At 43.3% G+C, this 115,343-nt stretch carries 98 protein-coding genes, 1 tRNA gene and 3 pseudogenes (1 of these 102 running past the window's edge); 85 read left to right on the plus strand and 17 right to left on the minus strand.

The annotated features are described in order from the left end of the window. The 6 genes from MD536_RS18985 to MD536_RS19005 all read left to right on the plus strand — a co-directional run. Positions 1 to 3,934, plus strand: a 3,934-nt coding sequence (locus tag MD536_RS18985; RefSeq protein WP_239603021.1) for an RHS repeat-associated core domain-containing protein, incomplete at its 5' end; no start/stop codon positions are given. Positions 3,935 to 3,945: 11 nt separating this feature from the next. Next, complete coding sequence (locus MD536_RS18990) at positions 3,946 to 4,308, plus strand: hypothetical protein (RefSeq protein ID WP_239603023.1); 363 nt, start codon at positions 3,946 to 3,948, stop codon at positions 4,306 to 4,308. Between the two features lie 239 nt (positions 4,309 to 4,547). Next, entirely contained in the window at positions 4,548 to 4,754 is a 207-nt protein-coding gene (locus MD536_RS18995) for a hypothetical protein (RefSeq protein WP_239603025.1), read from the plus strand. A 97-nt stretch (positions 4,755 to 4,851) separates the two neighbouring features. Further along, positions 4,852 to 5,028: a helix-turn-helix domain-containing protein gene (locus MD536_RS22210; RefSeq protein ID WP_369075815.1), complete on the plus strand. Its 177-nt coding sequence runs from the start codon at positions 4,852 to 4,854 to the stop codon at positions 5,026 to 5,028. 114 nt (positions 5,029 to 5,142) lie between these two features. After that, positions 5,143 to 5,304, plus strand: a complete 162-nt coding sequence (locus MD536_RS19000; RefSeq protein WP_239603027.1) for a hypothetical protein — start codon at positions 5,143 to 5,145, stop codon at positions 5,302 to 5,304. A 406-nt stretch (positions 5,305 to 5,710) separates the two neighbouring features. Continuing rightward, positions 5,711 to 6,325: a hypothetical protein gene (locus MD536_RS19005; RefSeq protein WP_239603028.1), complete on the plus strand. Its 615-nt coding sequence runs from the start codon at positions 5,711 to 5,713 to the stop codon at positions 6,323 to 6,325. A gap of 433 nt (positions 6,326 to 6,758) precedes the next feature. Here the strand turns inward: MD536_RS19005 and MD536_RS19010 are convergent, their stop codons facing one another. Then, positions 6,759 to 7,007, minus strand: coding sequence for a hypothetical protein (locus MD536_RS19010; RefSeq protein WP_239603030.1), 249 nt, complete (start codon positions 7,005 to 7,007; stop codon positions 6,759 to 6,761). 164 nt (positions 7,008 to 7,171) lie between these two features. Continuing rightward, positions 7,172 to 7,579: pseudogene (locus tag MD536_RS19015) on the minus strand (ATP-binding protein); the annotation flags it as partial. A 175-nt stretch (positions 7,580 to 7,754) separates the two neighbouring features. On the opposite strand from MD536_RS19015, the gene MD536_RS19020 reads away from it, so the two are divergent. The 4 genes and pseudogenes from MD536_RS19020 (at position 7,755) to MD536_RS19030 (ending at position 10,999) form a co-directional block, all read left to right on the plus strand. Further along, a complete protein-coding gene (locus tag MD536_RS19020; RefSeq protein WP_239603032.1) occupies positions 7,755 to 9,014 on the plus strand; it encodes a tyrosine-type recombinase/integrase in 1,260 nt (419 codons plus the stop codon). After that, entirely contained in the window at positions 8,986 to 9,996 is a 1,011-nt protein-coding gene (locus tag MD536_RS19025; RefSeq protein ID WP_239603034.1) for a tyrosine-type recombinase/integrase, read from the plus strand. Before MD536_RS19020 ends, MD536_RS19025 begins: the two co-directional genes overlap by 29 nt. 49 nt (positions 9,997 to 10,045) lie before the next feature. After that, positions 10,046 to 10,261: pseudogene (locus MD536_RS22110) on the plus strand (site-specific integrase); the annotation flags it as partial. Between the two features lie 57 nt (positions 10,262 to 10,318). Beyond that, on the plus strand, positions 10,319 to 10,999 hold the full coding sequence (locus MD536_RS19030) for a tyrosine-type recombinase/integrase (protein WP_369075816.1): 681 nt from the start codon (positions 10,319 to 10,321) through the stop codon (positions 10,997 to 10,999). A gap of 67 nt (positions 11,000 to 11,066) precedes the next feature. Here MD536_RS19030 and MD536_RS19035 read toward each other — a convergent pair whose 3' ends face one another. Genes MD536_RS19035 through MD536_RS19045 form a run of 3 tightly spaced genes read right to left on the minus strand, consistent with a single transcriptional unit; the run spans position 11,067 to position 12,944 of the window. Next, positions 11,067 to 11,426, minus strand: coding sequence for an ATP-binding protein (locus MD536_RS19035; protein ID WP_239603037.1), 360 nt, complete (start codon positions 11,424 to 11,426; stop codon positions 11,067 to 11,069). Positions 11,427 to 11,452: 26 nt separating this feature from the next. Then, on the minus strand, positions 11,453 to 12,517 hold the full coding sequence (locus tag MD536_RS19040) for a Mu transposase domain-containing protein (RefSeq protein WP_239603039.1): 1,065 nt from the start codon (positions 12,515 to 12,517) through the stop codon (positions 11,453 to 11,455). After that, entirely contained in the window at positions 12,462 to 12,944 is a 483-nt protein-coding gene (locus MD536_RS19045) for a hypothetical protein (protein ID WP_239603041.1), read from the minus strand. The genes MD536_RS19040 and MD536_RS19045 overlap by 56 nt, the downstream gene beginning before the upstream one ends. Before the next feature lie 275 nt (positions 12,945 to 13,219). Between MD536_RS19045 and MD536_RS19050 the strand changes: the two genes are divergently transcribed. From MD536_RS19050 to MD536_RS19130, 17 genes and pseudogenes are all read left to right on the plus strand, one after another. Continuing rightward, entirely contained in the window at positions 13,220 to 13,687 is a 468-nt protein-coding gene (locus MD536_RS19050) for a hypothetical protein (protein ID WP_239603043.1), read from the plus strand. 482 nt (positions 13,688 to 14,169) lie between these two features. After that, the gene (locus MD536_RS19055; RefSeq protein WP_239603045.1) at positions 14,170 to 16,881 is read left to right on the plus strand and encodes an RHS repeat domain-containing protein; all 2,712 of its coding nucleotides are present in this window, start codon (positions 14,170 to 14,172) and stop codon (positions 16,879 to 16,881) included. A 3-nt stretch (positions 16,882 to 16,884) separates the two neighbouring features. Beyond that, a complete protein-coding gene (locus MD536_RS19060) occupies positions 16,885 to 17,277 on the plus strand; it encodes a hypothetical protein (RefSeq protein ID WP_239603047.1) in 393 nt (130 codons plus the stop codon). Positions 17,278 to 17,429: 152 nt separating this feature from the next. Further along, positions 17,430 to 17,732 (plus strand): annotated as a pseudogene (locus MD536_RS19065) (helix-turn-helix domain-containing protein); the annotation flags it as partial. 645 nt (positions 17,733 to 18,377) lie between these two features. Next, a complete protein-coding gene (locus MD536_RS19070; protein WP_239603051.1) occupies positions 18,378 to 18,860 on the plus strand; it encodes a hypothetical protein in 483 nt (160 codons plus the stop codon). 260 nt (positions 18,861 to 19,120) lie between these two features. After that, positions 19,121 to 19,834, plus strand: a complete 714-nt coding sequence (locus tag MD536_RS19075; RefSeq protein WP_239603053.1) for a hypothetical protein — start codon at positions 19,121 to 19,123, stop codon at positions 19,832 to 19,834. 78 nt (positions 19,835 to 19,912) lie between these two features. Beyond that, on the plus strand, positions 19,913 to 21,010 hold the full coding sequence (locus tag MD536_RS19080) for a DUF695 domain-containing protein (RefSeq protein ID WP_239603055.1): 1,098 nt from the start codon (positions 19,913 to 19,915) through the stop codon (positions 21,008 to 21,010). Between the two features lie 258 nt (positions 21,011 to 21,268). Continuing rightward, the gene (locus tag MD536_RS19085) at positions 21,269 to 21,766 is read left to right on the plus strand and encodes a hypothetical protein (RefSeq protein ID WP_239603057.1); all 498 of its coding nucleotides are present in this window, start codon (positions 21,269 to 21,271) and stop codon (positions 21,764 to 21,766) included. A 19-nt stretch (positions 21,767 to 21,785) separates the two neighbouring features. Continuing rightward, positions 21,786 to 22,229: a hypothetical protein gene (locus MD536_RS19090; RefSeq protein ID WP_239603059.1), complete on the plus strand. Its 444-nt coding sequence runs from the start codon at positions 21,786 to 21,788 to the stop codon at positions 22,227 to 22,229. A 24-nt stretch (positions 22,230 to 22,253) separates the two neighbouring features. After that, complete coding sequence (locus tag MD536_RS19095; protein ID WP_239603061.1) at positions 22,254 to 23,159, plus strand: hypothetical protein; 906 nt, start codon at positions 22,254 to 22,256, stop codon at positions 23,157 to 23,159. Positions 23,160 to 24,141: 982 nt separating this feature from the next. Further along, complete coding sequence (locus MD536_RS19100; RefSeq protein ID WP_239603063.1) at positions 24,142 to 24,861, plus strand: SGNH/GDSL hydrolase family protein; 720 nt, start codon at positions 24,142 to 24,144, stop codon at positions 24,859 to 24,861. A 21-nt stretch (positions 24,862 to 24,882) separates the two neighbouring features. Then, positions 24,883 to 25,278, plus strand: a complete 396-nt coding sequence (locus tag MD536_RS19105) for a hypothetical protein (RefSeq protein ID WP_239603065.1) — start codon at positions 24,883 to 24,885, stop codon at positions 25,276 to 25,278. 57 nt (positions 25,279 to 25,335) lie between these two features. After that, a complete protein-coding gene (locus MD536_RS19110; protein ID WP_239603067.1) occupies positions 25,336 to 25,842 on the plus strand; it encodes a hypothetical protein in 507 nt (168 codons plus the stop codon). A 51-nt stretch (positions 25,843 to 25,893) separates the two neighbouring features. Continuing rightward, a complete protein-coding gene (locus MD536_RS19115) occupies positions 25,894 to 26,397 on the plus strand; it encodes a hypothetical protein (protein WP_239603068.1) in 504 nt (167 codons plus the stop codon). 8 nt (positions 26,398 to 26,405) lie between these two features. Then, the gene (locus MD536_RS19120) at positions 26,406 to 26,855 is read left to right on the plus strand and encodes a hypothetical protein (protein ID WP_239603070.1); all 450 of its coding nucleotides are present in this window, start codon (positions 26,406 to 26,408) and stop codon (positions 26,853 to 26,855) included. A gap of 146 nt (positions 26,856 to 27,001) precedes the next feature. Beyond that, positions 27,002 to 27,478: a hypothetical protein gene (locus MD536_RS19125; RefSeq protein ID WP_239603072.1), complete on the plus strand. Its 477-nt coding sequence runs from the start codon at positions 27,002 to 27,004 to the stop codon at positions 27,476 to 27,478. 68 nt (positions 27,479 to 27,546) lie between these two features. Beyond that, complete coding sequence (locus MD536_RS19130) at positions 27,547 to 28,266, plus strand: DUF4262 domain-containing protein (RefSeq protein WP_239603074.1); 720 nt, start codon at positions 27,547 to 27,549, stop codon at positions 28,264 to 28,266. Between the two features lie 363 nt (positions 28,267 to 28,629). Here MD536_RS19130 and MD536_RS19135 read toward each other — a convergent pair whose 3' ends face one another. Further along, positions 28,630 to 30,099: a serine hydrolase domain-containing protein gene (locus MD536_RS19135; RefSeq protein WP_239603076.1), complete on the minus strand. Its 1,470-nt coding sequence runs from the start codon at positions 30,097 to 30,099 to the stop codon at positions 28,630 to 28,632. Positions 30,100 to 30,254: 155 nt separating this feature from the next. Between MD536_RS19135 and MD536_RS19140 the strand changes: the two genes are divergently transcribed. From MD536_RS19140 to MD536_RS19155, 4 genes are all read left to right on the plus strand, one after another. Then, complete coding sequence (locus MD536_RS19140; RefSeq protein WP_239603077.1) at positions 30,255 to 30,743, plus strand: sigma-70 family RNA polymerase sigma factor; 489 nt, start codon at positions 30,255 to 30,257, stop codon at positions 30,741 to 30,743. Between the two features lie 69 nt (positions 30,744 to 30,812). Continuing rightward, positions 30,813 to 31,694, plus strand: coding sequence for a PhzF family phenazine biosynthesis protein (locus MD536_RS19145; protein ID WP_239603079.1), 882 nt, complete (start codon positions 30,813 to 30,815; stop codon positions 31,692 to 31,694). A gap of 30 nt (positions 31,695 to 31,724) precedes the next feature. Next, positions 31,725 to 32,567 carry an alpha/beta fold hydrolase gene (locus MD536_RS19150; protein WP_239603081.1) on the plus strand — a complete coding sequence of 281 codons (843 nt, stop codon included), beginning with the start codon at positions 31,725 to 31,727 and terminating at the stop codon, positions 32,565 to 32,567. Between the two features lie 206 nt (positions 32,568 to 32,773). Next, positions 32,774 to 33,949, plus strand: a complete 1,176-nt coding sequence (locus tag MD536_RS19155; protein ID WP_239603083.1) for a threonine aldolase family protein — start codon at positions 32,774 to 32,776, stop codon at positions 33,947 to 33,949. 98 nt (positions 33,950 to 34,047) lie between these two features. Here the strand turns inward: MD536_RS19155 and MD536_RS19160 are convergent, their stop codons facing one another. Then, positions 34,048 to 35,862, minus strand: coding sequence for a tetratricopeptide repeat protein (locus MD536_RS19160; RefSeq protein ID WP_239603085.1), 1,815 nt, complete (start codon positions 35,860 to 35,862; stop codon positions 34,048 to 34,050). A 318-nt stretch (positions 35,863 to 36,180) separates the two neighbouring features. Here MD536_RS19160 and MD536_RS19165 point away from each other — a divergent pair, with 318 nt between their 5' ends. From MD536_RS19165 to MD536_RS19195, 7 genes are all read left to right on the plus strand, one after another. Next, positions 36,181 to 36,393, plus strand: coding sequence for a helix-turn-helix domain-containing protein (locus MD536_RS19165; RefSeq protein ID WP_239603087.1), 213 nt, complete (start codon positions 36,181 to 36,183; stop codon positions 36,391 to 36,393). Between the two features lie 4 nt (positions 36,394 to 36,397). Next, entirely contained in the window at positions 36,398 to 36,721 is a 324-nt protein-coding gene (locus MD536_RS19170; protein ID WP_239603089.1) for a HipA N-terminal domain-containing protein, read from the plus strand. 80 nt (positions 36,722 to 36,801) lie between these two features. Beyond that, positions 36,802 to 37,737, plus strand: coding sequence for a type II toxin-antitoxin system HipA family toxin (locus MD536_RS19175; protein ID WP_239603332.1), 936 nt, complete (start codon positions 36,802 to 36,804; stop codon positions 37,735 to 37,737). 3 nt (positions 37,738 to 37,740) lie between these two features. Continuing rightward, a complete protein-coding gene (locus MD536_RS19180) occupies positions 37,741 to 38,223 on the plus strand; it encodes a YciI family protein (protein ID WP_239603092.1) in 483 nt (160 codons plus the stop codon). Between the two features lie 124 nt (positions 38,224 to 38,347). Next, a complete protein-coding gene (locus MD536_RS19185; RefSeq protein ID WP_239603094.1) occupies positions 38,348 to 38,878 on the plus strand; it encodes a hypothetical protein in 531 nt (176 codons plus the stop codon). A 71-nt stretch (positions 38,879 to 38,949) separates the two neighbouring features. Beyond that, the gene (locus MD536_RS19190; RefSeq protein WP_239603096.1) at positions 38,950 to 39,285 is read left to right on the plus strand and encodes a four-helix bundle copper-binding protein; all 336 of its coding nucleotides are present in this window, start codon (positions 38,950 to 38,952) and stop codon (positions 39,283 to 39,285) included. 14 nt (positions 39,286 to 39,299) lie between these two features. Beyond that, entirely contained in the window at positions 39,300 to 39,491 is a 192-nt protein-coding gene (locus MD536_RS19195) for a hypothetical protein (protein WP_239603098.1), read from the plus strand. Here MD536_RS19195 and MD536_RS19200 read toward each other — a convergent pair. After that, positions 39,460 to 40,575 (minus strand): SGNH/GDSL hydrolase family protein, encoded by a 1,116-nt coding sequence (locus MD536_RS19200; protein ID WP_239603100.1) that lies wholly within the window; start codon positions 40,573 to 40,575, stop codon positions 39,460 to 39,462. The genes MD536_RS19195 and MD536_RS19200 overlap by 32 nt on opposite strands. 117 nt (positions 40,576 to 40,692) lie before the next feature. Between MD536_RS19200 and MD536_RS19205 the strand changes: the two genes are divergently transcribed. The 6 genes from MD536_RS19205 (at position 40,693) to MD536_RS19230 (ending at position 49,899) form a co-directional block, all read left to right on the plus strand. Then, positions 40,693 to 44,073, plus strand: coding sequence for a HEAT repeat domain-containing protein (locus MD536_RS19205; RefSeq protein WP_239603102.1), 3,381 nt, complete (start codon positions 40,693 to 40,695; stop codon positions 44,071 to 44,073). Positions 44,074 to 44,081: 8 nt separating this feature from the next. Next, positions 44,082 to 44,660 (plus strand): helix-turn-helix domain-containing protein, encoded by a 579-nt coding sequence (locus MD536_RS19210; protein WP_239603105.1) that lies wholly within the window; start codon positions 44,082 to 44,084, stop codon positions 44,658 to 44,660. A gap of 111 nt (positions 44,661 to 44,771) precedes the next feature. Further along, entirely contained in the window at positions 44,772 to 46,010 is a 1,239-nt protein-coding gene (gene phnA, locus MD536_RS19215; RefSeq protein WP_239603107.1) for a phosphonoacetate hydrolase, read from the plus strand. Positions 46,011 to 46,028: 18 nt separating this feature from the next. Next, a complete protein-coding gene (gene phnY / locus MD536_RS19220; RefSeq protein ID WP_239603109.1) occupies positions 46,029 to 47,465 on the plus strand; it encodes a phosphonoacetaldehyde dehydrogenase in 1,437 nt (478 codons plus the stop codon). Positions 47,466 to 47,473: 8 nt separating this feature from the next. Next, the gene (locus tag MD536_RS19225) at positions 47,474 to 48,781 is read left to right on the plus strand and encodes a DUF5690 family protein (RefSeq protein ID WP_239603111.1); all 1,308 of its coding nucleotides are present in this window, start codon (positions 47,474 to 47,476) and stop codon (positions 48,779 to 48,781) included. 11 nt (positions 48,782 to 48,792) lie between these two features. Then, positions 48,793 to 49,899, plus strand: coding sequence for a 2-aminoethylphosphonate--pyruvate transaminase (locus MD536_RS19230; RefSeq protein ID WP_239603113.1), 1,107 nt, complete (start codon positions 48,793 to 48,795; stop codon positions 49,897 to 49,899). Positions 49,900 to 49,948: 49 nt separating this feature from the next. On the opposite strand, the gene MD536_RS19235 is transcribed toward MD536_RS19230, so the two are convergent. Continuing rightward, positions 49,949 to 50,776, minus strand: a complete 828-nt coding sequence (locus MD536_RS19235; RefSeq protein WP_239603115.1) for a hypothetical protein — start codon at positions 50,774 to 50,776, stop codon at positions 49,949 to 49,951. A gap of 108 nt (positions 50,777 to 50,884) precedes the next feature. On the opposite strand from MD536_RS19235, the gene MD536_RS19240 reads away from it, so the two are divergent. From MD536_RS19240 to MD536_RS19375, 28 genes are all read left to right on the plus strand, one after another. Then, entirely contained in the window at positions 50,885 to 52,375 is a 1,491-nt protein-coding gene (locus MD536_RS19240; protein WP_239603117.1) for a glycoside hydrolase family 32 protein, read from the plus strand. A 225-nt stretch (positions 52,376 to 52,600) separates the two neighbouring features. Next, positions 52,601 to 54,337: a PQQ-dependent sugar dehydrogenase gene (locus MD536_RS19245; RefSeq protein ID WP_239603119.1), complete on the plus strand. Its 1,737-nt coding sequence runs from the start codon at positions 52,601 to 52,603 to the stop codon at positions 54,335 to 54,337. Between the two features lie 17 nt (positions 54,338 to 54,354). Continuing rightward, positions 54,355 to 54,924 carry an RNA polymerase sigma factor gene (locus tag MD536_RS19250; RefSeq protein ID WP_239603120.1) on the plus strand — a complete coding sequence of 190 codons (570 nt, stop codon included), beginning with the start codon at positions 54,355 to 54,357 and terminating at the stop codon, positions 54,922 to 54,924. A gap of 10 nt (positions 54,925 to 54,934) precedes the next feature. Then, on the plus strand, positions 54,935 to 55,672 hold the full coding sequence (locus MD536_RS19255) for a DUF4974 domain-containing protein (RefSeq protein ID WP_239603122.1): 738 nt from the start codon (positions 54,935 to 54,937) through the stop codon (positions 55,670 to 55,672). A 17-nt stretch (positions 55,673 to 55,689) separates the two neighbouring features. Beyond that, complete coding sequence (locus tag MD536_RS19260; RefSeq protein WP_239603125.1) at positions 55,690 to 56,877, plus strand: selenocysteine synthase; 1,188 nt, start codon at positions 55,690 to 55,692, stop codon at positions 56,875 to 56,877. After that, on the plus strand, positions 56,874 to 58,127 hold the full coding sequence (locus MD536_RS19265; protein WP_239603127.1) for an amidohydrolase/deacetylase family metallohydrolase: 1,254 nt from the start codon (positions 56,874 to 56,876) through the stop codon (positions 58,125 to 58,127). The genes MD536_RS19260 and MD536_RS19265 overlap by 4 nt, the downstream gene beginning before the upstream one ends. Before the next feature lie 6 nt (positions 58,128 to 58,133). Then, positions 58,134 to 59,231, plus strand: coding sequence for a carbohydrate-binding family 9-like protein (locus tag MD536_RS19270; RefSeq protein WP_239603129.1), 1,098 nt, complete (start codon positions 58,134 to 58,136; stop codon positions 59,229 to 59,231). A gap of 38 nt (positions 59,232 to 59,269) precedes the next feature. Beyond that, the gene (locus MD536_RS19275; protein WP_239603131.1) at positions 59,270 to 60,184 is read left to right on the plus strand and encodes an SMP-30/gluconolactonase/LRE family protein; all 915 of its coding nucleotides are present in this window, start codon (positions 59,270 to 59,272) and stop codon (positions 60,182 to 60,184) included. Positions 60,185 to 60,191: 7 nt separating this feature from the next. Next, positions 60,192 to 60,653: a RidA family protein gene (locus MD536_RS19280; protein WP_239603133.1), complete on the plus strand. Its 462-nt coding sequence runs from the start codon at positions 60,192 to 60,194 to the stop codon at positions 60,651 to 60,653. A 17-nt stretch (positions 60,654 to 60,670) separates the two neighbouring features. Continuing rightward, positions 60,671 to 61,882 (plus strand): aminotransferase class V-fold PLP-dependent enzyme, encoded by a 1,212-nt coding sequence (locus MD536_RS19285; RefSeq protein ID WP_239603135.1) that lies wholly within the window; start codon positions 60,671 to 60,673, stop codon positions 61,880 to 61,882. Next, a complete protein-coding gene (locus MD536_RS19290; protein ID WP_239603136.1) occupies positions 61,879 to 63,141 on the plus strand; it encodes an amidohydrolase/deacetylase family metallohydrolase in 1,263 nt (420 codons plus the stop codon). Before MD536_RS19285 ends, MD536_RS19290 begins: the two co-directional genes overlap by 4 nt. Before the next feature lie 18 nt (positions 63,142 to 63,159). Beyond that, positions 63,160 to 64,092 (plus strand): RraA family protein, encoded by a 933-nt coding sequence (locus MD536_RS19295; protein ID WP_239603138.1) that lies wholly within the window; start codon positions 63,160 to 63,162, stop codon positions 64,090 to 64,092. Continuing rightward, the gene (locus MD536_RS19300; protein ID WP_239603140.1) at positions 64,089 to 65,222 is read left to right on the plus strand and encodes a bile acid:sodium symporter family protein; all 1,134 of its coding nucleotides are present in this window, start codon (positions 64,089 to 64,091) and stop codon (positions 65,220 to 65,222) included. The genes MD536_RS19295 and MD536_RS19300 overlap by 4 nt, the downstream gene beginning before the upstream one ends. Positions 65,223 to 65,227: 5 nt before the next feature. Beyond that, entirely contained in the window at positions 65,228 to 65,653 is a 426-nt protein-coding gene (locus tag MD536_RS19305; RefSeq protein ID WP_239603142.1) for a nuclear transport factor 2 family protein, read from the plus strand. A gap of 12 nt (positions 65,654 to 65,665) precedes the next feature. Continuing rightward, a complete protein-coding gene (locus MD536_RS19310; RefSeq protein ID WP_239603144.1) occupies positions 65,666 to 66,853 on the plus strand; it encodes a nucleoside permease in 1,188 nt (395 codons plus the stop codon). Positions 66,854 to 66,895: 42 nt separating this feature from the next. Beyond that, positions 66,896 to 68,023: a PQQ-dependent sugar dehydrogenase gene (locus MD536_RS19315; protein WP_239603145.1), complete on the plus strand. Its 1,128-nt coding sequence runs from the start codon at positions 66,896 to 66,898 to the stop codon at positions 68,021 to 68,023. 94 nt (positions 68,024 to 68,117) lie between these two features. Further along, a tRNA-Pro gene (locus MD536_RS19320) sits at positions 68,118 to 68,191 on the plus strand. A 140-nt stretch (positions 68,192 to 68,331) separates the two neighbouring features. Beyond that, positions 68,332 to 69,402, plus strand: a complete 1,071-nt coding sequence (locus tag MD536_RS19325; protein ID WP_239603147.1) for an NAD(P)-dependent alcohol dehydrogenase — start codon at positions 68,332 to 68,334, stop codon at positions 69,400 to 69,402. A 6-nt stretch (positions 69,403 to 69,408) separates the two neighbouring features. Continuing rightward, the gene (locus MD536_RS19330) at positions 69,409 to 70,143 is read left to right on the plus strand and encodes an SDR family NAD(P)-dependent oxidoreductase (protein ID WP_239603149.1); all 735 of its coding nucleotides are present in this window, start codon (positions 69,409 to 69,411) and stop codon (positions 70,141 to 70,143) included. An 89-nt stretch (positions 70,144 to 70,232) separates the two neighbouring features. Continuing rightward, complete coding sequence (gene ric / locus MD536_RS19335; RefSeq protein ID WP_239603151.1) at positions 70,233 to 71,198, plus strand: iron-sulfur cluster repair di-iron protein; 966 nt, start codon at positions 70,233 to 70,235, stop codon at positions 71,196 to 71,198. 10 nt (positions 71,199 to 71,208) lie between these two features. Then, positions 71,209 to 71,394, plus strand: a complete 186-nt coding sequence (locus tag MD536_RS19340; protein WP_239603153.1) for a putative zinc-binding protein — start codon at positions 71,209 to 71,211, stop codon at positions 71,392 to 71,394. Between the two features lie 246 nt (positions 71,395 to 71,640). Continuing rightward, positions 71,641 to 72,993 (plus strand): Gfo/Idh/MocA family protein, encoded by a 1,353-nt coding sequence (locus MD536_RS19345; RefSeq protein ID WP_239603155.1) that lies wholly within the window; start codon positions 71,641 to 71,643, stop codon positions 72,991 to 72,993. Between the two features lie 9 nt (positions 72,994 to 73,002). Then, entirely contained in the window at positions 73,003 to 74,289 is a 1,287-nt protein-coding gene (locus tag MD536_RS19350; protein WP_239603156.1) for a sugar MFS transporter, read from the plus strand. Next, positions 74,286 to 75,653, plus strand: coding sequence for a putative oxidoreductase C-terminal domain-containing protein (locus MD536_RS19355; protein WP_239603157.1), 1,368 nt, complete (start codon positions 74,286 to 74,288; stop codon positions 75,651 to 75,653). The genes MD536_RS19350 and MD536_RS19355 overlap by 4 nt, the downstream gene beginning before the upstream one ends. A gap of 1 nt (position 75,654) precedes the next feature. Next, positions 75,655 to 76,830, plus strand: coding sequence for an N-acetylglucosamine-6-phosphate deacetylase (gene nagA / locus MD536_RS19360; RefSeq protein ID WP_239603160.1), 1,176 nt, complete (start codon positions 75,655 to 75,657; stop codon positions 76,828 to 76,830). A gap of 7 nt (positions 76,831 to 76,837) precedes the next feature. Next, the gene (locus tag MD536_RS19365; RefSeq protein WP_239603161.1) at positions 76,838 to 77,581 is read left to right on the plus strand and encodes a glucosamine-6-phosphate deaminase; all 744 of its coding nucleotides are present in this window, start codon (positions 76,838 to 76,840) and stop codon (positions 77,579 to 77,581) included. A gap of 5 nt (positions 77,582 to 77,586) precedes the next feature. Next, positions 77,587 to 78,648, plus strand: a complete 1,062-nt coding sequence (locus MD536_RS19370; RefSeq protein WP_239603163.1) for a LacI family DNA-binding transcriptional regulator — start codon at positions 77,587 to 77,589, stop codon at positions 78,646 to 78,648. Between the two features lie 3 nt (positions 78,649 to 78,651). Continuing rightward, on the plus strand, positions 78,652 to 79,368 hold the full coding sequence (locus MD536_RS19375; protein WP_239603165.1) for an SGNH/GDSL hydrolase family protein: 717 nt from the start codon (positions 78,652 to 78,654) through the stop codon (positions 79,366 to 79,368). Here the strand turns inward: MD536_RS19375 and MD536_RS19380 are convergent. After that, a complete protein-coding gene (locus MD536_RS19380) occupies positions 79,354 to 80,598 on the minus strand; it encodes an ROK family transcriptional regulator (RefSeq protein ID WP_239603166.1) in 1,245 nt (414 codons plus the stop codon). The two genes, MD536_RS19375 and MD536_RS19380, sit on opposite strands and share 15 nt — an antisense overlap. Before the next feature lie 142 nt (positions 80,599 to 80,740). Between MD536_RS19380 and MD536_RS19385 the strand changes: the two genes are divergently transcribed. From MD536_RS19385 to MD536_RS19425, 9 genes are read left to right on the plus strand one after another with little or no spacing between them, the layout of a single operon-like run. After that, positions 80,741 to 82,873: a hypothetical protein gene (locus MD536_RS19385; RefSeq protein WP_239603168.1), complete on the plus strand. Its 2,133-nt coding sequence runs from the start codon at positions 80,741 to 80,743 to the stop codon at positions 82,871 to 82,873. Positions 82,874 to 82,882: 9 nt separating this feature from the next. Then, positions 82,883 to 84,079 (plus strand): n-acyl-d-glucosamine 2-epimerase, encoded by a 1,197-nt coding sequence (locus MD536_RS19390; RefSeq protein ID WP_239603169.1) that lies wholly within the window; start codon positions 82,883 to 82,885, stop codon positions 84,077 to 84,079. After that, positions 84,079 to 85,314 carry a sugar MFS transporter gene (locus MD536_RS19395; protein WP_239603171.1) on the plus strand — a complete coding sequence of 412 codons (1,236 nt, stop codon included), beginning with the start codon at positions 84,079 to 84,081 and terminating at the stop codon, positions 85,312 to 85,314. Before MD536_RS19390 ends, MD536_RS19395 begins: the two co-directional genes overlap by 1 nt. A gap of 36 nt (positions 85,315 to 85,350) precedes the next feature. Further along, positions 85,351 to 88,410, plus strand: coding sequence for a SusC/RagA family TonB-linked outer membrane protein (locus MD536_RS19400; RefSeq protein ID WP_239603173.1), 3,060 nt, complete (start codon positions 85,351 to 85,353; stop codon positions 88,408 to 88,410). A 3-nt stretch (positions 88,411 to 88,413) separates the two neighbouring features. After that, on the plus strand, positions 88,414 to 90,105 hold the full coding sequence (locus tag MD536_RS19405; RefSeq protein ID WP_239603175.1) for a RagB/SusD family nutrient uptake outer membrane protein: 1,692 nt from the start codon (positions 88,414 to 88,416) through the stop codon (positions 90,103 to 90,105). 17 nt (positions 90,106 to 90,122) lie between these two features. Beyond that, complete coding sequence (locus MD536_RS19410) at positions 90,123 to 91,844, plus strand: FAD-dependent oxidoreductase (RefSeq protein ID WP_239603176.1); 1,722 nt, start codon at positions 90,123 to 90,125, stop codon at positions 91,842 to 91,844. Between the two features lie 8 nt (positions 91,845 to 91,852). Further along, the gene (locus MD536_RS19415) at positions 91,853 to 93,373 is read left to right on the plus strand and encodes a PQQ-dependent sugar dehydrogenase (protein ID WP_239603177.1); all 1,521 of its coding nucleotides are present in this window, start codon (positions 91,853 to 91,855) and stop codon (positions 93,371 to 93,373) included. Positions 93,374 to 93,376: 3 nt separating this feature from the next. Beyond that, the gene (locus tag MD536_RS19420) at positions 93,377 to 95,332 is read left to right on the plus strand and encodes an NHL repeat-containing protein (RefSeq protein ID WP_239603179.1); all 1,956 of its coding nucleotides are present in this window, start codon (positions 93,377 to 93,379) and stop codon (positions 95,330 to 95,332) included. Between the two features lie 23 nt (positions 95,333 to 95,355). Beyond that, on the plus strand, positions 95,356 to 96,342 hold the full coding sequence (locus MD536_RS19425; RefSeq protein WP_239603180.1) for a Gfo/Idh/MocA family protein: 987 nt from the start codon (positions 95,356 to 95,358) through the stop codon (positions 96,340 to 96,342). 2 nt (positions 96,343 to 96,344) lie between these two features. On the opposite strand, the gene MD536_RS19430 is transcribed toward MD536_RS19425, so the two are convergent. The 5 genes from MD536_RS19430 to MD536_RS19450 form a co-directional block, all read right to left on the minus strand. Continuing rightward, entirely contained in the window at positions 96,345 to 98,093 is a 1,749-nt protein-coding gene (locus tag MD536_RS19430; protein ID WP_239603182.1) for a metallophosphoesterase, read from the minus strand. A gap of 93 nt (positions 98,094 to 98,186) precedes the next feature. Continuing rightward, entirely contained in the window at positions 98,187 to 99,623 is a 1,437-nt protein-coding gene (locus MD536_RS19435; protein ID WP_239603184.1) for a TolC family protein, read from the minus strand. After that, positions 99,556 to 102,783, minus strand: coding sequence for an efflux RND transporter permease subunit (locus MD536_RS19440; RefSeq protein WP_239603186.1), 3,228 nt, complete (start codon positions 102,781 to 102,783; stop codon positions 99,556 to 99,558). The genes MD536_RS19435 and MD536_RS19440 overlap by 68 nt, the downstream gene beginning before the upstream one ends. 24 nt (positions 102,784 to 102,807) lie before the next feature. Beyond that, a complete protein-coding gene (locus MD536_RS19445; RefSeq protein WP_239603187.1) occupies positions 102,808 to 103,887 on the minus strand; it encodes an efflux RND transporter periplasmic adaptor subunit in 1,080 nt (359 codons plus the stop codon). Between the two features lie 68 nt (positions 103,888 to 103,955). After that, the gene (locus MD536_RS19450) at positions 103,956 to 104,360 is read right to left on the minus strand and encodes a hypothetical protein (protein ID WP_239603189.1); all 405 of its coding nucleotides are present in this window, start codon (positions 104,358 to 104,360) and stop codon (positions 103,956 to 103,958) included. A gap of 107 nt (positions 104,361 to 104,467) precedes the next feature. On the opposite strand from MD536_RS19450, the gene MD536_RS19455 reads away from it, so the two are divergent. From MD536_RS19455 to MD536_RS19465, 3 genes are all read left to right on the plus strand, one after another. Further along, positions 104,468 to 105,526 carry an acyltransferase family protein gene (locus tag MD536_RS19455; protein ID WP_239603191.1) on the plus strand — a complete coding sequence of 353 codons (1,059 nt, stop codon included), beginning with the start codon at positions 104,468 to 104,470 and terminating at the stop codon, positions 105,524 to 105,526. Positions 105,527 to 105,696: 170 nt separating this feature from the next. Next, entirely contained in the window at positions 105,697 to 108,708 is a 3,012-nt protein-coding gene (locus tag MD536_RS19460; RefSeq protein WP_239603193.1) for a SusC/RagA family TonB-linked outer membrane protein, read from the plus strand. 10 nt (positions 108,709 to 108,718) lie between these two features. After that, complete coding sequence (locus tag MD536_RS19465; protein WP_239603194.1) at positions 108,719 to 110,407, plus strand: RagB/SusD family nutrient uptake outer membrane protein; 1,689 nt, start codon at positions 108,719 to 108,721, stop codon at positions 110,405 to 110,407. A 63-nt stretch (positions 110,408 to 110,470) separates the two neighbouring features. On the opposite strand, the gene MD536_RS19470 is transcribed toward MD536_RS19465, so the two are convergent. Next, positions 110,471 to 112,285: an alkaline phosphatase gene (locus MD536_RS19470; protein ID WP_239603196.1), complete on the minus strand. Its 1,815-nt coding sequence runs from the start codon at positions 112,283 to 112,285 to the stop codon at positions 110,471 to 110,473. Further along, positions 112,282 to 113,271, minus strand: a complete 990-nt coding sequence (locus MD536_RS19475) for a purple acid phosphatase family protein (RefSeq protein WP_239603197.1) — start codon at positions 113,269 to 113,271, stop codon at positions 112,282 to 112,284. The genes MD536_RS19470 and MD536_RS19475 overlap by 4 nt, the downstream gene beginning before the upstream one ends. A gap of 309 nt (positions 113,272 to 113,580) precedes the next feature. Here MD536_RS19475 and MD536_RS19480 point away from each other — a divergent pair, with 309 nt between their 5' ends. Next, positions 113,581 to 115,343, plus strand: the 5' portion of a protein-coding gene (locus MD536_RS19480) for a TonB-dependent receptor (protein WP_239603199.1). Its footprint extends 736 nt past the window's final position; 1,763 of the gene's 2,499 nt are visible here — the first part of the coding sequence; its start codon is at positions 113,581 to 113,583; the stop codon falls past the right edge of the window.

The following is a 115,343-nucleotide window of genomic DNA, read 5'->3' on the forward strand; positions in this document are numbered from 1 at the left end:
CAAACAAATGGCACCGGGAGAATCCTGGGTAGGTGCAGGAAGAGGAGTGGAATCAAAACGTTATTTTAATACTGCTGCGGATGCAATTAGAATTTGGAATGTGACTGAACAAGCAGGCTTCGGAAAAATTGGGTTGTATACGTCTCCGGGCATTTATCCTGCTGGCGCTTTGTATAAGAATAGTACCACTGACGAACAAGGCAATCAGGTATTGGAGTTTACTGATAAGGAGGGGAGATTGATCTTAAAAAAACTGCAATGGACAGCTGGCGCTGATACTGGTCTGGGAAGGGCATACACAGGATTTATTAGTACGTATTACATTTATGATAATTTAGGACAACTGCGATGTGTGGTACAGCCACGTGGTGTGGAGATGTTAACTGGAAATGCCTGGAACTTATCTGATACCACTATCTCGAAATACCAGTGCTTCCACTACGTATATGATAAGCGTGGACGTCTGATTGTTAAAAAGGTACCTGGAGCCGGGGAGGTTCGGATGGTGTATGATGCAAGAGATCGCCTGGTGATGGCTCAGGACTCGGTGATGCGTGCTCAAAAGCAATGGTTGTACACACTGTATGATAATTACAATCGTCCGATTAAGACAGGCATGGTTACAGACAATACCAACTATTTAAACCACCAATACCACTGTGATCAGGCCTATGCAAGCACAACTTATCCCACGCCTTCCAGTTTTACTGCAGATGAAGTGTTAACGGAAACAGGGTATGATGCCTATAACGTGTTTTACACTTGTTGTACTACCAGTACTCCTTATGTTGCTACGTACAAAACAAGTGCTCTGATGGATCTAAGTTACCTGGCAAGTCCGGCGTATAGTGAGGAACCGTTGCCGGTGGTGATCTCATTGGGTAATCCCACCCGCACCAAAACAAAAGTGTTAGGTAGTGCAACTGTGTTAAATGGGGTAATGCTGTATGATCACAAAGGGCGGATGATCCAATCCCAAACCAACAACCTGGTGGGTGGATTAGATATTGTAAGCAATCAGTATAGCTGGAATGGAGCCTTGTTGAATAGCATCGTACGCCAGCAGGTAATCGGTAGCTCCGAACAGGCAACCCTCGTTGCAACAAAATACACATACGATGACCTGTGGCGGCAGTCGAGTATAGAAAAGAAGGTAAGTCATAGCCTGGTGAATAATGGGACGCTGCCTGCTGCCTATAAAACTACAGCAATACTAAAATATGATGGACTGGGGCAGCTTAAAGATAAAAATTTGGGGACTAAGCCATCCGGTTCAGGGGTACTTGCCAATAGCACCTATTTGTATAATATCCGGGGTTGGTTATTGGGTATTAATCAAGAGCATGTGAACAGTATGGGGGCAGATCGTTATTTTGCTATGGAGCTTGGCTACGATCGAAATACCAGTTGGCAGCAAAATACCAATTTGTATAATGGCAATATTGCTGTTATTAACTGGAAAACGGCAGGGGAAGATAATGTTATGAGGAAGTTGAAATTTACTTATGATCGGATTAATCGATTAATTAGTTCAACCTATCTTCAAAGTGTTACCTCAAAATTGGATTTTTCTACCAGTAATCTAAGTTATGATCCCAATGGCAATATTCTTACCATGCGTCAGTTAGGCTGGATGCCCAATAATGTCGTAACAATAGATAGCCTTGCTTATACATACCGCCTAAACACCAATCAGTTACTACAGGTAAAGGACAATAAAAACGATCCACAAAGTTTATTAGGTGATTTTAAGGTGTCTTCGAATCATACGCAATCTAAGACAACCGCAACAGTGGATTATGAGTACGATGGGAATGGTAATCTGGTGAAGGATTTGAATAAAGATATTGCCGTGGCAGATGGCAGTGCCACAGGAACTGCTGGTATTGTGTATAATTACTTAAACCTTCCGGCACAAATTACGGTCCGTAAAACAGCTACTACCAATCGGGGCGTTATTGTCTACACCTATGATGCAGCAGGCAATAAGCTGAGAAAATATACCGAAGATATTAGTACTACTGGTACCAAAGTGGAAACCACGACCGATTATGTGATGGGGCTGGTATATGAGAGTCGCAAGGTAAATAATGTGGAGGAGTATGCGTACCGGTTACAATTGATCGGTCATGAGGAAGGACGCATCCGCTTTACGGAAGCTCTGGGTGCTACACCAGCGCAGCTGCACTATGATTATTTTTTAAAGGATCACCTGGGCAATGTACGGATGGTGCTAACAGAAGAAACCAGTTCAGAAACCTATCCGACCTTAAGCTTCGAAGGGACGGCAGGCGGTGCAGAAGTACAAAATCAGGATAAGTTCTGGGAGAATAAATCTGGTCAAAGCATCAATGTGGTGGCCAGTAGAACCGCACACAGTACGGGCACCAATGCGATGCTGACCCGTAAGAGCCAGGGGGCCATTGGCGCTGCCAAACTACTGAAGGTAATGAGTGGTGATACGTTGCAGGCCAGCGTCCAGTTTTATTATACCACCACCAATGCCAATAATACAGGTGCCAATGGCATTAATAGCCTGGTGGCCAACCTGGCTACCTTGATCGCCACCTCGGCCTCCCCAAGTAGTGTAATCAAAAGTGGGGCAGCCAGCCTGGGATCGGACCTGTCTGCTCAAACAGCCCTGGTCAATGCACTGAATACGCCCAACAATACCAGTGGTTCCAACCAGGCTCCGAAAGCCTACCTGCATATTCTGTTGTTCAATGAGCAGTTCCAGTTTGATGCCACCAATAGTAAAGTGGTACCAGTAACCTACACGGTCGGTAGTTGGGGAACACTGTCACGGATGGGTGCCAATGCGGTGCAGGTCAAGAAAAACGGGTATGCCTATGTATACTTCAGCAATGAGTCGGATGAATTAGTATATTTTGATAACTTTAACCTGACGCACGCGCGGGGCCCTATTCTGGAAGAGACGCATTATTATCCGTTTGGGTTGACCATGGCGGGTATCAGTTCTCGAGCCATGGGGAAATTGGATAATAAGTATGAGTACAATGGAAAGGAAAAGCAGGAAAAGGAGTTTAGTGATGGAGCTAGTTTAGAGTGGTATGATTATGGAGCAAGGATGTATAATGCACAGATCGGAAGATGGCATGTGATCGATCCATTGGCTGACCAGACTCCATCAGTATCGCCATATACTTATGTAATGAATAACCCTATCATGTTAATTGATCCAGATGGTAGGACAATAAGCGGAGATACTGCAATGGTGAGTAAATTAGAAAGTCAAGCAGGTAGAATTAAAAAAGGTGAAGAAGCGCGTCAAGCCAGAATTCAGAAAAGAATTGATAAAAGAGAATCCAAGGGGAAAAATACGGATAGGCTACAGGGCAATTTAGCTGAATCAAAAGCCATAGTTAGTGAAATTGATGGCTTGCTATCGGATATATCAAGTTTGCGAAGTTCTACACAAAATTACCACGTAAACAGTAATTGGTCAAATACTTCTAATAGCGGTAATGATGGTGAAATTGCATATAATCCTGCTACTGGGTCTGTTGATATAAATATCTCTGCCTCATATGGCATGGCCGGTCTGGCACATGAATTAACACATGGTGCACAATTTGATCGAGGCGCGACGGATTTAAAAGCGAATGGATCAGGTCGGGGTTACTTGCATGATTTGACAGATGAGGTTTCTGCTTTTAAACGACAATATGCAATTGACAGGAGGACATTAAGTAATGTGAATAGTATATTAAATATTGATGGAGCTTTTGTGCGAAGTTTGGATCCAACTTATCAAATAATGCCATCAATATCACTAACTACTGGCTCTTATTTACATCCAATTTTTATGTCTCACCGAATAGTAAACCCTGCAATTACGATTTATCCAGGCCATTCGCTTGTAAAATATAGAGATTCTAAAACATCAATGTTTAAAGGATTTGTATCAAAATAAAAATATTTTGAATGAGAGTATATCTTTATGCTAGTCTAATTATTTTTTGCTCTTGCTCCTCTGGCAAGTTTTTAAAGGTCGGAAGAGATTATAAAAGTAAGCATAATAAAGGTTATGGGGGACAAAGTATTTTTAGTATTAATCCAGATAATTCGTTTGTTTACTATGGCTCTGGGCCATCAGTATTTTTATCGAAAGGAAGCTGGGAATATGATTCAGTTAATAGAGAAATTGTGCTAATGACTGATAATGATTTAAAGCCAGTGTTTAGTAACCCAATTGATACAATATGGGTAGATTTGTCTAAGAAACGTATAAGAGTACTATCAGAGAAAAAAATTGTTTTTGAAAATATTACTTATTATGCACATTAATTGTATGTTCTATGTGGATATTTCCACCGAACTTGACAACTTTATTCCGGCGCAAATTGACCACTAAAATTTACTATAATTTTAGTGTTTAAAAGTTGTTTTATTTTATTTTCATCTTCATTAGTTTCGATTATCAGAATTCGGTTTTACATATGAAATGATGTCAAGTTGAGGTCGAAATGTAATTGTTTTTTACCCCGGAAACTATTACTCATTAAGCAGCGGAACATAGTGGTTGGGTGGCGCGGAATTTCCAGTCAAGATTTAGTGAACTTTCTACTTCCGAAAAGTTTGGCGTAGAGATTCGCGAAACCTCATTATCAAGTGATGCGAGTGAAGATATTACGGATGGAGATGGTAATATAATTGGAAATAAGATAAACTGGAAACCCAATGGTGATTTTGATGGCAGTGAAATATTTCCTGCAGTTGTCTTAGCCCCCTAAAAGACTGGACAGAATTGTAAAAACAATTAAGTCTGTAAATTTAGAAACCATGTCAAAGTCTAGAAGGAGTTTTTAAGCTTAAGAAAAACTCGCCATTATTAACGAAGCAGATCAGTTTGGTACGAGCCAAACATTACGGAAACATAATCTATCCTACACCGTGTTACGTCGCTGGAGAGAAAGCTTTAATGAAGTCGGAGTTACCAACCTCCAGTCATATGCCCGGCAACGCAATCCGGAAGTCAAAGCCTTGGAAGAGCAAATCCGGTATTAAAAAATATTGAAGGAAGCAGCAAATTGAACGGGAGTTCAAGTCCGAGCTTTTAAAAAAAAGTCAATCCCACCAGCAGAAGCGGTTAAGGTGATACAGCAATTTGAAAAGAATCCCATGGTTCGCACAACGGAACTCTTGCAATGGTCAACCATTTCCTGGAGCACTTATTACTATAAACGTGGTGAAGGATTGCGTGGACGCAAACCAAGTACTATAACGGCAACACAGGACGATGAACAGGTAGCAAATGAAATTTATAACACTCCCCAATATTGAGACCATTTGGGCTTCTCTTTAAGTTTTAAATCAGGCTGCATTTTGCATTGATTTTTCATATCGGCTGTTGGGTGTTTCACGTGTGGTATGGTGGATTTTATCGTAATTGTAGCTGATGTGGTTTTGAACTCTTTCATACAGTTCAAAACCATCATCAGCGGGATTTAAGTAAACATAGTCGGATTTCAGTGATCTCCAAAAACGTTCTATCCAAACATGATCAAGTGCTCTTCCCTTCCCGTCCATTGAGATTTGTATGCCGAGTGAAGCAAGTTATTGGGTCCATAAGGAACTTGTATATTCAGATAAAATTTCTCTTATAGAGTGGTCAAACCGCTTCAACACTTACTGGGGCAATACCAGAATCTGATAAACTTAATATACTAAAGTCTAATAGGTTTAAAACATGGGTATCAAACAAAAAGCCATACAAATAATTTGCTTTTTATTTTTCATTCAATCATTAAAAGCTCAACTAAACTGTAAAGATTACGTTAAGCTTATCGACTCACTAAATTTAATAAAGTATAATAATTTGTATTATAGTGCAACTTCAGATTCTATTAACTTCGAACGAATAATAAGTTATGCTAATGTTAATGACACATCTATTTTAAAAGAAATTTCTATATCCGTTATTCAGCCTTCTAACCAAAATTTAAATTTTGAACATTGTTTTGATGTTAATTTGAATAAAATATATATCAATGATTTCTTGCTTTTAAAGGATACAATTGTTCTGACTAAATCTGAGAATAGAAAAATTAAACGTTATGAGGAACTTTTAAAAAAGTCTATAGAATTGCTTGAAGATGAAAACTTTTCTGTTTCAAAGGAAAAAAGATTACATAAAAGAATAAATAAGATTGATTTAGAACTTATTAATAAAAAAAATGAATATGCGAAAAATACCTTAGTTATATTCCATCCAACAGTGCACTTCAAGAATTACAAACTAGTTGTTGTTTCGTTTATTTCTAATCGAATAAAAAAAATAGTTTATACGCTGGAACGATTATAAATTTTAGCATAAATTATTTCGATATACTCGTTTAAGTATGGAAATTCCGCGCAATCTGAACACTTTATTCTACTTCTAACTGACCACTTGTTTCCGGGGCAAATTGACTGATTGTACGGAATTTCCAATCTGGCAAAACGGATTTGAAGGTTGTTTTGTCCTGAAATAGCTTGTCACCAAACAATTTATTATGCAGAAAAAGAAAAAATCAAGACAAAGTCCTTTAAGTCGAAATCCACATGTTCGGCGCGATGTTTCTTAAACCCCTAAAAACTGGGGAAAAGATCTATGTTACTTGGACCATTTTAATTCCTTTTACCGCTCGCAGCAAAGGTAGCCCCGCCTCTAGAAAAGTAATGGCTACACGGAGCGGCGATGGCTGGCGCTACCTGGCCCCCAATCGCCGGCCTTGACTTTTCCTCCAGCTTTGCGGCTAATGGTGGACTAGGCGGTTCAACACCAGTCCAGCCTCATAGATTGATTCAAATTCATATCGTTGTTCTATGGTGCGTTCAATCAAAAAATTATACGCTTCTATAAACGCATTTTCTTCTGGTACAGCCACATGTGTGAATTCCTGATTAACGCCTTGTTCCTGTCGGTATTCCGGGATTACGGTATCAATAAATTGGCTTCCATTGTTATTACGTAGCGTAATACCTTCTACTTTGTGCTTGGCCAAATTTCAGATGTTTCTACCAATCAGTATGGAGGGGATGGTAAACCAAACTTAACTAATTGTAATCAGGAACTAATAATGCAGAAAAATTGGCAATTAAAAATGCAGAAGAATTGGCAACAATAATACAGAGTTTTTGGCAACATAGAATGCAGAATAAGTAAAAATTAATCAGAGAATATTGTCTTTCTATTTTGGATACGATAACTCTTTCCTGACAGGTTAATTATTTCACAGCGGTAGAGTAATCGATCCAGTAATGCGGTAGCAAGTACTTCATCGCCTAACATCTCAGCCCATTCAGCCGGTTTTTTGTTGGTAGTAATGATGAAGGATGTTTTTTCATAGAGTTGATTGATAAAGTTGAACAGGGTTACGGCAGTTGCTTTTTCTACCGGGAAGAGCATGATGTCATCAATAACAATAAGGTCTGCTTTACAGAGCCGTTTGTAATCGCCCTTCGCAGTTCGAGTAATCTCCTTCATCTTAAGCATGGTAATGAGTTCATCCATGGTCCGGAAGTAAGCCTTATACCCTTTGTTGACAGCTTCTGCGCAGAGGCCGGCTGCCAGGTATGTCTTACCGCAATTATGTAAAGCTTTACATAATTGCGGTTATGTAAAGCAAATGATAATGCAAAGTATTTTATTTAATCTCCTGATTATCAATTATACCTATTTTAAGTTACTTAGCATTATGTTTTTAAATTAAAGTAGACGATAGTGTCTACTAATTTTTAAAAACATAACAATGGATCTAAAAAAGCAAACCATTGATGAATTGACAGAAGACTTTCTCCTGTATTTAAGAAGCATCAAAAGGTCAGAGGGTACTATCAGGCGATACCTTACCGCCTGGGAAAGATTAAAGGCTTACATGGCCTTGCACAAGCATAAAATTTACACCCCTAAAATCGGAGAGGCGTTTCTTATATCGGAACTCGGAACTTATAGGTACGAAGACCTTCCCCTTAGCAAACAAAACTACGTTAGTAAAATTGAAGCCCTGGTTGATTTTCAAAATACCGGCAAGGTGTTGTTGGGAATGAGAAAAAAAACGCCAAAGGAGTTTAATGGAGCCATCGGTAAGGCAATGCAGGTCTTTATAGATTTTAGGAAAAGAAATTACTGTCTTTCGCCTGTAACCATAAACAACTATGAGATATATCTTCATTCGTTCCTTTGCTTTTTAAATGATAGAAGGATAGGATCGGCCAACAGAATAAACCATGCAGAGTATTTACAATTTATCACTCAACTCGATACATCAAAACCTGCGGCAAGGCACGTGGCCCTATATATATTGAGGAACTTTGCCCTGTTCCTGTATCAAAATGGATTGGTCGCTAAGGATTACTCTGGAGTAATACCATCCGATAATTATAAACAGCAGTCTCGGCTTCCGTCCACCTTCACCAAAGATGAGATCGAACTGTTTTTAGGCGCCATTGACAGAGGCAACCCCAAGGGGAAAAGGGATTATGCCATGTTTTTACTTGCCCTAAAACTTGGCTTGAGAGCATCTGACATTGCGAACCTTAAATTTGAAAATATCTCCTGGATTACTAATGAGTTCAACTTTGAACAAAAGAAGACTGCGAAGCCAATCACCCTCCCAATCCTTCCAGAGGTGGGCAACGCACTCATTGATTATCTAAAATATGGCAGGCCTCAGTCCTTTGAAAAGCATTGTTTCCTGCAGGTAGTATACCCCTATAACCGTATAGCTTCTCATGACCTGGGAAACGCCGTTCAGTTTTATTTGAAACGTGCAGGGATCAATTTACAGAATCGAAAACACGGGCCACATGCGCTTCGTCACAGTTTTGCATCACATCTGCTACAAGAGTCTACGCCATTGCCGGTGATATCAGAGGCCCTGGGTCACACCTCCAGCAACTCCACTATGTTTTATCTGCGTATAGACACCTCTGCGTTAAAGGAATGTTCGCTTGACGTTCCCCCAGTACCATTTTCTTTTTATGAACAAAAAGGAGGGTATCATGCCTAGATATTTTTATAGCATTTACGGACCTTCAATATGCGACTTCCTTTCCTTGAAAAGGAGTTTAGGATTTAAATATCATGCAGGAGAATATGAGCTGGGAAAGCTGGATAAAATCGCACATGAACGAGAAGAAAGTTCTATTGGTATAACCAGAGAACTTGCCAACATTGTTGGAGCAAAGCAACTTAATGAATCGGATAAGAGCAGAGTTAACCGAATACAGATCATCCGTCAGTTTGCCTTTTTCTTAAATAACACCGGCCATCCCAGCCATGTTCCAGATATGCCCAGTTTTAAGAGCTCTTATACTCCCTACATTTTTACCCAAGAAGAGATTTTACGGCTTTTAAAAGTCTGTGACGGAATTAAAACACCTATTAAAAATCCCAATACAGGCATGTTCTTCCTACCTGTACTCATCAGGCTGCTATATGCTACAGGAATAAGGGTGGGTGAAGCCATGAGTCTTGCCATCAGTGATGTAGATGTAGAGTTGGGGCACCTAAAAGTGCGGGACAGTAAAAACGGTAAACAGCGGCTCATACCATTTATGCCCTCCATGGCACTGGTGTTGCAAGACTATTTAAAATACAGAAGTCAACGACCGGTACTAAAGGGTGTGGATCATTTGTTTGTGAATCCGGCTGGCACCATCCCATCCCATTACATTGCATACAAATGGTTTAGAAGAATCCTATTTAAAGCAGGCATCTCTCACGGCGGCAGAAAAGCTGGACCCCGGCTGCATGACTTCCGCCATACTTTTGCTGTTCACTCTCTAGCAGCATTATCACAAAAAGGAGTCGATCTTTATTATTCACTTCCAATACTCTCTACTTACCTGGGTCATCAATCCCTTAGCGCCACTGACAAATATGTGCGGCTGACAGCAGAAATGTATCCTTCAATTATTGCAGGTGTAAATAAAATCTGCCCGCATATCTTCCCTGACCACAGTAAAACCGACAGCTATGAAACCGACTGATTTTGCCAAAGCACTTACCGATTTTTTATCAAAATAACTTCCGTGCGAAAGAGGCATGAGCACGAATACAATCAGCTCTTACAGGTTTACATTTATTCTTTTTATCAGCTTTATTGAGTCGCAAAAAAGTATCAAAGTAAACCGGCTCTTTCTAAAGGATATTACCAAAGAGTGTGTGGTTGAATTTTTAGACTGGCTGCAACAAGCAAGACACTGCAGTGATTCTACCCGAAATGTTCGTCTGGCGGCTATCCACTCTTTTTTTAATTTTTTACAGTACGAAGCTCCTGAAAAAATAAATGAGTGGCAACGAATACTCTCCATCAGGGTGAAGAAAGTAAAGAAGCGTTCTATGAACTATTTAACTGTGGAAGGTATTAAGCTATTGCTTGCGCAACCTGATCTATCAACAAAAAAAGGGAGGCGGGATCTGACTATGCTCGCGCTAATGTATGACTCGGCTGCAAGAGTGCAGGAGATTATTGATCTTACTCCTTCTTGCGTACGGCTTACAAAACCTTTTACAATTAAACTGATGGGTAAGGGAAACAAAGCGAGAATAGTTCCCCTTATGGATGAAGAGGTTGCGCATTTAAAATGTTACATGGAGAAAAATCATTTACTACAGCCGAATGCAAACCTCTATCCATTATTTTATAACACTAGGAAGGAAAAACTAACACGTTCTGGTGTTCAGTATGTTCTTCAACATTATGCAAATATGGCAAGAAGCGAAGATCCCAAATTGATACCAGAAAAAATCAGTCCACATTCTCTGAGGCACTCTAAAGCAATGCATCTTTTACAGGCCGGTGTAAATCTGGTCTACATACGAGATATACTTGGTCATGAGTCAGTGCAAACAACGGAAGTTTATGCTAGAGTAGACTCTAAACAAAAGCGTATGGCAATAGAAAAAGCATATGCTGATGTTATTAAAAGAGAAGTACCTACATGGGTGGATAATGATAATCTTTTGGAATGGCTGAAAAACTTCCAGTAAATTAAAAAGATAATGTACAGTAGAATGCCTTAGAGTACTTGTCTGACAACGCTTTACCTATTCTACTTTACATTATCATTTGCTTTACATAACCTGTTCCGGATGGCCCCATCAGGATAACATTATACACCTGATCGAGCCAGTTGAGTTCTTTGAGCTGGTTCATGCGAGATTTAGTCAGGCCATTGTCTACGGCGTGGTCATACAAAGCGAGGTCACAGGAGGGCGGTAATTTGGCTACCCGGAGTCGGTTGGACAGGTCGTTTCGTTCGCGGTGTGTGACTTCTGCCTGCAACAGCTTGACCGTTAATTCCAGGTAACCGCTGTTGCGATCTTCAGCATCTCTGATGAGTTCATCGAGTTCGGATTGGATGCCATTCATGCGGAACTGTTGGCAATAGTGTCTGATTTGTTGTCTTGTTTCCATTTGTCTGTATTATTGTTGATGCTGCATTAAAATAGTTCGTAATAGTCGGCGATGGAGCTGGTAGCCGGTTGAATAAAGGCTTCACTTGGCATTTTACCGGTGAAGGGATTCATGTGGATGATTCTTGCACCAGCTGATTCAGTTGCTTGTTGGGTGTGCAGATGTTCGGCTACGCTTCTAAAGTCTACCGCACTATTGAGTCGGTGCGTCGTACTGTATTGCAATGCCTGGTGAATGATGGACCGGGGATAACTTTCAATGACCTGGCGGAACAATAGTACCTGGTCACGCAGGTAGCGGGGTTTGGCCTGCCGGACAGCTTCCATAAAAGCTACCCCAAGCTCAGGCTCCTCCAGCATATTGCAGACCTGGCGGATCAGTTCTTCCCCCCGTATACCTTTATCCCGTTTGTGATCGTTGTTGATGATCTTATGACCTTTGCTAACGGATAGCGGATGCGTACACAGCAGCACGCCTTGTTCATCAAAAACCAGCAGCTGACCTTCTTCTGCTTTCAAGTTTACCCGCGACCCTTTCCCCTTGTAGGTGCCCAGAGGAAGGGAATAAAAATTGCCTTTGAAGGAGATACTATTGTCTTTTCGAACCGTGTACCAGTGCTCGTCGGCTGGTGCTGCCAGAACAGCTGTCACCGGACGCAGGTAGTGCTTTTCAATGTCCCATTCGGCTTGCGGCGACTTCCGGGTTACGGCATGCGCAAGACAATTTGCGGTGCGGCAGAGCCAGGCCAAGGCTTCCTGGTTCAGGGTTTCAATATCATCAAAAGGACGGTTATACAGAAAGTTTTGCTTCACGTACTTCACTGCATTTTCAATCTTCCCTTTGCTTTCCGGATCTCCTTTCCGACAGAAGTGAAGGGCAAAACCGACAGCCCAACTGTAGAACCGGAACTTTTCAGTCAAAATAATATCGCCATAGTTTTCGCTGACCAAAAACAACCGGTCCTGATCATACACCACCGTAGCTGGATTACCTTCCAGGTACGCAAACGCCTGCTGATGTGCCAGTATCGACAATTCAGTAGTGAAGCGTGTGGTCGTGCCTGCCCTGGCTGTTACGAAGATTGTATTCACCAAAATCTGCCTGTGCCTGTGCACCATAGGCACTCTCAGCAACCATAGCATAATCACGCTGCACAACCACCTTTTGCAGATGATATTTTTGACGAACCCAGCAAACAAAATTGAACACCGTTTTGCTGTCAACCGCTGGAAAATCAGGATAATGCTCTTTCAGCCAATCGTGCATTTGAGCAGCAGAAGTCTCCGGGTACTTCGTCAAACGGGCCTTTACAAACCCTTCATAGGGCTCCAGATCTTTTTTGCGTTCCGACTGGTTCTGCAGGAACTGTTCGTAGTCAGATTCCGTCATCGACAGGTACTTTTTGACTGTACGCCAATCCAGCACCAGTTCCTTACTGATCCGGGAGATTGATAATCCATCCCGATGCAATTGATGTACCGTATGATAAGTCATGAGTTTTTTCGCATATGCATTCATAAATCCGGAGCAATTTTCCGGCAAATCTCTTTTTTTCTTTCCCCGGCCGCGGCCGGGGAAAGAAAAAGTTCTGCATTCCTTGTTGCCAATTTCTCTGTATTCCCTGTTGCCAAAAGTTCTGCAGGCTTGTTGCCAAAAACTCTGTATTCTTATTTGCGAAAAACTCTGTATTCTTATTTACCGATTACACTAATCTGGGTGGTTCTTCGGAACTGCCCTTTTTTATGCCCTGAATTCAATTACTTTAGTCGGACAATAATGTTTAATTAATAAATATGAGAATAGTTAATTGCATAATTCTGCTACTATTTTTTATTGGTTGTATTAATTATTCAACGGAAAAACCTTGCGAGGAAAGCAATGAAGTTTATTTACTAATTAGGGGACCAGGAGAATGTGTACAGAAAATTTCATTTGATTCTCTAGGTTTTGGGATAGCGATGCAAGGTTTAAGTAAAGAATTCTATCAGGATAGCTTTGTCTCTTTCTATGAGATTCTAAAAAAAGACACATTTTCGGTTGATTCAATAAAAGATTTATTGTTTTTGAAAAGTGAAATTAAAAAGTATTCTGTTTCAGATAAAGATGTCGGAGGTTTTATTTATGATGCTCGTAGAGTTCAGCTTTTTATAAATGGAGAATTGAAAGTAGATATATACAATAATAATAGGCATGAAATTGATGAATTATTAAAGATATTCTTTAAATACATTGAATATAATATTAATGAACAATGTGGATGAAAATGCTACTAATGTGAATAAAAAATGAAGGCTTTCAAAATCATTTTTAAATAGTTTATAATACTCTTACAATATCAGACAACAGGCTTTGTTATAAAATATTCAATTCTTTAAGAAGCCAAGACGAAAAAACAAAAACGTCTTCAATTTATACCCGTTTCAAAGCTAAAGTTGCGTTGGAGGCCAAAAAAGGCCAGTACACCTAGCAGAACCGGCTTAGAAGTTAAAAGTTAACCAGGTACTTATTTCCAAATGGGAAGCTGAATTCCGTCCCAATTTGGCTGTTGTTTTTGAAATGGAAGGGTGGCCATCTGAATCTGATCTTGATACCCAAGAATTATTGACCCATGACAGCTTATTAAAAGTGATTCAACCAAGTAAGATCTACAATTTGGTATGATCGCCTGGGACGGCTCGTCGTAAGTCAGAATGCCAAACAGCAGCTCGCGGGTAATGTCTATAGCTACACCTTATATGATGCATTGGGCAGAATCAGTCAGGTAGGACAGATTACCGGAGGCTCATCCATGACGGATGCCATCGCCAAAAATGCTACCAGTCTTCAGAACTGGCTGAATACTGCAGCCAATAGCAGAAACCAGATAACGCAGACGGTGTATGATTTACCGATGTCTTTATTGCCGGAGACCGCTTTAAAACAAAGAAACCTGCGTAACCGGGTCAGCTATACGGAAGTGATTAATCTTGCGACCCAAACCTTGCCGGCATCCGCTACTTACTATTCCTACGATATCCAGGGCAATGTAGATACCATTGTGCAGGACTTTGGGTCACCCAATGGCGTCAAAAATGGCATGAACAATATCCCCTCCGATCCGGGTTATCGTTATAAAAAAATTGCGTATGACTATGATCTTATTAGTGGTAAAGTGAATCAGGTCAGTTACCAACCGGGCAAGCCGGATGCTTATTATCATCGCTATGAGTACGATGCTGAAAACCGGCTGACCCAGGTATATAGTGGCAGAGACAGTATCATGCTGCTTCTTTTCCCAGAGCGGGAGGCAAGTTATGAGTACTATGCCCATGGCCCATTGGCCAGAACTATCCTGGGCAAACTCAATGTGCAGGGGCTGGATCACGCCTACACCTTACAGGGTTGGTTAAAGGGGATAAATCCTGCTATGGGAGGAAGTTTAACCAATGGCACTGATACCACCGAAGCCAAACCAGTAGCGCAAGATGTATTTGGGTTCAGTTTGCATTATTATAAAAGTGATTATAAGGCGATCTGGTTTAATCCCCAGGCAAGTTCGGTATTGAACGCCCTAACAACCTATGCTGCACCACTTTACAATGGAAACATTGCAGCGATGGCAGTAAATATTCCCATCTTAGGTACAACCAAGGTGTATAATTACAAGTATGATCAATTGAACCGATTGGTCATAATGGATATGTTCAACGGGCTGAATCCGGTAGCTGGCAGTTTTACGGCCTCCATTAGCACGGACTACAGGGAGCGGATTAGTTATGATCCAAATGGGAATATTCTGACCTACCAGCGGAATGCAGATGCTACAAGATCCGGCATGGATAATTTGACCTATTCCTACAAGCCGAATACCAATCAGGTGCATAAGGTAGTTGATATCACAGCTGATGCCAGTGCTGCCAATTATCCCAAGTATAATGATATCCGGACAGGCCAATTAGATAACAACTATGTGTACGATGCCATTGGCAACCTGATTCAGGATGTGAAGGATACCATTACCAATATCACCTGGAATGTCTATGGCAAAATTGAAAGTATTACCCAGAATGCCAAGGTGATCCGGTACACCTATGATGCAGCCGGCAATCGCATCATCAAGGCAACTACTACCGATACCACCTATTATGTGCGGGATGCCTCCGGAAATGTGCTGAGTGTGTATCGCAAGCCTGCAGCCGGACAAATCAACCAGGAAGAAGTGCATCTCTACGGCAGCAACCGGCTGGGTATAGTAACGCGGCACCTGGCCCCGGATTCCAGTTTTGCCCTGGCGAATTCATTTGGTAAAATTTATAGTTATAAATTTACGAGAGGCGAGAAGCTCTTTGAATTAAGCAACCATCTGGGTAATGTACTGGTCACCCTATCCGATCGGGTGCAGCAGGTAAAAGTAACCAGCGATACCGTTCGCCATTACCTGGCAGACATCCGCAGCGCCAATGATTATTATCCTTTCGGCATGTTGATGCCAGGTAGGAAGTTTAATGCGGGTAGTTTTAGGTATGGGTTTAATGGGAAGGAGATGGATAATGAAATAGGTGGCATTGGAAATACAATACATTTTGAGTTTAGAGAGTATAGTCCACGAATTGGAAGAATGATGAGTATAGATCCCAAGGCATCTGAATATCCTTGGCAATCTCCTTATGTGTATCATAGGAACAGCCCGGTAAACATTGTAGACTATCTGGGACTTGGAGATCCTCCTGTGACTGCTTATCATAATACATCGGTAGCCGATGGAATTAAAATTTTAGATGGGGGATTTAATGCACCAAGTGGATGGAATTATTTTATGACGGACCCAAGTGGTACAAAAGCGGGTGCTGGAGTAGCAGATCAACCTGTTCAATTTAAAGCTGCGATCAATACTGATGGTGCCAAGATCATTAAATATGAGCAATGGAGAGGTTTTTTCAATGAAGCAAAAGCTGAACTTGGCTTATCAAATATTGATAATGCTAAATTAAGTAAAGATGAATTGAAGCAATTAAATGCTATTCGAAATGAAAAAGCGCGTTTATTTATGAAAAATTCAGGTGATGATACTTTCATAATTGAGGCTGAGAACGCGAGCAAAACTAGCCAGAGATTTATTGTTCTTAAAGAGGATGCAGTAAAAAGTAGGGTTTCAAGTGTTTCAGTTCCAAAAGGTCAGGAATTATTGATTAGCGAAATGGAAAAATCTGGAGCGGCAGGCGGAAGTAGATTTTCTCGATCAAGTGTTGGAACCAAAATGTTTAGATATGGTAAAATGGCATTAAGATTTGTAGGAGAAGGGCTTATGATAGAAGGTGCTATATACGGAGTAAAAGCAAAAGGTGAGGCTGCACAACATTATGTAGAAAGAAAGAGTCTAAATGGTCATTCTCCATTCTACAATTGGCTTATGGATACCTATTCAGATGTTGGCCTATATTATTGGTATAAATATTCGGTTGATTTAAATAAATAACATATGGTTGGTGAAGTTATTCAATGTGTTTATAAACCAAAAAGAGAAGATTTGGATTGGATTTTAATAAAGACCACTAATGACTTTTATTCAATGCGATTAGGTGGTTTTAAAAAAGAAACTAATTCAATTTCATTAATAGATTATGAGGAAATGGAAATTCCATTTAAGGGAGGACAAGTGAAAGAAATTTATACAGATGAAGAATGGGTCTATTTAATTCTTAATGATGGAAATATTATCGTGTCTGGATGGACAGAAGGAGGATTTGGAGATATGAATTTAGGGATTAAATTTACTAGTTTAAGTAACTACGATGATGGTTATTTTCAATCTCCTTTTCTGTTCAAATTAATTGTCGGGAGTGATAATTGGTCTCAAAAATTAACACAATAAAAAATGTATCATTCTTGTTCAGTTAAAAATTGTAAATAATTCGATTCAATAAGCTGAGTTCAACAGATAAGTGCATTTTTTGAAAACAAATGACAAAATGATTTTGAGCTCATTTTGTCATTTGACTGAGTAGTGCAATCTTTGGATTGCTTATGTCAAAAAATTACAAGCTACTCAGTTTGGTGCAAAGATACCAGATTGAAGCCTTGATTAAGGCAGGCATTAAACAAAATAAAATCGCTGAACAGCTTGGCGTCGATGCCTCTACTATAAGTAGAGAATTAAAGAGAAATAAGGCAAAAAGGGGTCGAACAGCAGGTGTTTATGTCGCATCCAATGCCCAAAGGAAAACCGACTTAAGGCACAAGAACAAGCCGAAGTTGACTAAGTTTACTGATTCCATGAAAAAGCAGAATTCTTTCTGGCTTACAAAAAACAAGTGGAGTCCGGAGATCAGTTAGTGCCATTTTAGTATTTAAAAAAATTAGTCTTGTTTTGTTGACAGATGAAAAATGGGATCTGAATTCGCCTCGTTCATATCACCAACAATTATTAATTAGCCTTGTAAATCGGTAATCAATTTAGACCAGAATCGATTTATCAATTATTTGCGGAATTTAGTGCTCAGTTTATCCGGAATTTCCTCATACAGGTTAATGATAAATTTTGAATCTGGGGAAGGTGCGGAAAATTACAATTTTCCAACCAATGGCATAATCAGTAGTAAATTTTTAAATCAGATGTTTTAAAAGATGCTCTTTAAAATTCAGAAATGGTGAAATAAAGGATGGTGAGTCGTACTAATCCCCATTTGGTGGCAAAGAGTTAACAAAAGATATTCTGAGGACAGGAACTATGTTCTCATCAATAAGAGGATTTGTTTGCTCATTATCGATAACAATAAAAAAGACCGATGCTATTATGTTGCAAGTTTCAATATTTAATATTACTAGTTTAACATCGGGCGCTTTGTGGAAAGCCATATGGGTAGAAAAAGATAATTTAAATTGGCCAAAATCCTATTCAAGGGTTCCTCAAAATCTAACGCCATTTGGGAATATTAGTCAAACTTTTAATTTATTAACTCCAAATACAATTGAATGAAATTAAATAGAAAGTTGAGTTTTTATTATTTGCAATTTTTATTATTAATGAGTCTCTTTAGTTGCAGTGACGGAACAGATGTAAGTAGGCAGCAAACATTCAGACAAGTGTTAGGTGATTATAGACTTGACTTAAGTAGAACTAAATTGAGTGATGGTTATATTAACGACTCGGATGTATACAAGAATTTAATTTTGACTTTTTATTCAGATTCTACATTTAGAATGAATTTTGAAGTCCCATTTTTGTATGATACTTCTGGTAGATGGAAAGCTGGAACTATAAATGAATGGTGTTGGATTCTTTTTGATAGTTTTAAATATATAAACGAAAATAATTATTCAGGTTCTCAATTCACTCGACCATTTCAAGAAAACGGAGATACTTTGATTTTAATAAATGCAGCAACACCTAGAAAAAATCAACAAACCTTATCAGATATTTATTTCAAGAAAATAAAGTCTAATGCAGAATTGTGATGATTATTTATATCGAATATTTCTCTCAAAATCCGAATAATTGAGTACTATTTCCTCCTATTATATTTTTTTGTTGACAAATATTCGGGATTTTGCCACAAAAAAATTGGCTATAACTATGACCTGATCAGTGGCAAGGTGAAACATGTTAATTACGAACCCGGTAAGTCGGATGCTTATTATCACCGCTACGAGTACGATGCTGAATACTGGCTGACACAGGTATATAGTGGCAGAGACAGTATCATGCCCATGGACCATTGGCCAGGACTATCCTGGGCAAACTCAATGTGCAGGGGCTGGATCATGCCTATACCCTGCAGGGGTGGTTAAAAGGGATAAATCCTGCTATGGGAGGAAGTTTAACCAATGGCACTGATACCACCGAAGCCAAACCAGTAGCACAGGATGTATTTGGGCCGATCTTAGGTACAACCAAGGTGTATAATTACAAGTATGATCAATTGAACCGATTGGTCATAATGGATATGTTCAACGGGCTGAATCCGTCAGCTGGCAGTTTTACGGCCTCCTTAAGCCCGGACTACAGGGGGCGGAGTAGGTATGATCCACATGGGAATATTCTGACCTGCCAGCGGAATGCAGATGCCACAAGATCCGGCATGGATAATTTGACCTATTCCTACAAGCCGAATACGAATCAGGTACATAAGGTAGTTGATATCACAGCTGATGCCAACGCTGCCAATTATCCCAAGTATAATGATATCCGGACAGGCCAATTAGATAACAACTATGTGTACGATGCCAATGGGAACCTGATTCAGGATGTGAAGGATACCATTACTAATATCACCTGGAATGTCTATGGCAAAATTGAAAGTATTACCCAAAATGCCAAAGTGTTCCGGGATAAAAGTATGGTCATGCTTGCAGGATTGTTAGGGAATAGGTATATTGTTGGTACTTGTCCTGTGTTTCCCAGAAATGGGACTCATGTGGCGAAGCAATGAGGAGATGTGATGTATTGAGCCCGTTGGTGGCAAGGCTAATTTAGACACTCCGCCGATGACAACAGCGATAATTGAACTATGAGTATTTTAAAAAACATCTTCAAGAGAAAAGACGAACCCATTAATTCATACAACGATTTCTGGAACTGGTTTAAGAAAAACGCAAATACGTTTTATAAAGTCGTAAATGGACATGGAAATGTGGAGGAGGATTTTTTTGATAAACTTTCTCCTAAGCTTAATGAACTAAAGGATGGTTTTTGGTTTTTGATAGGCAAGTACAATGACAATACCGCTGAACTGGTGATTACAGCTGAAGGAGCCGTCAAAAACATTATTTTTGTTGAAGAACTTATTCAGACAGCCCCAAAGATCGAAGGATGGAAATTCACGGCTCTTAAACCTGCATTAAACATCAATGACATTTATATCGAAATGACAGGTTTCAAATTCAATGATCAGAATATACTCTTTTATGCAACTGATCATTCTGAATACCCTGACCTGATTGATATTACCATTGTACATATTGATTACACAGAAGAAAATAAATCTACGATAACCAACGGTGTTTACCTTTTCCTTGATAACTACCTTGGAGAATTAGATTTTGCTGTATCCATAGATACTCTAAACGTTATCGGGAAAAATGAAGCAGAGAAAGAGTTAATTCCAATCGATAAGCTAAAAGATTATTTGAGGTGGCGGCAAAAGGAATTTATTGAAAAGTATGAAGGATTAAGACACAGCACCGAAAATGATCAGTACTCTATTTTGGAGGCTCAACTTGAAAGTGGAAATGCCTTAATTGCCGTCGTCAATACCGATTTACTTCAGTGGGACAGAAAAGCTTCTCACCCATGGATTTTATTGGTAGAAATTCTTTATGATGGTAGCAAAAACAATGGCATGCCTGAGGAGGACACGTATAAACTGCTTGACGAAATTGAAGAGCAGATTATGGCAGAGCTTAGAGATTTTGAAGGCTATTTAAACATCGGCAGACAAACTGCTAATAACATCAGAAAGATTTACTTTGCTTGCAAAGATTTCAGAAAACCTTCAAAAGTTCTATTTGAACTCCAAAAGCACTATGAAGACCCAGTTGAAATATCTTATGATATTTATAAAGACAAGTATTGGCAATCGTTTAACCGATTCAGCCCAGTTGCGTAATTAAGTCCATACTTCAATAGTTCATTGCCTAACTTTCGGCAATACTTTTCCATTACGGGCCATTTTAATGTTAGCCACCTATATGAAAGCTCCAATACGGCTAATAGTTATTAAACACACTGAAATTGAAATATCTATAGGATATTCCAGGTATGGAGGACCGGTGCTTCATTACTTGCACATCGCCAAAGTACCGGCCAACATTGGTCAGTTTAGGCATCGACACAGAAAGGACAACCAAAATATAATAGTTTAACTATGGCAACATTAAGGGAAGACATCAAATCTCAATCAGATTGGATAGTAAAAGCATTTGCGGCTGACGGCTTCAAACTTGATTACTCAATTGATAGTATAATTGAAGTGGATAGGTTTTTTGCCGTAAATATGAAGAATGGAGTACCTAAAAAAGGTGGACGCCTTTATGGAAAAGGGTTTGGTCCAATACTTTTTTCAATTGGATCATATGTTGGTGAGACAATTATTAAAAATGTAAAAGGTGCTGATTGGGTAACTGACGAAAGCGACCCAAATGCTGAAATAAATGTTCTTTTAAAACTTCCTAATGACGGTCAAATTTGGCCTATTCAAAAAGTAATCAAAAGATTTAAAAATGGAAGCGAAGACGCAATTTATCCATATGTGCATCTGGTGACAAAGGAATTTACAAATTTGCCCTTTAAAGAGGAGTTTTGGGCAGTAACAGCAGGGACTGACAAATCCGAACAAACAAAACCCTGGTGGAAAATTTGGTAGCCAATCCTTTAAATTAGTTATGCTTAAATACAAAATTCTTGGTTTTGCAGTAATTGGTTTGACTAAAAGAATTGTTGCCATATTAACTATTTTAATTCTTTGGTTTAATCCACTTATTGCACAGGTGGGAATAATTGAAGATGAAGTTGAACTTGCGAGAATAATTGGCAATAAAGATTTTGGTTTGTTGGTTAAAGAACGCTTCAAAGATTCAATTTCAGGATTAGATACGATGATGTTCCGAATGAGAATAAGTAGAAATGGAAAGGTTAAAAAAATGCAATATATAAATAATTATTATGCTCCTATAATTTCAAAAAAAAATCTCATTCGGATTTCTGATTTTGTAAGGGATTCCATTGCATGGGAGGCGGCTATTGTTAAAGTTAAGAGCAGATGGAAAAAGGTGAGTTCATGGGTAATTGTTTCTGTTAATCCGGATTTAATTGATAGAATAGAATAGACAGAATAGCGCTAAATTTATTTCATGAAAATTTACCGGATATATCTATTGGCGTGGTTAATTTTTATTTTGTCTGCAAATTTGTATGCTACTGGGAATACGGATTCTTTGTATAGAATAGTAGGGATTCAAACAAGAGGCGACTATTATGTCATAAGGGCGCAGAGAAATGATTCTTTATTTAAGATTGTTTCCAGAATAGTTAGTTTAGATAGTAATTCTAATCTGGAGCTTATTAGAAAGGGAAACAAGTATAATTTTATTTGGGGTATACATGATAGAAATACATCTGCTATTGTAGAGCCATTAGTTGGAAACGCAAGTTATTTACATGTTAAGAAAAGGCGATACTGGGATGACAATAAAATTAAATTTACAAAACGCTTTCACTATCGTTTATACAATACTAGAAATCTAATTGGATTGTATTATGTTCCATCTGCTTTTATTTATTGCAGAGAAAAATATTTAAATAGAGTTTTAGATAGCGATAGCAATAGCCGTTATTTTGTTGTCATAAAGGCTAAAATAAACGAGGTCGAAAAAGAGATAGTCGTTCTTAATAAGAGTTTGCTTGATATCATGAATTTAAGAGATCCGAAATATAAGGATAAAGAAGTTTACAAAAATTATTTAAAGCAAATTATTCTTACTAATAAATCCATTTGTTTTACAGAATCGGAGTATAAAAAAATGGATGCTGGAACAATTGTTTCTGAAAGTATTTTAGTAGACTCTTTACAATTACAGAAAGGTGATTTATTGAATAACTATTTTTATGTTTCTGAAAAGTATAATTATGCCGTATTAAAACATGATGTTCAGCAATACAAGATTGGAGCTATTATGAAATTGATGTTTGAATCCAATTACTTAATGTCTATGGTTGAAGGAAGACTTACTATTGAAGATCTCAAATATTGTAGATAATAAATCCAGTTATTTATGGTTGTTTGGAGCCCGGCGCATGCCATGATTGCCTAATATTAGAGGAAATGGCGCATGGAAATTAAAAGGCGAATTGATTTAGGATGATGACGCAATTATCCCATATTTTATATATTCTATAAATTTATTAGAGATGTTTTCAGAAATGGATTACTCGAAAATTGAAACCATGTGGTTTGAGATTAAGAATATTTCATCGAGCACATCTGGCTGTACATACGACCAAGTGAAACATTTGGAGAAACAATGCTTAGTCCGCAAAGGGGGATTGAAATTCGGATGGCTATGGAATATCTCCGTACAAATAAGATGGATGTTGATAATTACTTTAATTTAGATGAGTTGGAGAATTTGAATATTTATAAGCAACTAATAAATATTCCTATTTATAGATCAATTTCAAAAGATATTCGAGGTAAGGTATTGTGTTAGTTTAATGCTTATCAACAAATGATAGATTGATAAATAATAATTTGGTAAGTTGGAAACGATATTGTTTTGATATTGATAAGAAGGCGTTGTCTTCCTTCATAATATTTTGTATTGTTATAGTAAAGGATATTCTCGTTAGAGATTTAGAAATAATTCCAATAAGATCGCCGGCAAATAGAATGATAAGCTGGTTTATTATTCTGCCAATATTCGTAATTGGTAGTATATATTCTTTTCAATATCTATATAGAACATTTGTTGTTGATAAGCAACAAGTTTCTAAAAAAGGACTTATTAATTTATTTTTGACGCTACCATTTTTCTTATACCTTTTCTATGTATTATTTTAACTTAAATTGTTTTTTTACCCATTAATTTCAAAGGCATTATCACTCAACAAATATTTACTTCTTGTACAAAGAAAGGTGAATATATCTTTACGGTTTTAATGTTTCAGCAGTATAAATGGCTTCCAGTTTAGCTTCTGATTATCTATCAAAATTTATCAATAATATTGTTGAAAGCTATACAAATGCAAAAGGTTGCTTTCTTAATACTATACTTATTGCCAACTATTTTGATTGCTCAACCTAAGTTGGCTTCCCTTCCTGGCATAAAAGAGTACCTGAAACCGATTAAGGAAGAACTTATAAAGGAGTGGCCGAATAACCACACTATTAATCTGGTTTTCCATGGTCATAGTGTTCCGGCCGGGTATTTTAAAACGCCGGTTGTTAATACGATGGATGCGTATCCCTATCAGGTACTGCGCTTATTAAAAGAGAAATATCCCTACGCGGTTATTAATGTGATTAATATGGCCATTGGGGGTGAAAATTCGCAAAGTGGGCAAAAACGTTTTGAGTCCGACGTACTGTGCCACAAACCGGATGTACTGTTCATTGATTATGCTCTAAATGATCGGGGGCTCGGACTAGTTACAGCGAAAACCGCCTGGGAGAAAATGATTGTAGAGGCACAAAAACGAGGAATAAAAATTTTGCTGTTAACACCCTCCCCGGATCTTTCGGTTGATTTATTGGATCCGAATACTAATTTGGAACAACATGCGAAACAGATTAGATCACTTGCGAATAAATACCAACTCGGCCTGGTTGACAGTTATGCTCAATTCCGGGATATTAAAGCTGCCGGGGGCAATATCGAAGATTATATGTCGCAGATTAATCATCCGAATGCAAAAGGCCATGCTGTAATTGCGAATGAGATACTGAAGTATTTTTTAGATTAGGTGACACTTGACTTAGTAATTATGAAATTAGTTGGTTTTATTTACGAGTATAATCCAATTCCCTCAGCCGTTCCAATCAAATCAATTTCGAAAAATAATGGTAATAGTGCTATTGACCTTGATAAGATTGTACAATATTTAAATGCAGGTGAATTGGTGTTTGGATGGATGGGGTATTTTCAAGATTTCAAAACAAAAGCATGGATTGCACCAGACAGTTATGTAACTGATGGTGATTGGGTTTGGCCATCCTATTTGCCCTATTACCTGCAAAAGGGATTTGATAGCTTACTGGATATTCATTTTCTTGATCATATTCAGCAGAAGAATTTCAAAATAGATGTCGGTCCTGAACTAACCAATGCTGCAAAAGTACATGAGAAGGAATTGTCGGATCTGCTTACAAAATACCCGTAAAAGCTCAATATGTGGTCTAGATGTTTCGCCTTAATTATTACTTTATTTCTATTTAATATGAATTTGTTTTCACAATTCTGTATAGATACAATAACTGGATCCAAATTCAAAAACACCTTAAATCCTTCTATTCAATTTTCTAATTACGCTAATCAGTTTTTGAAATTTGCTGAAATAGAGAGCATTGAAAATATAGATTTTAATTGTAAAGGGGTTTCCCATGGTAGAGCAATAATAAAATATTTAGATAAAGGGTTAAAAACATCAATATTTTCAAAGAACGAGTTAGCTTTTTCTATAGATAGCTATTTTTTATTGGATTCGAACACGGTTAATTTTGGTTTGTTAGAAATAGTATTTAAGAAGGAAGCAGAAGCGATCAGGAGTTATGAAATATTCAAGGGCCTAAGGTCATTTCATCATTCTGATGAGATATTGAGAATATTTCATTTAATAGTAAATGAAAATAGATTGCTACTATTTCATACAGCAACTCCGGAGAGTAATTTTCTTAGGAAGTATTTTAAATCTTTAGGGATTACTGATTTTATTTTTGATGAATGATCTATCTAATTTGCCAACCATTTTGGGAATTAGGCGAACCTTTTAAGAACTATGAATAAGCAAATAGTAGTCGCTCTTTTAATTTTATTTTCCTGTTTGACCTGTTATTCCCAGGATTCAGAAATTAGGAAATTTGCTTATCTAAATCATTTGGATGCATCAACCCGGAATTTACAATGTGACACAATTCATATAACTTCTCCAAAAACAGCTTTTAAAACTATTCAATGTCATTTGCCCGGAGATACGTTAATATTGAAGGCTATAACGGTATATGATGATAGTTATGGCAAATATAAAAATGTTTATATACGGACTGAATATTTTAATGACAGGAATCAATTGCTTGCTTATACCCACAAGGAAAATAATTCTGGAGTTTTTTTAGCGGGACAAATTAATTACTATTCAACGGATCATAAACTATCTGAATCTTTTGTTTGGGGATCCGGCGAAATCGGTTTACGCACTCGGTATTATTATAATAAGGGAGGCAGATTGGCAAAGGCAGTTCAATATCGTGGAAATATGAAGGTTGGAAGTAAAAGATTTTAAACCGTACAATGAGTAACAAAATTGAATTAAATGGTCCGATTATACCTGGCAAGGGTGCAGCAGGGCTAGTGTTGGGAACATTGCTGGAGGATATTGAAAGTGTAGAATTAGCCGGATTAAATCACCATTCAGTTCAGGCTGGGTTGCTTAATGAATCAATTTGTTGGGAAACGTACACTTCAGGCGACCTTTATTTTCGTTTTAAGGGAGGGAAATTGGATATGATTGGAGTGATGGGTGCATACCGTGGTTTGACTCAGCAAGGCCTGGGGATTGGTGCCAGGGTTTCGGATTTTGAACTGGTATATGGATGCCTAATTGAGGGGCCTGATGATGCACTGACTTTTGAACGGGTAGTAGATTCTCTCTGGTTTGATGTAGATTGTACTGATCTCAATTCTGCTAACTGGCATTCCCAGGTTCGTCTGAGAAAGGTTAAGGCTTTGTATGTATATTGAAAAGGTCGCCAGTAAGGTGTAAAGAATTGTCCTTTATTTAATCGGCGGAAATGGCTTTCGGAGTATAATGAAACTGTCTTTATAGGATGCGCGCTATTGAATATGAATATTACATTGGAATTATAAATTATAATCGAGTTTAAACATTGCCTACACTAGTACATTTAGCAGATGAGCGGGATGCAGCTATGATACTTAAAAATGGTATTGTTATCAGTAAGCATTCTATTGGAATTTATTGCATGCCGGTTCTGCCAAACTTTTATGTGACTCATCAGTGGCTGCGGGAACTTAAGCGCGGAGGTGCGAAAACCTTTGTTGGCGTTTATTTTAAAGTGTCTTCAAAAGAAGTCGTTTTTGCTGGTAAGTATGGTCTAGATCATCACCAAATGAAGCTCGGTGAATCCATTGCAGAGATTTTAAATATGGAGGATCCACTCGGTTATGAACTTATCATTGATAGAAAAATTATGCCCTCAGAAATTTTACGAATAAAACACATTCCTCAGGTCCTTGGGTGGCGCTATATGCCTAATAGTCACAATCGCCGACCCTGTTCATGTGAGCTCTGTTTGAAGGGTACTATAAAAGGAAGGCGAACTAAAAATAGACTCGATTCCTGATAAACAAATTAATTTGGACTCAAATTGGAAAACTTCCTTCTATAGTAAATACCAAAGTAAGCATCTAAATGAACGAGGAAAAACTCATAGAAGATATTAAAAAGTATGGACTTGCAGTTATCATGATGGAAGCAACGGATTACCTGCCATCATTTGCCTTTACTATTGGATTGTGGAAGAACTTCAATCACCCTGAGCTTATTAGTTTTGGATTGCCCATAAATACATTGCATTCTATTTTAAATCTTGGTGGGGCCTTGGTTAAAAAGGGTGTCTGCTTCCAGGTTGAGGTAAACTATGATGACTTTTTTGAAAATGGGAGTTCTCAATTTGTGCAGGTTGATCCCGAATGTATAAAAGACTATTTCGGATATGCCATATGGTTTAATCAAACCAGTAATTTCCCTGCCATGCAACTGGTATGGACTGACCGCCAGAATCGATATCCCTGGGAAGATGGTTTTGAAGAAGAATTTAAATTTATTCAACCTCTATTGGATCGAAATGCTGCTTTTAAATTTTTGGAAGAGAAGAACCTGGGCGTTTTTACAACCCGACAATGGCTGGAAGAGAAGAAGCCGATACTAAGAGTAGTTCATGAGGAGGATGGAGACTGGCAGTTCCTTACAGGTGACCAAATTCCGGAGGATATAAGAATCGTGGCACTGGAACAAATGACAATTCATGATCCAACAATTAATGAGTTATTCAATCTGGAATATGGCCAGGTTGCGGAAAGGGCGTTCGTTGGGGACAAGTGGATTAGGAGTTTTCTTCCCCAAAACTGACCTGTAGGAGTGGTTTCAAATCGCAATTGATAAAACAAATCGATACTGGTTGTATGAGTTTTTAATGGATCCTGGTTTTTTCCAACAACCTGGAAGAAGTTTGTTGTGAATCTTTTAAAATTGGATACGGTTATTGAATCGGTATCAATAAAGGCCAATCTTGATGAAATATTTGGAGCGTATCATTACTAGTTTGGAGAAAAAAGCTACAACAGGTACCTTGAGTTCACCAGGGTAAACGCTAATAAAGCAACTTTCCATATTTTATCTCTTAGCAATGTAGAGAGAGGTCCCAATGTTGCTGAGTTCGATCAGGATACTATTACCTTTATGGTTGATATACATTATTATATCTAATGAATCTTACTTAGTGCTCAACCTGTCTTTGTATAATTCTTTAAGTAAGGCATCCGCTTCCTCCACAAGATGGGGAGCCTTTTTCTCTGCTGCAAACTTTTTTGTAGTAATGTAATAAAATGCTGCTACTGCAGTTCGGCCCTGCTTTTTCGCCACATTACCGTTTGTAATTAACAAATCAGGGGAATTAGGGAAGAGCTGATGGCCAACCTGTAAAACCACCTCAGCAGTGGATAGATCGTTTAGTCGAATCAGACTTTCGGCAGTTCGCAACAGCACAAATTCAGTTTTGGGGACAGCTGCTTGTTCAAAGATTTCTTCAGGATTTTGAATAAATGCATCCGTGCCCTTTTTTCTGATAGCATCTACCAAACGTACTGTTACCTGGGCTTGTGGTTTAGCTGTTATTGGTTTGTTGAGCAGTTGGCTAAACACCTGGGAAGTTATCTGATAACCGGTGCCCCACATGTTGGAACACATTACTACAATGTACCCGGTTGCTGGTTCAAAGAACATATCTACACTATATCCCCTTCCTCCTCCATTATGCCCGTATACTGGCACAGCTTTACTCAGGCTTTGTAAAATCATCATGCCATATCGAAATCCCGGTATGCTGTCGGCCATAGTCCTATTGGCACTCTGCTGAACCTGCATCATTTTTTTTGATAGGTACCTGCCTTTCAAATAGGTCTGCAAAAATTGATAGAGGTCCCCTGCATTGGACAACCATCCTCCAGCGCCCATATCACTATTGGCTAAGAAGCTGGTATCGTCCCGAACAAACTCGGTACTTGAGACCTGGTAATAGGGTAGGGCTGCATCCGATGGCAAGCCCCGGGTTTTAAAATAGGTCGTATGCAGCATACCTGCTGGTTTGAAAATATAGTTTTCTATGGCCTGATGAAAGGGCATTTTATCTATTTTTTCAATGATAGCAGCTAAAATAAAATAGGCTGTATTGCTGTAATAAGTTCTTAAACCCGGAGGAGAAAACCGGATCGGGGTGTTCTCGATCTTTTCTTCCAGGCTATATAGTTTAGTAGGATCATAGTTTGGATGTTCCCAATGACTCGATAAGCCAGATGTGTGATTCAACAGATGATGGATGGTTATACTGTCTGCATTGGCTAGTGTAAGGTTCGGCAGAAGCTGGGAAATTGTTTCGGTTAGTTTCAGTTTCCCCTTTTCCACCAACTGCAGGATCCTGACCGCAGTAAACATTTTTCCGACGGATTCCGTTTTGAATAGGGTGTTGAGCTCCATGGGTACTTTTTCTTCAACATTCCGGAATCCAATTGCTTTTTTATAAAATGGACCTTCTTTTGTACCTGCTAGCAGCACAAAATTCCATTTGTAGGTTTCATAGCAGGTTACAATACTGTCAAGTTTGGAAGTTATGTCTTGCCCGTTGGTAGAAATAGTATTCACTGCCAGTATGAATACCAATAATGGAACCTTAACTAATTTTCTCATACCAAACAAACCAATGAAAATAGTTGGATGGATTGGGTATTATTTATACAGTAATTGACTTTAATTGGATGAATGGTTGTTTGTTAAAAAGTTCGCAAGGCTTAGTTTGAACATACTCTTAACAGTTTTTGGATTTAATTTTATTGCCTATTCTTATGAACAAGCAAATTCAGGATATCTGGAACGACCTGCACCAGGAATTGAAAAAATTCATTTTTACTAAGCTAGGAGACCCAACTATAACAGATGATATATTGCAGGAGGTATTTATTAAAATTCAACTTCAGTTACATACGTTAAAAGATGCTTCTAAATTAACTTCCTGGGTGTATCAAATAACAAGAAATACAGTTACAGATCATTATCGTAAAAACAGGTGGATGACCGGAATAGAAGGCTTAGATCTTGCAGAGCAGGCCTATGAGGAACCCCAATTTGCGGCTCTGAGTACCTGTATAAATCAGAAAATTAACCAGCTACCTGAAAACTATAAACAGGCTATTTTATTGACCTATTTCGATCAGTTTTCACAAAAGGAACTTGCTGAAAAATTGAATATTTCTCATTCCGGCGCAAAAACCAGAGTTCAAAGAGGCCGGGAACAGTTGAAGGACCAATTGCTGGCATGTAAAAATTTGTCTTGAGCCTGCGTCTTTTTTTCAATTGCTGCGTCTATAGGTGGTACGTATTGTAACAAATAAACTAGAACTACCATGGATAATCCCAAAACAATTGAAGTTCAACTCATTAATGCTTTTGTTGACAATGAACAGGGTGGAAATCCCGCAGGGGTGGTATTGCAGGCCGATAACCTAACTTCTGAACAAAAATTGCAAATTGCAAGGAAAGTTGGCCTGTCTGAAACCGCCTTCGTTTCAAACTCTGTTGTGGCTGATTGTAAGCTGGATTTCTTCACCCCGACCCGTCAAATCGCACATTGCGGTCATGCCACCATTGCCACTTTTTCTTACCTCTCCCAACAAGGATTTATTGGAAATGGCCCCTCCTCAAAAGAAACGATCGATGGCAGACGCGAAATACTGGTACAAGGTGATATGGCTTTTATGGAGCAGCAGCCGCCCGTGTATAGGGAGGTGGAAGACTATTCAACGCGTATCTTAGATTCACTGGGATTAAAGGGTGCCGATCGTTTAATGAATGCCCCGCTTTCAATTGTAAATACAGGTAACTCCTTTCTTCTCCTGGCAGTAACAGGTATCGAAGTTTTAAAAAGAATACAGCCAGATTTTGATTTGATCACCCAACTTAGTGAGGAGTTGGATTTAGTAGGGTACTATGTTTTTACAACAGCTACGGAGAATCCAGTGAGGGATGCGGCATCCCGGATGTTTGCTCCCCGTTATGGAATTAAGGAAGAGGCTGGAACCGGTATGGCAGCTGGGCCCCTTGCCTGTTATTTGTATGATCAGTTGGCTATCCGAAAGGAGCGCTTTCTTATTCAACAGGGGGCTTTTATGAATCCTGCCTCAACCAGTTTGATTATGGTGGAACTATCGGCGGAAAAGGGGCTGATTACAAAAGTTATGGCAGGAGGTAAGGGAATCCCAAAAGCCTCGATGATAGTAGAACTATAGAAGCTATTTTTATGGAATATGTTTACAGAAATGAAGACAAGGTTGATAATTTTATTCCTGTTGATTATTTACGGACAATCAGCCAGCACTCAGGTAAAGAATTATGGAAACAACCCTCAGGCAGGTAAGTACCTGCAAGTAGCTGATGCTACCTTATATTATGAAGTTTATGGGGAAGGCAGCCCCCTGCTCTTATTACATGGTGATACCTTTGGATATATTGCTGAATTTGAACAATATATTCCCTTGCTGGCAAAACAGTTTAGAGTAATTGTGCCTGCAATGCGGGGCCATGGCAAATCAGCAATTGGTTCAAAAATATATTCGTACCAATTATTTGCGGAAGATGTATTGGCCATTGCAGAGAAAGAAAAGATGGATCGTTTTTCAGTGATGGGTTTTAGTGCCGGTGCCACCATAGCATATTATTTGGCTGCTCATTATCCAAATCGGGTAAACAAGCTGGTTGCCCTCGCCGGTGCCATTGATACGGCAAGCTATCGACCCGGTGTATTGGAAGGATTAAAAAAGAGAACAGGGGATGATTACGAACAAATGGCTCCGCAGCTGGTCAAGGAACGAAAGCAATTGATGCCCCAACCCAATAGCTATAATCTTCTCATAGAAAAGCTGAAAGCGGCCTGGTTACAGCCCGTATATGTTGAAAAGGAAAAGTTGGAAAAGATAAACTGTCCCGTGTTGATAGTAGGAGGGGACCGGGATGAATACATGGCAGTGGAAGGTTTTGATCGGATTCATCAGTTAATTCCTGGTTCTCAGTTGGCAATTATGCCGAATTGTAATCATGTTGGATTATTGTTTTACCCGGAAATGGTTTCGTTGATTGTACTTCCATTTTTGCAGACGAAGTAGTAACTCCTACTAGATAAGTTTATAAGTCCGTTTGACGTTAGGATGAGGTTTCCATGAGGTTTCTATGAGGTAAGAAAAAGGTAAGAAAAAGGTAAGAATGAGGTAAGGATACAACAAGCAATGGGATTACCAATCCTGGGAAATAATTCTTTTGTTTGTCGGGTTTATTTCATTCCTTGTAATTTCTTCTTTAATACGTAAGAAAAATGAGTAACACCAGGCGTTCTTTTCTAAAATCATCCGGTCTCGGCTTAGTGCCGGCACTGTTTCCTGGCTTGCCTGCTATGGCCGGAGATTTCAATTCGGGAAATTTTGATCCGTCTAACAGGTTTGTCAAATTTTATGGAGATGGCGAGCTTCTCGAACCAAAGGAGTATCTGGAAATTCTGGACCAGCTGCAAATCAAGGGCTTGATTGAAAAAGACCGGTATGGAACAGGTGGTTCGGTAGAAGCACTGGAGAAAGAAATGGCTCGACGTACCGGTAAAGAAAAAGCGATCTTCCTGCCTAGCGGTACCATGGCCAATCAACTGGCAATCTCCCTGCTCAGTCAGCAACGATCCAAGGTATTTGTGCAGGATCTCAGTCATGTTTACCGGGATGAAGCGGATGCCGCACAAACTGTGTTTGGTAAACGGCTGGTTCCCCTTGGCATAAACACCTCCCATTTTACGGCAAAGGAGTTGATCGATGCTATCAATGAGCTTCCTAAACAAGAAGTCTTTGATGCAGGGATCGGTGCTGTTTCTATAGAAAACCCTGTCAGACGAGCAGATGGCCGGATGGTGCCCCTGGAAGAAATAAAAGCTATCAGTTCCTTTTGTAAATCAAAACAAATTCCGCTGCACCTGGATGGTGCAAGACTCTTCATGGCATCTGCCTGGACTGGTACTTCCATCGAAGCGTATTCCCAGTATTTCGATACTGTTTATATCTCGCTTTATAAATACCTGGGTGCCGCTGCTGGTGCTGTGCTTTGTGGTCCGGCTACCCTTATCAACCAGGTTCCCCATCTGATCAAAGTACATGGTGGTGCAATGTATGGCAACTGGACCAATGCTGCTATGGCACTGCATCGCCTGGAAGGTTTTGAAAATCGGTTAGAGAAATCTATCCAGGTTTTTAATGTTTTTAAGGCAGGGGTTGAGCAAATCAAGGAAGTACAGATCACTGCTTATCCCGATGGTACCAATATATATTCACTTTCCCTTCCAGCGGGTACTGATGGAGTGGCCTTTCAAAAGAAAATGCGGGAACGTCATAAAATTATTCTTGGAAGACCTGATGCTGCCGGAAAACTGCAACTGACTGTCAATGAAACTATATTGTACAGGAGAACAGAAGAGCTCATTTCAGCGTTTAAGGATGGATTAAAAGTCTAGTTGATGTGAATTAATGAGCAATGGTCTACACCGCCTATGGTTTCTGGGGTTCCACTTCCAACTGGATTTTTACCAACCTGTATGAACTGTGAGAAAAATTATACCTGTGGTTCTCCTCTTTTTGATATCCGGTTCCACCATGCCTTGCTGTTATCCCGTAGTTTGAGCATATGCTGGGAAGAGAGGTAATGGATGACTTTGTGTTCCACCCAATGATGCAAGGGAACGAGGATCGCGGCAATCAGAATCATCATGCCCAGGTCTTTCCAGGGTTCCCCTTGTGTTATGCCGAATATGCTCTTCTTAAATACCAGGAAAATAAATTCAAAGAACATCAGGAAGGCGAAAAAGCCAATGATGCGTATGGTGGTAGCCGATACCCTGAATAAGCCCAGTAATACCAATAACAAAAAAATGGTAGCTATGGCAATGACGATTGCCATATACTGAATACGATTGCGTTTTTCGATTTTTTCTTTCTCTGCAACCGCCAGGCGGTCCCGTCTTTTTTCCTCATCTGTAATTTGCAATTGTAGAATTTCATCTTCTTTTCCCAATTTGTCCAGGCTATCCTTATACCGGTTATACAGCTTGTTGTAATGTAAGGCCTGTGCATAATTTCCAACGTTAGTATATGAAGAGTCCAGTAGTCTGGAGTATACCCGCATCCAGTCCAGGTTTTTGGTTGCATCGGCTATTTGTTTGCCTTTTTCGTAAATGGCAATGGCTCCGGTTTTATCGGATTTTTGGTTCAGGTATTCCGCATAATAGAAATAAAAATTGAGTTTAGAGGCCGGGTTTACACTGTTTTCAAAAAAGGGCAAACAGCGTGCATAATAATAACTGGCGGAGTCCAGCTTATTCAGTCGGGTATATATGAGCGCATAGGCCTGGTCGATTACACTGGCCATACCAAAGCCAGCTATATATTTTTTGAGATCTTCTTTGGTGTTGAAAAAATCAAGTGCTTTTACAGGGTCATTTTTTGCGAGGTAGAGGTTCATCAAACCCAGGTATCCCTGCATTTTAAGTGGCTGAAAGTTGATGGTATCTGCATACTGAATCGATTTGTTGAAAAAGGATTCGGCCATCGAATAATTCTTTTTGTACTGGTAAATACTCGCGATGGAGGTATAGACTTGCGCTCTTCCATACTTTGATTCATCTGATTGGCTGGCCAGATCGAGTTGCAGCACTTTGAAGGTGAAATCGAGCGCTTTGTCGTAGTTTTTTATAGAGGAATAAAATTGAGCTAATTGCAAATAGCCTGTTCGAAGCAGCGCGTGGTTGTTGATGTTTTCCGCAATGGATACCGCCTCAAACGTATTTTTAAGCATTTGTAGTTTTTCTCCTTTGCCTTCATGGCATTTGGAAAAGGAATAATAACAGGCGGCCAGCAAACTATCGTTCCCTACACTCTGCGCCAATGCAAAGGCTTGTGTTGTTTGAGCCATTGCCTGGTCAATTTCTGAGTTGGTCTGATATACATAGGCCTTCCATAATAAACTTTCCGATTGTTCTTTTTCCAGTTTGTTTTCTTTGGCCATCCGAAAGGCATTGTCCAGGTATTCCAGGGATTTAGCCGTATAGCCTTTTCTGGCGGCTACATAGGCCAGTCGGATGCCATTATCCAGTTGCGAACGAAACATCGCTTTTCGGTCTCTCGAAATTTCCGCATCCTCAATTGCCTGGGTTCCCCATTTTTCTGAGCTTAAAGTGTCAATGGCCATGAAGATCTGCGACAGTTCCCCGGCCAGTCTGGCTTTTTCGGGTAAGCTGGTTTCTTTGTGGTAGCGTTGAATGATGCTGTCAGTAACCTGCGACTGTTGCCCGGATACCTGGCAAAAGCTGGAAAGGATAAGTAGAGCGGTCATGAGGAGAGAAAGGAGGCCTGCACAGTTATCTGAGCGCATAAGATGGGTGTTAGTTGAGGTTGAGATAAAGATAGAAATTCAGGGTTGTAATTATTCAATAGGAACGCATCACTAATCCGAATTCCATACTTCCCTCTAGTTTTTAAATTGAAAGGGCGTTCCATACTTTTCCTGGTCAGCTTTCTGCTGATACCCCCGCTTATTGACATCAACTTTCTAGTTGATTCACAGTATAATGTGATTTATATTGGTTATTGGGGTATCTCAGCAAAAAAATATCAAATAATCACAGTATGATGTGATTAGGACTAATTTTTTCAGTTATTTTTACTAAATTAACTCGAAAATCACACTATAGTGTTAAAAGAGGATATTGGGAAAGTCATTCGGGAAAGGAGAAAATCACTCCGGATTACTCAGCCTGATTTAGCTGAACTGGCAGGCATTAGTGTCAACTCGCTATACAAATTAGAACGGGGTGAATCCAATCCGACAGTTGATCTGATTGAAAAAGTTATTGCTGTTTTAGGATTGGAAATGAAGCTGGAGGTTAAAAAGATAGTTAAGTAAGTGTATGAGAGCATTGGAGATATATTGGAATAAGTCCCTCGCTGGTATTCTTACCGAGGAAAACAAGCAACGCTACACATTTCGATATACCAATGAATATTTTGCTGATTCCTCCAAACCTCCAATTAGTCTTACCCTTCCCAAGATAAAACAGTTACATGTAGCCGATCATCTTTTCCCATTTTTCTTTAATATGCTGTCTGAAGGGGTCAACCGAAAACTTCAATGCCGGACCTTAAAAATTGATGAAGCTGATGATTTTGGTTTATTGGAAGCAACTGCGCAATATGATACAATAGGTGCAATAACAGTGAAACCGATCAGTTGATGAGCATGCCTGAAATAAAATATTGCCCCGGGAGTTTAGCTGAAGGCTACTCAACCTACAGTCCTGCTTTTTTACGCAGGATGTTTGATGGTAAAAAGGTGAGTCATATTTTGCCGTACGATACTCCTCAAAAAAATGAAGAAGAAACTGAGCAGTTCCTGGAGAACAGGAAACGTATTTCGATATCTGGCGTACAGGAAAAATTATCCTTACTGCTTGAAAAGAATCAGCTTCGATTGACTCGGCAGGGCGAACAGGGAACTTACATCTTAAAGCCCATACCGCGGGATCTTAAAAAAGTTGACCAGGTTCCTGCTAATGAACATTTGACCATGCAAATCGCATCCCAGGTGTTCGGAATTAATACAGCAGAAAATGGGCTCATCTTTTTTAAAGATGGAACGCCAGCTTATATCACCCGGAGGTTCGATGTTAAGCAAGATGGGAGTAAATGGGGAAAGGAAGATTTTGCAACTCTTGCTGGCCTTACAAGCCAAACCGGTGGTCCCAATTTTAAGTATGGCTATTCATATGAAGAAGCAGCTCAACTTATCAGAAGGTACGTTCCTGCCTGGCAAATAGAAATTGAGAAATTCTTTACTTTAATCGTTTTTAATTATTTATTTTCCAACGGAGATGCCCATCTGAAGAATTTTGCTTTGCTTGAAACCATCAGCGGGGATCATTTTCTTAGTCCCGCTTATGATCTTATTAATACCAGGATACATGTTGATGATACTGATTTCGCGCTGGACAAAGGACTGTTTTCAGATGATTTTGCATCTGCCGATTATAAAAAGACCTTACATAGGAGCCTTGATGATTTTTTAGAGTTTGGGCGCAGAATTGGCATAGAAACTATAAGAATAGAAAAACTAATTGCTCCTTTTTTAGTCAAGCAGGATAAAGTGAAAAGCCTGATAAGCCGCTCCTTTCTTTCTGAACAAACCAAAAGAGGCTATATGCACATATTAAGTACAAAGAGAAACTGGTTTTTACGAAAAAATAAAAACTGACAAATGAAATACCTATACCTTCTTTTATCTCTCCTCGCAGTTAACCTCGCCACTGCGCAAACCAAGTCTCCAAAAGACTCCGCTGTTGGGAACCCCCACTACGATAAGGCCCTTGCCGAAAAACTCGGTGCCGATGACTACGGAATGAAAAGTTATTTTCTGGTCATTCTGAAAACGGGCAGCAATACAACTGCTGATAAAACAATGGTTAGTGAAAGTTTTAGAGGGCATATGGAGAATATGAACAAATTGGTGGCAGCGGGTAAACTCATCGTAGCCGGACCTTTTGGCAAAAATGAATTAGGGTACAGAGGTATTTTTATCCTGGACAAGGTCAAAACAGTGGAGGAAGCCAGGGAGCTGTTGCAAACAGATCCTGCTATAAAAGCCAACCTACTCGCCTATGACCTGCTTCCCTGGTATGGATCTGCGGCCCTGCCCGAATACCTGCCTTTCTCAGATAAAATCTGGAAAATCAATCCCTGATTAGAAATTAGCTATTAGGGTAGAAACTGCCACATTAAATTGAGGTTAAAATACCCCGTTTTTCAAATAGGCTGTCTATATTTTCCTTAACTGTTGCTGGCACAATTCTTTGGGTGTAGTTAGCATGAGAAACAGCGCTATCTTATCCAATGAAGCCCGCCTTGCCTTGCCAGGTTCGTTCACCCTTGGTGATATTCAATTCATCTCCGGCGAACGCCGTGATTATCGAAGTATCAATTTTGTGCCGATGGATCGTATCCAGGCCAGGCAGGCATTGGGTATCCCAGCCAATGATTTCATTCTGATGATCCAGGATGATTTTTCAAAACCCGAAGCTACTATTCAGTTATTGCCTGAAATTCTGCAGTGCCTGCCACCAACAGGAAAGGGACAATTGTATTTCATGGGTGGCACAATGGATTTGCCGGATTCATCCTTCTGCAAAGGACTTGCGGAGCTGGATCTGCATATGGAAAATTCGCGCTGTAGCTGGAAATGGTTGTTTACCGGGAAGAAACCAGAGCGCCTGATGAAATACTATTATTCGGCAGCGAACCTGGTAGTCCTGTCCATTCATTCCAATACACAGAAGTTGAAGGAGTTGCTTCAGTCGATGCTCAATCCAGTATCGGCACATCAATTGCCAGCCCTCTAAGCGCTTCAGATTAACGCTTCTTTAATAGCGGCTGGCAGGATTTTTTTACTGTAAGGATAAAACACAACAACATGGATAATCTTCACGTAAAATACAAAGCCTGTGTAGATGCCTGTTTAAGGGCCTATGCAGCTTCCAGCTACTGCGCAGCCAGTTGTTTGAAAGAAGAACAGCTGCATCATATGCGGAATTGCATTCAATTAGATATGGAATGTTCTACTATTTGTAAGGCAATGGCGGAACTGCTTTCTATGCAAAGTCCGTTTGTGTTTTCACTCTTACCCTTATGCGCAGAAATCTGTGAGTCCTGCGCTATGGAATGTGAAAAGCACGAACATGATCATTGTAAGGAATGTGCTACGCTCTGCCGGCATTGTGCAGAAGAATGTCGCCTATTACTTTCCTGATAAAATATAAGCATATGGAAAAGTCAACCAACTCCTCCACATTGGACAAAAAGAAAAAAGTAGCAAGAGCTACGAAACCCCGCTCTACTTCCAAAAAGCCTCCATACAAGGAGAACCAGAATGAGGAAAAGGGGTCCTATGAAAAGTCGAAGGATGGATACCCGGAGAATAATCCTACTTCGTCAACGAAAAAATCCGGCCAATGAGTTGTTCATAGGCCTCCGCATATTTCATCATACCTATATCGTTGGGGTGGGTGCCATCAACTGTGCTTTCCTGATCAAAATTCATGGTTGGAGCGGTTAGCAGATAAAGTTGTTGGTGCCCCTCCTTTTGTAATTGCTGATAGATGGATGCGATGGTTTCACTGGCCTGCTGGTAGGCAGCTCGTTGTTCGCTATCCAGGTTGGTGCCAGGCAATCCGCAGCAATGTTCTACTAACAGGATGGGCAGTTTGGGGTTGCCCGCCCGGAGTTTTTCCACCGCATACCGGTAACGTTTCAATAGTTCTTCTTTTGGATAAGTGACCAGGTTACTGAGATTTGGCATGCAATCCAGTACTACCAGTTTCGCGGGCTTTTCTGCTATCAGATCAATCAATTCTTTCTCCATTCTTCCATTACCCGAGAATCCCAGGTTGACCAGCGGCTGGGAGATTTTTCTGCCCAAAATATTGGTCCATGCAAGTCCGGCTCTGCTGGCGCAGGCTCCCTGCAATATAGAAGTTCCATATAAAACAACAGGTGCTTCATTGGTAGCGGCTATCCATTGCAGTGAATGCTTTTCAGGCACTCCCAGTTCCATCCATCTAACAGTATTGTATAGTGGTAAATAAAGCCTGAATTCTTTTAGTTGAATGGTGGAATCAACCGGACTGAAATTATATCGAATGGTATCACCAAAGGAATACTTCCCGCGTATCCAATGCCAGTTGCCTTTCTGATCTACTGCATACAGATCTACTCCGCTTACACCAGTAGCCGGCATGTGTGGAAACTGTAAACCTCCTGCTACCTGGTATCGTACTGTGATGCTATTGGACCTGGTAGTAAACCGGATATAGGTACCAGCTGAGTTTCTTGCCAGGTTCATGACTTCTTTTCTCACCACCGGAATGGCATGGGCAGGTAATCTGTCATATGGTTGATCAAGCCCCGATTGCCACAACCTGCCTTCAATAACAGGGATGCCCGCAGTGAGCGGGTTATACCAACTGGTGCCTTTATCGCCCTGGGCAAAACAAATAGTAACTACAATTGCCAATACAATAGAGAGGAGAAACTGCTTCATAAGGATGAAAATAGCCAATCTTTTAGCGATTTTTATCCATTTCTTAACTGGCTTTGCTGCTGACCGTAAAAAGCGTAATTTTTACATCTATTCCTAACATCCAACAATGCGCTGTCTATGAAATATGGTTGCCTTGCCGCCGGTTTGCTCTTTTTTGTGTATGCCTGTAAGGAAAAAACGGATCAGCTTCCTGTAAAAGAGTTTGAACCTTCCTATACCAACCGATTTGCTGATTCTGTAGCTAAACTCATCAATCCGCCGGTGGACAGTGGCAGTACCCTGACCATGAAGCTCTGGGGTATTGATTCACTGGTAATTTCACCGGTGGCAATTGATGTGGACGACCTGGGCAGAGTGTATTACAATAAAACCAACCGGCAGGTAAACTCCGAGTTTGATATCCGGGGGCATCGTGATTGGGAGATTGCTTCCATCTCTTTACAAACGGTGGAGGATAGACGAAAATTCCTGCATACGGAACTGGCTCCGGAGAACAGTGCTCGCAATAGCTGGCTGACTGATGTAAATGGGGATAGTTCCCGCGATTGGCGAGACCTGACAGTAGAAACAGAAGTAGTCTATCGCCTGGAAGATGCTGATGGAGATGGAGTGGCGGATCGTTCCAGGATGGTGGTGAATGATTTTCATGATGAAGTTACTGATGTGGCAGGTGGTGTGCTGGCTGATGGCAATGATCTCTATGTAGCCGTAGCACCGGATCTGTGGAGAATGAAAGATAAAAATGGCGATGGGATTCCAGATGAAAAGACCTCCATCTCAACCGGCTATGGAATTCATATCGGATTCAGCGGACATGGTATGTCGGGAGTGGAAATGGGCCCCGATGGTAAGATCTACTGGCAGATCGGGGATATCGGTTTCAATGGCAAGGGTCCTGATGGTACCAAATATGAGCATCCAAACAGTGGGGTGATTTGCCGGTCTAATCCGGATGGTTCAGACTTTGAAGTTTTTGCGCACGGACTGCGTAACACCCATGAATTTGCCTTTGATAAGTATGGGAATCTGATCAGTGAAGACAATGATGGTGATCATGCCGGTGAGCGCGAACGCCTGGTGTATATCGTGAATGGTTCAGATGCAGGCTGGCGATCCAACTGGCAATATGGTAAATACAATGACCCGGATAACAATACCTATAAAGTTTGGATGGATGAGAAAATGTACCTGCCTCGTTGGGAGGGACAAGCTGCCTATATCACCCCTTGTATTACGAATTATGTTAGCGGTCCGGCTGGTTTTGTTTACAACCCTGGTACGGCCCTGAGTCCGGAGTATAAAAATCATTTTTTTGTAGCAGAGTTTGTGGGCAATGCAGCTGGATCCGGTGTGCATGGATTTACGCTGAAACCCAAGGGCGCCAGCTTTGAATTGGGAAGCACGAAAAAAGTAGTGGGAGGGGTATTGCCAACGGGACTCGATTTTGGTCCGGATGGGGCATTGTACATCGCCGACTGGATCGATGGCTGGGGCACCGGATTGTTTGGCCGGATCTGGAAACTGGATGATGAAAAGCTGCCGGCAACAGAAATAAGAAAGCAGGTAAAAGCCTTGCTGGCGGCAGATTTCAGTAAAGAGGGAGAACAAAAATTGAGTGAGTTGCTGAGTCATGAAGATATGCGGGTACGCATGAAGGCACAGTTTGAGCTGGCAAAAAGAGGCGAGGGTTCCATGAAAGTTTTTGAAGCGGCGCTGAAACAAACCGGAAACCAACTGGCACGTATACACGCAGTTTGGGGTATCTGTCAACTGGCCAGGAAGAAGGATAGTCATGCACAGGTATTGCTGCCTTACTTAAAAGATACAGATCCCGAGATCCGCAGCCAGGCAGCAAAATGGCTGGGAGATATCAAATACAAAGCAGCAGGAGCTGCATTGCTTCCTCTATTGAAAGATGAGCAGGCAAGAGTACGGTTCTTTGCAGCCGAAGCATTGGGAAGAATAGCACATGCACCTGCTGTGCAGCCAATCATTGACATGCTGCGTGCAAACAATGATGAAGATGCTTATCTAAGACATGCGGGTAGTTTAGCGTTGGCAAGAATCGGAGATGCAAAGCCTGTTTTGGCTTTGGCGAATGATACTTCCACAGCCTTGCGCATTGCAGCAGTAGTAGCTTTACGTCGGATGGCGAACCCGGGTATCGCGGTCTTCTTAAAAGACAAGAATGAATTTATTGTAACAGAAACTGCCCGTGCGATCAATGATGATTTATCTATTCCCGAAGCTTTACCTGCCTTGGGAGATTTGTTGGCAACAACCAGTTTTAAAAATGAAGCCTTGATCCGCAGAGCGATCAATGCCAACCTGAGGGTAGGAACAGAGAAAGCGATGCAAAACCTGTTGGCCTATGCTGCCATGGAGGCACAGCCTGCATCGATGCGGGTGGAAGCCATCACGGCCCTGAGTACCTGGGTGAAGCCCTCGGTGCTGGACAGAGTAGATGGCCGGTTAAGAGGAGAAGTGAAACGTGATCCGGCTCCTGTTCAGCAGCTGGCCGGACAGCCCTTAATAACGTTAATGACTAACCGGGATGCGGCTGTGCGATTAGCAGCCACACAGGCGGTGAGCAAGTTGCAGATTCGTCCGGCTACCCAGGTATTGGGTTCTGTGCTCAAAAAAGATACCGATCCCAAAGTGCGGAGGGCTGCCCTCTTATCATTGGCTGAGCTGAAATATGAAAACATGGGCGATGCTATCAAGCAGGCACTGTCTGATAAAGAAAAAGAAGTACGGGTGGCGGGCATTGATTTGTTAGGCAAAGCAACCTTGCCAGCTGATCTGATGGCAAGCCTCTTGTCGGATGTGATCAATACCAGATCCACAGAAGAAAAGCAGGCGGCTTTACTTACCCTGGGTAAAGTGCCGGTGGCGCAATCGCAGCCGGTATTTGAGCAGCAGCTTAGCAAACTGGAAGCAGGTAGCTTGTCGCCGGATATACGTATTGAATTAGAAGAAGCTATTGATAGTACCGGATCTGCGGCATTAAAGGATCGCTTAAAAAGCGTTACTGCCAAACTGGACCAGGGCAATGCGCTGGCAGCTTATTCAGCAGCCATGTATGGCGGACAGGCGGAACGAGGTAGAAGAATCTTTTATCGCAACCAGGCAGCACAGTGTATAAGATGTCATGCGATAGATGATTATGGCGGGAATGCGGGTCCAAGGTTGAATGATATCTCCAAACGAATTACGAGGGTGCAGATCCTGGAAGCCCTGGTGAATCCGGGAGCGCGACTCGCACCTGGTTATGGAATGGTTACCCTGAAATTGAAAGGAGGAGAAACGGTTTCGGGCATTTTGCAGGAGGAAAAAGAAAAATACCTGGTGGTAAAGTCGGGAGATGCTGCACCGGTCAACTATGATAAGGCACAAATCGAAAAGCGGATAGACGCTGCTTCCAGTATGCCGAATATGGGAGATATACTTTCTAAAAAAGAAATCCGGGATCTCGTGAGTTTCCTTTCAGAGTTGTAATTTGAACGATGCAAGAAGACCTGCTCATTCAGATTGGCAATAAGATCAAGGAAGTTCGTAAGGCAAAAGGAATTACGGTACAGGCCCTGGCGGATCGCGCGGAGGTAAGCAAGGGATTGATTTCCCAGATTGAGAACAACCGGGCGATCCCATCTTTGCCTGTTTTAATGAAAGTGATTTTATCGCTGCAAATCAATCTGCCTGATTTTTTTGAAGAGCTACGATCCGTGTCAGGGGAGGCGCCGGTATTGATTGTGAAAAAATTCGACTACCGCACGATTCAAAAAGAAGCCGACAAAGGATTTGAATACAAACGTATACTCACGCGCACCATTGCTGGTGGAAGCACTGATATTGTATTGCTGGAATTGAAAAAAGGGGCCTCGCGGAAACACCTGGTACATACAGAAGCCTTTGAATATAAATACATCATCCGGGGCAGTCTGAAATATGAAATTGATGGCAAAGACTACCTGCTGGAAGAGGGGGATTCTATCTTCTTTGATGGGCGCCTGGGGCATCGGCTCTCCAACCCCGGTACCAGCGATACCCTGATGCTGGTGATTTATTTCTTCATAAGCCGCTAATCCTTCCTTAATAATTAGCTAACAGAAAAAACTTGTGTATTCCGGAGCTTTTTGTTTATTTGCTGTATATTTATACTAAACAAAAAGTTTTATATCACTAAACAACCCAACATGAATACCAAGTCCTTTGAGGTAAATGGACGGCAGTACGATCCACCTGCCAAACCTATAGTGGTGATTTGTATGGATGGATCTGCTGATGAATACCTGGATATCACCATGGCACATGGCAGGCTGCCGAATATCCAGAAAATGAGCGTGTCCGGCTACCGGGGCATGGTAAGAGGTGCACTTCCCTCTTTTACCAACGTGAATAACTCATCCATCGTAACGGGTGTGAGTCCCAAAGTGCATGGAATCTGTGGGAACTATCTCTATGATACCCAGCTGAAGCAGGAAGTGATGATGAATTCCGCTTCCTATTTGAGAAGTGGCACCATACTGGCGGCCGCGGCAGATGCGGGCAGAAAAGTAGCGGTAGTTACAGCCAAAGAAAAACTGCGGGATATACTTTCTTATAAGATGAAGGGCATCGCGATCTCTGCAGAGAAAGCCAACCTTGCACAACTGGAAACCCATGGAATTGAAAATGTGGAAGCAATCGTAGGAACAGCTACTCCTGCCATTTACAGTGCAGATGCGAGCTTGTTTGTGCTGAAAGCAGGTGTGGCCTTTATCAAGGCGGGATTAGCAGATTTTCTGTATCTCTCTCTTACCGATTACATGCAGCATACCTATGCACCGGAAGCGCCGGAATCATTGGCCTTCTATGAAGCGCAGGATAAACTCATTGGCGAACTCATGGAGCTGGGAGCAGTGGTAGGTGCAACCGCGGATCATGGTATGAATGCCAAGGTGAAAGCAGATGGAAGTCCGCAGGTATTGTTCGTAGAAGAGATGCTGGAGCAACAATTCGGCGACCTGGGATTCCGGGTAATTTGTCCGATTACCGATCCTTATGTGAAACACCACGGCGCATTGGGTTCCTATGTGGTGGTACACCTGGATGCCATCGATAGAGTAGAAGAAGTGAAAAACTGGCTGATGCAACAGCAAGGTATAACCGAAGTATACGACCGGGCGATGGCAGTACATGTGCTGGAGCAACCCGAAGACCGGATTGGTGATTTGGTGGTATTGTCTGCGCGTGATGTGGTACTCGGTCGCAGGGCCTCCTATCATGATCTGGCTGCCCTGGATGGTACCTTACGTTCCCATGGTGGCCGCTATGAGGAAATGGTACCGATGGTGCTTTCTCATCCCTTGAAGCCAGCTTATCGGATCAAGGCCGGCGGCGATCCCCGCAACTTTGACATTTTTGATTTTACCATCAACGGTACAATAGTTTAAACCTTACAAATCCTATATATGAGTGCAAATACAACCCAGTTGAAAGACTGGTATGGGTATGTGGCAGGAGAAAAAGTGGTATCAGATACGTTTCACGAAGTAAAATCTCCTTATGATAACCGGGTAGTTGGAAGAGTTGTGCTGGCCGGTAAAAAGGATGGCGAAAGAGCTATAGAAAAAGCCCTTGCCGGAGGTAAAAAACTGAATCGGTATGATCGCTATACTATTATTGATCGTACCCGCCTCTTACTGGTAGAACGAAAAGAAGAGTTTGCACAACTGATCAGTGCAGAATCCGGTCTTTGTATCCGGGATGCCAGGTATGAAACCGGTCGCGCGCACGATGTATTACTCTTTGCAGCAATGGAGGCACTCAAAGACGACGGACAGATTTTCAGTTGTGATATTTCTCCCAATGGCAAAGCGCGAAAGATCTTTACCTTGCGGGAGCCCCTGACCCTGGCCCTTTGCATCACTCCCTTTAATCACCCCTTGAACCAGGTGGTGCATAAAATTATTCCGGCGATTGCTGTAGGTACACCTGTGATTTTGAAGCCATCCGAAAAAACTCCACTCACTGCTATCAAGCTGGTGGAATTATTGTACGAAGCCGGATTACCTCCATATATGTTGAGTGTGTTATTAGGTCCCACTAAGGAAATCGCAGAACCCCTTACGCAGGATCCGAGAATTGAGCTGGTTTCCTTTACAGGAAGTGTAGCAGTAGGTAAACATATCGCATCAACTGCCGGCTATAAAAAAGTAATCCTTGAATTGGGTGGCAATGATCCATTGATTGTACTGGAAGATGCAGATATGAAACTGGCAGTAACCCTGGCGGCAGAGGGCTCTTTCAAAAACAGCGGACAACGTTGTACAGCGGTGAAGCGCATCCTGGTGCAGGAATCTATTTATGATCGCTTTGTGGAAGAGTTGGTGAAAAAAGCAGCAGACTATGTATCAGGAGATCCTGCTGATGAAAATACCATTGTAGGTACGGTGATTGATGAAGCTTCCGCCATTTACCTGGAAACTGTTGCGAAGGAAGCAGTTGCACTGGGTGCTAAAATTGTTTTTGGTGGCAAAAGGTCCGGTGCTTTACTGCAACCAACTGTTATTGCAGATGTGCCTCCAACAGCCCGGATGGTAGTGCAGGAATCTTTTGGTCCGCTGGCTCCTGTGATCAAATTCAAAACCATTGAAGAAGCTATTGAAATCAGTAATTCAACAGCCTTTGGTTTGTCTTCAGGTGTAGTTACCAATAATATGCAACACGCCATCAGGTTGGTGAAGGAATTACGAATGGGTACGGTAAACATCAATGAGGTGCCTGGCTATCGGATTGAGTCATCTCCCTTTGGTGGTGTGAAGGATTCCGGTCTTGGTATTAAAGAAGGCGTAATTGAAGCAATGAAATGTTTCAGTTACGTGAAAACCTATTCCTTACCCTGGTAATATTCTAGATGCAGGCACTCACACGTAAATTGGAAAGTTCCAAACTCTTATTCATAACCTGGTCGATGGTGGCGGCTTTTGGTGCATACTTCTGTGTGTATGCCTTTCGCAAACCCTTTAATGCAGGTACCTATGCCGGACTGGAATGGATGGGCATGAATTACAAGGCGGTGCTGATCATTGCACAGGTATTGGGTTATATGCTGAGTAAGTTTATCGGGATCAAAGTGATTTCAGAGCTGACCGCTTCAAAGCGGATAGTCCTGATCGTTAGTCTGATCTTGATTGCAGAGATCAGCCTGGTAGCATTCGGACTGGTACCGCCACCCTATAATTTCATCTTTTTGTTTTTTAATGGTCTACCCCTTGGAATGGTATGGGGAATTGTTTTCAGCTACCTGGAGGGAAGGCGGTTTACCGAAACGCTCGGCATGGGACTTAGCATCAGCCTGATTGTATCTTCCGGTATTCTGAAGACCATTTACCTGTTCATTGCCAAACTGTTTCCGGGGATTTCTGAATTCTGGATGCCGGCATTTATTGGTGCTTTGTTCCTGCCACTGTTTTTGTTTTTTGTATGGATGTTATCACGCATACCGCCACCTTCTGATACCGACAAGTTGTTGCGCGTAGAGCGACTCCCCATGACACAGGAGGACAAAAGAAAAGTAGTGCGCGAATTGGGATGGGGCATTGGTTCAATGGTAGCTTTGTATTCCTTGTTGGCAACCCTGCGTGATTTCAGGGATAATTTTTCCGTCGAAATATGGGAGGAAATTCAACCCAGCCGGGATATCACGGTGTTCAGTCAGACAGAATTGGTAACCGGGGCCGTGGTTATACTGATGGCAGGTTCTCTTTCTTTCTTCCGGAGTAATATCAAAGGTTTCTGGTTTACCTTACAATTAATGGGATTTGGGATCCTGTTAAGCGGACTTTCCTCGCTCTTGTTTCAGTACAAACTGATTGAACCCTACTGGTGGATGCTCTTATTAGGAATGGGACTTTTTCTTGCTTATATCCCCATACAGGTGGCAGTGTTTGAACGCATCATCGCCTTGTTCAAACTGAAAGCCAATGCCGGATTTTTTATTTATATCTGTGATTCCATCGGTTACCTGGGAAGTGTGGGATTACTCTTGTACAAACAATTCTTCATGCGCGATCTGCAATGGAGTAAGGTATTGCTGAACTTCAGTTATTTCACTACGCTGTTTTGTTTCGCGCTCTTATTGTTGCTCTCTTTTTTCTTCAATCGCAAGCTGGGGATACAGTCGCCGGTTGCAAAAAAATTACAGGACTTTTCAATTTATTAAACTGAATAAAAATGGCTGATAAATTATTATTTACACCCGGACCGCTATCTACTTCTCCAACTGTAAAAGAAGCCATGTTGCATGATCTGGGATCAAGAGATGATGCATTCATTGGAGTAGTAAAAGAAATCCGCTCAGAATTACTGCGACTGGGTGGTGTTTCGCAGCAGGAAGGATATGAAACCGTATTGATGCAGGGTTCCGGAACCTTTGGTGTAGAGTCGGTGATCAGCTCCGTAGTTGGTAAAAATGATCAATTACTGGTATTGGTAAATGGAGCTTATGGTGAACGCATTGTGAAAATGGCTAAGGTTCATGGAATAACTCATATCGTAAAAACATTTCCGGAAAATGAGATAGTAACTCCGAATGCGGTGCAGGAGGTATTGTTGCAGCATCCAGGTGTTACGCATGTTGCCTGTATTCATAGTGAAACCACCACCGGGCTTTTTAATCCGATTACTGAAATTGGTGCGATTTGTAAGCAGGCCGGTAAAGTGTTTATCGTGGATGCCATGAGTAGTTTTGGCGGTGTACAGATGGATATAAAAGTCATGCAGATTGATTTTCTGGTTTCTTCTTCAAATAAATGTATTGAGGGCGTACCGGGATTCTCTTTTGTATTGTGTAAAAAATCAGAACTGCTGAAAGCACAGGGACAGGCCAGGAGTCTGAGTCTGGATCTGTATGATCAGTGGAATGGTTTGGAGAAAAATGGACAGTTTCGGTTTACGCCTCCCACCCATAGTTTGCTGGCTTTTCGCCAGGCGATCCGGGAACTGGATACAGAGGGTGGAATTGTTGCACGCGAAGCCAGGTACAAGAAAAACAAAGCCATGCTGGATGCGGGCATGCAGGCGATGGGTTTCAACTATTACCTCGAGCATGATATACAGGGACATATTATCAGTTCCTTCCTCTACCCGCAGGATCCGAACTTTGATTTCATGAAGTTTTACCAGGCATTGAGTGATCGCGGACTGGTAATTTATCCGGGTAAATTAAGTCTCATGGATGCTTTCCGGATTGGCAATATTGGTTATATATTCCCAAAAGACATAGAGGCCCTGCTCAGCGCAATACAGGAAGTACTAACGGAAATGAATGTACATATCTAACAAAAAGGCTGCCGGATAAAGGGCAGCCTTTTTTGTAAACTGAAAACAACTATGGAGCGGTAGTCAGCTGAACAGCAGCTGCTGTTGCTGGCGGATTTATATCAAAGGGTTCAGAGGAGGAACGTGGAACTGGCGCGTTGCTGAATAATTTCAGGGGTAAGCCTTTTACGGATTCTACACTCAGGATTTTTACTTTTACTACCGGTAAGGAACCACTGGATCCATTGGTACGTTTGGTTACTTGTTCTACTTTTAATGCTACCATGCCCAGGTTAGCGCCCTGTAGGTTTCCATTGAGCGGACCGTAATTAATACTGATATCACTGTCATACACAACCGCTAATACAGTTTGTCCGATTAACATTTTTAAGCCGGTTGCTCTAAGGGGTGTTACATTCGGGATTTTGTCCAGCAATACCTCTCGGTCATCGTTGCCGCCACCGAGTCCGGGGCCGGCCTTGAGGAAATTTTGTGATCCGTTGCTGGTTGGTCCGGCTGCTTTCCAGCTATTGGGAATGCTTTTCAGTGCATGCCAGCCTTCATCTCCAACTTCTCCGGTGTAGAGATTAATGGATTTGCCCACATTGCTTTGGAAATAACGCAGGGTGCTTCTTTGTCCTACTGTTGCGATCTGGTCGTTTACATCTCTTTCTGAGAAATTATTGGGTGGGTTGCCGTTGTCGATGCTTTCTTCATCAATCACTAAAAGAATAGCAGAGGACCCATTACCTGTGGAGGAATTATTGCCTCTTTCTCCGGAACCGTTTAACACTTCATCGAGCGGAGCCCATTCTTCTTTCTGACAACTGCTGAAAAGGAAAGTTCCTGCGAATGCGATGGCTATCAGGGAGATTGGTTTTTTACAAACTAGTCTCATATCGGTAAATTTTGAAGTAATACAATTGGTATACTTACTATTTGCCGATAGAGAATAAAATGTAACCACAGTTTAATAAATGGGTATATTAGGATTAATATTAATGCCATGAGATTCCGGACTTTTTTTGTTTCAGTTGTTTTCCTGTTTTGCCTGGGTAAACTCAGTTCCTGCGGAGAAGCTGCTGCGCCGGAAGCTGGTCAGGTGTCTTCCGTTTATGAGGAGCCCTATCGCCCCCAACTCCATTTCACGCCCAAATCAGGTTGGATGAATGATCCCAATGGAATGGTGTATATCAATGGGGTATATCATCTCTTCTTTCAGCATTATCCGGATAGTACGGTATGGGGACCTATGCATTGGGGACATGCTACCAGTGCCGACCTGGTGCATTGGGAGGAACAGTCTATTAAACTTTTCCCGGATAGTCTGGGTTGGATTTTCTCCGGCAGTGCGGTATATGATCAACAGAATACTTCAGGATTAGGCAAAGATGGAAAAGGGCCACTGGTCGCCATCTTTACCCACCATTCTTCGGATGGAGAAAAAAGCCGGGGTAAAGATTTTCAATACCAAAGTCTGGCCTATAGCAACGATGAGGGTAAAACCTGGACCAAATACGAAGGCAATCCGGTACTGCGAAAACCGGAGGGTACTGATTTCCGGGACCCCAAAGTGTTTTGGATGGCGGGTGTCAACAAATGGATCATGACTCTGGCCGTGAAAGATCATATCGAATTTTATTCCTCACCGGATCTTAAAAGCTGGAGCTATGAATCATCCTTTGGTGCGGATAGAGGTGCGCATGGTGGCGTGTGGGAATGTCCGGACCTGGTTTCATTTCGTGCAGATGGAAAAGAAAAATGGGTATTAATCGTAAACATGAATCCGGGTGCACCTAATGGGGGATCCGGTACCCAATATTTTGTCGGAGATTTTGATGGCAGGAATTTCACTGCTTCGCATACAGATACCCGTTGGATGGATTTTGGTCCGGATAATTATGCCGGTGTAACCTGGTCCAATACTGCTAATCGTACATTATTGATTGGCTGGATGAGTAACTGGGCTTATGCCAACCAGGTGCCTACTCAAAACTGGAGAAGTGCAACTACGCTGGTACGGGAACTGGCACTTCAAAAAGTTGGCAATGAGTATTACCTGCAATCAACTTTGTTGAACGAGTTGAATCAATTGGCGGGATCAACTACTACAGCGCCAGCAACCCTTCAATTACCTGCCCGGTTTGAATTGGATGCCACCCCGCTGCAACCGGTAGAATGGATTTTTTCCAATGAAGCAGGAGAAGAACTCAGATTGGGTTTTGACAAGGTGAGCAATCGTTATTACATAGACCGGACGAAAGCAGGAGTTTCTGATTTTCATCCGGATTTTGCAAAACGGCTATACGCGCCACGCATAGCAGCCGGAGATTCATTGAAGTGGACGGTAGTGATGGATCATAGTTCAGTTGAACTGCTGGCGGATGATGGTCTCACTGTTATGACGGCGCTGTTTTTCCCGACCAGCTTGTATTCCAGCCTGAATGCACCTGCTGTTCGGTATACACCACTAGAGAGCATTTGGAAAAAGAAATAAGAGAATAGGGATAGTTTATGTTTTCTGCTTATGTGAAATACTAGGTGAATCAGCGGAATATAAAATCCTAAAAATAAAGTAGGGGATTAGCCCTATTTCGGACTCCTAGGGTGGATTGTTGCCATTTGTATTCCTCAGGAGATTTATCGATTTACCTGATTACAAAACAAGGCTTCCTGTAACATACCTATGGCACGCCTGTTCCAAAATTAAATTGCTCCCAACATGCCGCGGATCAAATTGCTCGGATTAGTAGTATTGCTGATATGTACTTCGGGTATCAATCCCACCACTATGCCCAAAGCCGATCCTGAAAATGGTGGACTCTTTCTGCCGGATGGATTTGAAGCTCTTGTAGTGGTGGACAGCCTGCGTGAACGAGCCCGCCACATTACGGTGAATACTAACGGTGATATCTATGTGAAACTTCGGTTCCCGGACAGTATTGGTGGGAACGCTGCCATACGTGATGCCAATGGCGATGGCAAAGCTGATCAGGTAGTTAAATTTGGTAATTACGAGGATAAGGGTAGTTATGGCACTGCCATGAAAGTGCACAACGGTTATATTTATTTCAGTTCAGAATTATATGTATTCCGCCAGAAACTGGAACCTGGTAAACTGGTGCCAACCGGGCCCATTGAAACAGTGGTAATTGATGATCATGCGCACGGTCGGCATGAACATATCGCCAAACCAATTGCATTTGACAAAAAAGGGAATATCTATGTGGCATTTGGTGCACCCAACAACAATTGCCAGGAAAAAAACCGGGTACCAGGATCACCAGGTATCAATCCCTGTCCCTGGCTCGACGACCATGGTGGTGTCTGGAAATTTGATGCCAATAAACTCAACCAGCGCCAGGAAGATGGTGTACGATATGCTACCGGCTTACGCAGCATCGTAGGCATGGATTGGAACAATGCGGATGACGCACTCTATGTGGTGCATCATGGCAGGGATGATCTCTATCGCCTTTACCCTGATATTTATACACCCTGGCAAAGTGCCATGTTGCCATCTGAGGAGTTTCTTAAAATAAAAGAAGGCGATGACGCCGGCTGGCCATATTACTACTATGATCAACTGGTTGGAAAGCGCATACTCGCACCGGAGTATGGGGGCGATGGAAAAATTGCCGACAGCTCCGGTAAATATGTAGATCCTCTTATCGGTTTTCCCGGTCACTGGGCTCCAAACGATTTGTTCTTTTATACAGGTAATCAGTTTCCTTCACACTATAAGAATGGAGCTTTCATAGCCTTTCATGGTTCTACTAACAGGGCCCCTTATCCGCAGTCGGGTTATATCATTGTTTTTGTTCCCTTCAAAAACAATCAGCCTACCGGTGATTGGGAAGTATTTGCCGATGGTTTTGCAGAAGTGGATCCAATCGTCAATGTAAATAATGCACGCTATCGCCCTATGGGCATCAGTATGGGGCCGGATGGTTCCATGTATTTCAGTGATACCGAACACGGAAAAATCTGGCGGGTAATGTATACCGGCAAAAAGAAGTTTGGCAAAAAGCAGCTGGCTTCCATGGAAGCAAGAAAACTACAGGCGCATATTCGTACACCGGATATAAAGAAAGATGATCTCGAAGCCGGACTGGTTTCCAATAGTGAAAAAATATACAACCGGTATTGCAGTGGCTGTCACCAGAAAAATGGCCAGGGAGATGGAAACCGCTTTCCTCCTTTAGGAAATACCGATTGGGTGACTGGTGATAAGAATCGCCTGATACGCCTGGTATTGATGGGAATGGATGGCCCCATCGAGGTAAATGGCAAACCCTATAATTCCAATATGCCGCAACACCGGTTTTTGAAAGATGAGGACATCGCACAAGTGCTGACCTATATACGTTCCCAATTTGGTAATTCAGCCAGTGCGATCAGTCCGGATGAAGTAAGTGAAGTGAGAAAAGAAATCAATACTCAAACAGGATCCAAATAACGCTTAAACTAAAACTCATGGAGGAGGCAACTATTCGGGATGAAGAACTGCTGATCCGGATGCGGAATAACAATGAGGAAGCACTGGCTATCTTGTATCGCCGGTACTGGGAGATTTTATTTCGCAAAGCGTATGCCCTCTTGAAGGATGAACCTGCATGTGAGGATATTATCCAGGAAATTTTTGTGCGTATCTGGAATAACCGGCATTCATTGGTGATCACTGCTTCCTTAGCTGCTTACCTTTCTGCATCGGTTCGGTATGAAGTGATTCGGAAAATTAAAACAGGTAAAGTTCATGCAGATGTTTTTGCTGCATTGGCCCATCAATACCAACAAGTCAGCAGCCAGGACCAGATGGAAGAGAAGGAATTATTGCATCATATCAATTCCATCGTGAATCAGTTATCTACAAAATGCAAACAAGTATATAAGCTGAGCAGGGAAGAACAATTAAGTCATAAGGAAATTGCAGCACTTCTTCAGATATCACCTAAAACAGTAGAAAATCATTTAACCAAAGCACTCAGAGAACTAAGATATTCATTGGGTTATACCCTGCTGATTATTTTCCTGCATATTTTTTAAGCACATACCTATGCCGGATAAACAATCCTTCCAATCTGTCATTGACCGCTTTTTAAGTGGAGAACTGGATGAAGCATCCCTGCTTCAACTGATGGAAACTATGGAGCGAAGTGAATTGGATGGGGATACAAATCCTGGTATCACTAACCTGGAAACAAGAAGGGAACAACAGCTCGAAAAATTATTGAATAAAGTACAACAGGCTGAAAAATCATCTTATCGCAAACCTTCCATTAATTGGGTAAGACATTTTGCCATAACCTGTTTTGGATTGCTGTTTACTGCTTCCCTCTATTTTTACCTGAAACCTGCTTCCCTGGTGCATCGCTGTACCCAGGCGGATCTGCGGGTAGGAGAGGAGCCGGTTTCTGCCATGCTGGCGGCACTTTATGTAGAGCCCAAACTGCAACAGTTGTCCAAAGTCAGTTTTGTAAATACCACCGAAGATGGCTACCTGCGGTTTGAATCCAAATTGATTGAATCAGAATTGCTGCTGAAAGAAATAACGCAGGATCAGGATGCCCGTTACCTGGTTTTTGAGGATCAGGATATCAACCAGCTCCTGGCAGTGTTGAAAGAAAAGTACCAGGTTGATTTTACGGTTACCGGTCAGCTTCCCGAACAACAATTTTCCGGATTTATATCAACGGGCCTGAATCTTAAAATGGTAGTGAAGTTGCTGGTTTCCTCCGGCCTCTTTGAAGTGAGTATAGAGGGGAAACAAGTGCTGCTGAGCTCGAGGATTTAACTATTAAAAATGCCAACATGAAAAGAAGAGAGTTACTGAAATATTTATCTGTTGCGCCAGCAGGAGCCGCTTTGCCGCTCGGTGGATTTGCCATGCCGGCGCCTAAGAAGGATTATATAACCGAGTTGGGATTGCGATCCTTTATCAATGCTGCAGGAACCTATACGGCCATGACAGCCTCCCTGATGTATCCGGAAGTGATGGAAGCCATCAATGCGGTTTCAAAATCCTATGTAATGCTGGATGAAGTACAGGATAAAGTGGGAGAGCGGATTGCTAAAATATGTCGCGCAGAAGCGGCAACTGTTACCGCCGGCTGCTGGTCGGCAATGGTGCTTGGAACTGCAGGTGTGCTCACCGGAACCGATCCCAAAAAGATTGCCCAATTGCCCCGCCTGGATGGAATGAAATCAGTGGTGCTGGTTCAAAAATCACATAACAGCGGATATGTGCATGCACTAACGAATACGGGTGTACGAATTGTTGAAATTGAAACATTGGAGGAGCTGCATAATGCCATCAATGAGCAGACCGCAATGCTCTGGTTTCTGAATGCCCACGCCAACCTGGGAAAGATCTCCCATGAAGAATGGGTGGCTGCAGGTAAGAAACACGGGATCCCAACCATGATTGATATCGCGGCGGATGTACCACCGGTGGAGAATCTCTGGCGCTTTAACGAGATGGGATTTGACCTGGTTTGTATTTCCGGTGGAAAGGCATTACGAGGTCCCCAGAGTGCCGGCATCCTCATGGGAAGAAAGGACCTGATCAAGGCAGCGCGGTTAAGTGCTCCTCCAAGAGGCGGAACCATTGGAAGAGGCATGAAAGTAAACAAGGAAGAAATTGTAGGCATGCTGGCCGCACTGGAAAAATATGTCAGCATTGATCACGATAAGGAATGGAAAGACTGGATGCACCAGGTAGAATACATTGCAGCACAGGCCAAACAGCGCAAGGGCATCCAGACAGAAATTGTGATTCCGCCTTTGGCCAATCATACGCCCACGCTGAATATTCAATGGAGTACAGGTGATATCTCTCTCAAGCCTGCTGAATTGCAGCTTGCTCTTCGTAATGGTGCTCCCTCTATTGAAGTGCTGGCAAATGACAAAGGCATCAGCCTCACTGTTTTTATGCTGCGCGAAGGGGAATATAAAATCGTGGCCAAACGCATCCTGGAAGAATTAAAAAAATCAGTATGAGAAAAAGTATTCAACTCCTGATTGGCCTGTTGCTTTTTTCCGGCTGGGTGCAGGCTCAATCCTATTCCATCGTAATTAAAGGTGGGAGGGTAATCGATCCCAAAAATGGCATTGATGCCATACTGGATGTGGGCATCCGCGATGGTAAAATTGTGGCGGTTCAAAAACAGTTGGATACGACAGGCGCCAAACAGGTGGTGATGGCTGCGGGTATGCTGGTGGTACCCGGACTCATAGACATTCATGGTCATTATTTCTTTGGAACGGAACCTGATCATTATTTGAGCAATGGCTTAACAGCAGTGGCTCCGGATGGCTTCACCCTGCGTAATGGAGTTACTACTTCCGTTGATTGTGGTGGTGCAGGATGGAAAAATTTTACTGTTTTCAAACGAAATATTATTGATAACAGTAAAACACGGATCCTCTCTTTTCTGAACATCGTGGGAGAGGGGATGCGGGGTGGTGCCTGGGAACAGGATACCACTGATATGAATGCCCGAATGGCGGCTGCAGTTGCCAAACAATTCCCGGATCATATCGTAGGTTTTAAAGTAGCTCACTATGAACGAAGAGAATGGATCCCGGTGGATCGGGCTGTGGAAGCAGGCCGACTGACCAACCTGCCGGTGATCATTGACTTTGGTGGCAGTGATCCTCCGCCCCTCTCCATTGAAGAATTGTTCTTTCAGCATTTGCGTCCGGGTGATATCTATACCCATGCTTTTACAGAGCTTAACAGACGTGAACCCATTGTAGATCCAGCAACCCGGAAGCTCAAGCCCTTTGTAAAAAAAGCACAGGAACGCGGGATCATTTTCGATGTGGGTTATGGCGGTGCCAGTTTTGTGCTATCACAGGCGCAACCAGCCGCGGCAGCAGGGTTCTATCCCAATACCATCAGTACCGATTTGCATATCGGCAGTATGAATGCTTCCATGAAAGATATGCTTAATGTGATGAATACGTTTCTTGCCCTGAAAATGGATTTGAAAGAACTAATTAAAGCCAGTACCTGGTCGCCTGCATTGGCGATTCAGCGTAAAGATCTGGGGCATCTCAGTGTTGGCGCAGAAGCGGATGTGGCAATATTGCAACAGATGCCCGGGAACTTTGGATTCTGGGATCGGAGCGGTGCAAAGATCACCTCCAACCAAAAACTGGTTTGCGAGATGACGATCCTTGGAGGAAAGATTGTATACGACCTGAACGGAATTGCACGACCTATTGTGTTATCTTATTCGAAATAAAGCCAGTTGAAAAAAACAATCATAAATCAATTGCTGGCGGTATGTCTTTTCTTCGTTTGTACAGTACCGGTAGCTGCACAAAAAGCGGCCTATTTGCCGGATGGAGTAACCGAGGAAAAATTAAAGCCGCTGTTAACTTCACCTCCGCAATACCGGGCTGTTAAAACAAACCAGCCGATTCAGGTAGATGGAGTTGCCAATGAAACAATTTGGCAGAAAATTCCGTTCACATCGAATTTCCGGGATATTGCAGGTGGTCCGACAGGGAACAAATCAGCACTCAAGCTCTGCTGGGATGAACAGTATCTCTATGTGTTTGCACAATTGGAGCAGCCACAGTTATGGGCAAGTCTGACTAAAAAAGACACCGCCGTATTTATGGATAACGCACTGGAGTTTTTCATAGATATGGACGGGGATATGCAGCAGTATATTGAATTCCAGATTAATGCATTTGGTACCACCTGGGATTTAATGCTATCCAAAGCTTACCGCGATGGAGGAAAGGGGGATTCCGATTTTGAATTTCCCGGATTAAAAAAAGCAGTTCGACTGCGCGGAACATTGAATCAGCCTGGTGATATTGATGAAGGATGGGATGTGGAATTGGCTATACCACTGGCACCGCGTAACGGACAAATTGCGCGTATGAATTTTTCTCATGTAAACTGGAAACTGGATGTCGTGAATGGAGTGTATCAAAAACAGAAGGATGCATCCGGCCGCATAGCGCAACCTCATTACATTGTTTGGTCACCCCAGGGTAGAGTGGATCTGCATATGCCGGAACGCTGGGGATATGTACTGTTTTCAGAAGAGGCTGGTCCCGCTGCCTTTATTTCTGCTGAAACACTTGAAATGCAGCAATCGCTTTGGAAATATTATTACCTTCAGAGAGATCACCGGGAACAACACAAACAATATGCATCTGGGATGGAAGAGCTTAGAAAAAAATATCCGGGCCTCAACTGGAAGGATGCAAAGCAGGTGCAACTATTGAAAGATCCTACCGGTTTTGTGTTGGTTGGTAAAGAAAGAAAATCCGGTAGGGAATGGCGACTGGATGCAGAAGGCCGATTGCAACAGATTAAAATCAGTAACTAACTAGGGGAAAATAGTTCCCCTGTACTCAGTAAGAAATAATGAAAGGAAAAGCAAAGACAGGTTTATTGGTAGCAGCGTTGTTGATTACAATCTCAGCAACAGCGCAGCCTGAAGTATTGCATAAATCAACCCTGCTTACACCGGTGAATTCCTTTACCAGCGGAGTTGAAGGTCCTGCAGTAGATAGCAAGGGAAATCTTTATGCTGTGAATTATGAAAGACAGGGCACGATTGGCCAGGTGAAACCAGATGGTACAGCAACCGTTTGGCTGGTGCTTCCGGAAGGCAGTATCGCCAATGGGATCCGGATTAACAGCAAAGGCCAATTAGTACTGGCTGATTATACGAAACACAATGTGTGGAAAGTGGATCCGCGTACCAAAAAGATCAGTCTGCTGGCGCATGAGCCACGCATGAACCAGCCCAACGACCTGGCGATTGATAATAAAGACCGGATATATGCAAGTGATCCCAACTGGAAAAATGGTACCGGGCAACTGTGGAGAATCGATCCAAATGGTACTACGCATTTGCTGGATACTATGGGTACAACCAATGGGGTAGAAGTGAGTCCGGATAATAAAAAACTATATGTAGGAGAATCCTTACAGCGTAAAATATGGGTCTATGATCTGGCTACCGACGGCTCTGTCAAAAACAAACAATTGTTTTATGAGTTTACCGATCATGGCCTGGATGGCATGCGCTGCGATCAGATGGGAAATCTCTATGTGACAAGATTTGGAAAAGGTACGATCCTGCTGCTGGCTCCGGATGGCACTAAACTGGAGGAGATAACGCTGATGGGTAAACGCCCGACGAATATCGCCTTTGGTGGGCCGGATGGCAGAACAGCGTATGTTACCATGCAAGATCAGGGAAATGTAGAACAGTTTCGGGTGGAATTTCCGGGAAGGGAATTTAAAGGAGGCAATAAACAAACATCAAAATAATAATACCATGGCTACACAAAGAAGATCTGTATTAAAATCGCTGTTTGCATCCATTCTGGGTGTTACCGGTATATCTGCTGCAGCTAAAGCTGCTGGGAACAGTGCCCCTGAAAAGGAAGTTAAAAATGTAACGGATTTTCAGGGGGTGCCCCTGTTTTCCGGATCTACCACCTATAATGGTTTGGTTTTCATTGCCGGTAAGGGCGCCCATTTCGATGGAGATGTAAAAGCACATACAGACCATGTATTAAAAGAACTGGAAAAAGAACTGATTAAAGCAGGCTCCTCCATGGAAAAAGTGCTGAAGGTGAATGTATACCTGAATGATATCGCTGATTATAAAGCGATGAATGAAGTGTATATGGGCCGGTTTGGCAAAAATCCTCCGGTTCGTACAACCGTTGCAGTTGCAAAAGGTGGTGTACCTGGAGATTCTTTAGTAGAAATCGATTGTATCGCATATAAATAACCCCACAATAACAACCCATGAAAAGAAGGGATGTAATTAAAGGCCTTGGCCTTCTGCCAGTAGGCGGATTAGCAGGTGGTCTGGACGCTTTTGCAGGAACCGGTTCTCCATTGGCAGCACCAAAGCGGGATCTGTTCAAAGAACTTGGTGTACGTACGTTTATCAATGCAACCGGTACCCTTACGTATATGACGGGTTCATTGATGCATGATTATGTACTGGATGCCATCAATTATGGAGCTGACCAGTTCTGCATGCTGGATGAATTGCAGGATAAAGTGGGTGAACGCATCGCGAAGATGGTGCACTCCGAATCAGCTGTTGTAACATCCGGAGCTTTCTCGGCAATGACGCTTGGTCTGGCAGGTATCCTTACCGGAATGGATCAGAAAAAAGTGGAAGCCCTTCCTCATATTGAAGGCACTGGTATGAAATCGGAAGTGATTTGCCAGAAAGCCCACGACATCGTGTACAATCATGCCTTTATCAATACCGGTTGCAAGATTGTGGCCATTGAAACGGTAGAAGAACTGGAGCGTGCTATCAATGAAAAAACAGCCCTGATGCATTTTCTGAACATCTCACAGGGAGGTAAGATTTCGCAGGAAGAATGGGTAGCCCTGGGTAAAAAACATGGTATCCCCACCAGTATTGATATCGCTGCAGATGTGCCTCCGGTTTCGAATCTCTGGAAGTTCAATGATATGGGTTTTGATATGGTGCAGATTTCTGGTGGTAAAGCAATTCGCGGTCCGCAAAGCGCAGGTTTATTAATGGGACGTAAGTCCATCATACAGGCTGCCCGCCTGCATATGCCACCACGTGGTTTCAACATCGGCCGGGGTATGAAAGTGAACAAGGAAGAAATCCTGGGCATGTATGTAGCACTGGAGCAATACATTGCCAGAGACCACGATAAGGAATGGAAGCAGTGGGAAAAAAGCATTGCGCTGATTGAAGCTGCTGCGAAATCTGTGAAGGATGTGGAAACAAAAATCTGGGTTCCTCAGGGTGGTAATATCACACCGAATCTTTCCATTAGCTGGGAGAAATCCGGCAAAACACCGGAAGGAAAAGAGTTGCAGGAACGGCTTAGGAATGGAAGTCCCTCTATTGAAGTAGGTGGTGGTAAAAAAGGTATCAATGTTACTGCCTGGATGCTCAAGCCGGGAGAAGACAAGATCGTTGCCCGTAGAATTAAAGAAGAATTACAAAGCCTCTTAGCATGATGAAAAAATTGCTTGCCCTTTGCCTGTCCGGACTGATAATTTCTTCCGCGATTCAGGCGCAGACTTATGCCATTGTGATCAAAGGTGGACATGTGATTGATCCTAAGAATGGAATCAATGGAATCATGGATATCGCTATTGATAAAGGAAAGATTGTAAAAATAGCCAAATCAATTCCAACCGATGCGGTGCAGGTGATTGATGCCAAAGGGCTGTATGTTACACCCGGACTCATCGATATGCATACGCATAATTTCTGGGGAAATAATGCAGATCAGGCTTATATGAATGCGCCCAGTGCGTTACCTCCGGATGGGTTCACCTTTCGGGTAGGTGTTACAACCGTAGTGGATGCAGGATCTCCTGGCTGGAGAAACTTTGATCTGTACAAAAAACAGACCATCCAGCAATCGCAAACCAGGGTGCTGGCTTTTCTGAATATTGTTGGTCATGGTATGCGCGGGGGCAAATACGAGTCAGATACAACTGATATGATTCCGGAAGAAGCGGCACGCGTGGCACTTGCCAATAAAGAACATATTGTCGGATTTAAAGTGGCGCATTACAGTCGCCCTGACTGGATACCGGTTGACAACGCTGTGAAAGCAGGTAATCTGGCAGGTGGTATTCCGGTAATGATCGACTTTGGTGGTGCCGAACCGCCGCTCTCACTTAAGTCGCTGTTCCTCGAACATTTGCGTCCGGGTGATATTTTTACGCACTGTTATGCACAAGTGAACGGACGTGAATTCATTGCAGATACGACTACCAAAAAAGTCAAATCCTTTGTGTATGACGCACGAAAAAGAGGGATTGTGTTTGATGTAGGTTATGGTGGTATCAGTTTCTCTTACTCACAGGCACTGATAGCCGCAAAGGAGAAATTTTTCCCAACCACCATTTCAACGGACCTGCATGTGGGCAGTATGAATGCCGCAATGAAGGATCAGCTTACCTGCATGTCGAAGTTTTTGCAAATGGGTATGCCACTGCAGGAGGTAATCAAAGCCAGTACCTGGACACCCGCACAGGTAATCAAACGCGAGGAGCTGGGGCATCTGTCAGAAGGTGCTGTAGCAGATATTGCGATCCTGGGTGTGCGCAAAGGAAATTTCGGGCTCTTTGATTATACCGGTTATAAAGTAAAGGCAACTGATAAACTCGAATGTGAACTTACGATTCGCGCCGGACGAATTGTATACGACCTGAATGCCCGGGCAACCCCGGTAACCCTGCATGGATTACCGCCCCGGAAATAAGAACTCTAAATTTTTAGCATGCTCCTGAACAAGTTTAATAAAATCCTTGCTTTCGGTTGTGTTTTACTGTTAGCACAACAAACGCAGGGACAAACCATCCCGAAAGAAGAATTGATTTACCTGACATCCGAATGGAAGGGGGAACGTTTTGCCGATGGTCGCCCCAAGGTAAGTGATGACCTGATGGAACGCGCCAAAAAGATCGGTATTGAAGAAGCCTGGCAGGTACTCATGAACGAGGGATATGTGAATCAGTTTGAACGCAACTGGAAAATGATTCATGATGATGTGCCGGTGGTGGGTAGAGCGGTAACAGCTATGTATATGCCATCGCGGCCGGATATTGAAAAAAAGATCAAAGAAAGAGGTGCTAAACAAGGTAGGGTAGGTAATACTAATGCCTGGCCAATTGAAACCCTGGTGAAAGGAGATGTATATGTAGCGGATGGATTTGGTAAGATCGAGGGCGGTACTCTCATTGGCGATAACCTGGGAACTGCCATCTTTAATAAAACCGGAACCGGTGTCATTTTTGATGGTAGTGCGCGCGATTTAAGCGGACTTGCAAAGATCAAAGGATTCAATGCCTTTGTACGTGATTTTGATCCTTCCTTCCTGAAAGAAATGGTATTGATGGGATTGAATACACCGATCCGGATAGGCAAAGCCATTGTATTGCCTGGTGACCTGGTGATTTCAGAAAGAGAAGGGGTGCTCTTTATACCGGCTCACATGGCGGAGCAGGTAATATTGACCGCCGAGTTTATTGGTCGCAAAGACAAGTTTGGCAAAGAGATGCTGAAAACGGGTCGCTATAATACCGGACAAATCGATAGCCAGTGGACCGAGGAAATCAAACTCGCTTTCCTGAAATGGCTGGAACAACATCCGGAAGAAGGGAAGATGACCAAACAGGAATTGGATGAAGTAATGAAAAAAAGAACCTGGTGAAAGAACTAAGCTTATCAAAAATACTGATCGGACTTGCCCTGGTATTGCTTGTGTTAACGCTGCTTTTTGCCATCCAGGGTAACTGGACAGTTGCAGGTCCGGCTGCCATTGCCTTTTTTGTTTTATTGGCCATTGGATTCAGAGGATATGAATCCTTGAAACGCTATACCTATACGCTGATGATCTTCGCGGCTGTAACCACTTCGCTTTGTTATCCGCAGTATTTTATTTCCTGGGGCGATTTTAAATACACCAACCTGATTACGCCACTAATTCAACTGATCATGTTTGGAATGGGAACCTCCATGAGCGTGAAAGATTTTGTGAGTGTGGTGAAAACGCCAAAGGGCGTTGTGATTGGTGTAGTCAGTCAGTTCATAATCATGCCATTGCTGGGTTTCACACTGGCCAGTATAAGTGGCTTTAGTGCAGAGATCGCGGCAGGTATTATTCTGATTGGGTGCTCACCCAGTGGGCTTGCCTCCAACGTGATGTCTTATCTCGCAAAAGCGAATCTGGCGTTATCCATTACTATAACTTCTATTACCACCCTGATGGCGCCTTTTGTGACGCCTTTGCTGATGAAAATGCTGGCAGGTGCCTTCATTGAGATCAATGTGCTGAATATGATGTGGGATATCTCCAAAATGATTATCCTTCCCATTGGCTTGGGATTAATTGTAAACAAACTCTTGCGTGGCAGGTCCAAATGGCTGGATGATGCCATGCCGGTTCTTTCCATGCTGGGGATTGCGCTGATCATAGTGGTAATCACTGCTGCTGGGAGGGATAGTCTGCTGAATATCGGTCCCTTGCTTATTGTATTGGTACTGATTCACAATCTCTTTGGATACTTCCTGGGTTATTGGTTCGCAAGAGTGTTTAAGATGAGTGAGCGGGATTCACGGACAGTAGCGATTGAAGTGGGTATGCAAAATGGCGGATTGGCATCCGGCATAGCCAAAGAGATGGGCAAGATTGCAACAGTGGGACTGGCAGCTGCAGTATTTGGTCCATTGATGAATGTAACCGGCTCTATTCTGGCCTCTTACTGGCATAAAAAAGTGCCGGAGGGATATGATCCCATTGAAGCGCTGGAAACCGCCGAATTAAATCATTCCTTAAAATAACGGTTATGGTTAGGGTTTATATTCTGAATATGTTGCTTTTGCTTGTTACTACCGGTTATGGGCAGTCGAAGGAAGAACTGGCAGTGTCTACCCAACTGGACAAATTGAACAAAGCAATGGTGGACAAAAACCTGGCTGCTCTGGAGGATATTTACCATGCAAAGATGTGGTATGGTCACTCCAATGGCCGGCTCGATGACAAGCAGGCTGCTATTAAAGACGTAATGGAAGGTCCCGTTGATTTTATCACCCTGGAAGCAACCGACAGAAAGATCCAGGTAGTCGATAAAAACGCGACGATTCGCTTTATATTTGATGCAAAGGCCACCAATAATGGGCAGGAGCAAACGATCCGGATTGGCGTACTAACAGTTTGGAAAAAAGAAAAATCCGGTTGGAAATTGTTTGCCCGGCAGGCTTACAAACTATAAGCTACTAACTGCATGAAAACCGCCACAGGAATTTCGCTCTCCCTGATGATGTTTCTCCAGTATTTTATCTGGAGTGCCTGGTATGTAACCATGGGAACTTATATGGAATCCAGTTTGGGTGCAACCGGACAGGATATCGGCCAGGCATTCAGTGCACTGGCATTGGCAACCATGATCTCTCCATTTTTTGTTGGGATGATTGCAGATCGATTCTTTGCGGCGCAGAAGATCATGGGCGTATTACACCTCGTGGGCGCCATCCTGCTGGTACTGGCAACAAAGGTGGAGAACAGCCAGGTATTTTATTGGGTAATATTGGCGTATTCGCTGGTTTATATGCCAACCGTGGCGCTTAGTAACAGTGTTGCCTTTGCCCAGATGACCGACCCTGGAAAACAGTTCCCCTGGATCCGGGTATTTGGAACATTGGGCTGGATTGTGGCTGGTTTATTAGTAGGAACCTGGGAAATTGAGAAAACCCCTGAAACCTTTTATCTCGCAGCGGGAGTATCAGTGGCACTTGGCCTACTGAGTTTTGCCTTGCCGAATACACCACCAAAAGGAAGGGAAGTTGGCGAGTCTACTTCATTATTTAGTAAAGAATCACTTAGCATATTCAAGGATCGTTCTTATTCTATCTTCTTTATTGCTGCGATCCTGGTTTGTATTCCACTGGCTTTCTATTATGGATTTGCCAATCCCTTCCTGAATGAAATAGGAATGGATAAGCCGGCGCAGAAGATGATTCTCGGACAATTTTCGGAAGGCCTGTTCATTCTGGCAATACCCTTTTTATTCAACCGGATCGGGGTCAAAAACATTCTGCTGATTGGTATCCTGGCCTGGATTCTCCGCTATGTATTGTTTGCTTACGGTTATGGAGAACCGAATGGCTGGATGATTTATCTTGGTATCATTTTACATGGTGTCTGTTATGATTTCTTCTTTGTAACCGGTTATATGTATTCCGAGAAAAAAGCCGGCCCTAAAAATAAAAACGCGGCGCAGGGATTGTTCACCTTTGCTACCTATGGATTGGGCATGGTGATTGGTACCTGGTTCTCCGGACTGGTAGCGGATCATTATGTAGTGGGAGAGGGGCATAATTGGCAATCCATCTGGTTAATACCCGCAGCCATTGCAGCCGCCGTATTACTTTATTTTATCTTTTTCTTTCGGGAACGAAAGGCTGTTGCTTGAACCTCGGGCAGGATTTTTGCGTAATAATAGGAAATACCGGTTATGCGAAATCGATCCTTTTTCAGTGTATGTATGGTTTTGGTTCTGAGTACCGTTTTATTCTCCTGCTCACGGGAAGATGATCCACCTGCTACTAACCCTGATGAGAACTGGCCATCGGACAGTATCCGGGTGTTGAAAGGTGGATTGAATTTCCCCTGGGAAATTGTTTGGGGTAAGGATGAACATCTCTGGCTGACCGAGCGGGGTGGCCGGGTATCAAGAATAGATCCCCGCACAGGCGAAACCCTGTTCAGCACTACCCTGGACGGCGTGGTGGCAAGAGGGGAGGGAGGTTTGCTGGGTATGGTGCAGGATCCCGCCTTTGCGCAGAATGGCTGGATTTATTTTGTGCACAATTATCTGGAGGGCGATGCCTATCGGGAGAAACTGGTGCGGTATCGGTTTACCGGTGGGGCCCTGGCAGATGCTAAAGTGCTACTGGATAATATTCCCGCTGCCAACATTCACAATGGATCCAGGCTGGTGATAGTGGAAGGTAATCCTGCTGTTTTGTACATGACTACGGGTGATGCGGCTAATACAGCCCTGGCGCAACAGCCAGGATCACTGGCCGGCAAAGTACTGCGCATCTTGCTGGACGGATCCGTGCCTGGGGATAATCCGGTTGCGGGGAATTATTACTGGTCGCTCGGCCACCGGAATCCACAGGGGCTGGTCTGGGCCAATAATAAACTGTATGCATCGGAACACGGTCCAAATATTGAAGATGAAATCAACATCATTGAAAAGGGCAGGAACTATGGATGGCCATCCGTGAATGGCCCCTGTGACCCGGGAGAGCAGGCCTTTTGTGATGCCAACCAGGTAAAGGAGCCGATCTGGTCTAGCGGAGCTTCCACCGTAGCTGCCTGTGGCCTGGATTATTATGGGAGCGATCGCATCCCTGGCTGGAAAAATTCCCTGCTGATGACAACCCTCAAAAATGCGACCCTTTTCCGGCATCAGCTGAATGCGGAAGGAACAGCAATTCAGTCGACTGAGCAATTGTTCCGCACCCGCTGGGGCCGCCTTAGGGATGTATGTGTAAGTCCGGCTGGCCGGGTTTACCTCTGCACCAGCAATGGCAATAACCAGGATATCCTGGTGGAAATCAGTTCTCTCGAATAAATTTTTGCAATCTGTTGGAAGCAATCACCTGTATCCCTACCTTTGCACCCTCTTATCCCAATACCCGTTGGTTACCCGACGGGTAAAAAGAGATCGGGAAGTAGCGCAGGCCGGTAGCGCACCTGGTTTGGGACCAGGGGGTCGCAGGTTCGAATCCTGTCTTCCCGACTGAAAAAAAGGAGTTGCAGATTTGCAGCTCCTTTTTCATTTATATACTGCTACTAATGAGGCGGGTTAATTGCGAACTTTACATGTGACCTGTTGTTATCCCATCACTTAGTGAATTTTAAAAACCCTCAATAGTAGTTATGTCAACCTCCTCCATCCCCACCAAACCTGTCAAAGCCTTTGGAGCCCAGGCTGCTGATGCGCCTTTGGACCAGCTTAATATTAACCGTCGTGCACCACATCCCCACGATGTGGAAATTGAAATTCTTTATTGTGGTGTTTGTCATTCTGATTTACATACGGCCAGAAACGAATGGCATGGAACTATTTATCCCTGTGTACCCGGACATGAAATCGTTGGCCGCGTGGTTAGCGTAGGTGCTCATGTGAAAAATTTCAAAGTTGGTGATCATGCTGCAGTTGGTTGCCTGGTAGATAGCTGCCGTGAATGTGATTACTGCAAGGATGACCTCGAACAATATTGCAGCACCGGTCATACTCAAACCTATAATGCTCCAGATAAACACCTTGGAACACCCACCTATGGCGGGTATTCTGAGAGCATTGTGGTTGATGAAGCCTTCGTGCTAAGGGTTCCTGAAAACCTGGATCTCGCAGCAACTGCACCCTTACTCTGCGCAGGTATAACCACGTATTCACCTTTGAAGCATTGGAAGGTAGGTCCGGGTAAAAAAGTAGGTATTGTTGGGCTGGGCGGATTGGGTCATATGGGGGTGAAAATCGCTAAAGCGATGGGCGCTGAAGTGATTGTTTTCACTACTTCTCCTTCCAAAGTGGAAGATGCGAAAAGATTAGGTGCGGATGATGTGGTCTTGTCCAAAGACGAAGCGCAGATGCAACGCTATGCAGGTAAATTGCATTTTGTGTTGGATGCTGTTTCCGCACAGCACGATATCAATGCCTATCTCAGCCAGCTACGTGTGGATGGTGCGCTCGTATTGGTAGGTGCTCCCGAAAACCCGTTGCCGGTTGCACCTTTCAGCCTGATTCCGATGCGCAAAACATTCGCCGGTTCCATGATCGGTGGTATCGCACAAACACAGGAAATGCTGGATTTCTGCGGAGAACATGATATTGTTTCTGATATCGAAATGATCCGCATGCAGGATATCAATCAAGCCTATGAGCGACTGCTGAAAGGGGATGTGAAATATCGCTTTGTAATTGATATGGCTTCACTGAAGCAGTAATTAAGTATGGCAAGGATATTCATCACAGGTTCAGCCGATGGGCTCGGTTTTTTAGCCGCCCGTCGGCTGCTTGCTTTAGGTCATGAGGTATTATTTCATGCACGTAATGCAGCACGTGCCCAGAAACTTCGCAATAAACTGACTGGTCCGATTGAGCTTGTTACCGGCGATCTCTCTGACATGGAGCAAACCATTGCGTTGGCAAATGCAGTTAACAAAGCTGGAAGATTTAATGTCCATATTCACAACGCAGGTGTATACCAGGCAAACCCGCGGACTATTCTGCATGTGAATACCATTGCGCCGTATATACTAACCTGTTTGATTCACCCCCCTCAACGACTGATTTACCTGAGCTCCAATATGCATTTGCAGGGGCGATTTCATTCAGCACAATTTGAAGCTTCCCCAAATCAACTAACCTATTCCGATTCGAAGTTTCATATGGTGCTGTTGGCCAAAGCGATCGCCCGGAAATGGCCGGCTGTTTTCTCCAACGCCGTTGATCCCGGTTGGGTGCCTACTAAAATGGGAGGTAGTGGTGCCCCTGATAACCTGGAGAAAGGATATGAGACACAGGTTTGGCTGGCCACTAGTAGTGAACCCAACGCCTACGTTTCCGGAAAGTATTTTCATCACCTGTTGGAAAGGCAGGCACATCCCCTCACAGAGGCGACAGACCTTCAGGAACAGTTTTTGGAACTATGCAAAAATTACAGCGGAGTTAAATTCCCAGGCTGAGCATAGTGGCTTGGTTAATAAAAGTAAATAAATACTTTTATAGAAAGATATTCCCTATCTTTGTTGCATCAAACTATAAAATCTTTTATATGGCAACTGCAACAACCGACAATATCCTGGATGTAACCCTCCTGGAACCCCGTCAGAAACACCCCACCATTTTTGCCCGCTTTGATGCCCTGGACAAGGGAGAAAGTCTGACTATCCACAACGATCATGACCCGAAGCCGCTGTACTATCAGTTAGTAGGAGAGAGAGGAAACAGTTTTAACTGGGAATACCTGGAGCAGGGACCAGACTGGTGGAAAGTGAAGATCAGTAAACATCCGGCGGGAGAACCCAAAGCAACATTGGGACAAATAGCAGCCAAAGACATCCGCAAAGCCCAGGTGTTTAAAAAATACGGTCTTGATTTTTGTTGTGGTGGTAAAAAAACACTGGATCAGGCCTGTGCTGAAAAAGGCCTGGATGTAGTAGCTGTAGAAAAAGAACTGCAACAAACTGATCATCTTGCTGCATCAACAAGACCAATTCCTTATCAGGACTGGAGCAGCGATTTTCTGGCGGATTATATTGTTAATACACATCACAGTTATGTGAAGCGGGTACTGCCGGATTTGCGGCATTATGCTGCGAAAGTGCAACGGGTTCATGGAGATCGTCATCCCGAATTAAATACGATTCAACCCCTGGTAGAGGCGCTGGCCAATGAATTGAGTGCACACCTGGTGAAAGAAGAACAAATCCTGTTCCCTTATATTAAAGAGTTGGTTGCTGTAAAAAATCATAAGGATGGAATAACGGCTTCCCGTTTTGGCAGTATTGAAAACCCGGTACATATGATGGAGCATGAACACGACACAGCGGGTAACATTCTGGAACAGCTACGACAGCTAACGGATGATTATACCCTTCCTGCGGATGCCTGTGCCAGTTATGATTTGCTCTACCGTATGCTGAGTGAATTTGAAGAGGACCTGCACCTGCACGTACATCTCGAAAACAATATACTCTTCCCAGCAGCCATTGATTTGGAAAAATCTCTTTTGAATTAAATCCCGACCAATGAGATCCGAACATGGTGCAGAGAAACCACTGGTGTACTCCTGCTCGGGTTGCAGCAGTGCTGCCCAGATGGCCAACTATATTGCACTTCAGTTGGATCGCAGAGGGCTTGCTGAAATGTCCTGCATTGCGGGAGTAGGAGGAAATGTAAAAAAGCTGGTTAAAACCTCTCCAACCATCAACTGATACCAGCTCATCATTTTGAACTAACGGTCTTCGGTGTGCGAAAAAAGCAACACGAAGATTTTAATCCGGATGAAGCTGCTGAGGTAATGAATACGATCGAAACCAGGATGCAAATCTGACCCACCCTGGAATGCCAGTCGCATTTCTGACGAAGGCAGAAAATTTTTAGAAAATTGAGTTTCATATCAATTTTCCTTATATTCGGGTACGTACACGAAATTATCAACCAAGAACCCGCAGTCTGCCATGTCAGCATCCCGAAACAGTCGCCGTCGCTTTTTAAAAACCGCTACCCAGGGTGCAGCCCTGCTCACGGTTGGCGGCATCCTTCCTGGATTTAGTGCCTCGAGTTATGCCAATATTTTAGGTTCCAATGAGCGATTGAACCTCGCCGTTATGGGAGTAAACTCCAGAGGAAATGCACTCGCCACCAACTTTGCAGTACAACCGAATTCAAGGGTAGCCATCATTTGTGATGTGGATAGCCGGGCAGCTGCCAAAACCCAGGCGGAGGTGGCAAAAGTACAGGGACAGTCGCCTGTAACGGAGAAGGATATACGTAAAGTACTGGAAAATAAATCGATTGATGCCCTGGTGGTAGCAGCTCCTGATCACTGGCACGCTCCTGCAGCCATCCTGGCCGCCAAAGCAGGCAAACACGTGTACCTGGAAAAGCCAGCAAGCCACAATCCCCAGGAAGGAGAATGGCTGATAGCTGCTCAGAAAAAATACAAAACCGTTATCCAGATGGGTAACCAGCGCCGCTCCTGGCCCAATGTGGCAGCGGGTATCAAAGCCTTGCACGAGGGTGTTATCGGAAGACCATATATGGCCAAGACATGGTATTCAAATAATCGTCCGGGTATTGGAACTGGCAAAAAAACAGCGATTCCTGATTGGCTGGATTTTGAGCTCTGGCAAGGCCCCGCACCCCGCAAAGCCTACCAGGATAACCTGATCCACTACAACTGGCATTGGTTCTGGCATTGGGGCACGGGAGAAGCATTGAACAACGGAACCCATATGGTGGACATCGCACGCTGGGGCTTGCAGGAAACATACCCCACCAGGGTCCTCTCTTCGGGTGGTCGTTATCGTTATCAGGACGATTGGGAAACACCCGATACACAGAATATCAGCATTGAGTTCGGCAATCGGTCTACCATTACCTGGGAAGGTAGAAGTTGTAACCCGCGGTATGTGGAAGGAGCCAGTGTAGGTGTTATTTTTTACGCCGAAAACGGCACCATGGAATTTGATGGTACCAATGCCTATTCCATTTACGACCTGAAAAATAAACTGGTTAAAGAGGTGCGCAATGATGCTACTATTAATACCAGCAGTTTGTCCAGCCCTTCTCAACAATTGGATGCCATCCACCTGAATAATTTTCTGGATGCCATTCGTAAAGGCAGTCCGTTGAATGCGGAAATCATTGGCGGTCACCAAAGCACCCTGCTGGTTCAATTGGGAAATATTGCGCAACGAACTGGTACCATTCTGGAAATTGATTCCGCTACGGGTCGGATTAAAAACAATCCGAAGGCCGAAGCACTCTGGAAACGCAGTTATGAACCGGGCTGGGAACCCACTATTTAAGCGCTGTTCATGAAACAATCAACGGTCGTTTCTATTGGCATCATTGCTGGACTCTTTTTCATATTCGGACTGGTGAGTTGGGTGAATGCCATCCTGATTCCCTATTTCAAACTGGCCTGTGAACTCACTCACCTGCAGAGTTACCTGGTTGCATTTGCCTTTTATATATCCTATTTCGTTTTATCAGTGCCGGCTTCTTTTCTTCTCAAAAAAGCGGGATTCAAAAAGGGCATGATGATCGGGTTCTGGATCATGGCGATGGGCGCTTTTCTGTTTGTGCCTGCAGCTTATGGCAGAACCTATGGCATATTCCTGGCAGGATTGTTTTCTCTCGGAGCGGGACTCGCGATTCTTCAAACCGCTGCTAATCCGTATATCACGGTATTGGGACCCAAAGAACGTGCTGCTCAACGGATCAGTATCATGGGGATCTGCAACAAATTCGCAGGTATACTGGCGCCTTTGTTATTTGCTGCTGCTATTTTACGTCCAACGGATGCTGAATTATTCAAACAGATTCCACTGATGGATGATGCAGGCAGAACTGCTGCGCTTGATGAATTGATTCGCCGGGTGATTATACCCTATTCTGTTGTTGGAACAGTTCTTTTTTTGCTGGGAATTGCGATTCGGTATTCTCCTTTACCGGAAATCAATACCGATGAAGAAACCGGTGAACTGGCCTTGCAAAATTCCACCAAAACATCCGTTCTGCAGTTTCCGCACCTGGTGTTGGGTGCAATTGCCATTTTTGTGCATGTAGGAACCCAGGTAATTGCTATTGATACCATTATTCCTTATGCCGGTTCCATGCAGATTGATTTACTGGAAGCCAAGACCTTTCCGGGATATACACTTGCAGCAACTATTATTGGTTATATCCTTGGCATCATCGCCATTCCGAAATTAATCAGCCAGGTAACAGCACTTCGAATCTGTACGCTGTTGGGATTGTTGTTTGCTGTACTGATCCTGCTGGCGAAAGGGAATATAACCCTGCTGGGACATACCGCTGATCTCTCCATCTGGTTTGTGGTATTACTTGGACTGGCCAACTCATTGGTGTGGGCGGGTATCTGGCCACTGGCACTGGATGGATTGGGCAGGTTCACGAAAATCGGAGCCTCCCTGATGATTATGGGACTATGTGGGAATGCACTAATGCCCTTGTTATATGGATGGGCGGCGGATGTATGGGGACAACGACTCGCCTATGCGGTATTGATTCCCTGTTACCTGTACCTCATTTTTTATGCGGTTAAAGGTCATCAATTCAGAAACTGGAGAAAGGCATGAAGCGACAAATTCTACATACAGTCCTGGTAAACCTGCTATTCATATATCCTCTTATGTCACAAACCAACCATAATCCTGTTGAAAAATATCGTATACTCACGCTTGAACCAGGCCACTTTCATGCGGCCCTGGTTATGAAGGAATCGAATCCGCAGATTGATACTACCTGTTATCTGTATGCGCCGGATAATGCGGCTACATTTCAATACCTGGAGTACATAAAAAATTTCAACACTCGCAAACAAAACCCAACTTCCTGGAACCCTGTCTGGTATAAAGAAAAGGATTACCTGGAGCAAGCCTGGAAACAACCATCCGGAAGCATTCTGGTGCTGGCGGGAAACAATCGCTCCAAAACCGCATGGATCAGTAAAGCCGTGAACAGGGGATATGCAGTGCTGGCCGATAAGCCCATGGCTATTGATCCGGAAGGATTTGCCAAGTTAGAACTGGCAATGACAACTGCAAAGAATAAAGGGCAACTGGTATATGATATCATGACCGAACGTTATGAAATTCTGAACATTCTGCAGCGTTTATTGATGCAGCAAAAGGAGCTTTTTGGTGAACTGGAAAAAGGAAGTCCGGATAATCCAGCCATTGTAAAAGAAAGTTTGCATCATTACTACAAGCTGGTGGCAGGTGTACCCCTGAAACGAACCGAATGGCAATACGACCCCAAACAAGCAGGCAGTGGGCTGGTGGATGTTACCACACACCTGGTAGACCAGGTACAATGGACCTGTTTTCCGGAGCAGAAACTAAACTATAACAGTGACGTACAACCGATACGGGCCAGGTTATGGTCCACAGCCATCAGTCTGCTCCAATACAACGCCTCTACCGGAGCAGCCCGCTTTCCGGATTTTCTTGATACGTACCGTAAAGGTGATTCCATCCATATTCCCTCTAATGGGGAAATGGTGTATGCTTTAAAGGGAGTTCATGTGCGCATTAAAGTGGAATGGAATTATGAATCAACCAGAGGTGCTGGTGACAGGCACTATTCTATGATTCGCGGAACCGGTTGCCAACTCGTAATTCGGCAGGCGCCAACAGATCGGTTTGGTGCCAGTTTGTATGTAGAGCCTGTGAGTGGAAAAACACTGAGCGAAGAAAAACTGATTACTGCAGTTAACGAAATCAAACGGATATATCCGGATATCCGCTTCAAAAAAGATGGAGCTGGCTGGAAGATATTGGTGCCGGATCATTACAGATCCGGACATGAAGCACACTTTGCAAAAGTGACTGAACAGTTTCTTACCTATCTGAAAGCTGGCCGTATGCCCGATTGGGAATGGTCCTTCATGACAAGTAAATATTTTGTCACCACCCAATCTCTGGCACTTGCAAAACAATGAAATGGCTCAGTTATCGATCATAAATGCCCGTATTATTACGCCAGCCGAAGTGCTGGAGAATGCTTGCCTGGTGGTCAGAGACGGAAAGATTCACCAGATCCAATCATCTGAAGTAACGCTACCCGATGGTCCGGTACTGGATGCCCGTGGCAACTGGCTTGCTCCCGGTTTTATTGATATTCATGTGCACGGTGGGGGAGGGTTTGATTTCATGGATAATACAGTTGAAGCCTTCCTGGCAATAGCCAGATTGCATGCAAAACATGGTACCACTTCGATGTTCCCTACAACACTAACCAGTGAATTGCCCGATCTGTATGCAACGATTGATTGTTATGAAAAAGCGCTTACTCACACACATGATGGAGCGCGTTTTCTGGGACTTCACCTGGAGGGACCCTATTTTTCCAAGGAGCAGCGGGGTGCACAGGATGAGCGGTACATCCGGAATCCTGATCCGGTTGAATACCGGGCGATCCATGAAAAATCTACCCATATCCGAAGATGGAGTGCTGCACCTGAATTGCCGGGTGCGCTGGCATTCGCAGATTTTTGTCGCTCGAAAGGAATTCTTCCCGCATTGGCTCATACCAACGCTGATTATGAGCAGGTAAAAACAGGAGTGAAGCATGGCTATCGGTTGGCAACGCATTTGTATTCTGCCATGTCGGGACTAACCCGCCGAAACGGATTTCGGATTGCCGGAGCAATTGAGTCGAGTTTGCTGCTGGATGAAATCGATGTGGAGCTGATTGCGGATGGTGTGCATCTTCCGGAAGCCTTGTTGAAACTGGTAGTGAAAATAAAAGGAAAAGAAAAGATAGCCCTGGTAACAGATGCCATGCGTGCGGCAGGAACTGCTGTATCGAAATCTATTCTGGGGAGTAAAACATCCGGGCTCGAAGTGCTTATTGAAGACGATGTTGCCAAACTATCCGACCGGTCTGCATTTGCAGGAAGTATAGCAACCGCTGACCGCCTGGTACGTACCATGGTGCAATTGGCAGATGTCAGTATCCCGGATGCGGTTTATATGATGAGTACCACACCGGCACGTATAATGGGAATAGCTGATCAGTTCGGCAGTATTGAAATTGGAAAAATGGCAGACCTCGTAATATTTGATGAAAGCATCCGGATTCAGCAAACAGTTATAGACGGAAAACCAGTTTTATAAATTGAAAATGGAAGTTGTAGTTTTTGATTCAAGAGAAGAAATGGGCCTAACAGCAGCAAAACGGGTTTCACAAAAGATCCGGGAACTGCAGCAGGAGAAACCGGTGTTGCGGATGATGTTTGCTGCTGCCCCCTCTCAACTGGAATTTTTGAAGGCATTGATCAAAGAGCCCATCAACTGGCAGGGGATTATTGCTTTTCATATGGATGAATACATCGGGTTACCTGCTTCGCATGCTGCATCCTTTCGAAACTTCCTGAATCGCTATCTTTTTGATTTGGTACCCTTCAGGGAAATTCATTGGATTAACGGAGAGGTTGAAGATCCGCAGCAGGAAGCAGATCGATATGCCGCCTTGTTAGCTGAATCACCCATGGATATCATTTGCCTTGGAATTGGAGAAAATACCCACCTTGCGTTTAATGATCCGCATGTTGCAGATTTTCAGGATCCCTGCCTGGTGAAACTGGTAGATCTTGACCCCGCCTGCAGGCAACAACAGGTGAATGATGGCTGTTTCGAAACCCTGGAAGAGGTGCCGGCACTAGCCATTACCGTTAGCCTTCCGGCGCTCTATAGCGGAACTTATCTTTTCTGTATGGTGCCAGGTAAAAACAAGGCGCAGGCGGTACAGCATACGATGCAGGAGGCGATCAGCCCGGTATTTCCTTCCACCCTTTTGCGGAAGCATCCTGCGGTTGTCTTATTTTTAGACAGGGATAGTGCAGCATTATTGCCATCCCATAACTGACGTTTATGAAAAAAGAATCGGAAGAACTGGTTGGAGTTAAGGAAATTGCCCGTCGCGCGAATGTCTCCATTGCAACGGTTGACCGGGTCCTGCATGATCGTCCGGGTGTTTCACTCAAAACAAAGGAAAAGATCCAGCAAATAATTAAAGAGCTGAATTATCAGCCGAATATTGTGGCTCGCACCCTGGCAAGCCGCAAAAAATTAAAGTTTGCCATCATCATGCCGGCCAGCTCGGAAGAAACCAGTTATTGGAAGGCGCCATTAGATGGTGTGCTACAGGCGGAGCAGGAGTTGAGGCAGTATGGAATCAGCGTTGAAAAATATCTTTTTGATCAAAATAACCGAAAAACTTTTGTTAAGCAAACGGCAGCGCTGTTGCAACAAAAGCCGGATGGCATTCTGCTCGCTCCAATGTTTGTAGAAGAATCCAATCAGTTTATGCAGCAGTGCCGGGAGCAATCCATTCCGGTTGTTTTTATTAACTCGGATTTGCCCGGACAATCCGGACTTGCCTATGTTGGACCTGATCTTTATCAGAGTGGATACCTGAGTGCACATCTGATCAGTTACCTGGTTCGTCCTTCTGACAGCATTCTAATGTTGCATATCACCCGTGAACTGGAAATGGATCACCACCTGCTTCGGAAAGAAGAAGGATTTCGTACGTACTGGCAAGAACAGGGATATACACAGGAATTGATCACCATGCATATTGGCCAGACCGATACTGAAACCATTCGCCATCATATCAGCAGGCAATTGAAAAATTCTTCGATACGAGTACTATTTGTTACCAATTCAAGGGTGGCAGCAGTGGCGAAAGTACTGGAAGAACTGGATCGCACGGATCTGCTGCTGATCGGTTATGATTTTCTGGAAGACTCCATCGTTTACCTGAAAAAAAATGTGATTGATTTTCTTATCTGCCAGAAACCACAGGAACAGGCTTATCTTGGGATGATGGCACTTTATGATAAGCTGGTGTTGAATCAGCCCGTGAAGAGCGTTCATTTTATGCCAATCGATATCATCACCAGGGAAAATTATCTCTTTTATAATAATTGATGCATGCGTTTTTTTCTGTATCTCTTTTTATTGATGCTAACAGCATGTAGTGCTTCTTATCAAGTGCAGAATAAAGGCATCGCAGGTAACAATTCGATTGACCTGTTACGCAGAGTGGATACAGCCATGGTAAAACAGCAACCAGACCTGGTGCTTTTGCTGGTAGGTACAAATGATATGATGAATTCCAAAAAGCTGATACCTATTGACAGCTTCATTCAAAATTATCGGGTATTAGTACAACGAATTCAGGCGACGGGTGCAGTCCTGGTACTGCTTAGTATTCCACCAGTAGATACAGGTTATATTTTTCAACGTCATCCACGGAAAGCATTTGAAGTAGATCCCAATGAGAAGATACAACAGGCAAATAAAGCCATCCGGCAATTAACAGAATCAAATACAGACCTGTATTTTTTTGATCTTTATGATTTGTTCATTAAAGCAGGTTCCCCCAATCGCACCAAAGCATCATTGATTGTTAATGAGGAAAACCTTGGTAAACCCGATGGCGTTCATCCTACCCGTGAGGGTTATACGAAAATGGCAGAATCGCTGTATGCTTATTTAAAAGAAAAAAGATTGCTGAAGCATAAAAGGAAACTAATCTGTTTTGGCGACAGTATCACCTTTGGTGCATTTATGGCAGGAGCAGGAACAAATAAAGGAGATAGTTATCCGGCTCAATTAAACAGGTTGCTTAACTCAGGCCTCCGTTGATTTTTCGGTCATTATTTTTTTTCTGGCAATGAGGCAGCCACCCAATACACCTGCTTTTTCTCCCAGTTTGGAAACGATCAGTTTAGTGTCTTTATTTACCAGGCTGAGGGAGTATTTATTCAGCGCACTTTGTATGGGAAGACGAAGATATTCGCCTGTACTTGCCATGGTTCCGCCAAGTATCATCAGTTCAGGATTGAAGATGTTCAGAATGATGGCCAATCCTTTACCGATTTTTTCTCCCAGTTCCGCCAGCATTTCAATTGCTAGGTTGTCCTCCTGTTTGGCAGCCTGAATGATATGCTGGAGTTTGATGTCCTCTATATTTTCAAATTGTTTGGTAAGAATCGAGGTGGAGCCGGATTGCAGGGCTGCTTTAAAGCGGCGTACCAGTGCCTGTCCGGATGCTTCTGTTTCCAGGCAACCCTTTTTGCCACAATGACAAATAAGCTCGTTTTGGAAAAACGGGATATGTCCGAATTCGCCACTGAAACCTGATTTGCCGTAATACACTTCTCCTTCAATCAGTATGCCCAAACCGATACCATAGTCCAGGTAAACATAGAGTACATTCTTTTCATTACTCACGCTTCCACAACGGAATTCACCATAAGCCATCGCGCGTGAATCATTTTCAAGAAAAGTGCGAATTCCAATATGTTCTTCTATGATTTCTGTCAGTGGTTTTTCCTGGAAATGAAAATAACTGTAACTATAACCGCTACGGTGATTGATACGTCCGCTCAGGTTGATGCATACACCCAGAATTTTGGAGCGTTCTACGGATGCTTCTGAAAGAAAGGTTTCAATCAATTTGATCAGTAGATCCAGCGCCTCTGTGGTATTCTCGAGTTGATAACTGACATTCTCTTTAATCAATACCAGGTTTTTTTTGAAATCCAGTAAGCCAAAATTGATGGAGTGTTGTTTTACATCCACCCCTACAAAATAACCGGCTTCTGCTACCAGTCCGTACATACTGGCCGGACGGCCTCCCGTTGATTCAATCTTACCATAATCCCTGATCAGTTCCTCCTGCATCATTTCATTGATCAACGTGGTGATCTTGGGTGTACTGATATTGAATTCGCGCGCCAGTTCTGCGAGGGTAAGAGGTCCCATTTCATCCAGTAAATTAATGATGCCTCGCTTCAGTGATTTGTTTTTAAAAGCAACTCCTGAACTATTTCTGTCTGAAAAAATCTCAAAAAGTATGGGTGGGGGCGTCATATATAACTGCTACGAAACTAGAAAGTTAGGATTTTTTAATGCAAAAAAATTGATTTTATTAAACTACTTATTAAAAAAAATTAAAAATAAATTGTCAAATACTTAATTATTTGTTTAACTTGATGATTCAAATCAATTGCTGATGAGAAAGTTATTGCTTGCCCTGCTCTCCACTTTTTTAGTTCTCACCAGTTGGTCACAGCGTTCTACTGTTGTATTCAGTGGATCGGTTACCAATGATCTTTATACCATGCTGCAAAAGCAGGGCTTTCAGCTATTGCATCAGCCAGATCCGGAAACAGCGATTCAGGCTGCTTCTAAAGGAGGATCCGTCTTTATTGTATCGGATCAATATCCAGCTCAAAGAGTTCAGCTGAGTGATCTTGCACAGCAATTAGCAAAGAAGAAGAAACTCAAGGTTTATATTGAATATCCGGAGGCCTTATCCGGACTAACCATCACAGGCGATACCCTGCATACACAATTGGAAAGGGGGGTGATTACCTCAACGGTGTTTGGTGCTACTCTGAAACCACTTAGTATTTTAGGCATCAACGACTGTTATATTCTGCCCACAAAGGCCTCTAATCCTTTAATCATTTTGGGAAAGGTAGCTGGTTTGAACCGGGCGGAATATGGTATTGAGGATGTAGACCAGATCCCGCTGCTTTTTCAGCACAACGGTATGCTGGTTGCAACTACCAGTTTGACCAATTTTGCAAAAGGCCGGTACGGTCCGGATGCTGCCTGGAAAGCAGTCTGGGCCTATATAATTAGATCCATTACCGGAAAAACCATCACTGATTTTGCTTATTGGCCCTCTTATATCCAGCCGATGTACACTAAATCAGAAACATTGCCTGCTGATGCTGTATCAACAAGTATCAGAAAAGGGGTGGACTGGTTTTCGAATGCACGTTTTTTTATTCATCCTGATTGGAAAGAAAATTGGGTACGTTACCAGGGAAATGGAACCATGCCTGTTGGTCCGCCTGTGCCCCAGGAAAACGCATTGGGCAATGGCATGATGGGTATGCTGGAAGGGCATGCATCCCGCGTTAATTCAGACGGTCGCCAGCAATACCGCTACTGGGTGAGAGCAGATGTACAGGGGGAAGCAGCCTTTGCATTAGCAGCTGCCGGCAATTATTTAAAAGAGCCGGCATATTTTAAAACAGCCTCCCATCTAACCGATTTTATTTTTTACAATTCCAATCTGCGTGCTTTTGAACGCAATGATAAAAAGAGTCCAACGTACGGACTTATTGGCTGGGCTCAAACCCATCCATACGTTTATTACGGCGATGATAATGCCCGTGCCATTCTGGGGATTTTAGGAGCATCCGCCTATATGCAAACTGATGCCTGGGACCAGCAAATGCTGGAAGCGATTCTTGCAAATTTCAGAACAACCGGAAAATTTGGATTCCGTTCCGATCGAATTGAAGACAAAGCGATTCAACAAAACGGCTGGCAATATTACTGGAATCGGGAAGTGGTAAATCCGGCTCCCCATTTTGAATCCTGGATGTGGGCGATTTATCTCTGGCTCTATGAAAAAACCGGCTACCAACCGCTGCTGGATAAAACAAAAACGGCAATCCGCATGACCATGGAAGCCTATCCGGATAAATGGATCTGGACAAATGGGATTCAGCAGGAGAGAGCCAGAATGGTGTTACCGCTGGCCTGGTTGGTGCGACTGGAGAATACGGAAGAACATCGCCGTTGGCTGGATATTCTTGTACAGGAATTATTGAAGAATCAGGATGCAAGTGGTGCCATCCGGGAAGAGTTAGGGGCAGGAAAAGGGAAGTTTGGAAAGACCCGCAGCAACAAGGAATATGGCTTACATGAAGCGCCCCTGATCTTTGAAAACGGGGATCCCATCGCCGATATGCTCTATACCAGCAATTTCGCGTATTTCAGTTTGAATGAAGCTGCGCACGCTAGCGGAAATGCACAATACAAGGAAGCTGTTCGGAAACTGTCAGATTTTATGACCCGTATACAGGTAAAATCCGATCGCTTCAAAGACCTGGATGGAGCCTGGTTTCGTGGTTTTGAATACAATCGGTGGGAGTATTGGGCTTCCAATGCCGATGTGGGTTGGGGTGCCTGGAATACCCTGGCCGGTTGGACCCAAAGTTGGATCATAGCTACCCAGGTTATGACAGCGAAGGATCAGAATTTCTGGGATCTAACCCGGCAAACGGGGATTAAAAAACATATGCCTGCAACGCTGAATCTGATGTTTGGAAAGGCACAACCCTAAATATCCATCATGAATATTGATCATTACATACAACAATACCGTTCGAATCTTTTTGAAGATGTCATTCCATTCTGGACCCGACATTCCATGGATGAACTATACGGTGGTTATTTTACCTGCCTGAACACTAAAGGGGAAGTTTATGATACCGATAAATTCATCTGGTTACAGTGCCGGCAGGTTTGGTGTTTTGCGATGCTTTACAACCAGGTAGAACAGCGTGCCGAGTGGTTGGATATCGCTGAAAAAGGTGCCCGCTTCCTGATGAAGCATGGTCGGGATGAAAAAGATTACTGGTATTTTTCCTTAAACCGGCAAGGCCACCCATTGGTACAACCCTATAATATTTTCTCCGATTGTTTTGCTGCAATGGCATTCGGACAACTTTATAAAGCCACCGGAAATTCAGAATACAATAAGATAGCCGTTCGGTCTTTTGAAATAATTCTGCAACGAAAAAACAATCCCAAGGGACCTTATTTAAAAGCTGTTTCGGGTACGTGCCCGATGAAAGGTTTTTCCATGCCCATGATTCTGTCCAACCTGGTATTGGAAATAGAAGACAGTCTTTCCCCTGAATTAGTAGAATCTACCATTGATACAGCCATTGATGAAGTAATGAATGTATTCCTGGATAAGGAAACTGGGCTTATTCTTGAAAATGTAGGACCAGCAGGTGAGCGCATCGACAACTTCGATGGCCGGCTTATCAATCCAGGGCATGGTCTGGAAGCTATGTGGTTCATGATGGAACTTGGTGTACGAAGAAAGGACCAGCAACTGATTCAACAAGCTAAAGACACTGCTCTAAGCATTTTGGAATACGGATGGGATAAACAGTTTGGAGGCATCTTTTATTTTCTGGATCGCAAAGGTCATCCTACCCAGCAACTGGAATGGGATCAGAAACTCTGGTGGGTGCATGCAGAAACCCTGGTTTGTATGCTGAAAGGATTTTTATTGACAGGAGATAAAGCCTGCTGGAACTGGTTTGAAAAAGTACACGACTATACCTGGAAACATTTTCCTGATCCACAGCATGGAGAATGGTTTGGTTACCTGAACCGGAGAGGGGAAGTATTACTTCAACTGAAAGGAGGAAAATGGAAAGGTTGTTTTCATGTACCAAGAAGTTTATACCAGTGCTGGAAAACACTGGATGCGATAAAAGAAACCTATTCACAACCACTTGAACTGATTCCTTAATGGCGTTTTCCCCTACATCTCCCGTTATTGTAAATACGGATGGCAACCTTCAGCAGCCTTCCTATCGTCCTGCATTGATCTCCCTGGCGGTTTTGTACTTCATGATGGGATTTATTACCTGTCTGAATGATACCCTGGTGCCATTTTTCAAAAAAGAATTCACGCTGAGTTACGCTGGCTCCTCCCTGGTGCAGTTTTATTTTTTTCTGACTTATGGTATTATGTCCATTCCCGCTGGCAAACTCGTAGAAAAGCTGGGATACAAAAAAGGGATGGTAGCAGGTTTTTTTATTGCAGCAGTAGGAGCTTTCCTTTTTTACCCTGCCTCTGTATTTCATGAGTATTCCATTTTCCTGGCCGCCTTATTTGTACTTGCTATTGGAATTGTATTGTTACAGGTTGCTGCCAATCCTTATATAACAGTATTGGGTCCTGCTTCCACTGCTTCTTCCCGGCTTACCCTGATCCAGGGAGTTGGCTCCATCGGCACTACAATTGCTCCCTTGTTTGGAGCCTATTTTATTCTCTCCGGAGTTAGCAGTGCGGCCAATTCAAGTGAAGCAGTACGAACTCCATATATTGGAATCGGACTGGTATTGCTCGTAATTGCTGTCGCTGTATTCCTATTGAAATTACCGGAAGTAAAAGTGGAAACAGCTACTTCCGACAAAAAGCAACAAGGTTCTGTCTTCTCTTTTCGTAATCTTCGGTTAGGCATTCCCGCTATCTTCTTTTACGTTGGGGCGGAAGTGGCTATCGGAACATTTCTCACGAATTATATCGCAGATGTTCTGCAGGTAAAAGAGGAAGCAGCCAATGGATATGTTTCTTTCTACTGGGGAGGTATGCTGGTAGGAAGACTTTTGGGCGCTTATGTACTGAAGCTGATGAAACCTTCTCAAGTGCTTGCATTTTGCGCACTCTCATCCATCGTTTTGATTCTTATTTCCATAAATAGTTCCGGGACACTGGCTATCTGGGCCATGATCGGTGTGGGGCTCTTTAACTCGATCATGTTCGCCACTATCTTTTCACTCTCAGTAAACGGCCTGGGATCTCATACCACCCGTGCATCAGGCTATCTCTCTTCTGCTATTGCAGGCGGAGCGGTGGTGTCTTACCTACAGGGTATGGCGATTGATCACTTCAGTTGGAGCATTGCATTTTTATTACCAATGATCTGCTACGCCTACATTCTCTTTTATGCTATCAACGGATATAAACATAAATCGTAAAACAACCACTAATTCATCAATCCCAAATTAACAATTATGAGGAGTTACTTAAAAAAAGCTCAATGGAGCGGATTGCTCTTATTGTTGCTTACCATTTTTCAACTGGACGTATTGGGGCAGAGTTTCCAGTTCAGAGGAAAAGTTAAGGACAATCAGGGAAAGCCATTACCGGATGTAAGTGTAATGGTGAAAGGAACCAATACCGGTACTACTACCGGTGCAGACGGTTCTTATGTACTCACCTATTCACAGGGAACTGCTACCCTGGTGTTCTCTTATGTCGGGTACGCAAGCCAGGAACAGTCTGCAAGATCCGGCTCGGATACAGATATCTTTCTTGACCCATCCGGTGATCAGATAGGTGAAGTGGTAGTAATTGGTTACGGTACCCAGAAAAAAGTAAATCTAACGGGAGCCGTTTCCGTCATTGATAATAAAACGCTGAATAGTCGGCCTGTTGCATCTACCTCCCTTGCTTTACAGGGAACTGCTCCGGGTGTTACAGTTACCCAGCAATCCGGTTTGCCCGGTGGAGATGGTGGTACTATACGAATCCGGGGTATTGGTTCTATCAACGCCGGTCAGGATCCCCTGATTCTGGTGGATAATATTGAAATGAGCCTGAATGCCATTGACCCTAACAGTATTGAAAGTATTTCTGTTTTAAAAGATGCGGCTGCTGCGGCCATCTATGGTTCAAGAGCTGCGAATGGGGTTATCCTGATCACAACCAAACGTGGTTCTAAAGGAGTGAATGTAGCCTACAGTGGTTACCTCGCCCAACAAAAGCCAACAGATCTTCCTGAAAAAGTTAGTGCGCTTGATCATATGAAATTATGGGATGTTGCACAGGCTAATGCTGGTTTGCCAGCCGCTTTCACAGACCTTATCCAGGAATATGAAACACTCGGAGCAGATAATTTTGCCCGCTTTGATACAGATTGGAAAGATCTGGTGCTGGTGAACAACGGGCTTATGCACAATCACAACGTAACCGTTTCAGCCGGTAATGATAAAATTAAATTGTTCGGATCGGGAGGTTACCTCGGACAAAATGGATTGACTGCCAATACTGATTTCCAGCGTATTGATCTTCGTTTTAATACAGATATTCAACTCAGCAGCAAGCTTTCAGCTTCGGTTGATCTCGTTTTAAACCGCACCGACCGCAAATGGCCCGGAAATAATTCGCCAACGGGTATCATTCGCTATATGCTGGGACTTCCTGCAATTGCTCCTGGTCGCTTTGATACCGGTGAATGGGGAGAAGGCTGGTCGAATAATAACCCTGCCGCTCAGGCAAAAGATGGTGGATGGGACAAATCATCCACCGATAGCCGCATCGCTACAGCTACCTTGAATTACAAGCCTTTTAAAGGCATGGATATGTTGGTTAGCTACAGCTCCAATTTAGCGGCTACCCGTAGCCGTAAGTTGCAGGGACAATACGATATTTATGAAGCGGATCCTGCCAATAACCAGTTGAATTATGCGCGTTCCTGGCCTACGTTCAATGCGCTGTTTGATAACAATATTCAAACAACCCGTAACCTTTTCCGCGCACAGGCAAGTTATAACCGCGAAATAGGAGACCATGAATTCACCGTATTAGGTGGTTTCACAACGGAAGCATTTAAAACAAGTGGTGTGTATGCTTCCCGTCAGAACCTGCTTTCAGAAAACCTGCCCTACCTGGATGCCGCTGATCCATTGGGACAAACTCTCTCGGGCGGGCTTAATGAATTCACCATGGCTTCTGCATATGCACGTGTGAACTACAGTTATAAGCAGAAATATTTACTGGAAGTAAATGGACGTTTTGATGCCTCTTCCCGTTTTAGAAAAGAAAACTGGTGGAAACTTTTCCCATCTGTATCCGCCGGCTGGAGAATTTCGGAAGAAGCATTCTGGGATCCCATCAAGGATGTTGTGAATAACGCCAAGATTAGAATTTCCTATGGTTCCCTTGGTAATCAGAACTTAAGCGATTATTACCCTACCTATGCTTTGTATGCAGCAGGTTCTGCGTATGATTATTATTTCAATAATGCTGTTAATGCCGGTTACGCACTGACAACTGCAGCAAACCCTTTTATCAAGTGGGAGACTTCCAAAATACTGGACATTGGTTTAGACCTAGGATTGCTCAGGAATCGAATGACTATCACGGCTGATTATTTCCGCCGCGATATCGTTGACATGTTACAGCGCGATAATGTGCCAACCTATGTTGGTCTGGGTGCTCCCTTCATTAATATCGGCAGCATGCGCAACACGGGTTGGGAATTGGGTATCGGCTGGAGAGATCGTATTGGTGAATTCTCCTACAACGCACAATTGAACTTGTCGGATGTGAAGAATGAAGTAATCAACCTGGGTGGCAAAGAATACATCAGCGGATCATTCATAACCAGAGAAGGTATTCCCCTGAATTCTTATTTTGGATACCAGGCCCAGGGTCTATTCCAGTCGCAGGCTGAAATTGATGCAGCACCTTTCCATTTCGGAAATACCAAACCTGGTGATATCCGCTATGCAGATGTAAGCGGTCCGGAAGGCAAGCCTGATAATGTGATCAATGCATTTGACCGTGTTGTGCTGGGTAACTCATTTCCGCGGTATGAATATAGTCTGAACCTTGGTGGGCAATACAAAGGATTTGATTTACAGGTATTCTTCCAGGGCGTGGGTAAGCGCGATAACTATATGTCCGGTACCGGCGCTCAGCCTTTCTTTTCAGCTTCCTTCCAGGGGACTATGTTTGAGCACCAAAAAGATTTCTGGAGTCCGGACAATACCGATGCACGTTATCCCCGTCTGACTCCAAACAGCATTACCAACAACTATTTGACTTCTTCTTATTGGATGCTTTCCTCTTCCTACCTCCGACTGAAGAATCTCGTGTTGGGTTATACGCTGCCTTCTTCCATTCTGACTTATGGTAAAATCAAATCAGCGCGCATTTATGTTGGTGCACAAAATCTGATCACCTGGGATAAATGGTATCCTGGTTTTGACGCAGAGCAAACCAATACTGCCGGGGAATTCTACCCTATTATGAAAACCTTTACTGTTGGACTGAACTTAAACTTCTAAGCAATGAAAAAAACGATCTATATCAGTGGTCTATGCCTGATGCTGGCAGCCACCAGTGGTTGTTCCAAGTTTCTCGACAAACAGCCAATCGATTCTCCTGCCTCCGGAGCATTCCTGAACAATGAGAAAGAAATCAATGTATCCCTGAATGCGGCATATCGTTCTTATTGGGATTTTGGTTTGGTACCCTATCTTTCCGCCAGTGATGCCTGGGCTGATATTGCCATTCTGCGTGCCAATGATTTGGGCGAAGGTACTTTTGATACCTATAATACCCATTCATCCGGCTTGTGGCGTCAGATCTATATTACCATCCAGCGATGTAATACCATTCTCGATGGAATGGTAAGAGCAAAAGGAAATACCCCCGATGCTACCTATAAAAGACTGGAAGCGGAAGCTCGCGTGCTTAGGGCGTATGCGTATCATCACCTGGCTTTCCTGTTTAATGGAGCGCCACTGATTACAAAGCCACTTACACCGGAAGAATTTTACAACCAGTCTCGTGCATCAAAAGCAGATTTGGTAAAATTCGTATACGATGAAATTGATGCTATTGCCGGTTCTCTGAACTGGGCTCCAACTGAAAGAGGTCGTGTAAGTAGAGCTGTTGCTCTCGGAATCAAAGCCCGTACTGCATTGTACAATGGCGATTATTCAATGGCTGCTGCTGCTGCCAAACAGGTCATCGATAATGCCGGCTTATCGCTGAATCCTAATTATGGTGATCTGTTCACCCGTTCAGGCCAGAAACCGAACGCAGGTGGTGAAATCATGTGGGAAATTCTTTATACGGATGCATTGGCAACTTCCCGTACAAATATGCCTCTTGGAAACTGCTCAAGAGCAGCAGGTGGTCAGTCGGGTCGTTTTCCTGCACAACGACTGGTAGATGTTTTCGAAGCTTCGGATGGTTACCGGATTGATGAAAGTGCCATTTATGATCCGAATAATCCACGTGTAAACCGGGATATCCGGCTGAAATACACCGTAGCAATTCCTGGTGATACGGTGAGCATGAACCTCGTGAACTTTGTGTATGATATATATAATCCAACAACCTCTTTTCGAAATGCTGACGGGAGCTGGTCTGTAAAAACAAATGCAGATTTCAATAACGCATTTGGTCCGGCTAAAAGTGGTGTTGGATACCTTTGGTCCAAGTACACCATGACTGACGAAAATGCATTCCAGTCAAGGGTGAGTTACAGCCTGATGCGGTATGCAGAAATTCTGCTCACCTATGCGGAAGCAAAGATAGAACTGGGTGAGGTAGATGAGTCTGTTATTACTGCCATCAACCGGTTGAGAACAAGAGCAAAACTCCCAAATGTTCGTCCGGAAGTGGAAGCAGATATCAATGAAATGCGTGAATTGATTCGCCGCGAGCGGACTGCAGAACTGGCAGTGGAAGGATTCCGTTGGTTTGATATCCGCCGCTGGGGTATTGCAGAATTGGTGATGCCGGGTAAAGTAGTTGGAATTGCAAAAGATCCAAACGATATGCCGGGTATTCCTAACTTTAAAAAGTCGCCAATTCATGATCTGAATAGCATTCCTGATTATACAGATCAACTCGATAAGCGATACACCCGTGAAACAAGGTTCTGGTATCCAAGACTGGAATTCCTGCCCGTTCCACAGGCAGAAATTGATATAAATTCCGGCTTGAGCCAAAACCCGGGTTGGGAATAACTGAAAAATAAAGCTTCATGAAAAGAAGAAATTTTTTAGAAAGGCTGGCGTTGAGCAGCGGTGCCCTGGTAGCGGCACCGCTGACCAGCCTGGCGGAAGAATCGGCAGCAACTGTAAAGAATGCTGATCGTAAAAAGAAACAGCGATTGGAAACCCTTTCTGCTGATGTAGTAATTGCAGGCGCTGGTATGGGCGGATTAGCTGCAGCCCTGGCAGCTCTTCGGAATGGTCAGCGCGTAATACTGACTGAGGAAACGGATTGGATAGGCGGACAAGTATCACAACAGGGTGTTCCTCCGGATGAGCATATGTGGATTGAAACACATGGCGCCCCCAAACTGTATCGGGAATATCGTAACCGGGTTCGGGACTATTATCGGCAACACTATCCCTTAACCGAAGCAGCCCGTCAAAAACCAAATCTCAATCCCGGTGATGGATCGGTCTCCAGAATTTGTCACGAACCTCGTGTAACCGTTGCCGTTTTTATGGATATGCTCGCCCCCTATTTGAGCTCAGGTAAATTGACTTTACTGCTGGAATACAAGGCAGTTGAAGCCGAAGTGAACCAGAATAGGGTTGTTTCACTTGTAGTGAAAGGTAAAAATGATCAACGTAAGGAATTGAAGGCACCCTATTTCGTGGACGCAACGGAGTTAGGTGATTTGCTTCCCATGACTGGAACCGAGTATGTGACTGGAACCGAATCAAAAGCACAGACCGGTGAATTGCATGCACCAGATCTTCCAGATCCTATCAATAACCAGGCATTTACCATGTGTTTTGCCATGGATTATGTTCCTGGTGAAGATCATACAATTCCCAAACCGAAAGAGTATGATTTCTGGAAGGAGCATATTCCTGATCTGAAACCCGAATGGGCTGGTAAATTGCTGGATTTGCATTATTCCGATCCGCGTACCCTGAAGCCCAAAAAACTGGGATTTCATCCGGAAGGAATCTTGATGGGTGATATGCTTAACCTTTGGAACTATCGCAAGATTATCAATAAAAATAATTTTGTTCCTGGAACCTATTCAGGGGATATCACGATCGTAAACTGGCCACAGAACGATTATATGCTTGGTAATATCCTTGAAGTGAGTGAAAAAGAACAACAATGGCATATTTATAGAGCTAAGCAACTGAGTTTGTCATTGCTTTATTGGCTTCAGACGGAAGCGCCCAGGCCGGATGGTGGAAAGGGCTGGCGAGGACTTCGGTTACGCAAAGACGTTATGGGAACCGAAGATGGCCTGGCAAAATATCCCTATGTACGGGAAGCAAGAAGAATCAAAGCCTTGTTTACAGTGAAGGAAGAGCATGTTGGAAAAGAACAGCGGGCACAGGTTTCGGGAGACCCTGCAGTAAAATGGGCCGCCCCCTTTGAAGACAGTGTTGGAGTTGGTTATTATCATATTGATCTGCACCCTTCCAGTAATAAGGTGAATTATGTTGATTTTGGATCACTTCCTTTTCAGATTCCTTTGGGTTCACTGATTCCTGTTCGAATGGAAAATTTGTTGCCAGCCAATAAGAATATTGGAACTACCCATATTACCAATGGCTGTTTCCGATTACATCCGGTTGAATGGAGCATTGGAGAAGCAGTAGGCTGTTTAGTCGCTTATGCAAAACAGAGTAATCTGAATCCAAAGCAGGTACGCGAACAAAAACTAAAAGATTTTCAACAATTCATAGTGGGGCAGGGTATTGAACTCGATTGGCCCCGGAATTAAGTAATCAAATGAAATGGAAACAATTGGCAGTCCTGGCTTCATCAGCCGGACTGTTTTTCTCTTGTGGTGGATCAGCTGAAAAAAATGCTTTTACGGATTTACCACTAGCGTATACTGTACAACTAAATGAGACTGTTCTTGGAATTCAGTCCGTAGCAGATTCGCTGGATGTTCCCTGGGAAATCTGTTGGGGATTTGATCAACGTTTATGGATAACTGAACAGGGTGGAACAGTCAGTACAATTGATCCGGTGAATGGAATAAAAAAACAATTGTTGCAGATTCCACAGGTATGGAGAAAGCGCTCAACCGGATTACTTGGTATGGCATTGCATCCGGATATGAAATCCAACCCCTTTGTGGTATTGAATTATACCATGTTGAAAGATTCCGTTCCTGTATCGCGATTGGTTCGCTATGAATACAGGTCAGATACACTTATTAACGAAAAAATCCTACTTGAGATTCCGGGTAACACAGGGCACAACGGATCGAGAGTATTAATTCAGAACTCTGGAAAAATAATATGGGCAACGGGTGATATCGCGAAAGATGAAAACGCCCAAAATCTGAATTCACTGAATGGGAAAATTTTGCGTATTAACCCCGACGGCAGTATTCCTGCAGATAATCCTGATCCCAATAGCTATGTGTATGCCTGGGGCTTCCGGAATATTCAGGGACTTGCATTAACTGATAAAGATGTATTGTATGCAGCAGAACATGGAGATGCAACGGATGATGAAGTCAATCTGATTCAAGCTGCCAGGAATTACGGATGGCCACTGATTCCGGGAACGGTCAATACCAGTCGGGAAGATTCCATTTCCAGAAAAATTGCTATTGAATATCCTTTGAAAGCCTGGACACCTACCATTGCTCCAGCGGGTATGGTATATTACCATGGCAACATATCCGAATGGAATCATTCATTGTTGCTTGCTACATTGAAAGCACAATCCCTGCATGTGTTGAAATTGTCAGACGATGGGCATCAAATTATTTCAGATTCGATTTATCTGGGTTCCGTCTTTGGCCGGTTCAGGGCAATCTGTGCTTCTCCTAACGGTGATGTATACCTGTCTACCAGTAACCGCGACTGGAATCCGCCTAAAGGATTTCCGGTAAATGGCGATGATCGGATCCTGCGGATTTTTACCTTAACCAAAGAGCAAATAGAAGAAAACAAGTCCTTAATAGCCCAAAATGCATTGGTCTCAGCAGAGAAACTGCAGCATCCGGGACAACTGATCTATCAACAATATTGTGCCTCCTGTCATAAGGAAGATGGAAGCGGTGTAAAGGGTAGTTTTCCGGCACTTACCGGTTCACCTAAAGTTACCGGTAATGCATCGGATCTGATCCGGCTGGTTTGGAATGGTAGTGGTAGAGAACCACAAATGCCTGCCTTTAATTTTTTAACTGAAGATGAACTGGCAGGGGTTTTATCCTATATACGGACCAGCTGGGGAAATGAAGCACATGATATAACAGCAGGTGCTGTAAGGAATGCAATAAAAAAGAAATAAGCGATGAAAAAAATCAGTTCGGTTCTATTGATTGCATTTAGTGTGTTGTTGGCAACCAAAAGCCAGGCACAGATTTCCTCCAGGGATCTTGGACCGCAGGTTACCGCTTCTGTAATTCAGGGATCTGTTTTTGTAAGAACGGGAGAAGGGAGTGAATACCTGTATACCGTGCTTCGTGGCAGGCCAGCCAGTTTGCTTGGATTTTCATTGGATGGAAATAAAAAAATTCTGGATCAGCCACTTTCGGGTACGGATGGCAGTTGGGACCTGGTAGTAAGTACCGATGGCATAGTTTATATAGCCGGAGCTAACGGCCACCTGTTCAGTCATTTTCCTGGAACTGATATGGTACAGGATATAGGAATTCCATTGGCAGGGGAGAAGCTCATATGGGATATGACTGCAGGTAAAAGTGGTGAAATCTTTGGCGGTACTTATCCGGGTTGCCGTGCTTTTCGGTATCATCCAAAAGAAGGTTTTACCGATATTGGAAAGGGACCGGTGGTTGAAGGCGAACAATATCTTAGAAGTATTGAGTATCATGCAACTGATGACAAACTCTATGCAGGTATTGGATCACATGCGAACCTGGTAGAGATCGATCCGCGTACAGGAAAAAAATCTGACTGGCTGCCGGAGCAATACAAGGATCAGCAGTATATCTATTCAATTGGATTGGTAAATGGATTAAAAAAAGGAGACCTGCTTTTTGGCTGGCTTACCAGCAGCACACAGCGCAGAACCCTTGTGTTCAATCTCAGAACAGATCAATTGGAGACAGTGCTGGAGGATTTTGATGTGCGATCTGTTATTAAATCGCGCAGTAATCAAAAGGTATATTTTACACAAGATGGAAGTCTGATAGAGGCAGATTTTTCAAAAACCAGACCCACGCTGAAAAAAATCACACAAACAGGAATGGCCGGATTAGCCAGTTACTGGGATAAAACCGGTAGCCTGCGAATGATTGGACAAGGAGGTAAACTTCTTAGCTATGATCCGAAAACCAGCAAACATACAATCGCCAAACTGGAATTGCCTCGCAGACCCATCGACATACAATCTATTGGCGTTGCTCCGGATGGTAAGGTTTGGATTGGAGGATACCTGGCAGGCGGACATGCAGTGTATAATCCGGTTACCCAAACCACAACAGCATTAGACGGACTGGATCAAACAGAAGGCCTGGCATTTAAAGGAGATACGCTCTATTTGGGAATTTATCCTAAATCCCATGTGTACTTGTATGATATGCGCAAAGCATGGATGCCGGATCACAATCAACCCCGTCACCTGGGAAAATTAAAGGGGCAGGACCGGCCTTTTGCTGTATTGCCTATGCAATTCATGAATAAAGTGTTTTTTGGTAAGGTTCCGGATTACGGAAAATTGGGTGGAGCATTGGTGGAATATGATATTGAATTGGATACACTGATTCAGTTTGATGAGGTGGTTTCCAAACAATCGGTCATAAGCCTGGTGGAAGCAAAGGGGTTGGTAATTGGAGGAACCTCTATATCTGGCGGACTAGGTATTCAGCCTGTTGAAAAAGAAGGTAAACTCTTTATCTGGGATCCGGTACAACGACGTAAAGTGGAAGAAATCATTCCTGTTCCAGGTGCTATTGCAATTACCGGACTTTCCGTTGCGCCGGATGGCAAAATCTGGGGTTTTGCTCAGGGAATTGTATTTGTATATGATCTTGAAAAACGCAAAGTAACTGCTATGAGCAGCGTCTATCCTGCAAAGCCAGTTGGATCTCATGTATGGCGGAATGCGTTTATTGTGCATCATCCTAACGGTAATGTGTATATGTCAGCAAATAATGATATTTTTCAGGTTGATCCAAAAACAATGGCAGTAACCAGGATCCTGGAAGGAGCTGGTATGCTGATCATGGATAAAAATGGTACGCTGTATTATAAAAAATCAACCAACCTGTTTCGATTAGAACTTTAATTGTTAACCCTTAACTCAAGATTATGAACAGGCGACATTTCCTATTTCAGTCCTCTCTTGCAGGAGCTGCCCTTGTAAGCCCGGGATGGTTACTGGCTGCAAAAGAAGAGGGTGTACTTGCAGGAAAACGAATTGGTATTATCGGACTGGATACTTCCCATAGCATCGCGTTTACCAAGTGGTTTAACCGGGAAAATGTAGAAGCCGAAACCGGAGGATATAAGGTGGTGGCGGCTTATCCGCATGGCAGCCTGGATATTGTTTCATCCACTTCCCGTATTGCTCCAAATACGGAAGAAATGAAAAAAATGGGAGTAGTCATTACATCCTCTATCGCAGAATTACTGGACCAGGTAGATGTAGTTTGCCTTGAAACCAATGATGGTCGACGTCACCTTGAACAGGCACTGGAAGTATTCAAATCGGGCAAAACCGTTTTCATCGACAAGCCGGTAACAGCATCTTTAAAGGATGCCATCTCGCTTTACGAGGCGGCTGAGCAGTTTAAAGTGCCGGTATTTTCAAGTTCTTCGCTTCGTTATACAGCCAATACCAAATTGGTGGCTAAGGGTGATTTCGGAGCTGTATTGGGTGCTGATACATATAGTCCGGCTACGATTGAAAAAACACATCCGGATTTGTTCTGGTATGGTATTCATGGAGTGGAAATGTTATATGCTGTAATGGGTACCGGCTGCCGTTCAGTATATCGTTCTTATAGTACAGATACCGACCTTGTAATTGGTGAATGGGCAGATGGCCGCATTGGAACCTTTCGTGGAACCAGGAAAGGGAAGGCTGATTTTGGCGGAACTGCTTTCTGTGAAAAAGCAAATGTTCAGTTAGGCCCCTTTACGGGCTATGTTCCATTACTGGAAGAGTTAGTTAAATTTTTTCAAACCGGGATTTCTCCTGTATCATCAAAAGAAACAATTGAGCTTGTCTCTTTTATGGAAGCAGCCGACAAGAGTCGCAAAAGGAGAAAGAAAATAACGCTGGCAGCAGGTTGATATTATTTTACCCAGGTACCTGAGCCCGGATAATTTTCTTTTGAATCCCATTTGGGTTTCCAGAATAATATTGCAGCTTCTGTACTGGTTGGATCATCCTGGTCCATATAGCCAACATTGAGTCGGAATGTTCCATCCACTTTTAGGAATTCTTTTTTGGGAAGTCTTAGGGTTACTGTTATTTCGTCCTCCTTCAGTGTGCTTGAAATCTGTGGTTTTATCTTAACCGGATGCCCATCCAAAGTAGTAAACTTGAAGTTTTTAATTTGTTTCGGATCCGGATGTATTGTCAGTAAGAATTTCTGCTGATTTTTATCTTCCAGGTATACCAATAGTTGGTCCTGGTAATCTCCGGCTTGAAATATGAAGTTGTCATCTTTTATAAAGTACTTCAGCAGTAAATAATTATCATTTTCCCCTACAGTAAATCGCAAATCAAGATCTTCTGTTCCGGACCAATCCCAGTCTTCGATTACCTGTTCCGGATGATCCAGCCGGATGATTTCATTCTTCCTTATCGAAAATGGCCAGTCAATGAGTAGTCTTTTTTTAGCTGGCAGGCTATACGATCTGTCCTCCAGTATCTGACTGGCTTGTAGCTCTAGTTCAATGGGTGGCAAATCCTTCAGTTGGAAGGCGCGCTTTGTTGCGTGTTCGATTTTAAAAGAATAGTTGATGCTTGCACCTGGAGCAAGAATGGTATCAATACGTTCAGGAATGGATTTAAAATAGGTGCTATTCGGAAGGCTGCCGCTGATACTTAGTGGTGTTTGATTGGGGTTTTTGAATTGTAGGGTGGGGGTGATTTCGGTTGAATTATCAGACGAATGCCGATATGCAATTGGCTGCATCCAACTACCGGATTTAAGGGGACGGATTTTTTTGGCAATTTCTTCTGTGACGATGTTTTCATCAATAATTCCGTCCAGTTTGATATGTGCAACGATGGGCTCCTTTTTATCCTGTAAGCTAACCCAGGTAATATGATCAAATTCGCCGAACTCTTCACCTCGTCGTTCGCTTCCGCCTCCGGAAGTGGCGAGGATATAATACTTATGGTTGTTCCGTTTGCTAAGCAGGTAGTTATGAGTATGACCCGCAAATATGGTGAAGTTCCTTCCCTCCAATGCTTCTTCTATTTTCTCAAAACCGCTTTTGTTGGATGTCCACATGGGCTGGTGCATAAACACAAAAGTCCACCGGACTTTTTGATGTTGCTGCAAAACAGTTCTGAAATACGAAATCTGCGATTCCGACATACCATAAGCGCCATTATCCTGCGAATTCAGGCAAAGAAAAAGCGTGTTTCTATAAACGAAGAAATAATGGGATTGGCCATATCGTCTGATCCACTCCTGTTGCATCCAGGAATTACTGATATCATGATTGCCCGATACATAAAAAAATGGAACGCTAAGCGGTTCCAGTAGTTGGTTGAATTCTTTCCACTGTGTATCAATCAATATAGAATCCGTAGAATATCCATTGATCAGATCTCCTACAGACATGATAAACTGTGGTTGTAATTGATTTGCTTTTTTTACGGCATCCTCAAAAATACCTGGCACCATTCCACCGGTTCGGTCGCTCAATATGGCAAACTGAACCAGGTTAGTATCATTGTTAAAGCGCATATGGGTAACAGGTAATTTGTTTCCTGTATTTTTTTCTGAAAGGATGGATTCCTGTTGTGCAAAACAGTTTGTCCTAGCCAGGAGAAAACATCCTGCGAGTATGCTGCTGAATTTCATGGCAAATGGTTTTGTTACCCAGTACCGTAAAATAGGGAATAAAAAAAGCAATGACAGAAACCTGCCATTGCTTTGCGCATATTGATGTGATTTTTACTTCCAGCCACCACCCAGGGCATGGTAAAGGTTAATAGAAGCCTGCCATTGTTTTAATTTGGTTTCCACCAGTTCAAACCGGGCTTCCAGTGCTTCCCGCTGGGTAAACAGTACTTCGGTATAATCTGCTCTGGCAGCATTAAATAAGCGATTCGAAATGTCCACCGATAGAACCAGATCTTCCACCTGCTGTTTCTTTTGCAGGTAACTGTTTTCAAGGTTGCTGATATTGGATACCTGGTTTTTGGTTTCCAGGAATGCGCTTAACAATTTCTGTTCGTACTTATATACCAGTTGCATTTGTTTGGAGTTGGCATTCAGGTAAGAGGCTTTCAACGCATTCCGGTTGATCAGCGGAGCTGCCAGGTCTCCCATCAATGAAAACAGCATGGATTCCGGCGCTTTGAAGAGGTAACCCGGATTAAAGGCTCCGAATCCAATAGCCGATTGAATGCCAAGCGATGGGTAAAACTGTGCTCTTGCCACACTCACATCCAGTTTGGCTGCAGACAATTCCAATTCCGATTGCCTGATATCCGGACGGTTAAACAGCAATTGAGTTGGTAGTCCTGTTTGCAGGGCAGGTACCAGGCTTTTTTCAAAATCACCCCGGTTTCTTGGAATGGGTTGTGGAAATCGACCCAATAAAAAATTAATTCGGTTCTCCGTTTCCGTTATCTGTTGCCGGATATGGAATTCCATACTTCGGGTACTGGCCAGTTGTGCATCAAATCTTCGTACAGCCAGTTCCGTTACCTTGGTTGCCTCTTTCTGCACTTTTACCAGTTCATACGCATTTTGTTGAATGGCAATATTCTGTTGCAGAATTTCCAATTGTTTGTCAAGTGCCAGTAATTCATAATAGGAGCTTGCAATTTCAGCTACCAGGTTGGTGACCATGAAGTTTCTCCCTTCCATACTTGCCAGGTACCTTAAACTGGCAGCTTTTGTTGCATTGCGCAATTTGTGCCAGATATCTACTTCCCAGCTGGCATAGGCGCCTATGCCAAATTCGCCCAGGGGCTCCGGCATTTCTTTTCCAGGTTTGATTTCCGTTGTTGCTTCCAGTGCTCCTATATTGGTATACCTCGGAACTTTGGTTGCTCCAGCACCGGCTTTTACGCCAACAAAAGGCAGGTATTCGCCTTTTCTTGCACGGATTTCATTTTTGCTGATTTCTATTTCCTGAAGTAGGATATTCAACTCCTGGTTATGCGCAAGTGCAGTATCTATTAATGCACCCAGATCCGGATCAGTAAAGATGGTTTTCCAGTTAATTGAGGCACTGTTCGTGCTGTCAGTTGTAGCACCGGAATAACTTTCTGGTACAGTGTTGCTGACCTCCCTTTTTACCAGTGCCGGCAGTTTACAACTGCCCAGTAGCAGGGTCGTCAGTACGATCCAGCTGTATTTTTGGATGTTTCTTTTTTGCATGATGTGAAAATTCTTCTGTTAATGGGGTGTCTTCTTCTTTTTTGATGAGTTTACGTCCGTCTGCCAGGCTTCCGAATACATAATAGAGTCCGGGTACTACAATTACTCCAAACACGGTTCCTAACAACATGCCGCCCGCTGAGGAAGCTCCAATAGTACGGTTGCCGATTGCACCCGGACCAGTAGCCACCAATAACGGTAATAAGCCGGCAATGAAGGCAAAGGAGGTCATTAGGATCGGGCGGAAACGCACTTTGGCTCCTTCAATCGCCGCTTCCAATACGGTAAATCCTTCCTGTCGTTTCTGGATAGCAAATTCTACAATCAATACCGCATTTTTACCGAGGAGTCCGACCAGCATTACCAGCCCTACCTGCGCATAAATATCATTCGCGAGGCCCATCATTTTCAAAAACAGGAAAGCTCCGAACACACCGGCCGGTAAGGAAAGAATCACTGCTAGTGGAATAATAAAACTTTCGTATTGGGCCGCCAGCACGAGGTACACAAATCCAAGTACAATCAGAAATATATAAAGGGATTCATTACCTCTCTGTACCTCATCTTTGGAAAGTCCCAGCCAGTCGATATCATAGCCTTTCGGTAAGGTTTCTTTGGCAACCTCTTTGATCACATCAATAGCCTGTCCGCTACTATAACCGGGTGCCGGAGAACCATTAATTGCGGAGGAAGTGTACATATTATAACGGGTAATCTCATTCATGCCCTGAGATTTTTTGATCTTCATAAAGGCCGAATAAGGCACCATTTCATCCCGGTTGTTTTTTACATAGAGTTGCATCAGATCGCTGGGCATTTCCCGGTATTTTGCATCTGCCTGCACATATACCTTGAAGAAAGTTCCAAAGCGGATAAAACCCTGTTCATACGTACTCCCAATAAGGATGGATAGATTATCCATTGCCTTGCCAATGGACACGCCTTTCTGCATGGCAGCCTGGTTGTCAATCTCCAACTCATACTGCGGATAGTTCGCAGCAAAAAAGGTAAAGAGCCCGGTTAACTCTTTTCTTTTTTCCAGGGCTTCCATAAAAGCAGTATTCACTTCACCGAATGCCTTATAGTCGCCCGTGTTGGTTTTATCCAGCAAACGAAGAGAGAAACCACCTGTTGCACCATAACCCGGAACCGCTGGTGGTTCAAAGAATTCGATGGTGGCGCCTGGTATTGTTTTGGCTTCTGATTCCAGCTCTTCAATGATCTCGTGAACCGATTGCTTTCTTTCCGACCAGTTTTTTAGGTTGATCAGACAGGTTCCTGCATTAGAGCCCCGGCCCTCCGTCATGATTTCATACCCGGCCAAAGCCGACACAGATTGCACGCCTTCATTTTTTTCACAGATTTCCTGCAATTTGCGGGCGATATCATTGGTGCGTTCGAGGGTAGAACCGGGTGGCGTTTGAATAATCGCATAGATCATACCCTGGTCTTCTCCCGGAATGAATCCGGAAGGAAGCGCTGCTGTTGTAAACAGGATGCTGGCACAAAAAGCAATCAGCATACCGAATGTTAACACCCTGCGATGGGTGATCACCCGAAGGAACTTTGTATAAGAACCTAACAGACCATTAAACTTCCGGTTAAACCAATCGATAAACAGGTTGATGGGTGTTTTCTTTTTTGGTTTGCCATGGTTGTTTTTCAGGATCATTGCACAGAGTACCGGTGTAAGGGTAAGTGCCACAATACCCGAGATCACAATGGAACTGGCCATGGTAATGGAAAACTGCCGATAGAATACTCCCACCGGTCCACTCATAAATGCAACCGGTACAAATACCGCTGTCATTAAGAGGGTAATGGCGATGATCGCACCGCTGATTTCATTCAATACCTGTTTGGTAGCCTTATAAGGGTTTAAATTTTCTTCTTCCATTTTGGCATGCACGGCTTCCACTACTACAATCGCGTTGTCCACCACAATACCAATGGCCAATACAAGGGCGAAGAGCGTAATCAGGTTGATCGTAATTCCGAAAAACTTCATCGCCATAAAGGCACCAACCAGGGAAACCGGTACCGCTAGTGTGGGAATTAACGTTGATCGCCAATCGCCCAGGAAAACAAATACTACCAGGGCTACCAGTATAAATGCTTCTGTAAGGGTATGGATAACTTTCTCAATAGAGGCATCCAGGAAGGTGGATACATCATAACTGATCTGGTATTCCATTTCCGGAGGGAAAGATGTCTTTTTAATCTCCTCCAGTTTCTCCTTTACTTCCTTAATTACCTCTGTTGCGTTACTGCCATAGGTTTGTTTCAATACAATGGCCGCAGAAGGGTGATTGTCGAGGTTGGAATAGATATCATAAAATTCACTTCCGAGTTCAACTTCCGCCACATCTTTCAAGTGCAATATCTCTCCATCCGGAGTAGCACGTATGATGATGTCTTCGTATTGCTCGGGTTTATTGTAACGGCCAGGGTAGGTTAATACATATTCCAGCGACTGAGAGCGTTTTCCCGTGCTTTGTCCCAGTCGGCCCGGAGATCCGATAACACTTTGCTCCGCCATCGCTTCCATCACTTCTTCTGTGGATACATTATAGGCTCGCATGCGATCCGGCTTCAGCCAGATTCGCATGGCATATTGCCGGCTACCCAGGATTTTCGCACTACCTACTCCTTTCAGTCGGCTTAATTCCGGAATGATATTGACATTGGCAAAATTGTAGGCGAATTTTTCGTCCACATTTTTGTTGGTGCTGAAAACGTTCACGTACATCAGCATATTGGGAGAAGTATAGCTAACTACCAATCCCTCCCGTTGAACCAATGGCGGCAGGCGGTTGGTGACCTGTTCGATTCTTGTCTTGACATTTACCATTGCCTGACTGGGGTCGGTTTCCAGGTCAAATACTACCTGGATCGTGGCTTCACCAGCACTGGTGGCATCGGATGTCATGTACTTCATACCAGGTGTTCCGTTGATGGCTTTTTCCATCGGGATGAGCACGGATTCCACCAATACATTGGCACTGGCTCCGGGGTAGGCTACGTTTACTACTACCATCGGTGGGGCAACAGAAGGGAATTGCGAAACCGGAAGGGTTTCGATCGACAGGATACCCATGAAAATAATCACCACGGAGATGACAATCGCGAGTACCGGTCGCTGCATAAACATTTTAAACATGTTCTTCAGTTTTGAGGTTCGGGATTATTTCACCGGCAGTTTGAGGGAATTCAGCACGGCTTTCGGATCTTCTGTCTGGAATTGAATTTTATCGCCGTCCTGCACTTTACGGATACCTTCCAGCAGGATATTTTCTCCTGGTTTCAGGCCGCCGTTTACGACAAATAAATCTTCCAGTTCCGCACCTACTTTGATTTCACGTGTATGAACAGTATTGTCCTTATCTACTATGTAAACAAAGATTTTATCCATCACTTCAAAACTTGCTTTTTGTGGTACCAGGATGGCCTGCTTTAATGCTTCTTTAACCAGTATATTTCCTGTTTCTCCATTTCTTAAAAGTCCTTTTGGGTTAGGGAAAGTGGCTCTGAAAGAAATGTTCCCGGTTTCATAATCAAAATCCGCCTCAATGGTTTCTACCTTTCCTTTTTGCGGAAAAATTTGCTGGTTGGCCATGCGTAATTCAACAGGTTGATTTTTGATATCACTGTTATTAAAGAGATTCAGATATTCTGCTTCCGGTACATTGAAATACACCCACATGTGGCTATTGTCAGATAGATGCGTGAGCAGATCACCTTCATCCAACAGACTGCCTTTCCTAACAAGAAAGCGATCGATCATGCCATTGAAGGGGGCATATATACTGGTAAACTGCAGGTGAACATTTTTAATATTGAGCTCTGCCTTCGCTTTGTTCAGTCTTGCTTTAGCCATTGCCAGCTCATTGGGAGAAACAATATTCGATTCAGCCAGTTTTTGTGTGTTCTGGTATTCGATCTCAGCAAATTCAACTTCTGCTTTTGCTTTCTGCGCCTCGGCATCATATAACTGAGGCATGATTTTAAAGAGCAACTGTCCTTTTTTAACAGCTTGTCCTTCGTCTATATAAATATCCTGGAGATAACCTCTTTCCTGGGCCCGAACTTCAATATGTTGAATCGAACGGATCTGGGCTACATATTCTCTTTCCAGTACGGTATCTATAATTAGTGGTTGGGTTACGATAAAATGAGTAGTGGTTTCTTTTTCTTCCGCTTTATGTCCACATCCTGTACTGGCCAGTAATACATACAGACCAGCAAGCACGAAAATTTGCTTCATGTAAATAGGAGATTTAATCAAAAAAATAAAAGGCAGTAATAAATGAGAAAGCTTGGGGGAGAACTCTATTAAATGCGGAAGATTTGCAGGGAACTCAATCGTTCGCTGGTGGATAGCTGGGTAATTGGCAGATTGCCGGTAAATGGAACAGCTTCCAGTTCAAATTCGGGATCGGGCTGTCCAAATAAAATACTGATGCAGATGGATAACTGCCGGTTGCCTAATTCAAGTATCCAGAACTGTTGTTTGTCTTCGGATTCTTCAAAAAACAGCAACTCTTCCGGCCTTTCTGGTAGCGGCGCGTTGATCCATTGATTTTCGGAATGTGAAAGGGTTTTATCCTGGGTGGAAAATTGTTCCTGGTGAAACCTGCCCTGGGTTGAATGAGATTTTCCGGCTTCTCCATGAAAGCCAATAACTGTCAGTACTACTAACAGAAGGCAGGGAATCCGTATATTTTTCAACCAGCTCATTCGGCGCCGGAAAATTACTCAAAATAAATTCAACACAAACGTTTGCCTGTTGCTAATTCGCCGAAACAGGCATAAATTAAACAGATTTAAACTTTTTTTAGAAGTATATGGCGAAACGACTGCTTTCCCTGGATGTCATGCGCGGGTTGATCATGATCCTGCTCGCTGCTGAAAGCACTTCTCTTTACAGCCGGCTCGATAAGGCCGCAGCGGGAACCTGGTTGCAGCGGGTAACTGAGCAGTTCTTTCACCACGACTGGCATGGACTTCGGTTCTGGGATCTGATTCAGCCAGGCTTTATGACGATGGCCGGTTCAGCCATGTTTCTATCATTTTATTTCAAACAACAAAAGGGAATAACCTGGCAGGACAATCTTCCTCATATTCTGTTCCGTTGCCTTAAGCTTTTTCTCTGTGGAACGGCCCTGCATTGTGTATATAGTGGCAAACTGGTTTGGGAACTCTGGAATGTATTGACACAGCTTGCGTTCACTACCCTTATCGCTTATCTGATTATCCGAAAATCTTACCTGGTTCAGGCATTGGTGAGCTTCGGCCTGATCCTGCTTTCGGAGGTTCTTTACCGGACTGTGCTGGTGGGTGAATTCAATCAGCCGTTCGTGATGGGAAAGAATTTTGGGTCTTTTACCGATATGCTCGTGATGGGTAAGATCAATTCCGGGGGTTGGGTATTTGTCAATTTTATTCCAACCAGTGCCCATACAATCTGGGGTGTACTGGCCGGGAAACTGCTGGTGGATGATCGGTTTCAAACAGGGCAGAAACTCCGGTACCTCATCAGTAGCGGAACGGCGCTGTTATTGGTTGGCTATGCAGCTGACCTGGGCGGACTATCACCCATCATTAAACGCATCTGTACGGGTTCATTTGTACTGGTATCAGGCGGCTGGGTGTTAGTTTTTATGGCTTTTTTTTACTGGCTGACCGATATCCGGCAGGCGAACAGGTATGCCTGGATTTTAACCGTCGTGGGTATGAATGCCATTTTTATCTACCTCTTTTTTGAAACCGTCGGCCATCAGTGGCTCAATGGTGTGGTGGCTATCTTTGTGCAGCAGCCCATCCTGGCTTCCCTTGCCACTCTTTTTATCCTCTGGTATCTCTGTTATTTCCTCTCCAAAAAGAAAATCTTCTTTAAGCTTTAATGAGGTTGTTTGAATAAGTACTATGGCACTTTTTTATACAAAAGATTGCCCGAAATGGAACATATTCGTAGGGTAAGTTTAACGATTTAGTTAACGATTAAATAACCTGTTCGTAACGATTGCCCAAAACGTCCCATCTACTTTTATACCCAATTTTTAATTCTTCTAACATGACAACCAAATCAAAACTGCTGAGCTGGAGTCTTTGTTGCCTGTTGCTTTTATGCACGCTGGCGCAAATTCAGGCCCAGTCTCCCGGCGGTGCTGTAACAGGTACCGTTCGAAATGCCCAGTCGGAACCTTTGCCAGGCTCTACTGTCAAGCTGGAAAACAGTTCCAATCGTTTTTCAAGAACTACACAGGCCGATGCCAACGGAAATTTCCGGTTTGAGGAAGTTCCGTATGCTACTGGCTACCGACTCACCATTAGTAATGTGGGATATGCCGACAAAGTACTATCCAGCCTCAACCACAGTAGTGGCAACCCTCTAAGGATTCAGCAGGCACTCGAAGAGTCTGCCAAGAGCCTGGATGAGATGGTAGTGGTGGGTTATGGTAAAACCAGTAAACGCGACCTGACCGGCGCGGTGAAGTCCATTAAAGCAGAAGAGTTTAACAAAGGTATTATCAACTCGCCCGAGGAACTGCTCCAGGGTAAGGTGGCTGGTGTGAATGTTACCGCCTCCAGCGGCGAGCCTGGTGCTCCACAGAGCATTACCATTCGTGGTCCGGGCGGTGTACGTACCGGAAGTACGCCACTTTTTGTAATTGATGGTATGGCGCTTGATAATTCATCAACGGGAGGAGCTGTCAATCCGCTTACCTTCCTGAATCCTCAGGATATTGAGTCAATGGATGTGTTGAAGGATGCTTCCGCAACAGCCATTTACGGAGCCAGAGGTGCCAATGGTGTAGTGCTGATTACCACAAAAAAAGGCAGATCCGGCTTTTCTTCTGTGAATTACAATTTCACTGCCGGTGTTAGCAAAATCGCGAATCCATTGCCGCTATTCTCAACAGATGAATATAAAAGGCAGGTCGTTGCCCTGGGTGGTGAACTGGAAGATTTCGGCGGCAGTACCAACTGGCAGGATGAGATCACCAGAACGGCATTCACCCAAAATCATAACCTGGCCGTTTCCGGTGGTGTGAACAAACTGACCTATTATGCTAGTTTGGGTATGCAGTTGCAGGAAGGTGTGATTCAGCGTAACGACCTGAAACGGTATAACGGACGAATCAATATTACCCAGAAATTGTGGGACGATCGTCTTACGCTGGATATCAACCTGAATGCCAATAATACAGTTAACAGGCGTCCGAATATTGGAAGTCTGATTGGTGGCGCCATTTCCACCAACCCCACCATTCCCGCCCGCAATGCAGATGGTACTCCCTATGTTTTTGAAAACGGTATCAATCCGCTCAAAACACTGGAACTGGAAAAAGACTGGTCGACTATTAACCGGGTGATTGGAAATGTTGCAGCTACCTTGAAAATTATAAAAGGACTGGAATATAAAATCAACATTGGTATTGATAACTCTACCGGTGTTCGTGATGTACAGTCCCTTCCCAATGCTGTTCCTCAGCGCGATGGCCGCCTGGAAACCTATAATACGTACAATAAAAACGTATTGATGGAGCATTATTTCACCTATAACTTCAATATCAACGACATCCATAAGTTTACAGCGCTTGCCGGTTATTCTTATCAGGATATTTACCTGCAGGGACGTGGTACCAGCATCAACCGATTCCCGATAGGAGGCGTAGAACCTATCTACAATCCAGGTACCGGACAGGAACTAACGCTGGCGAACAACCGACCTTCCGGATATGCAGTACAGAATGAATTACAGTCCTTTTTTGGACGATTGAATTACAATTTTGACAACCGTTATTTGTTCACAGCTACCCTGCGGGCGGATGGTTCATCGAAGTTTGGTGAAAACAACAAGTACGGTATTTTCCCATCTTTCTCTGCAGCCTGGAATATTGACCGGGAAAAATTCTTCAACAGTAGCTGGATTTCCAGTTTGAAATTGAGAGGGGGGTGGGGACAAACCGGTAACCAGGAAATTCCTGCTAAAATCACCCAGCCATTGTTCACAGCAACTGTTTCCGGTAATGCCAGTTATCCGCTGGATGCCGGCACTACTTATCCTGCCGGTGTATTCTTTACCCGCCTGGCTAACCCGGATATTCAGTGGGAGGTTTCAACACAAATCGATCTCGGTTTTGATTTTGGCCTGTTCAACGGAGCCTTGAATGGTACGGTTGATTATTTCCGCAAAGTGACTAATAACATCCTGCTGCAGGTTCCGCCGGCAGATCCCGTTCAGCCAGCCGCTACTACCTGGTCCAATATCAAGGACATGAATATCATCAACCAGGGTGTGGAAATAGATCTGAATTATCAGCATCGAAAAGGCCCTGTTAGTTACACGATTGGTGGTAATATCACCTTTATTGACAACGTAGTGAAGAATTCTCCTTACACCGTAATTCCATCCGGTTCCGCATCGGGCTCGGGACTTACTTCGGCTACCATTAACGGTTATATTAACGGTTCACCGATTGGTGCTTTTTACCTGTTGGATTTTACCGGATTTGACCGCGACGGACTAAGTGTTTATCGCGATGCGAACCAGGATGGTTTTGTAAATGATCGCGACCGGGTGGTTTTAGGAACGGCACTTCCAAAGAGAATCTTCAGCTTGTATGGAACAATGGGGTATAAAGCCTTTGATTTAGCCATCAACTTCAATGGAGTTTCCGGTAATAAACTCTATGATAATACCGAAAATGCCGGTTCTTACAAGGCTTTGATCGCGAAGGGTGTGAATACATTTACATCTGCAGTGAAATATCCTGAGGAGTCTACTACCAACGACGCCCGGGTATCATCCCGTTTCCTGAAAGATGGAAGTTTCTTCCGGTTGAACAACCTGGCACTTGGTTATACCCTGCCTATGACTAAAGTTGGAAACGGACAGTTTATCAAGCAGATTCGTTTTTCATTGACCGGACAAAATCTCTTCGTAATAACCAAATATGATGGATTTGATCCGGAGGTAAATGCTGACCGTAACATTGATAACGTACTTTCTTACGGTGTTGATTATCTGAGTTATCCCAGGGCCCGTTCGTTCATACTGGGAATTAATGTTCAATTTTAAAAAATCGGTTATGTTTAAATATAGTAAGATCCTTATGATTGCTATTACAACCGCTACGGTATTGAGTGGTTGTACCAAGCTGAATGAAGTGGTGCTGGATGAATCTTCTGCTACCGGCTTAACTCCGAAACAGGCAGCAGAAGGAGCAATTGCCCCAGTTTATGCACTGTTGCCTTCTCTTTTCCAGCATACCCGTTATTTTGCTTTGCAGGAAATTTCTACTGACGAGGCTATCCTTCCTTACCGGGGAGGTACCGATTGGGGAGATAATGGTATCTATATCGGTATGCACACCCATAATTTCTCCACCACTGATCCCAATATCAGGAATGTCTTTAATGAACTGGTGCAAAGCCTGTCGCGTTGTATTACCGCAATCAATTCGCTTCCTTCAAATACAGACCCTTCTGCTCCAGCCTACCTGGCGGAGGCCCGCGGTATGCGCGCTTACTATTCATGGATGTTGTTGGATCTATATGGGCTGATCTTTGTGAAAGATAATCCAACTGATATTTCTACCATTCTCCGGGGAGCGGAGGCAGTAGAATACATAAAGTCGGAGTTGCTGGCAGTTGAGCCATTATTGGGTAATACACCTACTCATGGTCGGCTTAGTAAAGCTGCAGTTTGGGGGTTATTGGCACGCTTGCATTTAAATGCGCCTGTCTATTCTGACATTTATGCCAATCAATTCAATTTCGGAGCGGCTGATATGGATAAAGTAATCGAATACTGTGATAAAATTATCAGTAGCGGATCATACCAGTTCTCTCCGGAATATTTTGACATCTTTGATGATGATAATAATACCAACAAGGAAATCATTTTTGCAGTTGATCAGCGGGCAGAATTGAATGGTCACAACCGCCTTGCTTACTTCTCTCTTTCCGGTGATCAGTTTCCTTTGCCGGAATTCCCCGGTGCAAATGGAACCGATGGTCCGGGTATAACTTCTGATTTTTATGAAACATGGGAAAATGCATACGGGCCGGTAGATCCCGCTGCTGCTGATCAGCGCTTCTACAAGGAAAATCTTACGATTTATTCCAATGCAAATGATACCTGTGTACCCGCAGCTAATTTTCATATCAACCGCGGAATTCTGCGTGGTCAGCAATACGGACTCATTCGTCGCAATGGGGTATTCCTTCGCTGTCCGAATGGCGATATGAAAGTAGGGCCTCTTTTTCATGATACCCGTAACCGCCCAACACTGGCAGTAAACTTTACCAAGGAAATTGATTTCAGCACTGAAGGCAGCAATTACCCAACTGGTTATCGTGTTGAGAAATATGAGTTTAGCCGCAAGTCTGTTAGTGGTCGGAACTTCGGTGAAGCCAATATTGTTATTCTACGCCTCGCTGATATTTACCTGATGCGTGCCGAGGCCAAATTAAGGAAAGGTGATGCAGCAGGGGCACTTGCAGACGTAAATATTGTACGTGCTGCCAGAACTGCCCGTGGTACAATTCCGGCGCTGACTGAAATGAACCTGGATATTCTGTACCGCGAAAGAGGTTTTGAATTGTATTGGGAAATGGTGCGACGTACCGATATGATTCGCTTTGGTAAATACGAAGGAACCTGGACGGAAAAAACAGATAACAATCCGCAGAAAAGAATTTTCCCGATTCCTCAAACCGCTATCGACGGAGCATCCAATATTCCGAATTACCTGGTTCAGAATCCGGGTTATTAATTACCTAGAGCAATAGGAGCAGCAGTTTGGTTTAAAAATGGCAGGAGTAATTCCTGCCATTTTTTATTTGAGTGCTTCCTTGATTTTGTGATGAACTGCGGTGTTCTCATAAACACCGGTAAATAAATAGGAGCGGGGGCCATAAGCAAATACTGGAACAGGCGTGGCGGTATGATCATTGGTGCTGAAATGTCCGCTCACGCTGCCTTTGGCGGGATCTCCATTTACCAGCGTAAGGCCTCCTGTTTCATGATCGGCTGTAACAATGACCAGGGTTTCTCCGTCTTTATCTGCAAATTCCAGAGCCGCTTTTACTACCTGATCGAAATCCAGCAATTCGGTTACCAGGGTTGGAAGGTGATTGTTATGTCCTCCATTGTCTATTTGTGCGCCTTCCTGAACCAGTAGAAATCCTTTTGTGTTGCCAGATAAAAATTGCAGCCCTTTTTGAAAAGCTTCAACAGCCCAGTTTCCTCTTCCCCTTAATATGGATTTTCCGGCACGTTCTTCCAGTACAATCCATTTTCCACTTGCTGTGGGTGACAATGCGCTTACCGTTTCGGCCAGTTTAAATTCTGGCAATGCTTCTTTTATTATGGATGGGAAATTAGTTTGTCCGGCTCCCATCAGCAGATCAATCGGTTCCTTTGCCAGGTCTTTTAAAATTGCCTCACTGCTGTTGCGTTCCGACTGATGCGCATAAAAATCAGCAGGAGTTGCATCCGATACGTCGCCCGTAGTAATAACGGCAGTCTTCTTCCCTTTCGCTTTCATAAAAACAGGCAGTAGGGGAACAGCCACACCTGTATGATCCACTCCAACAGCCCTGTTATTGGTTTTGATGCCTGCAGAAAAAGCTGTACTACCAGGTGCAGAGTCTGTAATATAACTATCGTAAGAACTGGTACGTGATAAACCGGTTGCCCTGAACTGGTACAGGTTCAGCTTGTTGAAATTTGCTGTATAACCTGCATGAATATGCGCTAATCCCATCCCATCCCCAATCAACAGGATAATATTTTTGGGAGCTTTTTTAATACCGTCTGTTTTGTAGCTGGGTTGGTAAACCACACTGGCAGGTTGCATATTGATAAATGTGGAATTTTTAAACTTTTGTATGAATCCAGCCAGTTCAGTAACATGATCTGTATTCATATAATCCACACCCAGTTTACCAAGCTCATACCAGGCATTGATAAAATCCGGGGCATTCCAGAACCTTATTTTTTTTCCGAGCTGATGGGTTTCCCTGATCACTTTTTCCAATGCGGCCCGTTCAGTTGCCGGGATGATTCCTTTTCCATTCCAACTGGTATACTTACGAAGATTGGCGCTCAGTAAGGGCACGCGGTTGGTTATGGAAGGATCATATTTTTCCCATGGCAATCCATCATATAGAATAAACACCGGATACTTGCCAAAATCAGCTACCGGTGGTTTATTGCCAGATAAGACGATTTGTACTTGCTTGCTACCAATGATCTCGGGATAGGTTTTCAGAACAGCGATTAAGGTGTCAAGACAGGGATTGGTAGGTGATTTGATATCAACCAGAAATTGTACCCGGTAACTACTGTCGCCTCCCAACCACCCATTGTGCTGCTTCAGTTGCTGACGGATGGGATCCAGATACAATGCCTGGATGGTTTTTTCCGGGCGCAAATCTTCTTTGTCGTGGCCCACCAGTATCTGGCCCATTTCAAGGTAGATGTCCACTTCAATGGAACCTGCTTTTGCATAATAAGCGGTCCAAAATGGAATCGGTTGTTCGTAGTCGTTATGAGAATGGATTGTATAAGCTGGTTGATTTTCCTGGCCAATTGAGTTGTTGGGTGGTAGTCCGGATACCAGTAGTAACAGTGTAATTAATTTCTTCATTTTGGTAAACTTGCAGTGTGGATGATCTGGTCTTTATAATCAATGAATTGTACAAGGATTTCTTTGCCCGTAACAGAAAAGGTTGCAAAGCCCTGGGTGCCTATAGCAAATTTTCCGCCATTCGGATGTAATTGAACCGGTCTTGCTTCTGATCCCGCACCGGAAATGATATGATGTGTTGGTCCGGCTGGTTTTACATGTTCCAGGTGATGCTCATGCCCAGCTATGTAAAGGTCCACTTTGTATTGGTGAAACAAGGGCTCCAGGAATGCCTTCATGTTGGCTACATCTTTTGAATCTTTTCTCCATCCGCCGGTATAGAGCGGATGATGGCCAACCACTATTTTCCATTTTGCTTTGGATTGGGATAGCTCGCGTATGATCCATTCTTTTTGTTGCTGCACATATCCTTTCCGGTATTTAACCGAGTCGTATCCATGGCCGCGCATTTCCTTTTCTATAGGATCCGTATCCAGGAATAGTATCAAAACAGAATTTGCCGTATCACCTTCCCGGAATTTTTTGCTGTAATAACGGGATGGCATGCTCCATCGACTACTGATCTGGCTATACTCCACTTGTGCATCGGGGTTAGATGCATAGTCGTGATTTCCCAGCACCGGATACCACCGTACATGCAGCGATTGTGCCCGGTAAATGGATTCAAAGGAACTGATCCAGTGATAATCCCGGGTACTGGCTACTCCATAAGGATAAAAATTGTCGCCCGTTGCAATTATGAAATCCGCGTCCAGATCATGGGCCGCCTTACCCATACCGGCTGCTACTTCTTTCTGGTAATTTTCTCCATTTCGGCCCCAGTCGCCGATTACCAGGAAATGCAGCGCCTTGTCCAGCTTTTTAATGCCTTTGATATTTCCTCCTTTGTAACCCAGGTCTTCGACCAGAGGAGCCTGAGCCATTGTTGATCCGGTAAGACCAACTATCAGTACTGCAGTCAGGCAGGTACGTAACCAATTTTTCATATCCGTTTTTTATGTGTGAATGTAAAGGGCAATCTGGAGTTACAGGGAGGTATTGGAGTTATTTCTATGTTGTCAAATTTAAGCGATATGCCATCTTATTAAACATCAACAAAGGAGATAAACAGGTCATTTTGCGTCCAAATCTTTACAAATCACGCATAATTTTTTTCCCGATTTCGTAACTGGCTTTTCCCGATTTCGAAACAGGTCTTTACTGGTGGTGGGCGAGTTTTGCAAGCGATTTAAAGAACATTTGTGTTCAATTACTTATAAAAATCAGAACCTGAGATGATATATGCAAAATTTGGAATGCGCAGAATTATAGCTACAACAGTATTAGGATTAATTGGTACGATTCCCTGGATAGACTTGCCAGCACAACAATTCGCATCTTCGAATGCAGTGAAGTTGCCAGTTGCAACTATTATATCAACAGATCCTACTGCTGAAGATGATTTTGGTAGGATTGATGGAAAAATAAAGACAAATGATCAGCGCGCAGCCGCCATGGTTACCGTGTTCATTCGCGAAACGGGAAAGTCCTACATTACCAGCGATAACGGTTCTTTCAATATTGGCCGGCTGAAGCCTGGAAAATATACACTGGAGGTTTCTCTTGTTGGATATGAAACACTGATAGAATCGGTGACAGTAGAAGAAGGTAAAACAACCACCGTACAGCTGCAATTAAAAATTTCCAATGCCCAATTGGAAGAAATTGTGGTTAAATCTGCCCGAAACAAGTTTGCTCCGGTTGCTTCTCTTCATGCTGCTAAAATGCCATTGGCTGTTCTTGAAAATCCCCAATCCATCAGTGTTGTCAACAAGGCCCTGATTAAGGAGCAGATGCTGGTGAATGTGGATGATGCATTAAAAAATACAACGGGTATTGATCGTTTGTGGAGTGCTACAGGTCGTGCGGGTGATGGTGCAGGTTATTTTACCCTGCGTGGTTTTTCTGTGCAGCCAACGATGGTGAATGGTTTACCCGGACTTACCAACGGCGGACTTGATCCTGCCGGTGTTGAACGCATCGAAGTTATCAAAGGCCCTTCAGGTACCTTGTTCGGAAGTTCCCTGATCTCCTTTGGTGGTCTGATTAACATCGTTACAAAAAAACCATACGAACGCTTTGGAGGTGAAATCAGTTACACCGCCGGTGGTTTTGGATTACATCGGATTACTGCTGATATTAATACGCCACTTGATAAAGAAGGTAAAACGCTGATGCGCATTAATACCGCCTATCATACAGAGAATAGCTGGCAGGATGCGGGTTTCAGAAAAAACTTTTATGTTGCTCCCTCCTTAACACATAAGGTTAGTGATAAACTGCAACTGAACCTGCATACGGAATTTTTCCATGGAGAAAGCACCAATCCATTGATGGTGTTTTTGAATCGGGCAAGAAATCTCCAGGCCAGAACACCCGATGAACTGAAGATGGATTTCTCCCGTTCCTATACCAGCAATGATCTGACGATCAAAACACCTACTACCAATTTACAGGCGGAAGCATTGTATAAAATAAATAAAAACTGGACCTCCCAAACCGTCGTTTCAACAAGTAACCGGCGTACAGATGGGTACTATTCCTATGTTATGTTCCTGGGTGCTGACAATGATTCACTCCTGTCAAGATTGGCATCCCGCCAAAACGGTCAGGGGAATAGTTTTGATTTCCAGCAGAATTTCAATGGAGATTTTACCATTGGTAAGATCCGGAACAGGGTAGTGGTTGGTTTTGATTTCATGCGGCTGGAAACAACCAATAATAATACCGGTTATGCAGTATTTGATGTGTTGAATGTGAAATCCCCCGGTGCAGCAGGATCAACCTATGGGAGTTTGACCCGGCCTGCGCTGGATGCAAGACTGGCTGCACAGGGAGGCACGGTGAAGAATGAAGCACTTAACAACACCTATAGCGTATATATTTCGGATGTGGTAAATATTACCCCGGAACTGATGGCCATGATGAGTCTTCGTTTCGACCATTTTGAAAATAAGGGTACCCGCAATTTTATGATTGATGGTAACGCAATAGGAGCGTATTCTCAAAATGCCCTATC

It is taken from the genome of Flavihumibacter cheonanensis (assembly GCF_022352215.1).
GTDB lineage: Bacteria > Bacteroidota > Bacteroidia > Chitinophagales > Chitinophagaceae > Flavihumibacter > Flavihumibacter cheonanensis.

Excerpts from the sequence above, each read along its gene's own strand:
- MD536_RS18990 (WP_239603023.1), top strand. The coding sequence starts at position 3,946 with ATGAGAGTATATCTTTATGCTAGTCTAATTATTTTTTGCTCTTGCTCC.
- MD536_RS19000 (WP_239603027.1), top strand. The coding sequence starts at position 5,143 with ATGGTTCGCACAACGGAACTCTTGCAATGGTCAACCATTTCCTGGAGC.
- MD536_RS19005 (WP_239603028.1), top strand. The coding sequence starts at position 5,711 with ATGGGTATCAAACAAAAAGCCATACAAATAATTTGCTTTTTATTTTTC.
- MD536_RS19020 (WP_239603032.1), top strand. The coding sequence starts at position 7,755 with ATGGATCTAAAAAAGCAAACCATTGATGAATTGACAGAAGACTTTCTC.
- MD536_RS19025 (WP_239603034.1), top strand. The coding sequence starts at position 8,986 with ATGAACAAAAAGGAGGGTATCATGCCTAGATATTTTTATAGCATTTAC.
- MD536_RS19035 (WP_239603037.1), bottom strand. The coding sequence starts at position 11,426 with ATGGAAACAAGACAACAAATCAGACACTATTGCCAACAGTTCCGCATG.
- MD536_RS19045 (WP_239603041.1), bottom strand. The coding sequence starts at position 12,944 with ATGAATGCATATGCGAAAAAACTCATGACTTATCATACGGTACATCAA.
- MD536_RS19050 (WP_239603043.1), top strand. The coding sequence starts at position 13,220 with ATGAGAATAGTTAATTGCATAATTCTGCTACTATTTTTTATTGGTTGT.
- MD536_RS19060 (WP_239603047.1), top strand. The coding sequence starts at position 16,885 with ATGGTTGGTGAAGTTATTCAATGTGTTTATAAACCAAAAAGAGAAGAT.
- MD536_RS19070 (WP_239603051.1), top strand. The coding sequence starts at position 18,378 with ATGAAATTAAATAGAAAGTTGAGTTTTTATTATTTGCAATTTTTATTA.
- MD536_RS19080 (WP_239603055.1), top strand. The coding sequence starts at position 19,913 with ATGAGTATTTTAAAAAACATCTTCAAGAGAAAAGACGAACCCATTAAT.
- MD536_RS19085 (WP_239603057.1), top strand. The coding sequence starts at position 21,269 with ATGGCAACATTAAGGGAAGACATCAAATCTCAATCAGATTGGATAGTA.
- MD536_RS19090 (WP_239603059.1), top strand. The coding sequence starts at position 21,786 with ATGCTTAAATACAAAATTCTTGGTTTTGCAGTAATTGGTTTGACTAAA.
- MD536_RS19095 (WP_239603061.1), top strand. The coding sequence starts at position 22,254 with ATGAAAATTTACCGGATATATCTATTGGCGTGGTTAATTTTTATTTTG.
- MD536_RS19100 (WP_239603063.1), top strand. The coding sequence starts at position 24,142 with ATGCAAAAGGTTGCTTTCTTAATACTATACTTATTGCCAACTATTTTG.
- MD536_RS19105 (WP_239603065.1), top strand. The coding sequence starts at position 24,883 with ATGAAATTAGTTGGTTTTATTTACGAGTATAATCCAATTCCCTCAGCC.
- MD536_RS19110 (WP_239603067.1), top strand. The coding sequence starts at position 25,336 with ATGAATTTGTTTTCACAATTCTGTATAGATACAATAACTGGATCCAAA.
- MD536_RS19115 (WP_239603068.1), top strand. The coding sequence starts at position 25,894 with ATGAATAAGCAAATAGTAGTCGCTCTTTTAATTTTATTTTCCTGTTTG.
- MD536_RS19120 (WP_239603070.1), top strand. The coding sequence starts at position 26,406 with ATGAGTAACAAAATTGAATTAAATGGTCCGATTATACCTGGCAAGGGT.
- MD536_RS19130 (WP_239603074.1), top strand. The coding sequence starts at position 27,547 with ATGAACGAGGAAAAACTCATAGAAGATATTAAAAAGTATGGACTTGCA.
- MD536_RS19135 (WP_239603076.1), bottom strand. The coding sequence starts at position 30,099 with ATGAGAAAATTAGTTAAGGTTCCATTATTGGTATTCATACTGGCAGTG.
- MD536_RS19140 (WP_239603077.1), top strand. The coding sequence starts at position 30,255 with ATGAACAAGCAAATTCAGGATATCTGGAACGACCTGCACCAGGAATTG.
- MD536_RS19145 (WP_239603079.1), top strand. The coding sequence starts at position 30,813 with ATGGATAATCCCAAAACAATTGAAGTTCAACTCATTAATGCTTTTGTT.
- MD536_RS19150 (WP_239603081.1), top strand. The coding sequence starts at position 31,725 with ATGAAGACAAGGTTGATAATTTTATTCCTGTTGATTATTTACGGACAA.
- MD536_RS19155 (WP_239603083.1), top strand. The coding sequence starts at position 32,774 with ATGAGTAACACCAGGCGTTCTTTTCTAAAATCATCCGGTCTCGGCTTA.
- MD536_RS19160 (WP_239603085.1), bottom strand. The coding sequence starts at position 35,862 with ATGCGCTCAGATAACTGTGCAGGCCTCCTTTCTCTCCTCATGACCGCT.
- MD536_RS19170 (WP_239603089.1), top strand. The coding sequence starts at position 36,398 with ATGAGAGCATTGGAGATATATTGGAATAAGTCCCTCGCTGGTATTCTT.
- MD536_RS19175 (WP_239603332.1), top strand. The coding sequence starts at position 36,802 with ATGTTTGATGGTAAAAAGGTGAGTCATATTTTGCCGTACGATACTCCT.
- MD536_RS19180 (WP_239603092.1), top strand. The coding sequence starts at position 37,741 with ATGAAATACCTATACCTTCTTTTATCTCTCCTCGCAGTTAACCTCGCC.
- MD536_RS19185 (WP_239603094.1), top strand. The coding sequence starts at position 38,348 with ATGAGAAACAGCGCTATCTTATCCAATGAAGCCCGCCTTGCCTTGCCA.
- MD536_RS19190 (WP_239603096.1), top strand. The coding sequence starts at position 38,950 with ATGGATAATCTTCACGTAAAATACAAAGCCTGTGTAGATGCCTGTTTA.
- MD536_RS19195 (WP_239603098.1), top strand. The coding sequence starts at position 39,300 with ATGGAAAAGTCAACCAACTCCTCCACATTGGACAAAAAGAAAAAAGTA.
- MD536_RS19200 (WP_239603100.1), bottom strand. The coding sequence starts at position 40,575 with ATGAAGCAGTTTCTCCTCTCTATTGTATTGGCAATTGTAGTTACTATT.
- MD536_RS19205 (WP_239603102.1), top strand. The coding sequence starts at position 40,693 with ATGAAATATGGTTGCCTTGCCGCCGGTTTGCTCTTTTTTGTGTATGCC.
- MD536_RS19210 (WP_239603105.1), top strand. The coding sequence starts at position 44,082 with ATGCAAGAAGACCTGCTCATTCAGATTGGCAATAAGATCAAGGAAGTT.
- phnA (WP_239603107.1), top strand. The coding sequence starts at position 44,772 with ATGAATACCAAGTCCTTTGAGGTAAATGGACGGCAGTACGATCCACCT.
- phnY (WP_239603109.1), top strand. The coding sequence starts at position 46,029 with ATGAGTGCAAATACAACCCAGTTGAAAGACTGGTATGGGTATGTGGCA.
- MD536_RS19225 (WP_239603111.1), top strand. The coding sequence starts at position 47,474 with ATGCAGGCACTCACACGTAAATTGGAAAGTTCCAAACTCTTATTCATA.
- MD536_RS19230 (WP_239603113.1), top strand. The coding sequence starts at position 48,793 with ATGGCTGATAAATTATTATTTACACCCGGACCGCTATCTACTTCTCCA.
- MD536_RS19235 (WP_239603115.1), bottom strand. The coding sequence starts at position 50,776 with ATGAGACTAGTTTGTAAAAAACCAATCTCCCTGATAGCCATCGCATTC.
- MD536_RS19240 (WP_239603117.1), top strand. The coding sequence starts at position 50,885 with ATGAGATTCCGGACTTTTTTTGTTTCAGTTGTTTTCCTGTTTTGCCTG.
- MD536_RS19245 (WP_239603119.1), top strand. The coding sequence starts at position 52,601 with ATGCCGCGGATCAAATTGCTCGGATTAGTAGTATTGCTGATATGTACT.
- MD536_RS19250 (WP_239603120.1), top strand. The coding sequence starts at position 54,355 with ATGGAGGAGGCAACTATTCGGGATGAAGAACTGCTGATCCGGATGCGG.
- MD536_RS19255 (WP_239603122.1), top strand. The coding sequence starts at position 54,935 with ATGCCGGATAAACAATCCTTCCAATCTGTCATTGACCGCTTTTTAAGT.
- MD536_RS19260 (WP_239603125.1), top strand. The coding sequence starts at position 55,690 with ATGAAAAGAAGAGAGTTACTGAAATATTTATCTGTTGCGCCAGCAGGA.
- MD536_RS19265 (WP_239603127.1), top strand. The coding sequence starts at position 56,874 with ATGAGAAAAAGTATTCAACTCCTGATTGGCCTGTTGCTTTTTTCCGGC.
- MD536_RS19275 (WP_239603131.1), top strand. The coding sequence starts at position 59,270 with ATGAAAGGAAAAGCAAAGACAGGTTTATTGGTAGCAGCGTTGTTGATT.
- MD536_RS19280 (WP_239603133.1), top strand. The coding sequence starts at position 60,192 with ATGGCTACACAAAGAAGATCTGTATTAAAATCGCTGTTTGCATCCATT.
- MD536_RS19285 (WP_239603135.1), top strand. The coding sequence starts at position 60,671 with ATGAAAAGAAGGGATGTAATTAAAGGCCTTGGCCTTCTGCCAGTAGGC.
- MD536_RS19290 (WP_239603136.1), top strand. The coding sequence starts at position 61,879 with ATGATGAAAAAATTGCTTGCCCTTTGCCTGTCCGGACTGATAATTTCT.
- MD536_RS19295 (WP_239603138.1), top strand. The coding sequence starts at position 63,160 with ATGCTCCTGAACAAGTTTAATAAAATCCTTGCTTTCGGTTGTGTTTTA.
- MD536_RS19305 (WP_239603142.1), top strand. The coding sequence starts at position 65,228 with ATGGTTAGGGTTTATATTCTGAATATGTTGCTTTTGCTTGTTACTACC.
- MD536_RS19310 (WP_239603144.1), top strand. The coding sequence starts at position 65,666 with ATGAAAACCGCCACAGGAATTTCGCTCTCCCTGATGATGTTTCTCCAG.
- MD536_RS19315 (WP_239603145.1), top strand. The coding sequence starts at position 66,896 with ATGCGAAATCGATCCTTTTTCAGTGTATGTATGGTTTTGGTTCTGAGT.
- MD536_RS19325 (WP_239603147.1), top strand. The coding sequence starts at position 68,332 with ATGTCAACCTCCTCCATCCCCACCAAACCTGTCAAAGCCTTTGGAGCC.
- MD536_RS19330 (WP_239603149.1), top strand. The coding sequence starts at position 69,409 with ATGGCAAGGATATTCATCACAGGTTCAGCCGATGGGCTCGGTTTTTTA.
- ric (WP_239603151.1), top strand. The coding sequence starts at position 70,233 with ATGGCAACTGCAACAACCGACAATATCCTGGATGTAACCCTCCTGGAA.
- MD536_RS19340 (WP_239603153.1), top strand. The coding sequence starts at position 71,209 with ATGAGATCCGAACATGGTGCAGAGAAACCACTGGTGTACTCCTGCTCG.
- MD536_RS19345 (WP_239603155.1), top strand. The coding sequence starts at position 71,641 with ATGTCAGCATCCCGAAACAGTCGCCGTCGCTTTTTAAAAACCGCTACC.
- MD536_RS19350 (WP_239603156.1), top strand. The coding sequence starts at position 73,003 with ATGAAACAATCAACGGTCGTTTCTATTGGCATCATTGCTGGACTCTTT.
- MD536_RS19355 (WP_239603157.1), top strand. The coding sequence starts at position 74,286 with ATGAAGCGACAAATTCTACATACAGTCCTGGTAAACCTGCTATTCATA.
- nagA (WP_239603160.1), top strand. The coding sequence starts at position 75,655 with ATGGCTCAGTTATCGATCATAAATGCCCGTATTATTACGCCAGCCGAA.
- MD536_RS19365 (WP_239603161.1), top strand. The coding sequence starts at position 76,838 with ATGGAAGTTGTAGTTTTTGATTCAAGAGAAGAAATGGGCCTAACAGCA.
- MD536_RS19370 (WP_239603163.1), top strand. The coding sequence starts at position 77,587 with ATGAAAAAAGAATCGGAAGAACTGGTTGGAGTTAAGGAAATTGCCCGT.
- MD536_RS19375 (WP_239603165.1), top strand. The coding sequence starts at position 78,652 with ATGCGTTTTTTTCTGTATCTCTTTTTATTGATGCTAACAGCATGTAGT.
- MD536_RS19380 (WP_239603166.1), bottom strand. The coding sequence starts at position 80,598 with ATGACGCCCCCACCCATACTTTTTGAGATTTTTTCAGACAGAAATAGT.
- MD536_RS19385 (WP_239603168.1), top strand. The coding sequence starts at position 80,741 with ATGAGAAAGTTATTGCTTGCCCTGCTCTCCACTTTTTTAGTTCTCACC.
- MD536_RS19390 (WP_239603169.1), top strand. The coding sequence starts at position 82,883 with ATGAATATTGATCATTACATACAACAATACCGTTCGAATCTTTTTGAA.
- MD536_RS19395 (WP_239603171.1), top strand. The coding sequence starts at position 84,079 with ATGGCGTTTTCCCCTACATCTCCCGTTATTGTAAATACGGATGGCAAC.
- MD536_RS19400 (WP_239603173.1), top strand. The coding sequence starts at position 85,351 with ATGAGGAGTTACTTAAAAAAAGCTCAATGGAGCGGATTGCTCTTATTG.
- MD536_RS19405 (WP_239603175.1), top strand. The coding sequence starts at position 88,414 with ATGAAAAAAACGATCTATATCAGTGGTCTATGCCTGATGCTGGCAGCC.
- MD536_RS19410 (WP_239603176.1), top strand. The coding sequence starts at position 90,123 with ATGAAAAGAAGAAATTTTTTAGAAAGGCTGGCGTTGAGCAGCGGTGCC.
- MD536_RS19415 (WP_239603177.1), top strand. The coding sequence starts at position 91,853 with ATGAAATGGAAACAATTGGCAGTCCTGGCTTCATCAGCCGGACTGTTT.
- MD536_RS19420 (WP_239603179.1), top strand. The coding sequence starts at position 93,377 with ATGAAAAAAATCAGTTCGGTTCTATTGATTGCATTTAGTGTGTTGTTG.
- MD536_RS19425 (WP_239603180.1), top strand. The coding sequence starts at position 95,356 with ATGAACAGGCGACATTTCCTATTTCAGTCCTCTCTTGCAGGAGCTGCC.
- MD536_RS19430 (WP_239603182.1), bottom strand. The coding sequence starts at position 98,093 with ATGAAATTCAGCAGCATACTCGCAGGATGTTTTCTCCTGGCTAGGACA.
- MD536_RS19435 (WP_239603184.1), bottom strand. The coding sequence starts at position 99,623 with ATGCAAAAAAGAAACATCCAAAAATACAGCTGGATCGTACTGACGACC.
- MD536_RS19440 (WP_239603186.1), bottom strand. The coding sequence starts at position 102,783 with ATGTTTAAAATGTTTATGCAGCGACCGGTACTCGCGATTGTCATCTCC.
- MD536_RS19445 (WP_239603187.1), bottom strand. The coding sequence starts at position 103,887 with ATGAAGCAAATTTTCGTGCTTGCTGGTCTGTATGTATTACTGGCCAGT.
- MD536_RS19450 (WP_239603189.1), bottom strand. The coding sequence starts at position 104,360 with ATGAGCTGGTTGAAAAATATACGGATTCCCTGCCTTCTGTTAGTAGTA.
- MD536_RS19455 (WP_239603191.1), top strand. The coding sequence starts at position 104,468 with ATGGCGAAACGACTGCTTTCCCTGGATGTCATGCGCGGGTTGATCATG.
- MD536_RS19460 (WP_239603193.1), top strand. The coding sequence starts at position 105,697 with ATGACAACCAAATCAAAACTGCTGAGCTGGAGTCTTTGTTGCCTGTTG.
- MD536_RS19465 (WP_239603194.1), top strand. The coding sequence starts at position 108,719 with ATGTTTAAATATAGTAAGATCCTTATGATTGCTATTACAACCGCTACG.
- MD536_RS19470 (WP_239603196.1), bottom strand. The coding sequence starts at position 112,285 with ATGAAGAAATTAATTACACTGTTACTACTGGTATCCGGACTACCACCC.
- MD536_RS19475 (WP_239603197.1), bottom strand. The coding sequence starts at position 113,271 with ATGAAAAATTGGTTACGTACCTGCCTGACTGCAGTACTGATAGTTGGT.